Annotated in this window: 68 protein-coding genes and 2 pseudogenes (1 of these 70 cut by a window edge); 43 read left to right on the top strand and 27 right to left on the bottom strand. The window is 43.0% G+C overall.

Translation table 11 applies throughout. The annotated features are described in order from the left end of the window. Positions 1 to 89 precede the first annotated feature (89 nt). A complete protein-coding gene (locus tag AB4323_RS08210; protein WP_372152126.1) occupies positions 90 to 3,701 on the top strand; it encodes a VWA domain-containing protein in 3,612 nt (1,203 codons plus the stop codon). 71 nt (positions 3,702 to 3,772) lie between these two features. Here the strand turns inward: AB4323_RS08210 and AB4323_RS08205 are convergent, their stop codons facing one another. Both AB4323_RS08205 and AB4323_RS08200 read right to left on the bottom strand, forming a co-directional pair. After that, a complete protein-coding gene (locus AB4323_RS08205) occupies positions 3,773 to 4,966 on the bottom strand; it encodes a class I SAM-dependent methyltransferase (RefSeq protein ID WP_017059708.1) in 1,194 nt (397 codons plus the stop codon). 128 nt (positions 4,967 to 5,094) lie between these two features. Beyond that, positions 5,095 to 6,498, bottom strand: a complete 1,404-nt coding sequence (locus AB4323_RS08200; RefSeq protein ID WP_136974302.1) for a methyl-accepting chemotaxis protein — start codon at positions 6,496 to 6,498, stop codon at positions 5,095 to 5,097. 88 nt (positions 6,499 to 6,586) lie between these two features. Between AB4323_RS08200 and yccX the strand changes: the two genes are divergently transcribed. Next, entirely contained in the window at positions 6,587 to 6,874 is a 288-nt protein-coding gene (gene yccX, locus AB4323_RS08195; RefSeq protein WP_372152124.1) for an acylphosphatase, read from the top strand. A gap of 59 nt (positions 6,875 to 6,933) precedes the next feature. Here the strand turns inward: yccX and AB4323_RS08190 are convergent, their stop codons facing one another. From AB4323_RS08190 to AB4323_RS08165, 6 genes are all read right to left on the bottom strand, one after another. Further along, positions 6,934 to 7,263 carry a TusE/DsrC/DsvC family sulfur relay protein gene (locus AB4323_RS08190; RefSeq protein ID WP_017057205.1) on the bottom strand — a complete coding sequence of 110 codons (330 nt, stop codon included), beginning with the start codon at positions 7,261 to 7,263 and terminating at the stop codon, positions 6,934 to 6,936. 160 nt (positions 7,264 to 7,423) lie between these two features. Beyond that, complete coding sequence (locus AB4323_RS08185) at positions 7,424 to 8,089, bottom strand: Bax inhibitor-1/YccA family protein (RefSeq protein ID WP_017057206.1); 666 nt, start codon at positions 8,087 to 8,089, stop codon at positions 7,424 to 7,426. 282 nt (positions 8,090 to 8,371) lie between these two features. Continuing rightward, complete coding sequence (locus AB4323_RS08180; RefSeq protein WP_017059704.1) at positions 8,372 to 9,136, bottom strand: amino acid ABC transporter ATP-binding protein; 765 nt, start codon at positions 9,134 to 9,136, stop codon at positions 8,372 to 8,374. 22 nt (positions 9,137 to 9,158) lie between these two features. Then, the gene (locus tag AB4323_RS08175) at positions 9,159 to 10,256 is read right to left on the bottom strand and encodes an amino acid ABC transporter permease (protein WP_017059703.1); all 1,098 of its coding nucleotides are present in this window, start codon (positions 10,254 to 10,256) and stop codon (positions 9,159 to 9,161) included. Between the two features lies 1 nt (position 10,257). Beyond that, a complete protein-coding gene (locus AB4323_RS08170) occupies positions 10,258 to 11,463 on the bottom strand; it encodes an amino acid ABC transporter permease (RefSeq protein WP_017066316.1) in 1,206 nt (401 codons plus the stop codon). Between the two features lie 71 nt (positions 11,464 to 11,534). Continuing rightward, positions 11,535 to 12,563, bottom strand: coding sequence for an amino acid ABC transporter substrate-binding protein (locus tag AB4323_RS08165; protein ID WP_017059701.1), 1,029 nt, complete (start codon positions 12,561 to 12,563; stop codon positions 11,535 to 11,537). A 480-nt stretch (positions 12,564 to 13,043) separates the two neighbouring features. Between AB4323_RS08165 and AB4323_RS08160 the strand changes: the two genes are divergently transcribed. Then, positions 13,044 to 13,985 (top strand): bifunctional precorrin-2 dehydrogenase/sirohydrochlorin ferrochelatase, encoded by a 942-nt coding sequence (locus tag AB4323_RS08160; protein WP_017059700.1) that lies wholly within the window; start codon positions 13,044 to 13,046, stop codon positions 13,983 to 13,985. A gap of 187 nt (positions 13,986 to 14,172) precedes the next feature. Here the strand turns inward: AB4323_RS08160 and AB4323_RS08155 are convergent, their stop codons facing one another. Together AB4323_RS08155 and AB4323_RS08150 are read right to left on the bottom strand one after the other, a co-directional pair. Continuing rightward, complete coding sequence (locus tag AB4323_RS08155) at positions 14,173 to 14,655, bottom strand: YajQ family cyclic di-GMP-binding protein (RefSeq protein WP_017063832.1); 483 nt, start codon at positions 14,653 to 14,655, stop codon at positions 14,173 to 14,175. A gap of 12 nt (positions 14,656 to 14,667) precedes the next feature. Then, the gene (locus tag AB4323_RS08150) at positions 14,668 to 15,726 is read right to left on the bottom strand and encodes a 3-deoxy-7-phosphoheptulonate synthase (RefSeq protein ID WP_017059698.1); all 1,059 of its coding nucleotides are present in this window, start codon (positions 15,724 to 15,726) and stop codon (positions 14,668 to 14,670) included. Between the two features lie 207 nt (positions 15,727 to 15,933). On the opposite strand from AB4323_RS08150, the gene AB4323_RS08145 reads away from it, so the two are divergent. Continuing rightward, the gene (locus tag AB4323_RS08145; protein ID WP_017059697.1) at positions 15,934 to 16,821 is read left to right on the top strand and encodes a putative PEP-binding protein; all 888 of its coding nucleotides are present in this window, start codon (positions 15,934 to 15,936) and stop codon (positions 16,819 to 16,821) included. A gap of 176 nt (positions 16,822 to 16,997) precedes the next feature. After that, complete coding sequence (locus AB4323_RS08140) at positions 16,998 to 17,483, top strand: PaaI family thioesterase (protein ID WP_017059696.1); 486 nt, start codon at positions 16,998 to 17,000, stop codon at positions 17,481 to 17,483. A 108-nt stretch (positions 17,484 to 17,591) separates the two neighbouring features. On the opposite strand, the gene AB4323_RS08135 is transcribed toward AB4323_RS08140, so the two are convergent. Further along, a complete protein-coding gene (locus AB4323_RS08135) occupies positions 17,592 to 18,947 on the bottom strand; it encodes a hypothetical protein (RefSeq protein ID WP_017063834.1) in 1,356 nt (451 codons plus the stop codon). A 28-nt stretch (positions 18,948 to 18,975) separates the two neighbouring features. On the opposite strand from AB4323_RS08135, the gene AB4323_RS08130 reads away from it, so the two are divergent. Next, positions 18,976 to 19,884, top strand: coding sequence for a S1 RNA-binding domain-containing protein (locus tag AB4323_RS08130; protein ID WP_017059694.1), 909 nt, complete (start codon positions 18,976 to 18,978; stop codon positions 19,882 to 19,884). A gap of 297 nt (positions 19,885 to 20,181) precedes the next feature. Here the strand turns inward: AB4323_RS08130 and rsmF are convergent, their stop codons facing one another. The 4 genes from rsmF to AB4323_RS08110 form a co-directional block, all read right to left on the bottom strand. After that, positions 20,182 to 21,603, bottom strand: coding sequence for a 16S rRNA (cytosine(1407)-C(5))-methyltransferase RsmF (rsmF, locus tag AB4323_RS08125; RefSeq protein ID WP_372057972.1), 1,422 nt, complete (start codon positions 21,601 to 21,603; stop codon positions 20,182 to 20,184). Positions 21,604 to 21,752: 149 nt separating this feature from the next. Then, entirely contained in the window at positions 21,753 to 24,410 is a 2,658-nt protein-coding gene (locus AB4323_RS08120) for an MlaD family protein (protein WP_372135054.1), read from the bottom strand. Continuing rightward, entirely contained in the window at positions 24,397 to 25,680 is a 1,284-nt protein-coding gene (locus tag AB4323_RS08115; protein WP_102321147.1) for a paraquat-inducible protein A, read from the bottom strand. The genes AB4323_RS08120 and AB4323_RS08115 overlap by 14 nt, the downstream gene beginning before the upstream one ends. A gap of 54 nt (positions 25,681 to 25,734) precedes the next feature. After that, a complete protein-coding gene (locus AB4323_RS08110) occupies positions 25,735 to 27,531 on the bottom strand; it encodes an ABC transporter ATP-binding protein (protein WP_372152122.1) in 1,797 nt (598 codons plus the stop codon). Positions 27,532 to 27,620: 89 nt separating this feature from the next. On the opposite strand from AB4323_RS08110, the gene AB4323_RS08105 reads away from it, so the two are divergent. The 14 genes from AB4323_RS08105 to rmf all read left to right on the top strand — a co-directional run bounded on the left by AB4323_RS08105 (position 27,621) and on the right by rmf (position 49,112). Further along, complete coding sequence (locus AB4323_RS08105; RefSeq protein WP_017059689.1) at positions 27,621 to 28,112, top strand: GAF domain-containing protein; 492 nt, start codon at positions 27,621 to 27,623, stop codon at positions 28,110 to 28,112. A gap of 97 nt (positions 28,113 to 28,209) precedes the next feature. Beyond that, positions 28,210 to 28,833 carry an RNA chaperone ProQ gene (proQ, locus tag AB4323_RS08100; RefSeq protein WP_017057223.1) on the top strand — a complete coding sequence of 208 codons (624 nt, stop codon included), beginning with the start codon at positions 28,210 to 28,212 and terminating at the stop codon, positions 28,831 to 28,833. A 17-nt stretch (positions 28,834 to 28,850) separates the two neighbouring features. Then, on the top strand, positions 28,851 to 30,845 hold the full coding sequence (gene prc, locus AB4323_RS08095; protein ID WP_048661952.1) for a carboxy terminal-processing peptidase: 1,995 nt from the start codon (positions 28,851 to 28,853) through the stop codon (positions 30,843 to 30,845). A gap of 322 nt (positions 30,846 to 31,167) precedes the next feature. Further along, on the top strand, positions 31,168 to 31,851 hold the full coding sequence (locus AB4323_RS08090; protein ID WP_372152120.1) for a hypothetical protein: 684 nt from the start codon (positions 31,168 to 31,170) through the stop codon (positions 31,849 to 31,851). A gap of 218 nt (positions 31,852 to 32,069) precedes the next feature. Then, positions 32,070 to 34,676: an aminopeptidase N gene (gene pepN, locus AB4323_RS08085; protein WP_102333354.1), complete on the top strand. Its 2,607-nt coding sequence runs from the start codon at positions 32,070 to 32,072 to the stop codon at positions 34,674 to 34,676. Between the two features lie 189 nt (positions 34,677 to 34,865). Then, positions 34,866 to 35,084 carry a DUF2835 domain-containing protein gene (locus tag AB4323_RS08080; RefSeq protein ID WP_004733645.1) on the top strand — a complete coding sequence of 73 codons (219 nt, stop codon included), beginning with the start codon at positions 34,866 to 34,868 and terminating at the stop codon, positions 35,082 to 35,084. Positions 35,085 to 35,312: 228 nt separating this feature from the next. Further along, positions 35,313 to 40,154: an NAD-glutamate dehydrogenase gene (locus AB4323_RS08075; protein ID WP_017066961.1), complete on the top strand. Its 4,842-nt coding sequence runs from the start codon at positions 35,313 to 35,315 to the stop codon at positions 40,152 to 40,154. Positions 40,155 to 40,484: 330 nt separating this feature from the next. Next, on the top strand, positions 40,485 to 41,495 hold the full coding sequence (gene pyrD, locus AB4323_RS08070) for a quinone-dependent dihydroorotate dehydrogenase (protein WP_372152119.1): 1,011 nt from the start codon (positions 40,485 to 40,487) through the stop codon (positions 41,493 to 41,495). Positions 41,496 to 41,701: 206 nt separating this feature from the next. Continuing rightward, entirely contained in the window at positions 41,702 to 42,250 is a 549-nt protein-coding gene (locus AB4323_RS08065; protein WP_017063848.1) for a cell division protein ZapC, read from the top strand. 507 nt (positions 42,251 to 42,757) lie between these two features. Further along, entirely contained in the window at positions 42,758 to 44,878 is a 2,121-nt protein-coding gene (gene rlmKL, locus AB4323_RS08060) for a bifunctional 23S rRNA (guanine(2069)-N(7))-methyltransferase RlmK/23S rRNA (guanine(2445)-N(2))-methyltransferase RlmL (protein ID WP_372122137.1), read from the top strand. Between the two features lie 26 nt (positions 44,879 to 44,904). Further along, complete coding sequence (locus tag AB4323_RS08055; RefSeq protein ID WP_019823251.1) at positions 44,905 to 45,165, top strand: glutaredoxin family protein; 261 nt, start codon at positions 44,905 to 44,907, stop codon at positions 45,163 to 45,165. Then, positions 45,143 to 47,059: an ABC transporter ATP-binding protein gene (locus AB4323_RS08050; RefSeq protein WP_017068914.1), complete on the top strand. Its 1,917-nt coding sequence runs from the start codon at positions 45,143 to 45,145 to the stop codon at positions 47,057 to 47,059. Before AB4323_RS08055 ends, AB4323_RS08050 begins: the two co-directional genes overlap by 23 nt. A gap of 9 nt (positions 47,060 to 47,068) precedes the next feature. Continuing rightward, positions 47,069 to 48,778 (top strand): DUF3466 family protein, encoded by a 1,710-nt coding sequence (locus AB4323_RS08045; RefSeq protein WP_372152117.1) that lies wholly within the window; start codon positions 47,069 to 47,071, stop codon positions 48,776 to 48,778. A gap of 160 nt (positions 48,779 to 48,938) precedes the next feature. Then, positions 48,939 to 49,112, top strand: a complete 174-nt coding sequence (gene rmf, locus AB4323_RS08040) for a ribosome modulation factor (protein WP_017059676.1) — start codon at positions 48,939 to 48,941, stop codon at positions 49,110 to 49,112. 251 nt (positions 49,113 to 49,363) lie between these two features. On the opposite strand, the gene fabA is transcribed toward rmf, so the two are convergent. Continuing rightward, on the bottom strand, positions 49,364 to 49,879 hold the full coding sequence (gene fabA, locus AB4323_RS08035; protein WP_017059675.1) for a bifunctional 3-hydroxydecanoyl-ACP dehydratase/trans-2-decenoyl-ACP isomerase: 516 nt from the start codon (positions 49,877 to 49,879) through the stop codon (positions 49,364 to 49,366). A gap of 70 nt (positions 49,880 to 49,949) precedes the next feature. Next, positions 49,950 to 51,602 carry a S16 family serine protease gene (locus AB4323_RS08030; RefSeq protein WP_372152115.1) on the bottom strand — a complete coding sequence of 551 codons (1,653 nt, stop codon included), beginning with the start codon at positions 51,600 to 51,602 and terminating at the stop codon, positions 49,950 to 49,952. A gap of 189 nt (positions 51,603 to 51,791) precedes the next feature. Between AB4323_RS08030 and matP the strand changes: the two genes are divergently transcribed. From matP to AB4323_RS08010, 4 genes are all read left to right on the top strand, one after another. After that, on the top strand, positions 51,792 to 52,247 hold the full coding sequence (gene matP, locus AB4323_RS08025; RefSeq protein WP_065585052.1) for a macrodomain Ter protein MatP: 456 nt from the start codon (positions 51,792 to 51,794) through the stop codon (positions 52,245 to 52,247). Between the two features lie 23 nt (positions 52,248 to 52,270). Further along, positions 52,271 to 52,579, top strand: a complete 309-nt coding sequence (locus AB4323_RS08020; protein WP_017059672.1) for a DUF3634 family protein — start codon at positions 52,271 to 52,273, stop codon at positions 52,577 to 52,579. Between the two features lie 105 nt (positions 52,580 to 52,684). Further along, a complete protein-coding gene (locus AB4323_RS08015; RefSeq protein WP_017059671.1) occupies positions 52,685 to 52,996 on the top strand; it encodes a hypothetical protein in 312 nt (103 codons plus the stop codon). Positions 52,997 to 53,140: 144 nt separating this feature from the next. Further along, entirely contained in the window at positions 53,141 to 54,361 is a 1,221-nt protein-coding gene (locus tag AB4323_RS08010; RefSeq protein WP_017066879.1) for a hypothetical protein, read from the top strand. A gap of 100 nt (positions 54,362 to 54,461) precedes the next feature. Here the strand turns inward: AB4323_RS08010 and AB4323_RS08005 are convergent, their stop codons facing one another. Next, positions 54,462 to 55,064 carry a DUF2971 domain-containing protein gene (locus AB4323_RS08005; RefSeq protein ID WP_102333350.1) on the bottom strand — a complete coding sequence of 201 codons (603 nt, stop codon included), beginning with the start codon at positions 55,062 to 55,064 and terminating at the stop codon, positions 54,462 to 54,464. A 449-nt stretch (positions 55,065 to 55,513) separates the two neighbouring features. Then, entirely contained in the window at positions 55,514 to 56,188 is a 675-nt protein-coding gene (locus AB4323_RS08000) for a hypothetical protein (protein ID WP_102333349.1), read from the bottom strand. A 244-nt stretch (positions 56,189 to 56,432) separates the two neighbouring features. Here AB4323_RS08000 and AB4323_RS07995 point away from each other — a divergent pair. From AB4323_RS07995 to AB4323_RS07980, 4 genes and pseudogenes are all read left to right on the top strand, one after another. Further along, a pseudogene (locus AB4323_RS07995) lies at positions 56,433 to 56,681 on the top strand (M15 family metallopeptidase); the annotation flags it as partial. After that, positions 56,678 to 57,087: pseudogene (locus tag AB4323_RS07990) on the top strand (hypothetical protein). The pseudogenes AB4323_RS07995 and AB4323_RS07990, both read left to right, overlap by 4 nt. Before the next feature lie 39 nt (positions 57,088 to 57,126). After that, positions 57,127 to 57,762, top strand: coding sequence for a nucleotidyltransferase domain-containing protein (locus AB4323_RS07985; protein WP_324295270.1), 636 nt, complete (start codon positions 57,127 to 57,129; stop codon positions 57,760 to 57,762). Between the two features lie 2 nt (positions 57,763 to 57,764). After that, positions 57,765 to 58,064 (top strand): hypothetical protein, encoded by a 300-nt coding sequence (locus AB4323_RS07980; RefSeq protein ID WP_229647984.1) that lies wholly within the window; start codon positions 57,765 to 57,767, stop codon positions 58,062 to 58,064. An 80-nt stretch (positions 58,065 to 58,144) separates the two neighbouring features. On the opposite strand, the gene AB4323_RS07975 is transcribed toward AB4323_RS07980, so the two are convergent. From AB4323_RS07975 to AB4323_RS07960, 4 genes are all read right to left on the bottom strand, one after another. After that, positions 58,145 to 58,567 (bottom strand): phage protein, encoded by a 423-nt coding sequence (locus AB4323_RS07975; RefSeq protein ID WP_102333346.1) that lies wholly within the window; start codon positions 58,565 to 58,567, stop codon positions 58,145 to 58,147. Between the two features lie 445 nt (positions 58,568 to 59,012). After that, a complete protein-coding gene (locus AB4323_RS07970; RefSeq protein ID WP_372152113.1) occupies positions 59,013 to 60,734 on the bottom strand; it encodes an ATP-binding protein in 1,722 nt (573 codons plus the stop codon). Further along, positions 60,734 to 61,918 (bottom strand): FIST signal transduction protein, encoded by a 1,185-nt coding sequence (locus AB4323_RS07965; protein ID WP_017063855.1) that lies wholly within the window; start codon positions 61,916 to 61,918, stop codon positions 60,734 to 60,736. Before AB4323_RS07965 ends, AB4323_RS07970 begins: the two co-directional genes overlap by 1 nt. A gap of 114 nt (positions 61,919 to 62,032) precedes the next feature. Beyond that, entirely contained in the window at positions 62,033 to 62,398 is a 366-nt protein-coding gene (locus AB4323_RS07960) for a hypothetical protein (protein ID WP_372106293.1), read from the bottom strand. Positions 62,399 to 62,650: 252 nt separating this feature from the next. On the opposite strand from AB4323_RS07960, the gene ccoN reads away from it, so the two are divergent. From ccoN to uspE, 10 genes are all read left to right on the top strand, one after another. Then, the gene (gene ccoN, locus AB4323_RS07955; RefSeq protein WP_009846707.1) at positions 62,651 to 64,084 is read left to right on the top strand and encodes a cytochrome-c oxidase, cbb3-type subunit I; all 1,434 of its coding nucleotides are present in this window, start codon (positions 62,651 to 62,653) and stop codon (positions 64,082 to 64,084) included. Between the two features lie 11 nt (positions 64,085 to 64,095). Continuing rightward, positions 64,096 to 64,716 carry a cytochrome-c oxidase, cbb3-type subunit II gene (gene ccoO, locus AB4323_RS07950; protein WP_017059643.1) on the top strand — a complete coding sequence of 207 codons (621 nt, stop codon included), beginning with the start codon at positions 64,096 to 64,098 and terminating at the stop codon, positions 64,714 to 64,716. Positions 64,717 to 64,725: 9 nt separating this feature from the next. Further along, the gene (locus AB4323_RS07945) at positions 64,726 to 64,899 is read left to right on the top strand and encodes a CcoQ/FixQ family Cbb3-type cytochrome c oxidase assembly chaperone (protein ID WP_004733679.1); all 174 of its coding nucleotides are present in this window, start codon (positions 64,726 to 64,728) and stop codon (positions 64,897 to 64,899) included. Continuing rightward, positions 64,899 to 65,873, top strand: a complete 975-nt coding sequence (gene ccoP / locus AB4323_RS07940) for a cytochrome-c oxidase, cbb3-type subunit III (protein ID WP_017063857.1) — start codon at positions 64,899 to 64,901, stop codon at positions 65,871 to 65,873. The genes AB4323_RS07945 and ccoP overlap by 1 nt, the downstream gene beginning before the upstream one ends. A 108-nt stretch (positions 65,874 to 65,981) precedes the next feature. Further along, a complete protein-coding gene (locus AB4323_RS07935; RefSeq protein WP_017059641.1) occupies positions 65,982 to 66,461 on the top strand; it encodes a FixH family protein in 480 nt (159 codons plus the stop codon). 5 nt (positions 66,462 to 66,466) lie between these two features. Continuing rightward, entirely contained in the window at positions 66,467 to 68,839 is a 2,373-nt protein-coding gene (locus tag AB4323_RS07930; RefSeq protein WP_029235846.1) for a heavy metal translocating P-type ATPase metal-binding domain-containing protein, read from the top strand. Beyond that, complete coding sequence (gene ccoS / locus AB4323_RS07925; RefSeq protein ID WP_017059639.1) at positions 68,839 to 69,075, top strand: cbb3-type cytochrome oxidase assembly protein CcoS; 237 nt, start codon at positions 68,839 to 68,841, stop codon at positions 69,073 to 69,075. The genes AB4323_RS07930 and ccoS overlap by 1 nt, the downstream gene beginning before the upstream one ends. Then, positions 69,065 to 69,739, top strand: coding sequence for a sulfite exporter TauE/SafE family protein (locus tag AB4323_RS07920; RefSeq protein WP_372152111.1), 675 nt, complete (start codon positions 69,065 to 69,067; stop codon positions 69,737 to 69,739). The genes ccoS and AB4323_RS07920 overlap by 11 nt, the downstream gene beginning before the upstream one ends. Positions 69,740 to 69,825: 86 nt before the next feature. After that, on the top strand, positions 69,826 to 70,572 hold the full coding sequence (locus AB4323_RS07915) for an FNR family transcription factor (protein ID WP_017059637.1): 747 nt from the start codon (positions 69,826 to 69,828) through the stop codon (positions 70,570 to 70,572). A gap of 132 nt (positions 70,573 to 70,704) precedes the next feature. Beyond that, positions 70,705 to 71,655: a universal stress protein UspE gene (uspE, locus tag AB4323_RS07910; RefSeq protein ID WP_017066876.1), complete on the top strand. Its 951-nt coding sequence runs from the start codon at positions 70,705 to 70,707 to the stop codon at positions 71,653 to 71,655. Positions 71,656 to 71,758: 103 nt separating this feature from the next. Here the strand turns inward: uspE and ttcA are convergent, their stop codons facing one another. The 4 genes from ttcA to AB4323_RS07890 all read right to left on the bottom strand — a co-directional run bounded on the left by ttcA (position 71,759) and on the right by AB4323_RS07890 (position 75,402). Beyond that, positions 71,759 to 72,652 (bottom strand): tRNA 2-thiocytidine(32) synthetase TtcA, encoded by an 894-nt coding sequence (gene ttcA, locus AB4323_RS07905; protein WP_017059635.1) that lies wholly within the window; start codon positions 72,650 to 72,652, stop codon positions 71,759 to 71,761. 320 nt (positions 72,653 to 72,972) lie between these two features. After that, positions 72,973 to 73,623 carry a DUF2987 domain-containing protein gene (locus AB4323_RS07900; protein WP_372152109.1) on the bottom strand — a complete coding sequence of 217 codons (651 nt, stop codon included), beginning with the start codon at positions 73,621 to 73,623 and terminating at the stop codon, positions 72,973 to 72,975. A 122-nt stretch (positions 73,624 to 73,745) separates the two neighbouring features. After that, positions 73,746 to 74,594 (bottom strand): glucosaminidase domain-containing protein, encoded by an 849-nt coding sequence (locus AB4323_RS07895; protein ID WP_372152108.1) that lies wholly within the window; start codon positions 74,592 to 74,594, stop codon positions 73,746 to 73,748. Further along, entirely contained in the window at positions 74,587 to 75,402 is an 816-nt protein-coding gene (locus AB4323_RS07890; protein WP_017063864.1) for a membrane protein, read from the bottom strand. Before AB4323_RS07890 ends, AB4323_RS07895 begins: the two co-directional genes overlap by 8 nt. Positions 75,403 to 75,731: 329 nt before the next feature. On the opposite strand from AB4323_RS07890, the gene potA reads away from it, so the two are divergent. The 5 genes from potA to AB4323_RS07865 all read left to right on the top strand — a co-directional run. After that, on the top strand, positions 75,732 to 76,847 hold the full coding sequence (potA, locus tag AB4323_RS07885; protein WP_017059631.1) for a spermidine/putrescine ABC transporter ATP-binding protein PotA: 1,116 nt from the start codon (positions 75,732 to 75,734) through the stop codon (positions 76,845 to 76,847). Then, a complete protein-coding gene (potB, locus tag AB4323_RS07880) occupies positions 76,831 to 77,688 on the top strand; it encodes a spermidine/putrescine ABC transporter permease PotB (protein WP_017059630.1) in 858 nt (285 codons plus the stop codon). The genes potA and potB overlap by 17 nt, the downstream gene beginning before the upstream one ends. After that, positions 77,688 to 78,458 carry a spermidine/putrescine ABC transporter permease PotC gene (potC, locus tag AB4323_RS07875; RefSeq protein WP_017059629.1) on the top strand — a complete coding sequence of 257 codons (771 nt, stop codon included), beginning with the start codon at positions 77,688 to 77,690 and terminating at the stop codon, positions 78,456 to 78,458. Before potB ends, potC begins: the two co-directional genes overlap by 1 nt. Positions 78,459 to 78,607: 149 nt before the next feature. After that, positions 78,608 to 79,642 carry an extracellular solute-binding protein gene (locus AB4323_RS07870; protein WP_017059628.1) on the top strand — a complete coding sequence of 345 codons (1,035 nt, stop codon included), beginning with the start codon at positions 78,608 to 78,610 and terminating at the stop codon, positions 79,640 to 79,642. A gap of 210 nt (positions 79,643 to 79,852) precedes the next feature. Next, positions 79,853 to 80,872, top strand: the 5' portion of a protein-coding gene (locus tag AB4323_RS07865; protein WP_017059627.1) for an extracellular solute-binding protein. The gene runs 18 nt beyond the window's last position; the window shows 1,020 of its 1,038 coding nt (coding positions 1-1,020); it begins with the start codon at positions 79,853 to 79,855; its stop codon lies beyond the right edge, outside the window.

Raw genomic sequence — 80,872 nt, 5'->3', positions numbered from 1 at the left:
TCAATGACGATGCGGTACCTAATACGTCGAACTCTCACATTATAGGAACAGAAGATACAACATACACATTTAAGTCGTCAGACTTTAATGTGACAGACCAGGACTCGTCTAATTTAACGATTGTAATTACAAGTGAACCTGCTTCTGGAACTCTTTACTATCTTGACGGGAACTTATGGGTCGAACTAACAGAGTCGGTTATTGGGGCTGATGGGTATGAAATTACTCAATCAGAAATTGACTCAGGCAAGTTAGTTTTTGTTCCTATTTCGGACGAATCTAGTACTTCAATGTTTGATGACGAAGGAACTTCCGGGAATAATTTAGGTGATTATACCGAGTTTAATTTCTATGCATCTGATGGGGTAAATGTCAGTGGCGGTTCGATAATGTCTATTGATATTTCTGCCGTTGCAGACGCTCCGACTTTGACTGTAAATAGCGATAACGTTACAGCGGCAATTGACTTTGATGATACAAATTATTCCGGAAGTTGGGGTAGTGTCAATATCAACCAAGTATTCGGCCCCGGAACTGTAGGAGAGTGGCATAGCAGTAATGGTAACCGTGTCGAAGTTGGTAGAGAGTCAACATATCGTTCTGGCGGTGACTCAACAAATACTGTTTTAGAAATAGAATATAACAACGTTGATGACGTTGTTTATACGGATATCGATGTGGAACAAGGGCAATACTATTCGTTCAGTTTTGATATCAGCGGTCGTGATAATTCAATTTCAAATGGCAACTCCGATCTCAATGTTGTTTGGATCAATATGGATACAGGTCAGGAGACAGTTCTTTATGAATTTAGACCTAATGATGAGGATTGGTTGAGAGATCAAACAGTTGTACTACCATCAGATGTTGGCGGTAATTATCGTCTATTACTCGTTTCAGCAGATACACAAGCTAGTAGTAGTGTAGGTGCAATTTTAGACAATTTGGAAATTGTTAAAGCTGACTCTCAAGGGTTTGAAGATGGCTTTATAGCTCTGCCTGACTTTGAAGCTGCATTGAACGATATCGATAGCTCGGAAGTATTATCCCTATCATTATCTGGTCTTCCAATTGGTACACAGATTACTGATGGTTCGGTTACATTGGTTGTTACTTCAAATAGTGGCGTTGATATATCTAGTTTAGATATGGACAATTTATCCGTAATTGTAGATGTTCCCGGGGTTTATAATTATTCAATAACCGCTACTGCTACTGAAGTTAGTAATTCTGATACAGCATCAATCACTGCAGACTTAGTCCTTACAGTGTTAGAGTTACCACAAAGGCCTGACGTAGGTACTAGTGAAGCAAGGATTGCCGAAGAGGGGTTATTGACTGGGTTACAAGATGATATTGGTATTACCAATGGTTCCGATTTAACTAATAATTCGTCATATTCTGGGGTAATTTCATTACAAGACAATAATGGCGATATGTTAGAAGTGAGTTTAGTTGAACCAACAAGCAATATTTATACTAGTAATGGAACCTTAGTTGAGTGGTCTGTGTCGTCAGATGGACAAACTTTAATTGGTAGTGCAAATACTGACGCTAATAATTCAACGTTAAATGAAACAATCATCACTGTTGTAATTGATGACGATGGTAACTATAACGTCGAGCTTAGTTCAGGGCTTCAACATGATGACCCATCAGGTGAAGATATAATGTCATTCGAGATACCAGTTAAGGCTTCCGACGGAACTCTTACAGGTAACGGCTCAATTTCTATTATTGTTGAGGACGACTCTCCAGAGTCGCAAAGAATCCACCATGACGTTGTCGCCGAAACTAAATCGGGTGCCAATGTCCAGCTAGTTCTGGATGTTTCAGGCTCGATGAAAGAAGACGCAGGTAACGGAAAATCCAAACTTCAAGTAATGAAAGAATCAACGATTCAGATGCTTAAGCAATATGAATCACTTGGCGAAACCAGAGTTCAGATAGTTGCTTTTTCAGATAACTATTACGGTAATCAAAATGCAGCGAACTACACAGCTTGGATCTCAGTAACCGCTGCAATTAGTTATGTTAATGGATTGAATGCTGGCGGCGGTACCGACTATGATGATGCTTTATGGATTGCAAACCAAACTTGGGATCAATCAGGTCGCTTGTCAAACGCCAGTAATATTAGCTATTTCTTATCTGATGGCAAACCAACAGGTTCAGATAGTGAAAACTCAAATATAATTAGCCAGGCTGAAGAGGGATGGTGGAAAACCCATCTTGAGCAGCACGATATTACAGCACAGTCTTATGGCATCGGTAATAATGCTCCTGCAGAATACCTCAACCCTGGTTCCTATGATGGGTTAACCGATCAGGATACGGAAGCGATTATTGTTCCCGATGTTACACAGTTACCTCCAGTGTTGCTGCAATCGTTGATACAACCGATTGGCGGGAGTTTACTATCACATAACCAAGGGGCTGATGACGCGGTTGTAAGTCGAATAGCCATTGAAGGTGTAACGTTTAACTATAACGGCAGTACTGTCACCTCGATTGGTTCGAACTCGAGTGTTTCACACACTTTTGATAGTGATACAAAGACTTTAACCATCTATATTGATTCTAAACATAGCTTAGTAATTGATCTAGATGACGGCGGTTACCAGTTCTTTGGCGCAGCGGATAATAAACCTGTTGAATTAAACTTTTACTATACGGTGACTGACTTTGATGGTGACAGCAGCACCAGCTTGCTATCATTTGAGATCGACGGCGTTAATGTAGTTTCAGATGTGAACTCTGAAGGTGATATAGTCGACCATGTTCGCTTGAATCATTATGGGCATTCATCTGAAGAGCTGCTTTGGAGCCAAAATCCGGCAGGAAAGGACAATCAAAAAGTCGACGGACATAAAGATGGAATAGTAATTGATGTAGGCGCCGCAGGTGACGATGTATTCCTAGGTGAAGGTGATGACACACTGTATTTGGGCGATAGCCATACTACTCTCGACAATAATGCTAACTCTGCTGCAAGCATCAACGCAGCTAACAATGACATGAAGGCGTTTATGTCTGGTGGAGATCTAGAACATCTTCAAAGCCCTTCTGATGAAAACAGCGCCTTGAATAGTTTACAGTTTAGCAGTGCACATATTGATGTTGGTCATAGTGGCGCAGGTGGCGATCATGTGTATGGTCAAGGTGGTGTTGATATTATCTATGGTGCGGCAGGTAATGATGTATTAGATGGTGGCGAAGGCAATGATGGTTTAAGAGGTGGATCGGGAGAGGATCGCTTAACTGGTGGATCTGGAGAAGACATTTTAATCGGTGGTTTGGGTGATGACATCTTAACCGGTGGTGGTGATGACGACATCTTCAAGTTTGTTGACCAAGATACGTCTAACAGCAAGATTGATATTCGCAATGGAGAGCAGGATATAATCACTGATTTCACGAAGGGTGAGGATAAAATTGATATTTCAGACTTACTACATACTGATTCAAACGATACCATAGATAGTTTACTTCAAGCTAATAAGGTAGATTTAACACTTGAAGCCAGTGATAATTTATCAAATGCAGACCTAAAGCTCACAATCAATGATGGTGGCAACAGTCAAGAAGTTATTATTCAAGGTGTTGGCTCCCAGTTCAGTGATTACATTGAAAGTGGGAGTATTACAAACGTGAGTGGTTTATTAAACGATATTATAAATATTCCTGACATAAACAATTAGACAAAAAGGGCCGAAAGGCCCTTTTTTAATACGTCTGTTTGCTATAAAAGCTAGATCCTAAAGCACTAAGATTAAAGAACCTTACAAGCAAAACCTTTCAGGTAGAAACCTTCTGGGTAGGCAGTGTCTGTTAGGTGGTCGGCTGCTTGTTCGAAGCGTTCTACGAATTTAACAGTGCGGCCTGCATCTAATGCTGCATCAGCAATGATTTTTTGGAACAAATCAGTACCCATTAAGCCAGAGCAAGAGTAGGTGAGTAGAGTGCCACCTGGTTTCAGGATTTGCATCGCAAGCATGTTAACGTCTTTGTAGCCGTTAGCGCCTGAAGTTAGGTTATTCTTGCTTGAAACAAACTTTGGTGGGTCCATGATCACTACGTCAAACTTAGTGCCTTGATCACGGTACTCACGAAGCAGTTTGAAAACGTCAGCGTTTAGGAATACAGCGCGCTTTTTCGAGATATCAAACTCATTAAGTTCAGCGTTGAATTTAGCGGTATCAAGAGCAAGTTGAGATACGTCAGCGTTGATAACACGCTTCGCGTCGCCTTTAAGTGCGTAAAGGCCAAAGCCACCTGTATATGAGAAACAGTTAAGGACATCTTTGCCTTTAACGTACTTCATCGATTCTTTGCGGCTATCACGTTGGTCCATGTAGAAGCCTGTTTTGTGGCCTTCCATAATGTTCACGCTGATTTTAACGCCATTTTCTTCAATCACGATAGATTTTGGTGGCTCTTCACCATGAAGAACGCCGACAACTTGTTCTAGGCCTTCTTTCTTACGAACTGCCACGTCTGAACGCTCGTAGATGTTGCAGTCAGGGAAGCACTCGATTAACGCTTCAACCAATACGCTTTTGTTAAACTCAGCGCCAGCACTTAGCAGTTGGCAAACAAGAAAGTCTTGGTATTTGTCGATTGTGATACCTGGTAAGCCATCAGACTCTGCGGCCGTTAGGCGGTAGCCCGTTAGACCATCACGTTCGATAATGTCTTCTCGTAAAGACTGTGCGTCTTGAATTCGTTTTACGAAGAACGCCTTGTTGATCTCTTCTTTTTCAAATGTCCAAACACGAGCTCGAATTTGAGATTCTGGTGAGTAAGCCGCTTTTGCAAGCCACTGACCATTTTGAGCATATACGTCTACAGTTTCACCTTGTTTTGGTTCGCCTTCGACCTTATCGATACCGCGTGAAAATACCCAAGGGTGTTTGCGGCGTAGTGATTTATCTCGGCCTTTAGCTAGATGAATTGAAGGAGTCATAATTTACTCTGTTTGTTGAATTTGAAGGAGGGGTATTGTCGGGGAAGTGCAGGTGAAAAGCAAATAAGAAAGGGCTGCAGAAGCAGCCCTAGTAATGATTAATCAACACATTGTGGTGGATATCAGTATTAAGCTTTAAGACCTGTCAGCAAACCTTCCATCGTATCGCTTTGTTTACGAAGTTGGTCAACATTGGAATTACTCTTACTGATCATCTCGCAGATACTGTCTGACTGATGACGAATCTCTTCAACACTCTGTGCAATGTTGTCAGCGACTACGCCTTGTTCTTCAGCCGCGGTAGCAATTTGAGTGCTGCTATCTGAAATAGACTGGTTTTTTTCCGCTAATGAACCGATCTCGACGTTCACTTCTGACATCAGTGTTTGGCCTTCGTTAGCATTGTTCACCGTGACTTCCATCAGCTTGGTCAGTGATTGACTGTTACGTTGTAATGATTCAATCATGCTTTGGATTTCAACCGTTGCTTGCTGAGTACGACCGGCAAGGGCACGAACTTCATCGGCAACAACAGCAAATCCACGACCTTGCTCGCCAGCACGTGCGGCTTCGATAGCTGCGTTCAACGCTAACAGGTTAGTCTGTTCAGAAATACCGTTGATGGTTGTGACTACTTCATCGATCTGCGCCGCGTTGGCATCCAGTTCTTCTACTGCTTGTGAAGCGGACTGGATCTCTTGAGATAGGCTAGAGATAGACTCCAGTGTATTTGAAACCTTGACTTGACCGCTCTGAGCAACGCCGCGAGCGTCCATCGTTTGTGAGCTAGACGCATGAGCAAGGGTAGCGACTTCGCGAATGGTAGCCGCCATTTGTTCCGTTGCACTTGCTAAGCTATTCAGGTGTTCTTGTTGGTTACCTGAGATGTCTGAACTTTGTTGTGTTGACTGGTTCAAGTCCGAGCTGATCTGCTGCATGAGAGCGACAGACTCTTGGATTGATAGAACCATGTTTTGTTCACGCTCCGCAACTTTATCGATTGTAATCGCGATTTCACTGAACTCGTCACGAACTAAGAAGTAGTTCATGCGGCAAGTTAAGTCGCCATTCGCAAGCGTGTTCAGAGCTTTGTTCATAGAGAACATCGCGCCGCCAATAAAGGTCATGATGTAGTAAACACCTAGTGCGATAAGCGTTAGGGTTACAGCGATGATAGAAACCTGAGTCGTCGATAGAGCAGACCAAAGGTTTTGGTCATGGTTAGCAACTAGGCTGAACGCTCCATTCATCACTGAAACAGAACCAGCACCGTAGCCTAAAGAGATAGTTTCAGAGCTGCTGACAAGCTGAGCTACTTGATATTTAGTGAGTTGACCCGCTTCGATAAGCCCTTTCATCAAGAGCATTTCTTCTTGATAAAGGTGAGCAAGTAAAGAGTCCGCGGCACTATCTAAAACGAGAGTTAATATAACCAGGGCGAGAAGAGGCAATAAGAAGAGTAGATAGAACTTTTCTTGGATTTTTAGGTGAATGAGATATTTGTCAATCCAACGAAATGGGATTTCTTTCATAATCGTTATACTCGAAGTAAGTCCACCAATAAGCGGTGAATGAATAGAAACTCGACTATATCATTCATATAATTTATGAGGCAACGTTATGGAAAGTTCACAATATATATTTGTCGTGTCAGGCGTAGTTCAATGTGTTGGGTTCCGTTACCACACCAGTAGGCAGGCGCAAGCTATGGGTCTCTCAGGTTATGCAAAGAACTTAAATGATGGTCGAGTTGAAGTGTTAGTTGTCGGAGAGAGTCAGCAAATTGAGAAGTTACATGCTTGCCTCTATATTGGCCCTTCGAGCGCAACAGTAGACAACGTTGTGATGCATCAAGTTAAAGATAGTGAGCGCCAAGACGTACGCATAGGGGCGTTTAAAATACTGTAGTTGTAGCACTACAGTATTTTATATTGAACGTAACTTAATGACCTAAAGCGGGTTAGGTTTTACAAGCACTTTGCTGGTTTAGGTAAACCGGCGAGCTTGGTCGCTTGTTTTGCAGGGCCTTTTTTGAATAACTTGAAAAGGTACTTACTATTGCCTTTTTCTGGGCCGTGAGCTTTTTCCATTGCTTTAACGAGCATGCGAACCGCTGGTGAGGTGTTGAACTCTTCGTAAAAGCTCCTTACAAAATGTACGACTTCTAAGTGTGCATCTGTAAGTTCAATCGCCTCGTCTTGAGCAAGAATTTCAATCATGCCTTCTTCCCATTGCGTGTAATCCAATAGGTAGCCTTGAGCGTCGGTTTCGATTTGCTTGCCGTTATATTCAAACATGTTTAATCCAGAATCCAATTAACTATGTGGATAGGGTACATGACCAAGTTTATCTTTCTCAACAGAAATTGTAGCTATCTAAAGAAATATTGCACTTATAGATACAAAAAAGCCCAAGAGGTAGGCTCTTGGGCTAGATATTCTTCAGTGATGGGAACGATTAGTCGTCGCTGCCCATGATACCTAGGATGCTTAGTAGGCTGATGAAGATGTTGTAGATCGATACATACAAGCTGATCGTTGCAGAGATGTAGTTTGTTTCACCGCCACGAATGATGTTTTGCGTTGTAAGCAAGATAACACCAGTCGAGAACAGGATGAACATACCGCTCATTGCCAATGATAGTAGAGGCATTTGTAGGAAGATGTTTGCAACCATACCTACAAGTAGTACTACGAAACCAGCTAATAGCATGCCATTAAGGAACGACAGGTCACGCTTAGTTGTTAGTGCGTAAGCTGATGCGCCCATAAACGCCAGTGCTGTACCGCCAAGTGCAGTTAGGATGACATCACCCATGCCTGCGCCAACGTACATGTTTAAGATTGGACCGATGGTGTAGCCTAAGAAACCCGTAAATAGGAATGTGAAGACTAGACCCATACTGTTGTCACGGTTCTTTTCTGTTAGGAAAAGTAGGCCGTAGAAGCCAACAAGCATGATAATAAGACCCGGGCGAGGAAGGTTCATCGCCATGGATACGCCTGCTACAACAGCAGACCAAAGTAGTGTCATAGACAGTAATGCGTAGGTGTTACGCAACACTTTATTGGTTTGCAGAGCACTTTCTTGAGATGCTGTGCGTGAAAACATAGGGCTGTTCATAATCTTCCTCGTAAGGTGACTTCAATAGTTATTAGTACATTTATGGGGGTGAAAGTTCGAAAAATCAAGTCTCTCATTCCTCTTGTATACGTAAAATAATAATCAAAATAGTCGGTTAAGTGTTTCTGAAGGTGTAACAAAGTATTTCTTAAAGTGCAGTTAAGGTTCGTTGTTCAATTTTAATCGCACTGAATCGCTGTTTATAATCTTGAAAAACTAATTATAACACTGAAAACAAAGAGGCGACCTAAGCCGCCTCTGTAGTTTATGCATCATAACACATTAGTGGTGTAAGATTTGGCTTAAGAAGTTCTGCGTTCTGTCTGATTGTGGGTTTTCAAAGAAATCGACAGGGTTGTTCTCTTCTATGATTTCACCGGCATCCATGAAGATAACGCGATCCGCGACCTCTTTAGCAAAGCCCATCTCGTGCGTTACACAAAGCATCGTCATGCCTTCTTCTGCAAGCTCAACCATAACGTCTAACACCTCACGAACCATTTCTGGATCGAGCGCCGACGTTGGCTCATCAAACAGCATCACTTGAGGGTTCATACACAAAGAGCGAGCGATAGCTACACGCTGCTGTTGACCACCTGAAAGCTGACCTGGGAACTTGTCCGCTTGCTCAGGGATTTTTACGCGCTCTAGGTACTTCATTGCAATCGCTTCGGCTTCTTCTTTTGGCATCTTTTTGACCCAGATTGGAGCCAGAGTACAGTTCTCTAATACCGTCAGATGTGGAAACAGATTGAAGTGTTGGAAACACATGCCGACATCTCTACGCACGGCTTCGATGTTCTTTAGGTCTTCCGTTAATTCATTACCTGAAACGAAGATATGACCTTTTTGGTGCTCTTCTAATCGGTTGATGCAGCGGATCATCGTTGATTTACCAGAGCCTGAAGGGCCACAGATAACGATTTTCTCGCCTTTTTTAACTTCTAAATTGATGTTCTTAAGTACGTGGAATTCACCGTACCACTTGTTCATGTCTTTCAACTCGATCATAAGACCTTGAGAGTTGTTTTCTGTCTGCTGCGTCATAATACGTCCTTGATCTTGTTAATTATCGTTTGTGACCGGTGTGAAGTCTGTTTTCTAGCCATATCGAATATCTCGACATGCCAAAACAAAACACCCAGAACACTAACGCGACAAATACATAACTTTCTGTTGAATACCCAAGCCATTCAGGGTCGGTATTCGCGGCTTGGCCAATTCCTAGTACATCAAACATACCAATAATCAAAACAAGACTGGTATCTTTAAACAAACCAATGAAGGTGTTCACAATTGAAGGAATCGTGATTTTAAGAGCTTGAGGTAGAATGATAAGCCCGGTCTTTTTCCAGTAGCTTAACCCCAGAGCATCAGCTGCTTCGTATTGGCCTTTTGGTATTGCTTGTAGACCACCTCGAATTACTTCGGCCATGTAGGCTGCACTGAATAGAACTACCCCTACAAGTGCTCGAATGAGCTTATCGGTTTCTGTCCCTTCTGATAAAAAGAGTGGCAGCATTACTGAAGCCATGAATAGAACTGTAATGAGCGGTACGCCACGCCAAATTTCGATGTATACGGTACACATACTGCGAATGATCGGCATCTCTGAGCGACGCCCAAGAGCAAGTGCAACACCAATAGGGAGTGACACTACAATACCAACAAGTGCGATGACCAGTGTAACCAATAGGCCGCCCCATTTATGGGTATCAACAACTTCTAACCCAAAGACGCCACCGTATAGCAAGCCGGCAATGATAAATGGGTAGATGTTGACGAAGAACAACCAAATCCACGTACGTTTAGGTGTTTTTTCATAAGCCAGTAAGGCTACAAAAATGGCCAACGTTGCGTAGAAGAGGCGAGGTCGCCACAGTTCAGCTTCTGGGTAGAAGCCATACATGAATTGGTCCCAACGAACGCTGATAAAAACCCAACAAGCGCCTTCGCTAGTACAGGCATCGCGTGTGGTTCCTATCCAGTCGGCACTGATGAATGCCCAATCCGCTATTGCCCATAATAGGGTGAAAGCAAAGTAAGCAAGAATCACAGTGACGACGCTGTTAATAGGTCCATTAAATAGATTTTTTCTTAACCAACCGACTGGCCCAACGGTATTCGCTGGAGGCGGAAGATCAGGTTGAAATTGATGTGTACTCATCTTATCTCTCCACCAACGCTACTTTGCGGTTGTATATGTTCATTAGAGCGGACGTTAATAGGCTCAAGGTTAGGTAGACGCCCATTGTCATCGCGATTACTTCGATAGCTTGTCCAGTTTGGTTAAGTGTTGTTCCTGCAAATACAGAGACAAGATCAGGATAACCAATGGCCATCGCAAGTGATGAGTTTTTGGTCAGGTTTAGATACTGACTGGTTAGTGGTGGGATAATGATTCTTAATGCTTGTGGAATAATGACAAGCTTTAGAGTTCTAGAACGTGGGATGCCTAGAGACATCGCAGCCTCAGTTTGCCCATGGTTTACCGCGTTAATACCTGAACGAACAATCTCAGCAATGAACGCTGCTGTATAGATACTTAAAGCGAGCATCAATGCAGCAAGCTCAGGGATTATCGTAACACCACCCTTGAAGTTAAACCCTTTCAACACAGGGTAATCTGCAGAGATAGGCATGCCCATAACAAAGTAAGTTATCAACGGTAAGCCTAAAATCAACGCAGCTGCAATTCGCAACATCGGTGTTTGTTGGCCGGTCAGTTTCTGTCTGTTCTTAGCCCAGATGTTGATAATAAACGTAGCGATAATACCGACAATCAATGATGCGATGACAATGCTACTGCCTTGCTCAAAGACTGGAGCAGGGAAGTACAACCCGCGTACGTTCAAGAAAATTGCTTCACCTAGACTCATACTTTGACGAGCAGAAGGCAAGGCTTGTAGAACGGCGAAATACCAGAAAAAGATTTGTAATAGCAGAGGGATATTTCGGAATATCTCAATGTAGACAGCTGCAAATCGGCTAACTAGCCAGTTTGAAGAGAGCCTAGCGATACCCATACTAAAGCCCAGCACTGTCGCTAGCATGATGCCGAGTACTGAAACCAAAGCGGTATTGAGAAGACCGATAAAGAATGTACGACCGTATGAGAAGGTCTCGTCGTATTCAATCAGTGTTAAGCCGATACCAAAACCAGCTTCTTGGGAGAGAAAATCAAAACCAGTGGTGATACCACGGGAATCTAAGTTTGTGAGTGCATTATTTACAATCGTGTAAAAGAAAGCACAAAGCGCCCCGACGGCGATAATTTGGAAAATGATGGAGCGAAAAGTGGGGTTGTAAAATAAGTTGGCACTTTTGGGCTGTGGCTTTGCCTGAGCTGGAGAAATAGTTTCATTAGGTTTCATACTACTATAACCTCAAATCCATTTAATAAATAGGGCGGAAAACTCCGCCCTAATTGATGCTTGAAAATTTATTAACGGATTGGTGGAGCGTACATAAAGCCGCCCGCATTCCATAATGCATTTACACCACGAGAGATTTGAAGTGGAGAACCTGTACCAACAGTACGTTCAAAACTCTCACCGTAGTTACCAACTTGCTTAATTACTTGGTAACCCCAGTCGTCGCGAATGCCAAGGCCTTTACCTTTAGGACCGTCTACACCAAGAATACGTTTGATGTTTGGATCTTTTGACTTAAGCATTTCGTCTGCATTTTTAGAAGAGATGCCGTATTCTTCCGCGTTAATCATTGCTGAAAGTGTCCACTTAGCAACGTTAAACCATTGATCATCATCTTGACGAACAACAGGGCCTAGAGGCTCTTTAGAGATGATTTCAGGAAGTACTTCTGCAGATTTAGGATCAGCTAGGTTTAGGCGAAGTGCGTATAGACCAGATTGGTCAGTTGTTAGTACGTCACAACGACCTGCGTCGAAACCTTTCGATGTTTGTGCTGCCGTATCGAATACCACTGGCTTGTAAGACATGCCACTGTTACGGAAGTAATCGGCTAGGTTAAGTTCAGTTGTTGTACCTGATTGAACACATACAGAAGCGCCATCAAGCTCTTGAGCACTTGTTAGGCCAAGTTCTTTCTTAACCATGAAGCCTTGACCATCGTAGTAGTTAACGCCTACGAAGTTCAGACCTAGAGCAGTGTCACGATGTAATGTCCATGTTGTGTTACGAGATAGTACGTCGATTTCGCCAGATTGAAGCGCAGTAAAACGCTCTTTTGCTGTTAGAGGTACATACTTAACTTTAGTCTTGTCACCGAGTACAGCCGCTGCAAGAGCTTGACAATACTCAACATCAATTCCTTCCCATTCACCTTTTGAGTTAGGGTTAGAGAACCCTGGAAGACCGGTACTTACACCACAAGTTAGAAAACCTTGAGATGTGACTTTGTCCAGAGTGCTTTCTGCCGCTGATGCCGATGTTGCCATCATCGCAGTTGATGCAGCTACTACTGAAGCAAGAAGTGTTAGTTTATTTGTCATTTGTATCCTTCCTTGTTAACCAGGTGACACCTGATACTCGTGCTCGTTTGAGTTTCTCTTATGTGTTGCGTTTTCTATGACCTTGTTGTTCAAATTAAACGAGTTGCATTTTGCAAATGAAACTGTGTGCGATTTAAACAACTGTTTATAAGGTTAGGAAAGGATCCGTAGTTTCACAAATGTATAATTTAAAAAGAATTTTGAATGAAATCACAAATCCGAACACAATTAGAATGACCAAATGTTAAGTGAATGTAAATAGTGCAACGGTTCACACTGTTGGTGCAACGAGATTTAGATTTTTATATTGATAATCGACTAGATAAATATTCTGAATAAACATCACAATGATGAAATATTAAACTTAAGAAATGTTGAAATTTGGTCAATAAATATTTTTATTACACTTCGATAGTTATGAATATGCTCCAAATTTGGTAGCATGGCTGAATAGTTATTGAAGTAGTCTCAAGGAAGAACATGCGTTATTTCCCAATGTTTTTGGATGTAGAAAATAAGCCAATCTTAGTGGTTGGTGGGGGTGAGGTTGCTTGCCGTAAAGTCGATAGCTTACTACGAGCGGGAGCGGATGTGACTTTGGTGTCTCCCAAGGTAGCGCCTTACTTAAAGCAGCTTGTGGACGAGAACAAGCTTCACTGGGTTCAAAACTTTTACTCGTCACAGATCATATCGAAAAATTACTTGCAGGTTTGGGCCACAACAGACAACCCAAGCTTGAATCACCAAGTGTATAATGATGCGAAAAAACTGGGCATTTTAGTCAATGTGGTTGACGATCTTCCTTACTGCGACTTCATCACACCTTCGATGATAAATCGCGGCAGAATCCAAATTGCCATCTCTAGTGGCGGGGCATCACCTGTTTTAGTAAGAAATATCAGAGAAAAACTCGAAACGGTATTGCCACAAAACATAGGTTTGATAGCAGACTTCGGTGCATCAAAACGCAATTCAATCAAAGAGTCATTCCCAACCGTCGACGAGCGTCGTAAATTTTGGGAGCGTTTCTTGTCATCCAGCTTTATCGAGCAGGTGAATGACAGAGAGCAGTTAGAGTCTTACTACCAGCAAGCGCTAACCGAAGGCATTGATAGCGAAGGGCAGGTCACTTGGATTGAATTCGAGCAAGATGTCGAGCTGTTGTCTATGAAGGCTTTACGTTTGATGCAGGAGGCAGAGCTCGTACTTTCACCGAGCGATTGTCCATTTGAATTTATCGACCTGTGCCGCCGAGATGCAGAAAGAGAGAGCTACGCCAACAGCGGAGAGCTATCAACAAAGCTTGAGCAAGCAAGAGCAGAGAAATTACGAGTGTGTGTGTTTATTCCACCAGCAAGCGTAGAGTTTAATCTGTTGGTCGGCAAAGACCTAAAATTGTCAGCAGCCCAAGTACTCAGTTGAGGTAATTGCTTCTAGTTGAAATGAGAGCTTTCTGGTTGTTTGAAATCGGCTAGAGGCTCGGAATAAAACTAAAGCTGGACCAGATAAATAAAAAGCCACTTCAAAAGAAGTGGCTTTTTGCTATTTCAAACACGACATTGTGCTGATGAATGAGCAACCCAAATAGGCGGTCACTCAAACTCAAAAATTAGTCGCGGAAGTTGTCAAACTGGAAAGGTTGACCAAGTTCACCGCCGCGAACTAGAGCCATAACAGCTTGTAGGTCATCACGCTTCTTACCAGTAACACGAACTTTGTCGCCTTGGATAGAAGCTTGAACTTTAACTTTGTTGTCTTTGATTAGCTTAACGATCTTCTTAGCGACATCAGTTTCAATGCCTTGCTTAAAGATAACCGTTTGGTGCCAAGTGCGACCTGTTTGGTCTGCCGCTTTCGCTTCCATCGCGTTAGGATCAACATTACGCTTCGTTAGGTTGCTGCGAAGGATATCGCGCATTTGCTTCAGTTGAAAATCGTCTTGAGCAGTCAATTTTACTGATTCATCTTTGTAATCAAAGCTTGCGTCAACGCCGCGGAAATCGAAACGAGTCGATAGTTCACGGTTTGCGTTGTCTACTGCGTTACGCAGTTCTACTGCTTCTACTTCAGAGATAATGTCAAATGATGGCATTGTGTTGTTTCCTTAAGCTAAGTTTCTATCTTTAATTGCTGTTGCAAGCATGTCTAGCATTGTTGCAGTATCTTCCCAGCTTAGGCATGGGTCAGTAATCGACTTGCCATATTCTAGGTTGTTAATGTCTGTCATTGGCTGGTTGCCTTCAATAATGAAGCTCTCTGCCATAATGCCTGCAATTTGGTTCTTGTTAGATTTAATTTGCTCACAAATGTCTTGTGCAACTTCTAACTGCTTACGGTGTTGCTTCTGACAGTTAGCGTGGCTAAAGTCTACAACCAAACGTTGAGGTAGATCGAATTCAGCCAGTTGCTTACATGCAGTATCTACAGATTCAGCGTCGAAGTTAGGGCCTTTATCACCACCACGTAGAATAACGTGACCGTATGGGTTGCCAGAAGTACGGTAAACCGTCATGCGGCCGTTCTTATCTGGAGAGTAGAAGTAGTGTGAAGCATGTGCTGCACGAATTGCATCGATAGCAATCTTGATGTTGCCGTTGGTCGCGTTCTTGAAGCCAACAGGGCAAGACAGTGCAGAAGCCATTTCACGGTGAATCTGAGATTCAGTTGTACGAGCGCCAATCGCACCCCAAGTGATAAGGTCTGCAATGTACTGACCTGTGATCATATCAAGGAATTCAGTCGCGGTAGCTAGGCCAAGCTTGTTGATATCTAGCAGAAGCTTACGAGCTTTGTTCAAGCCTGTTTCAAGTGCGTATGAACCATCAAGGTTAGGATCTGTAATCAAACCCTTCCAACCTACAACAGTACGAGGCTTCTCGAAGTAGGTTCTCATTACAACGAACAGTTCATCTTTGTACTGGTCTTGAATTTTGCTTAGGCGCTCAGCGTAATCAAGTGCCGCATCTGTATCGTGAACAGAGCAAGGGCCTACGATAACTAATAGGCGGTTATCACGACCAGTTAGGATATCTTCGATTTGGCGGCGAGAATTTTTAATGCGCTCAGCAACGTCGTCAGTAATAGGGTGTGCATTGCCTAGTTCGGCAGGAGTTGGCATAGGACCCAGAGCTTGGGTTCTCAACTCATCAGTTTTTAATGGCATGTGATAGCTTTTTTATTCTATTGCGAAGTGGTTAAGATAACGGAATTGAACAGAGGAATAAACTCTATTGAGTCAAAGTTATCTCAGTTATTGCTAATATTCTTATTTTTATCAGCAGGCCAGCGTCAAATAAGGGATTTTCACTTGTATTAACAGGCAGCTATCGGTATTTTCGTTTGAACACAACATAAAAATGCTGGAGCAGCAATGACTCAAGAAAATCAAAGCACTTTGCACCCAGAACTCGTCTTAGGTGATGTGCTGCCTTCTTACAACGATAATAATAATTCTAACCACTTATACGTTTCATTATCAGAATTAGTGATGGATCGTGTCTTCTACCACCCAAGTATCGAGAGTCACTTAGATACTTTGACTGATATTGAAAAAACGTCTTTAGAAGCGATCCTTGGCGATAAAACAGTCGATGAGCATTTTGTTTCGACCTTAGTGATTGCCATTCAAGCTGCCGTTCAGCCAAATCACACTTCTGTTCGTATCGCATTAAGCAGTGCAGACAGCTATGGATTCCGTTCGCTGCTTGGCGGGAACTGTGAAGCAGAAGAGATTAACCCTGCACTAGGTGTTCGTGGCGTTGCTCGTTACGCGACACCAGAATACAGCAAGGCTTTCGCTTTAGAATGTCAGGTTATTAAGGCATTACGTGAGCAGGGCATCAACGTTGAAGTAGTTGTGCCTTACGTTCGTGCGTTAAGCGATGCCGCTAAGATTATTGACCTGCTTGCCGAGCAAGGGCTACCACGCGGCCTTAACGGTTTGAAAGTACTGTTCTCGTGCGATGTGCCGTCTGCAGTGCTACTGAGCGAACGTTTACTGCATTACTTCGATGGTGTAGTGGTAAACGTTGATAGCTTAGCGTCTTTCACTTTAGGCGTAGACAAACACAATGAAGCTCAGCAACACGCTTTTGATCCACAAAATGAGGCGGTCATTACTTTGTTGGATATGATTGTTAAAGCAACCCTGAACGCGAAGAAGCCAGTGCTGCTAGTAACTCAAGGCTTAGTGGATTACCCACGTCTACAAGGTTACATAGCTGATCTTGAAGGCGTAGAAACGGTCGTGACTGCATAAATCGGTTTGTTGTCTTAGTAAGTCAACTGGCTCTATCCGTTTATTTGAAGCGCTAAAGCTTTGAGAATGAAAGAGATATCATTATGCGATGATATCTCTTTTTTGTAACATTTTTTTGACATCTCTATCGCTAATCGATTAACTGGTCTGATGACTGATTTGACTAGGTAATCCGAATGTTGACCCCTCTACAAAAAGCAAATTTCTACTTAAGCATGTTTGGCTTTTTCAAAGTCCCACTTATCTGGTTGTGCCGACCAAAACTACTCGCGTTGGACAACCAACATGTTGAAGTGAAAATCCCGCTTAGAAGGCGTACTAAGAATCACCTTAACAGTATGTACTTTGGCGTTTTGGCTGTAGGTGCGGATGTCGCGGGTGGGTTTCTTGCGATGAGCAAATCTCAGCAGCAAGGTGAAAAGATCTCGTTGGCTTTTAAAGAGGTGACGGGTAACTTTTTGAAGCGCCCTGAAGGTGATGTGCATTTCACTTGTAACGACGGTGAGCTGATCAACACTATGCTGGCAGAAACCATGTCGACCGGAGAACGGGTCAATCAACCCGTAACCATTATCGCGACTTGCCCATCTTTACATGGTGACGAGCCGATGGCGGAGTTCACGCTTACGCTTTCAATTAAGAAAGTCCCTTCAAGAAAATAGCGATTAAATAATAGATTTTGGTTTAGAAGTCATGGGTAACGTTGAAGAGATAAAACAACGGTATGTGAATGGTTTCCACATACCGTTATAGAGAACTTTATAACGGCTCTATGACTCTTGAGTGATCTGCTCAATATCAACTATTTTTGAACGGTTCATAACGATCTTCCAACGGTAGTAGGTTGGTTCGTTATCATGGTTGTTCTCTTTAATGATCAGGTTGAGAAGATGACGCTTTTCTACTGATTCGCGGCTCACTTGTCCTTCATTCAAGCGGTAGATCTTGTTTGAGCCTTTATCCATCAACCGTGTCAGCGCTCTTAGGCTGATCGATAACGTTTCACGAGTCTCCTCATAACCACTCATAAAGGTCGATGTCGACATCTCAGTATGAGAGCGGTAATGCAAGATTTGCTCTTCACGTTGTACCACACGCTTTTTACGGATCGACTGAATGCGATCTGCAAGCTTAGAAAAATTTGCGTAGTCCAACCATTCCAGTTTATGGCCTACTGACTTGTTGGTCGTTGGATCATAGTAACGACGCTTCCATTTTGGCTTGCCTTTACGCAGCCAGCGCCAAAGGATGTCTCTCAAGTCATCTTTAAAGATCTCACGCAGTGCGTAAATGAAAGACATTGCCACGATGAAAGAGGCGGTAATCTCACCAAGAAAGTCACGAGCCAAGATCACAGTAGTGGTCACGACAACCATCACCAAACCGGTCGCGATGCCTTTCACGGCACGCTTAACGTTCTTACCCATCGACGTTGTCTTTTCTTTAAGCACGATAGGGTGTTCAATCAAACGACGCAGCAAACGCATCTTGTTACTCAAGCGGGTAACGTCCTCTCGAACTCTTGCTGAGTTGTAGCGGTTCAGTTTACGGTGCGCGGTCTCTTTATCACAAAGCGTTAAGAGTCGTTCTTTAATCGTTGAATACTCACTACCTCGTGGCATGTGTGAAACTAGCGATAGGAACTTTTGCTCGGTATACCAAGATAGGTAGTTATCGATATTAGCGTAGTAGCGCTTGAGATTTTCTTCGTAAGGGATGCTTCGGCGTAGCTTCTTCAAGATATCTAAAGCCAATTCAATGACTTCATCTACTTCATCAGCCGTTACGTCGTCACTATCAGTTTTATTTAAGCTGCTGACTGCTTTATCTAACGCGATAACATATTGGTAGGCAAACAGACTCAAACTGACACGATACTGTGTTGTAGATAAGCGTCCACGTTTTGCCAAGCGACTGTGTACCAAAGGTAAAAGTGTTTTGTCACTATAGTAGGCACGTTTTTGAGTGATTGAGCTGTAGAAAAAGGCACTTTCAGAAAGCACTTCAGGAGTCAGTCCAAGTTCACCGGGAATGAATAGATAAACGTCCATGTCGAGCTTTTTGGTCTTAGCCATGGCATGGTTAATTTTAAGTGTTATCGCATCTTGTTTATCAACGGTGATCAACGATGTCTCCTAGAATGTAAAAATATGAATGAAACTAGCGAAAGCATATCAGAGATCACGTATAATCTCCGCCAAATTTAAAGTAGAGACAACCTTGATGATTAATATTGGTCAAATAAACAACTTAGAAGTAGTAAAACAAGCAGACTTCGGTGTATTCCTTGACGCGAGCGACTATGGAACCGTGTTGCTGCCGAAACGATTTACTCCTGAAGGTGTTGAAATTGGTCAAAAGCTAGATGTTTTCTTATACATTGATTCTGACAACCAGATCGCTGCAACCACTGAAAAACCAATCGCTCAAGTAGGCCAGTTTGGTTTGATGACGGTTGAAGGTGTTAACAGCACTGGTGCATTCATGAGCTGGGGCGTGAAAGGTAAAGACCTTCTTGTTCCTTTCAGCGAGCAGCGTGGCCGTTTAAACGAAGGCCAGTCAATCTTAGTATATGTGTATATCGATAAAGCATCGAGCCGTATCGTTGGTACAACGAAGTTCAACAAATGGTTAGACAACACGCCTGCTACTTATAAGCAAAATGAGCAAGTTGATCTCATTATCGCTGAGCGCAGCCAATTGGGTTACAAAGCGATCGTGAACGGTGAACACTGGGGTATGATTTTCCCATCTGACATCATCGGTAAGCTGTTCATTGGTAAAACACTAAAAGGCTACATTAAAAACGTTCGTGAAGAAGACGGTAAGATTGATTTGTCTCTTCAGAAAGTTGGTGTCGCTAAGATGGATGACCTAAGCACTAAGGTTCTTGATCTGCTTGAGAAGAAAGGCGGTTACCTGCCTTTGAATGATAAGTCTTCTCCTGAAGTTATTTTCTCTGCATTCAGAACCAGCAAAGGTACGTTCAAGAAGACAATTGGTGGTTTGTACAAATCTGGCAAGATCACTATCGACAAAGAAGGTATTAGCTTAGTTAAATAAGCGATCCTCTCGGTCAAAAAAAAGCCCAAACCTTCCTGTTTGGGCTTAGGGGAAAGGGCTCCGAAGAGCCTACGCTAATCGTTTTAATCTTTTGACTATTAGATTGAAGTCTAGTTTAGATTCCCTAAAGTGCGATTTTTCTTTTTGGAAATAGTGGCTTGAATTGATATTTATGTAATTAGTTGTTGATTTACAAGCGCTCGCACACTGAGTTACATGGCCGATAGAATAGAAAAAGCCCAAACAATTAACGTTGTTTGGGCTTTTGTTTATCTAGCTGTATACAGGGAGAAAGCTTTAGAATAGGTTCTTATCGCGCACTAACTCGCGTGGTAAACCGTTCTTCACTCGGTTGCCAACCCATTTACCAAGGCCGATGATTGCACCGTTGTACTTCACTAGTACTTCACCTTTGCCAGACAAGCCTTCAGGGCGAACATCGCGTCCCATGAACCATTCACGAGCATCTTCAATGCTTAGCTCGACAACATTAGCTTCATTACCTGTTGCAAGCGTTGTCGCCACTTGGTGCTGCCAGCGGTAACCTTTTTTATGGGTTTCGGCGATCTTGATTCCCATGCGAGAAAAACGGAACTCACCGATCATAGGCTCTAGCGCTTCTGGGAATAGCCAAACGTCTTTGTCGCGAATCCAAACCTGAGTATCGCTTGGCAATTCGATATCGAGAGTACTCATTAGTTGTTCAGCGACTTCTTGCTGAGTTTTCTTTGATGCTTTTTCAAATGGGAATTTACCCATACGTTTTTTAACTTCTGGTGGAGTAACAGACGCTAGTTTACGGATACGTGCAACAAAGAAACCTTCAGAGTCATAGACCTGTGGGAAGATGTGAAGAAAGCCTTCTTCTGTCGTGGTTGCTTTTGCGTTGTCGAATAGTGATTCCAGAGATTCGAATTCAACCGCATCACCAAAGGTTTCTTTTAGGTGATGACACACTTGTTGGTTCTCTTCGGTGCTAAGCGTACACGTTGAGTAAACCAAAACACCATTAGGTTTAAGAGCATGAAACGCGCTTTCAATCAGATCTTTTTGAGTGTCAGCAATATCGACTACAGATTGATAAGTCCAGTTCTTCATCGCATCAGCGTCTTTACGAATGGTACCTTCGCCAGAGCAGGGCGCGTCTAGCAGCACAGCATCAAACTGTTCTGGTAACCAACCACCGAAAACTCGACCGTCAAAGTTACTTAGAGCGGCATTACGAACGCCACAACGTTCGATGTTAGCGTGAAGGACTTTCACACGGCTTGCTGCATACTCATTGGCAACCAATACACCGCGATTATTCATTAGCGCAGCGATTTGCGTTGTTTTAGAGCCGGGTGCAGCCGCAGTGTCTAGCACCGCTTGGTAATCAGCTTCGCCTTGGAAAAGTGCCGAGGGTGGCATCATCGAGCTGGCTTCTTGGATGTAGAAAAGACCAGACATGTGTTCTGCCGTATTACCTAGTGGCGCTTCACTTTCGTCCGCTGTAATCCAAAAGCCCGTTTCACACCAAGGTACAGGTTCCAGTTCCCAGCCTTTCTCTTTTGCTCGTACTAGGAAGTCTTCAACACTGATTTTCAATGTGTTGATTCGAATACTTTTACGAAGTGGTTTTTGGCATGACGCAACAAAAGAAGCCATATCTAGATGACTAGGCATGATTGCTTCGATGTGCGTTAGGAATTCTTCAGGAATATATACGTTAGCGTGCAAAAGAGTATCTCGATTTATTGCATTAATGCGGGGAGTTTAAAGCAAAATGAGGCCGTCCTAAACCATATTTGCAGCAAACAACAAAAATGCAGCCTAATGGCTGCATTTTGATGAAGAATTAATCTTCCAGAAACGTCAGAGAGTTCACTCTATGGACGAGGAATTGCGGTTCTCCATGATTTCCACTCATCTTCGGCTTGAGGATAGAGGTAGAAAGACTGATCTTCGCTTGCTACTGGTTGAAGTTCATTTGTCGGTGGCGTTGAGAATGTAATACCACCTCTTAACAAGCTGTCTACCGTTCCGGCTTTGATGTTTGCGCCTGACAGGCCGATAGAGACATCGACGCCCGACACGTTCCAGAACACGGTGTTTGCGCGGATTAGATACGCGTAATCAGGTTCTATTTGAATCGTAGAGATGATGCGGTCAGCAAACTCGCCCAGCTGAACATCGATAACACTGCCGATTTCTAGCTCACGGAATAGTATAGGCGTGCCTTCAGATACCGAACCTCGCGTTTCGCTTTGTAGCTGGAATATCTTGCCTTCAGGCTGCACAGGTCCCTTACTAAGCTCAAATTTCGTGTTTCTTTCACCTTTACCCGGGTCTACGTTGATGTGCTTAGAGAGCAGCGCAGAGACGTTTTTAATGCCGTTAAGGCCAATCTCAGGCTCTGCCAACCAGAAGTGACTGTTCGCCACGGCAATCTTGTCGACGTACTCAGGTAAAATACGCGCTGTAATTTCAATACCGCCCTTGTTGAAGTTCGGAATCACTAAAGTAACCTCACCAACAGTGACACCTTGATATTTGATCGCCATGCCCTTGCTGACTTCTTGATCGCCAGAAGAGGTGATAGTAATGGCGCGGCCAAACTTTCGGGCAGATTTTGAATCTTTGTAAAGCTTCCACACATCACCAAGTTTGTTGTCGATTCCTGGCAGAGAGTCAAAAGCAATACCGCCTTGGATAAGGGTTTTAACTGGTGCCGCTTTAATGCTGATACCCGATAGCGACGCATCAACCTCAACGCCTGAACGGTTCCAGAAAACAGTGTGCTTGTTGAGTAAGTGCGTGTAACGATTTTCGATTGTGACTTTGATTCTTACGCCACCGTCGGCAAGCTGAAAATCAGAAATATTACCCACTTGTAGGTTGCGGTAGAGGAGTGGGCTGCCTTTAGAAATTGAAGGTAACTCACTGGCAAACAAAGAAAGTGTCTTTGAACCAGACTGATTAAACTTAGCAATTTCTGCTAACGACTTACTTTGGAAAAGTTGGTAGTCCGTTCGAGCTTCAGATTTACCTTCACTCACAAAGCTAATCGAGCCGGTAAGAAGCTGTTTTGCTGGTGGGACCGTAACACTCAAGCCTGATTCGGTTAGCTCTGCAGTCGCACTACCTGTCACAAAGAAACGGTTGTGGCTTTTGATAAGGTGCGCGTACTCATTATCGATAAGTGCATCCATGAAGACTTCGTGTTTATCAGAGCCCGTACCAACACCATCAACTAATCCCACATGGATGATAGAGCCAACGGCAATGCCTTTGTAGAGAAGTTGTGTACCGACATCTAACCCGAACGAATTGTTCGACGTTAAGCGAATCGCAACGGATTTCTGTTGTTCCTGACTGAATTCATTTTTGCGGATTGCAGTAAATCGACGCGCCTTTTCACCTTCACCCGGTACCAAGGTTAAAAAGTTACCTGTCACTAAATTGGCAATGTTTTTCATGCCAGTAAGCGACAGTTCAGCCTCTTCTAGAACGAATTTACTGCCGCTGTTTAAAAAGTCACTGAATGCCGGTTGGATAGCGGCAGATGCAACGACGTTTTCACGCCCTTCACTTAGCGATAAATCAGTGATTTGACCGATTTCAATGCCGCGATACATGATCGGAGCACCCGTTGCACTGATTTTATTATCATCGGGAACGGCGATCTTGATAGAGATACCTCGACCCGCTGTCTTCAAATCTGGGTAGAGCTTGAACTTGGTATTCATCTCTACGGGTTGGCCTTCTCCCGGAGAGTCGACCGCAATTGAACCGCCAAGCAATGCACTTAGGCTCTCTAAGCGAACATCAACACCAGAAAAACCAATACTGGCACCTAAACCACTGACATTCCAAAAACGGCTTTGGTCGGTAATGATATGGCTGTATTCATCTTTAATTGACGCTTGAATCGTAACGGATTTCGCGTTGTCGTTTAACTGGTAGTTGTAAACCTCACCAATTGGGATTTTACGGTAAACGATTTGAGAGCCAACAGACACGCCGCCCAGATCTTTGGTCGTCAGTGAAATATTCAAACCTTCAGAAGCCAGTAAATCAGAAGGGGAGGATTCTAACGCTTGGAAAATGGTTTCTGGGTCTTGTTTGGTTTCGCTCGGGTGGATAGCAATATAGTTACCTGAAACAAGTGCGTCTAATCCTGAGATACCCGACAAACTTGCTGTCGGTTTTACAAGCCAGAAACGAGTGCCTTTTGAGAGTAGCTTCTTCGCTTCAGGGTAGATGTCTGCATCGACATAGATGCTCGATAGATCTTTGGATAAAGTGATGTCGCGCACCATACCCACTTCTAAGCCTTGGTAACGAATCGTTGTTCGACCTGCGACTAAACCTGCGGCATCTGAGAAGTATATTTGCACACGTTGCCCAGCATCGTGTATCGATTTCATGACCAACCAACCGGCTAAGGCGACGGTTAATATCGGCAGAATCCACAAAGGGGAGATGCCTTTGTTTTTCCTTACTTCTGGTGAATATGACGTTTGTGATTGGTTATCGTTGTTCATTCACTGACTCATCTTTAGAGGTGTAGTTATCCCAAATTAGCCTAGGATCTAAGCTTTCCGCTGCTAGCATCGTGAGAACAACTACGACGCCAAAAGCGACTGCACCATAACCTGGTGTAAAGTTTAAAATTTGCCCGCGGTCGACCAAGGTCATCATGATCGAAATAACGAACAGATCCATTACCGACCATTTCCCCACCCATTTCACGATGAAATAGATGGTCATACGTTGCCTGTGGTAAACGGCGCGCTTCATCTTGATACAGATTAAGATGTACGCGAGGCCCAGTATTTTCGCGACTGGCACGACGATACTGGCAATGAAAATGATCGCAGCGATGCCATACATATCGCTATTAATCAGCGAAGCGACACCGGAAATGATGGTGTCTTCTAGCCTTTGACCGTTGGTAATAAGAATAGAAATAGGAATGACATTGGCTGGCACGATAGCCACGGATGCGGCAAATAGCAGAGCCCAAGTTTTCTGTATAGAGTAGGGCTTGCGGTGGTATAAGTCATGGTGACAACGCACACAAGTATGACCGTCAGGCTGAGATAGGTGACAGTTGTGACAGTGTACGTTCTTACTCTCAGCAAAAGAGTATTCGGATTCTTTTGCCCAAGCTTCCCAGTAGCGACGTACACTGATACGGCTTACTAGTAATACGCTGAAAAGCTGCAGAAGAATCAGGCCAATCAAACCAGGGCCGACGAAAATGTCAGAGTAATCTTGCAGTTTGAAACATGAGACCGCCAAACTTACCAGAAACACATCCAACATCATCCAATGTTTGAGAGTCTGAATAATGGCTAATGCATAACGAAAGGGTGTGAAGATCTTAAGACGCAGTGATGCATGAGTGATGAGTACCGAGGTGCACACGAGCAACGGAGCGATCGAACTGCAGAACAGGATCAGCAAACCAAGTAGAGGAAAGCCTTCGCCCATTAAGGTAAAAACACCCGATGGTAATGTTGCAGGTATCATGACACCAATCAGGCGAATACTGATGAATTCAAAAAAGTGCGAGGGGATAAACAGCAATAAGCAGGTAATCGCAATTGCTAGGTTTCCAGAGAGGCTAGGGGTCCCGCCTCTATAAAGCTGAGTACCACACCTTGGACAGTAAGCAGATTTCCCCAAAGGGATGTCCATTTTATCTACGGGAAGCTCGCAGCCCTGGCAAAGACGCACTGAGCTGCTGTCGCATTGGTGTTTTGTTGATAAAGGGTTGGTTACGGATGGGGAGGTCACGCGACCTCCCAAGTTGAAACGTAAGTTAGGTTAGCAACCCGACTTAAAGACTCAGAGCCACAAACATCAGGCGTGCGATTGCACACTGCCGTAGAGTGTTTGATAGAGTCCTTGTTGTTCAACCAATTCACCATGTGTTCCCGTCTGTGTGACTTGTCCATCTTCTAAAACATAGATTAGATCGGCTTGTTTCACCGCTGATAATCGATGAGCCACTATCAAAGTTGTGCGATCTTTCAAAAACTCGCTCAACGCTTTATGCAGTGCTGACTCTGTTGCTGTATCGAGAGCAGATGTCGCTTCATCAAGAATAACAAACTTAGGATTGCTCAGCACCATACGAGCTATTGCTAAGCGTTGTCGTTGACCACCAGACAGTCGAACGCCATTCCTACCAATTTGTGTATCTAAGCCATTGCTCAGTTGCTTGATGACATCTTGCATTTGAGCGACTTCAAGCGCACGCCACAACGACATTTCGTCGTATTCAGCACCAAGGGTCAGATTATGCCTTAATGTATCGTTAAAGAGTATAGGTTGTTGTAAAACAACGGCAATTTGATTGCGTATTACACCAAAGCTGATGTCATCGGTTGTTTCACCGTTATAGCGAATGCAACCTGAGTCTGCTTGGTAAACCCCAATCAGCAACTGGATTAACGTAGATTTACCCCCTCCACTCGCACCGACCAAAGCGACTTTTTTACCTGCAGGGATGTGCAGCGATAGCCTATTTAAAACAGTGTTTTCTAATGTGTAAGAGAATGTAACGTCTTCGATGTCAACTGTCACTTCTTGATCTTCAGTAAATGGGTTCACTTTACTGATAGGGCGCTTCTCTTCTTCTAACTGAAGAAGATCGTTGATGCGTTGTAGTGCCGCTTTCGCGCTATACCAAGAGAATTGAATCCCTAGTAGCTCTTGGACCGGGCCTAACATGAACCACAAGTAGCCAAATACCGCGAAAATCTGACCAATGGTTAAGTCACTGAATAACACCATTAGCATAGCGACGGCACGGAAAAGCTCGAAACCTAGTAAGAACAGCAGAAACGAAACACGGCCAGCAGCTTCAGATTGCCAAGCGTATTTGTCTGCATCGATTCTTACTTGGTTTGCTTGAACCTTAAGTTCATCGAGAAAGATACGTTCTTTATTCGCCGCACGCAGTTGGTAAATGCCGTCTAAGGTTTCCACCAAACGGTTTTGAAAGCGCTCGAAAGATTGGTTTTCGTATTTCTTAAGGTGTTTGACCCTGCTGCCTAGTTTACGGGAGAAATAAATTACAACAGGATTGACCAATAAAATGAACAATCCTAAACGCCACTCTAACCACAACAGCACGATCGCTGTCCCGAACACGGTCAGGAAGCTGATGATAAATTTAGAAAGAGTCGAGCCAATGAACTTATCTATTGTCTCTATGTCTGTTATTAGGTGGGCGTTAATACCGCCACTGCCTTTGGTTTCGTATTGTCGAATACTGATGCGGCCAAGCTTATCTATCATCTTGCTGCGCATTTGATAGGTAATTGTTTTGGACACAAGCGTAAACTGACGCCCTTGCAGAATGTTCAACGCTTGGCTAACGGAGCGCATGATAATCACTAACAACAAAGTTAGTGCTATATAGCCAGTCGGTGTTTGTAATGAAGATGGAAGTAGGTGGTTCATCATCTCTAAGCCTGAAGCGGGCTTATCGAGTAATACTTCATCAACCATTAATGGCATGAGCAACGGGATAGGGACACTAATGAGAGTTGCAAATATGGCAATAATGTTAGCAAACAGTAATTTGGACTTGTGTTTTTTTACTTGAGTTATTAACCAAGAACGGCTAATAGTGTCTTCTGAATTGTTCATTGTAATGAGAATAAGTCCTATTTAGTTTGATGGCCGCATTCTACTGCGTTCTCTTGATAATGGAAGTCTCAATTTAATTGGAAGTTAATATGAAAATAGAACATTACCAACGCTTAACCAAACAAGCCGTTGCATTAATTGAATCAGAAACCGATCTAACTGCTAATCTTGCTAATATCAGTTCATTATTATTCATGGAATTGGATGACTTGAATTGGGCGGGTTTCTATTTAATGAAGCAGGATTTAGCTAAGGAAAAAGACGAACTTGTACTGGGCCCTTTCCAAGGTCAACCTGCTTGTGTGCGAATTCCGGTCGGGCGTGGTGTGTGTGGAACTGCGGTTGCGACGAATACAGTTCAGCGCATTCATGATGTTCATGAGTTCGAAGGTCACATCGCTTGTGACGCTGCAAGTAACTCAGAAATCGTTATTCCGTTCTCGATTGGCGGAAAAATCGCGGGCGTTCTTGATATTGATAGCCCAAATGTTGGTCGTTTTTCTCAAATTGACGAGGACGGATTGACATTTTTCATGGCAGAAGTGGAAAAGCTGCTTAATTCGCACGCGAACAAGGCATAAATTATTCTCTTACTGTGGTTTTTCCCAAGCATCTCTCTATAATACGTAAAAATATTTTCTTAATGCTCGCGGAAAACCGCAAAAACCAGGAACCCACATGGAAAACACTGAAAAGTTAAAAAACAGCAAAGAAGTTATCGCATATATTGCTGAATGTTTCCCTAAATGCTTTACTCTAGAAGGTGAAGCGAAGCCACTTAAAATTGGTATTTTTCAAGATCTTGCTGAACGTCTAAATGAAGACGAAAAAGTAAGTAAGACTCAGCTTCGTGCAGCGTTAAGACAGTACACATCATCATGGCGTTACCTGCACGGCGTAAAAGCTGGCGCAGAACGTGTTGACCTAGACGGCAACGCGTGTGGCACACTAGAAGAAGAGCACGTTGAACACGCTAAAGCTACACTTGCTGAAAGCAAAGCGAAAGTTCAGGCTCGTCGTAAAGAACAAGCACAAAAAGCTCGTGAAGAAGGCAAAGCGAAACCTAAGGCGAAGAAAGCTCAACAGCCTCGTCGTCAAGCGCCTAAAGCACCAAAAGTAGAAAAGCCTGTAGAAACACGCGCTTTGAACGCTGACGAATTCATCGCTGGCAAAGAAGTAAATGTGAACATGGGTAAAGGAAACATGGCTGCGACCATTGTTGAAATCAATAAGGAAGATGTGCGTGTTCAGTTAGCAAACGGCCTACAAATGGTTGTTAAAGCGGAGCACTTGCGCGCTTAAAGGAGATACTCCTACGCATGAAATGCCGTTCAAAATTGACACTGATTGCTGCTAGCTTTTGGCTAGCAGCTTCAGCTCAGGCTCTTGAAGCCAAATTAGATCAGGACGATTTACCTCTACTCGCTCCTGAGGTCCAACACGAAACTGCTAGTAAACGTGTTACTTCTCGATTTACTCGTTCTCACTATAAACACTTCAATCTCAACGATGATTTCTCTCAAGCTATCTTTAATCGTTACTTAGAGATGCTGGATTATAATCGTAATATCTTCACTCAAGCTGATATTGACTCTTTCTCTGCGTCATCTAAACAAATTGATGATCAGCTGAAATCGGGCAATAACCAGATTGCATTCGATGTTTATAATCTGTCTATGCAGAAGCGTTTTGAACGTTTTCAATATGCATTGTCTTTGCTAGATACAGAGATTAAGTTTGATACCGATGAAAGTATTGAGCTCAATCGTAGTGAAGCTGAGTGGCCAAAAGATATCGCTGAAGTGAATGAGCTTTGGAGAAAACGCGTTAAATATGATGCGTTGAATCTAAAACTTACTGGTAAAGAGTGGCCAGAGATTCAAGAAGTTTTGGAAAAGCGTTACAACAATGCGATGAAGCGTATTACGCAATCGCATAATGAAGATGCTTTCCAGATCTACATGAACGCATTTGCGCGTGAAGTTGATCCTCACACAAGTTACCTTTCTCCAAGAAATGCAGAACAATTCCAATCTGAGATGAACCTATCTCTAGAAGGTATTGGTGCTGTGCTTCAGATGACAGACGACTACACCGTTATTCGTTCTTTAGTGGCTGGTGGCCCTGCTTCAAATAGCAAACAATTGAGCGATGGCGACCGTATTGTTGGCGTTGGTCAAGATGGCGAAGAGATTGTTGATGTTATCGGCTGGCGTTTAGACGATGTAGTGCAATTAATTAAAGGACCGAAAGGGACTAAAGTTAAGCTACAGATCTTGCCAGACGGTAAAGATGCAAAAAGTCACGTTGTCACAATTGTACGCGATAAGATTCGTTTAGAAGACCGCGCTGTTAAATCAGAAGTTATCGAGAAAGATGGCAAGAAGATTGGTGTACTCGAAGTACCTAGTTTCTATGTTGGTCTTTCTAAAGATACCGATAAACTGATCACCGAGCTTAAAGAGCAAGGTGTTGAAGGTATTATTGTTGACCTCCGAAACAACGGTGGTGGTGCACTGACTGAAGCAACTGAACTCTCTGGTTTGTTTATCAAAGAAGGACCTGTTGTTCAGGTTCGTGATAGCTACGGTCGTGTCAAAGTGAACAGCGATACTGATGGTCAAATCAGTTACCAAGGCCCGTTAACGGTATTGGTGAATCGCTACAGTGCTTCAGCGTCTGAAATCTTTGCAGCAGCGATGCAAGATTATGGCCGTGCAATTATCTTGGGTGAAAACTCTTTCGGTAAAGGTACGGTGCAACAGCATCGCTCTTTGAATCATATTTATGATTTGTTCGATAAAGAGTTAGGCTACGTTCAATACACAATCCAAAAATTCTACCGAATCAATGGTGGTAGTACGCAAAACAAGGGTGTAGTACCTGATATTGCTTACCCAACGCCAATTGATCCTGCAGATACTGGTGAAAGTGTTGAAGACAACGCTCTTCCTTGGGACAGCATCGACAAAGCGAAGTACTCAGTGTTACAGCGTAACGATGAGCAGATCGCAGCGTTGACGGCTAAACACCAAGCTCGTATCGCAACAGACATGGAATTTGGCTTTATCGCGCAAGATATTGAAAAATATAAGGCAGATAAAGACGACAATGACCTTTCTCTTAATGAAAAGGTTCGTCAACAAGAGAGTGATGATGCGGATGCGCTTCGTCTAGAGCGTATTAACCAACGTCAAAAAGCCGCTAAGTTAGAGGCATTTAAAACGTTGGATGATATTCCAAAAGACTACGAAGCCCCGGATGCTTATCTTGATGAATCAGTTGCTATCATGCTGGATATGATCAAGAAATAAACAAAATACCTGTTATAAGGTGATTGTTTAAAGACGTACTATTTGAAAAGCGAGCTTAGGCTCGCTTTTTTTGTACCTGTGTTCGTGCCTCGAATAATGTCATGTTAACGGCATGCTTCCTCGCTTTTTAACTTGCTGCAGAACCACTGTTATTTGATTTTCGGCTGTGAAGTACACTGTAAAAATAACTAAACTTAAGTATTATTTTTCGAGTGATAATGACATTTAAGTTACTTCGCACTTAAAATTTAGTGACTTAGATCATATTTTTTCGCTTTCTATTCATTACGTGCCTAAGCTTAAAGAAAACGAGGGGACGCTTATGAAATGGATTCTACTAATTTTATCTTGTTTAAGTTTTGTGGCTTTTGGGAGCGAGGTCGCTTCGAGTAGCCAACAATCAAAAAGTGATAGTAATCTATCTCATTTTGACCTTCCTCTGTTGCTTGGTGATTGGTATTTGATGAATCCTGATCCTGAGCAAGGCACTGAAAACTTTAGAGCGATCAAGCTCACTCTTGATTCAAACTACTCATTCACTATCGATATCCAAAAGAAAGACTACAGTGTCGATCATTGGGGAGGTTTGTATAACGCCAATGAAGACACGATTATTTTGGGTTTGAATACCTCAGAACCTCAGGTTTACGCGTACAGCAGTAATCACAACATGCTGAATCTTAACGGTGTTATGTTCACCAAGGCCTTGCCAAATGCATTGGCGGGAATCTGGTCAAGTGCCCAACTGTCTGGAAGCGATCTACGTGCGAGTAACATTCAAAAAATGGATTTAGTCCTTCAGCCGGACTTTATATTCATGTTCCGAGTATCAGATGAAGAAGGTGGTGAAGTCATTCGTCGCGGGGTGTATTACACAGAAGGCGATCAACTAGTGTTACTTTATGAGAACGGTGAACACGGCACTCGATATACACTGAACAGCGATGTGTTAACGCTGCAAGGTGAAGAGGGAGATATGTTTGCGGTACTCAATCGCATTCGATAATCGTGAGTTTTAGCAGTAACGGCGTACTCGTTGATAATATTGTGCACAGTTCATTTCTTAGGCGTTCCTGTCTGATTTGATTGATAAAATAGCAAAACATGGAGGCATTTTCTTACAATGCCTCCTTTTTTTAATATTCCCCTTGTTTTATTGGCGCTCAACCTTTAGATATATACAGTTAAAAAATAATTACGTATAACGATCAAAAGGAACCCGTCATGGCACATACACCTCAAGCCAAGTATCGTAAAGATTATCAATCACCATCTCACACGATTTCTGAAATCGATCTTACTTTCGATTTGTACGACTCAGCATCCATTGTTACGGCTGTTTCTAGTGTTAAGCAGGAGAAAGACAGCACGACATTAGTACTTGATGGTGAAGGCTTGAAGTTGGTTTCTGTTTTGGTTGAAGGCAACGAATGGACTCAGTACGAGCAGTCTGAAACTCAACTTACGCTGAATGACCTTCCAAAAGAATTTACTCTAACCATCGTTACCGAAGTTAACCCTGAAGGGAACAGTGCACTTGAAGGCTTGTACAAGTCGGGTGGCGCGTTCTGTACTCAATGTGAAGCTGAAGGTTTCCGCCGTATCACTTACTACATGGATCGCCCAGATGTGTTGGCGAAATTCACTACAACGGTAATTGCAGACAAAGCAGAGAACCCATTCTTATTAAGTAATGGTAACCGTGTAGATGAAGGTGAAGCTGAAAACGGTCGTCATTGGGTGAAGTGGCAAGACCCACATCCAAAACCAGCGTACTTGTTTGCTTTAGTAGCGGGTGACTTTGATGTACTTCGTGACGCATACACTACACAATCGGGTCGTAAAGTTGACCTAGAAATCTTTGTTGATAAAGGCAATCTAGACCGTGCGAGCCACGCGATGGTTTCTTTGATTAACTCAATGAAGTGGGACGAAGAACGTTTCAATCTTGAATACGACTTAGACATCTACATGATCGTAGCCGTTGATTTCTTCAACATGGGTGCGATGGAAAACAAAGGCTTGAACGTATTCAATTCGAAGTTCGTTCTAGCAAACGACCAAACTGCAACGGATACAGATTACCTAGGTATTGAAGCAGTAATCGGCCATGAATATTTCCACAACTGGACAGGTAACCGAGTGACGTGTCGCGATTGGTTCCAGTTAAGTCTGAAAGAAGGCTTAACGGTATTCCGTGACCAAGAATTCTCATCTGATCTTGGTTCTCGCGCAGTAAACCGTATTAATAATGTACGTATCATTCGCGGTCCACAATTTGCAGAAGATGCTAGCCCAATGTCTCATCCAATTCGTCCAGAAAAAGTGATAGAAATGAATAACTTCTATACTTTGACCGTGTACGAAAAGGGCAGTGAAGTGATCCGTATGATCCACACATTGTTGGGCGAAGATGGTTTCCAAAAAGGCATGAAGCTGTACTTCGAACGTCACGATGGTACGGCTGCAACATGTGAAGACTTCGTCGCGGCAATGGAAGATGCGTCGGGCGTTGACTTATCTCAGTTCCGCTTATGGTACAGCCAGTCTGGTACGCCGACGCTGTCTGTTGAAAGTAAGTACGACGCAGAGAAGAAACAGTACACGTTAACAACTCGCCAAGTAACAGCGCCAACTCATGAGCAAACGGAAAAGCAGGCTCTGCATATTCCTCTTGATATCGAGCTGTACACAGCTGCGGGTGAAGTTGTTGAGTTACAATGTAACGGTAAGCCAGTTCATAATGTATTAGATGTGAAAGAAGCAGAGCAAACGTTCGTGTTTGAAAACGTTTCTGAGCAACCGATCCCATCATTACTTCGTGAATTTTCTGCGCCAGTGAAATTGGAATATGACTACTCAGATGAAGAACTGATCTTCTTGATGGTGAATGCTCGCAATGAATTCTCTCGTTGGGATGCGGGTCAAATGCTATTAGCGAAGTACATCCGCAGTAACGTGGAGAAAGTTCAGCAGGGTCAAGCGTTTGAGCTTTCTGATTCTGTTGTTGATGCATTCCGTGGCGTACTGCTGAGTGATTCACTAGAGCCTGCGTTTATTGCAGAAATGCTTTCTCTACCAAGCCACAATGAAGTATCGGGTTGGTACGAGCGCGTTGATATTGATGCGGTCGCATCGGTTCTTAACTCAATGAAAGTCACACTAGCTGCAGAACTTGAAGACGAGTTAGCGGCGGTTTATCACAGCCACGCACTAACAGAATACACGGTCGATCACGATTCGATTGGTAAGCGTACTCTACGTAAAGTTTGCCTAAGTTACTTAGCACATACAGAGCAGGGTAATGACTTGGTTGTTGCGATGTACCAGCAAGCAAACAACATGACAGATACGATGGCAGCAATGGGCGCGGCAAACAGTGCACAACTACCATGTCGTGAAACCTTGATGGTGGATTACAGTGACAAGTGGAAACACGATGGTCTTGTTATGGATAAGTGGTTTGCATTGCAAGGTACAAACCCAAGTTCAAACGCACTTGAAGTGATCAAAGCGTCGATGTCGCACCAGGCGTTCAGTTTGAAGAACCCGAACCGTACCCGTAACTTGGTCGGTTCATTCTTAAACATGAACCCGGTTCAATTCCACGACAAGTCTGGTCAAGGCTATGCATTTGCAGGCGAGATCTTACGTGAACTGAACAGCAGCAACCCGCAAGTGGCTTCACGTCTGATTGATCCACTTCTTAAATTCCGTAAGTACGACGATGAACGCCAAGCTCTGATCAAAAAAGAACTAGAGACGTTAAAGAACATGGACAACCTAGCAAAAGACTTGTTTGAGAAAGTGACGAAAGCACTAGAGGCTTAAGTCAGCGCGCATTCAGGTAACTGTTTGCTACAACGAAAGGTCATCAGTGGTAGAGAATATCTGCCACTGATTTTTTGTTTCTGGTTCATCGAATTTTCGATAAGCTAGAGCAGCTTCAAGTTCAGTTTCACCGTCAGACATCTAAAAGTGCCAAAAAACACTGGCACTGTATATTTATACAGGTATCGTATGAATCGCTATATTTTCCAACTTAACATCTCGTATCAGCAGTTTTTGGCCAGCTATTCTGGCGCCGCAAGTAAAGTTCAAGTGATAACAACAACAGGTTTACGCTTACAGTTACCTGCAACTCGGTTCAGACCATTTCTTACACAAATAGGGGTTAGAGGGCAGTTTAGGCTGACAACTGACCAAAAAAATAAGTTTATTAAGTTAGAAGCTCTGTAAACCTTGGCGTGCCTAGTGAGTTAAAAGGAATCTTAATCACATAATCAAACATTTCACCTCTTACCACCTCCAAAACAATTAACTATTTTTCAATAATGCTTTTACAATAAATGAATGCATTACCTTTGCTTAACTCGTTAGTAGAAAAGAGCTCAACGGCACGTTTCAAACACCAGATTAAGTGATCCCCCTAATAATAAAATATAATTCTAATTGTGGAGTGTGACTATGACCGCACGTGAAACTGTGGTTCCAGTTTTACTTGAAAAAGTTTACAAGCTGATTCAAGACAAACTTGACCTTGCTCATCGACCTCTCGTAACTCAACTTGCTCAACACTTGTTTAGTAACGTTTCTCACGACGATCTGACTCAGAGAAACGAATCCGATTTATACGGTGCTGTAGTTAGCTTATGGCATCATATCAATGAAAAGAAAGCCGACGAAATCTCTGTACGTGTTTTCAACCCGACGGTAAGTCGTCAAGGTTGGCAGTCTACTCATACTATCGTTGAGATAGTCGTTCCAGACAGCCCATTCCTTGTTGATTCCGTAAAAATGGCATTGACTCGCCTAGACCTTTCTTCTCACCTTATGCTTCATAACCCAACACAAATCTCTCGCTCAGATAAGGGCAGTGTTGTCGGTGTAAGCAATAACGAAGGTGCATTCCAATCGCTTTTCCATATCGAAGTTGACCGTCTGAGTAGTAAAGCTGAAATGACAGCACTTAAAACGGAGTTGCTGGATATCTTTACCGACACTAGCTTAGTCGTGAACGATTGGTTGAAGATGGTTGAAAGACTTGAAGAAGTGACCAATCAAGTTGAACAGCAAAAAGAGAGCATTCCAGTAGACGGCCAGCGCTTTGATGAAACGTTGGCGTTTCTTCGTTGGTTAGGCCAACACAACTTTACATTCATGGGTTATAAGGAATATGACCTAGTTTCAGTTAACGGCGACACTGAACTGCAACCGACCAAGGAGCAAGGTCTTGGTTTGTTTGCGAACTCAGATCGTGTACGTAACGTTAAGCTATCTGAGTTTTCTGATTCGGCACGTCTTGAAGCGAAAAAGCCTTATGTGCTTATCGTAACCAAGGGCAACACGGCTTCACGCATTCACCGCCCAGCTTACAACGATTACATTGGTATTAAGAAGTTCGATAAGAACGGTAAGGTCATTGGTGAGCACCGCTTTACTGGTCTTTACACATCTGCCGTTTATAACCAAACCGTTGAAACGATTCCTCTTGTTCGCGAGAAAGTAGAACGTATTTTGGATGCGAGTGGTTACCGTGAAGGTTCATACTCTTACAAAGCGCTGCACAACATTCTTGAAAACTACCCACGTGATGAACTGCTGCAAGCTCGAGAAGAAGAGCTACTAGAAGTCGGTACGGGCGTAGTACAAATGCAAGATCGCGATCTCCTGCGTTTGTTTGTTCGCAAAGACCCGTTTGGTCGTTTCTTTAGCTGCATGGTTTACGTAACAAAAGATCGTTACAACACTGAGCTTCGTCGCCAAACACAGCGCATCTTGAAACAGTACTTTGGTTGTGAAGAAGAGGTTGAATTTACAACGTACTTCTCTGAAAGCCCGCTAGCAAGAACGCACTATATTGTTCGTGTTGATAACAACAACATGGATGTGGACGTGAAAACAATTGAGCAAAATTTAATGGAAGTATCGTCTACGTGGGATGACCGTCTGTCTGAATCTATCATTGCAAACTTCGGTGAAAGCAAAGGTCTTCCATTGTCGAAAGAGTACATGCGTGCATTCCCACGTTCGTACAAAGAAGACATGATGCCAGGTTCTGCTGTTGCCGACATTGAACGTTTAGAAGCGCTAAGTGAAGACAACAAACTGGGTATGCTTTTCTACCGTCCTCAAGAAGAAGCGGCAGATTCAAAAGCCGTTCGTTTGAAGTTGTTCTACCACAGCGATGAGCCAATTCACCTTTCTGATGTTATGCCAATGCTTGAAAACTTTGGCCTACGCGTTATCGGTGAATCTCCATATGAAGTGCGTAAAACCAACGGTGTGACCTATTGGATCCTTGATTTCTCTATGCTGCACAAGAGCGATAAGACCATTGATCTTCGTGAAGCTCGCGATCTTTTCCAACAAGCCTTTGCGGCAATCTGGGCGGGTGAGTTAGACAGCGATGGTTTCAACCGCTTAGTACTTGGCGCTGGTCTTTCTGGCCGTGAAATCTCAATCTTACGTGCTTATGCTCGTTACATGCGTCAAGTTGGTTTCCCATTCAGCCAACAATACATTGAAGACACATTGTCTCATTACCCAGAATTAGCGAAAGGGCTAGTGAGCCTATTCGGCAAGCGTTTTGACCCGAAACTGAAGGGCAGCGTAAAAGGCCAACAAGATCTTATTAAGAAGATCACTGAACAGTTGGATCATGTAGAAAGCTTGGATGATGATCGTATCATTCGTCGCTACATGGAAATGATCACTGCAACGCTTCGTACTAACTACTACCAAGTAGACGAGAATAAGCAGTCTAAACCTTGGTTGGCTCTGAAAATGAGACCAAGCGAGATTCCAGATATCCCTGCGCCGGTTCCTGCGTTTGAGATCTTCGTTTACGCACCAGACATTGAAGGTGTGCATTTACGTGGCGGTAAAGTAGCACGCGGTGGTTTACGTTGGTCAGACCGTCAAGAGGACTTCCGTACTGAGATTCTAGGCCTAGTTAAAGCGCAACAAGTTAAGAACACGGTTATCGTACCGGTTGGTGCTAAAGGTGGTTTCGTTTGTAAGCGTCAACACATGATGTCTGGCCGAGACGAGATTTTTGCTGAAGGTCAACGTTGTTACAAGCGCTTCATCCGTGCATTGCTAGACGTTTCAGACAACATCATTGAAGGTGAGGTTATCCCACCTAAGAGCGTTGTTCGTCACGATGAAGATGACCCATACTTGGTTGTTGCAGCCGATAAAGGCACCGCGACATTCTCAGATCTAGCGAACTCAGTAGCTGAAGAGTACAACTTCTGGCTAGGTGATGCGTTTGCATCGGGTGGCTCTAACGGTTACGACCACAAAGCCATGGGTATCACGGCGAAAGGTGGCTGGGAATCGGTTAAACGTCACTTCCGCGAAATGGGTATTAACTGTCAAAGCACAGACTTCACTGCCATTGGTGTGGGTGATATGGCGGGTGACGTATTTGGTAACGGTATGCTGCTATCTAAGCACATTCGCTTGCAAGCTGCGTTTAACCACATGCACATCTTCATTGACCCGAATCCAGAATCAGCATCAAGCTGGGTAGAGCGTGACCGTCTGTTTAATCTGCCTCGTTCAAGTTGGGAAGATTACAATAAAGACCTGATTTCTCAAGGTGGTGGCATCTTCTCTCGCCGAGCGAAGTCTATCTCTTTGACACCTGAAATTCAGAAAATGCTGGGTACCAAGAAAGCATCAATGGCACCAAACGACTTGATCAAAGCGATCTTGTCTATGAAAGTTGATCTACTTTGGAACGGCGGTATTGGTACTTACGTTAAGTCTTCTAGTGAGACTCATACCGATGTGGGTGACCGTGCAAATGACGTGCTACGTATCGATGGCCGTGACCTGAAAGCTAAGGTTGTTGGTGAAGGCGGTAACTTGGGTATGACTCAATTGGGTCGTATTGAATACGCTCTAACGGGCGGTCGAGTTAATACTGACTTTGTCGATAACGTTGGTGGTGTAGATTGCTCGGATAACGAAGTTAACATTAAGATCTTCTTGAATGGCTTGGTGTCTAATGGTGATCTTACCGTTAAGCAACGTAACCAAGTTCTTGAATCTATGGAAGATGAAGTAGGTGAAATCGTACTAGACGACGCTTACTGCCAAGCTGAGTCTATCTCTGTTACTGAGCATCAAGGTGTAGGCTTAGTGAAAGAGCAAATCCGCTTTATCCACACAATGGAAAAAGCCGGGTACTTAGACCGTGGTTTGGAATACATCCCAGATGACGAAACGCTGCTAGAACGTGAGAAGCAGGGCCAAGCACTAACAAGACCAGAGCTATCAGTATTGATCGCTTACGGTAAAATGGTTCTAAAAGAAGATCTTGTGAGTGATGACATTGCGAATGATGAGTTCCATGCTCAACAACTGATGCAATACTTCCCAACAGAGTTACGCCGTAACTACTCTCAGCACATGGATAACCATCCACTTCGTGCAGAGATCATTGCGACTGCGCTTGCTAACCAAATGGTTAACGAGATGGGCTGTAACTTCGTGACTCGCTTGCAAGAAGAGACGGGCGCGAACATTGTTGATATTGCGAATGCTTACGCGGCATCACGTGAAATCTACGGCCTGGGTAAGGTATTGAAGAGCATCCGTGAACTGGACAACATCTCAAGTTCTGAAGCTCAATACGAATTGCTTTACCATGTACGTCGTACGCTTCGTCGTCTAGCACGCTGGTTGCTAAGAAACCGTACCGGTAAACAGTCAGTGAATGCATTGATTGAGCTTTACCAAGGTGATGTCGTCGCAATTACTGAGAAGCTGGATGAAAACCTAGTGGCTTCAGAAGTAGAAGAGCATCAAGCAATGGCTCAAGTATGGATTGACCAAGGTGTAAACGCTGAGCTGGCTAATTCAGTGGCTCGTTTGTCTAGCCTGTACTCAGCACTGGATATATCTACAGTGGCTCGTGAAACGGGTAAAACAGTACAGCAAGCGTCTAAGCTTTACTTCAACCTAGGCGACCGTTTGTCACTGCACTGGTTCTTGAAGCAAATCAATGGCCAAGCTATAGACAACAACTGGCAAGCACTGGCGCGTGCAGCATTCAGAGAAGATCTGGATTGGCAGCAACGCCAGTTAACTGGTCAAGTACTTAACTGTGGTTGTGCTTCAGATATCGATGTGATTAAAGCGCTTGATGACTGGATGGAAAGTAACTCTGTTTCTCTACATCGTTGGGAAAGCATCCTAAACGAATTCAAAGTAGGTTCTGTTCATGAGTTTGCTAAGTTCTCAGTAGCATTGCGTGAATTGATGCTGTTGAATCTAAACTGCATGTCAAAAGACTAGTTACTAGATAAGACGAAAAAGTATAAGGGCAGGCTACAAGGTCTGCCTTTTTCGTTTCGGTAAAGTGGAAACAATAGGCCTAACGACTTTTGAAGAACAAACTTCGACGCAAACGTTGTTTGTTGTTAAGTGACCTGATGGCTGTACTAAGGTTGAGATTAGAAATGGCTTAATAACTTGAAGAAAAGGTAACGTTTGCTTAATAATGAAGCTCATTCGTTAGCAAACTCGATTATCTTACCCTTACAGTCAGTAATAGATTGAATAGTTGAGTAAATAAGTAAATAATATCGCCCCGTTTACACGGGGCTTTTTTCTATCGGAGGCACAATGCTTTACCGTCTAGCCAGAACTGGCTTTTTCCAACTTGATGCCGAAAAGGCACATGATCTTGCAATTCAAAATTTCAAGCGCTTCACAGGCACACCTATTGATCTTTTGTATCGCCAACAATTACCTCACCGACCTGTAGAGTGCATGGGTCTTACTTTTAAAAACCCAGTTGGCCTTGCTGCTGGCCTAGATAAAAACGGCGAATGTATTGATGCATTTGGCGCAATGGGTTTTGGTTTCGTAGAAGTAGGAACAGTGACTCCGCGTCCGCAAGCGGGTAACGACAAACCTCGTTTATTCCGTCTTGTTGAAGCTGAAGGTATCATCAACCGCATGGGTTTTAACAACCTAGGCGTCGACAACCTTGTTGAGAATGTTAAGAAGTCGAACTACGATGGCATCTTAGGCATCAACATCGGTAAGAATAAAGACACACCAATTGAAAAGGGCGCTGAAGATTACTTGATCTGTATGGAGAAGGTATATCAATACGCTGGTTACATTGCTGTGAACATCTCTTCACCAAACACTCCAGGACTTCGTTCTCTGCAATATGGCGAAGCACTAGACGATCTATTGTCTGAACTGAAAACGAAACAAACTGAACTGGAAGAGAAGCATGGTAAATATGTTCCTCTTGCTCTTAAGATTGCTCCGGATCTAAGTGACGATGAAATCAGCCAAATTTGTGAATCATTGATCAAAAATAAGATCGATGGTGTGATCGCAACAAACACGACATTGGATCGTTCAATCGTTGAAGGCATGAAGCATTGCGACGAAGCGGGTGGTCTAAGTGGACGTCCAGTTCAATCTCGCAGTACTGAAGTAGTTCGTAAACTTCACGAAGAGCTTGGTGACCAACTGCCGATCATCGGGGTAGGTGGTGTTGATTCGTATGTTGCTGCAAAAGAGAAAATGATGGCAGGCGCTAAGCTTGTACAAGTTTACTCTGGTTTCATTTACAAAGGTCCAGGCCTTGTAGGTGACATCGTTAAAAATCTTTAAACGGCAAGACGCTTTTATTTCTGAAAAGCGACAATCTGGCATCGTCTTAATAAAAGAGACACTGTAACTCACTGAGTTGTAGAGAAAAGCGACAAGAAAGAGGAATTTATTTCCTCTTTTTTTTTGCCTATTGCTCAGTAAAATTACTGTAATTGAAGGTAATTTTGCGTTTTACCTAATGGAATGGTTCAACAGTGTGAGACGAAATGATGCTTAAACCTAGCGATACATGGAGTTGGTATTACGATGAGCAGCAATGTTCATTAATGCTAAACCTCGGAGAGGATATGATTTTCAAAACGAATCTGGTCCGCAATAAGCTGGTGGACTGCGCGTTTCGAGATAATGAATTCACCGTTGATGACGCATCTTCATACCAAACCTTCAAAGAACAAATTTCTGGCTTAGAACTGTCTGAGCCTCGTCAAGCTGAATTAGCACTCTATTGTGTGGCAGCAAAGCGTTTCCATAAGCCTGTACAGCCTAAGAGTTGGTTCTTCGACTCACAAGGTACTGGCCATGAATATCCTCAAGAAGGGGATATTGTACAAATGAATAACGAGCATAGCTTAGGGTATTTCATTGTATTAGAAGTGGGAGAGTGTGCGAGCCTATGTGCATTTGTTGACCTAGAAGAGTTCCTGTTAACGCCTTCAAAAGGACTGCGATTTGGAGACTCAATCAAGGTGATGCACGATAGAATGGTAGACGCGAACGCTATCCTTCATCAGACACACATAGCGATGGTAGGTTAACCTCTAATCTAGCACATCATTTCAACCACGCATCGCAGCACACAAACGTATAAACCTTCCTCAGAATCGGCTCATTAGCCGATTTTTTTGTGCCTAAAAAACCTCATCCTGATAAATACATCACGGCTTAACCATTTAAATAGTGAACTTACGACTATTTTTTCACCTTAATTTCTGCCCGTTTTCATCGCCAGAAGAGTAAATCTACCGTCTTTATTCCCTGTTTTTGGTCTTTTGTAGCTAAATTTCATCCATAAATCTCCTTTGGTATACACCAGTTTTGAGGTGAATATAAATTCACATTGCTACTTTGGTTAATAAGTGGTCAGAAATGAAGTTGGTTTGATAGGTCTTATGTTCTAAGGGGATGTGGGTAAGCGATCGCTTCAAGACTGTGCATTTGCTAGCCAGTTAGTCGAAAGATTCAATGAAAAGACGTGTTTAGTGTGATGCTCTAGTTACAAATTCAGGTATAATCGAACTCATTTTTATCAATAAAAGAACACTATGAATCAATATCTAGCGGTTACCTCAAACGGCCTTGAGAATTTATTAGTTGAAGAACTAACCCAACTAGGGATTACAAACGCAAAACCTGTTCAAGCAGGTGTTAAATTCAAAGCGACCAATGAGCAAATTTATCGTTGTTGTTTGTGGAGCCGTTTGGCTTCTCGATTTGTACGTGTCCTTTCTGAATTCACTTGTATGGACGACATGGATTTGTACCTATCAACCACTGCGGTTAACTGGGTAAATCAATTCCATAGCTCTAAGCGTTTTGTTGTTGACTTCAATGGTACGAACAACGAAATCCGTAATAGCCAATACGGTGCGATGAAAGTAAAAGATGCCGTTGTTGATTGCTTTGAGAAGAAGTCTTTACCTCGTCCTTCTATTAGCAAAGAGAACCCAGACATTCGTATCCACGTTCGTTTACACCGTGATAAAGCGATTCTTGGTGTTGATATGGTTGGCAGCGGTCTTCACCAACGTGGTTACCGTCCAGAATCAGGTCGTGCACCTCTGCGTGAAACACTTGCTGCCGCGATTCTTCTTCGTAGTGGTTGGGATGCGACTAAGCCTTTCCTAGACCCTATGTGTGGTTCAGGTACGTTAGTGATTGAAGCGGCAATGATGGCTGCAAACATGGCTCCAGGTGTTAAACGTCAGAAGTGGTGTTTTGAATCACTAGAAGATTTCGAACCAGAGCTATGGGCTGAAGTGAAAGCTGAAGCGAACGTTCAAGGTCGTCGTGGTGTTAAGAAAGTGGAATGTAAGTTCTATGGCTACGACAATGATGAACGTATGATCAAAACTGCGCGTGACAATGCTCGTCGTGCCGGTGTTGAAGAGTTGATTGAATTCGAAGTAGGCGATGCTGCAAAGCTTAAGCGTCCTACAGAGTTTACTGATGGTGTGATTGTTTCTAACCCGCCTTACGGTGAACGTCTTGGTACCGAGCCGGGTCTTATTGCACTTTACACAGCATTCGGTGCACAGCTCAAAGCTGAATTTGGTGGCTGTAACGCATCTATCTTCTCTAGCTCAGACGAGCTACTAAGCTGCTTACGCATGCGTGCAGACAAACAGTTCAAATTGAATAACGGTGCGTTACCGTGTCACCAAAAGAACTACTCAATTTCAGATCGTCCGATGTCAGAACGTCCAACGGGCGAGCAAGAACAGTTAATTGCTCCTGACTTCGCAAACCGTCTTAAAAAGAACATCGGTAAAATTGGCAAGTGGGCTAAGAAAGAGCAATTAGATTGTTACCGTATCTACGATGCGGACTTACCAGAATACAATGTAGCGATTGATGTATACCCAGGTCATCTTGTGATTCAAGAATACGCAGCGCCTAAAGATGTACCGGAAGAGAAGGCAAAACGTCGCTTAACCGATATCATCCGTGCTTCTATTCAAGTAACAGGCGTAGAAGCAAACAACGTTGTGCTTAAAGTTCGTCAGAAACAGAAAGGCCGTTCTCAATACCAGAAATTGGCTCAAGACTCATCGAACTTAGAAGTGAACGAGTATGGCGTTAAGCTGATTGTTAATCTTCATGATTACCTAGATACCGGGTTGTTCCTAGATCATAAGATCACTCGTCGTCGTATCGGTGAGATGGCCGCAGGTAAGGATTTCCTAAACTTGTTTGCTTATACAGGAAGTGCATCTGTTCATGCTGCTGTGGGTGGTGCTCGTTCTACAACTACTGTTGATATGTCTAATACCTACCTAGAGTGGGCGAAAGAGAACATGGAGCTTAACGGTCGTGTTGGTCGTCAACATCAGTTTGTTCAAGCTGACTGTCTACAATGGCTAGCTAAAGAGCAGGGTTCTTATGATCTGATCTTTATCGATCCACCTACGTTCTCTAACTCAAAGCGTATGGATCAATCTTTCGATGTTCAACGTGATCACATTCAGCTGATGGAAAACCTTAAACGTCTTCTTCGTGAAGAAGGCACGATTGTGTTCTCTAACAACAAGCGTCACTTCAAAATGGACTTGGAAGCTCTAGATGAGTTAGGTCTTAAGGCTCAGAATATCTCAGCGAAGACACTTCCATTGGACTTCTCTCGCAATAAGCACATTCATAACTGCTGGTTGATTACACACAAATAATCAAAGAGATTGTATAAGGATATAGAGTGCTGACTCTCTACAGTACAGAAGGGTGCCATCTATGTGAGATGGCATTCCAACTCACGGAACAGTTAAACATTAGCCATCACGTCAACGTTGTTGACATTGCATTTGATGATGAGCTCTTTTCCCGTTACGGGGTCACTATTCCGGTGCTCAAATTTGAAAGCTCTGACCTTTCTCAAAGCTCAGAGCTTAACTGGCCATTTGGCTTGTTAGAACTTAATGATTGGTTAAAGAAGAATGGCATTACTTACAATTCATAATGGGCAATTAGCGTTTGGTGATCACCCATTATTAGATCGTGCGGACTTCGTGCTGCAAGAAAACGAACGTGTATGTTTAGTAGGGCGCAATGGCGCTGGTAAGTCGACATTGATGAAAATCCTATCTGGAAACATCATCATGGACGACGGTAAGATGCAAATCACGCAAGATGTGGTTGTGTCTCGTCTAGAACAAGATCCACCGCGTAATGAACAAGGTACAGTTTATGACTATGTTGCTGGTGGCCTTGCTGAAATCGGCGAACAGCTGAAGATCTATCATGATCTTCTGGATCTCATCGCGACAGACCCAAGTGAAAAGAATCTAAACCGCCTTACTCGCGTTCAAGAACAACTGGATCATGCTAATGCATGGCGTTTTGAAGATCGTGTAAGTAACGTATTGGCAGCACTTAAGCTGACTGCTGAAACCAAACTGACAGATTTGTCTGGTGGTTGGCAACGTAAAGCGGCACTTGCTCGTGCGCTTGTATGTGACCCTGACGTGCTTCTACTCGACGAACCGACTAACCACTTGGATGTTGCAACCATTGAATGGTTAGAGGGCTTCCTGAAAGACTTCCGCGGTTCAATCATCTTTATCTCGCATGACCGTGCGTTCATTAAATCGATGGCAACACGTATTGTCGATCTTGATCGCGGTAAATTGAGCTCTTTCCCGGGCGATTACGAAAATTACCTTGTTGAGAAAGAAGAGGCGCTTCGTGTTGAAGAAATGCAAAACGCTGAATTCGATAAGAAGCTTGCTCAAGAGGAAGTTTGGATTCGTCAGGGCATCAAAGCTCGTCGTACTCGTAACGAAGGCCGTGTTCGTGCGCTTAAGAAGCTACGTGAAGAACGTTTGAACCGTCGTGAAGTGCAGGGCAAAGCGATTATCCAAATCGACGATGGCCAGCGTTCAGGCAAGATTGTATTTGAAGCTGAGAATCTTAACTTTGGCTTTGAAGGCAAAGAAATTGTTAAGGACTTCAGCTTCAACATCATGCGTGGCGATCGTATCGCTCTGATTGGTCCTAACGGTTGTGGTAAGAGTACGGTACTTAAGCTGCTTCTTGACCAGCTTAAGCCTGATTCAGGTCGTTTGCATTGTGGTACTAAGCTTGAAGTCGCTTACTTTGACCAATACCGCGAAATTCTAGACCCTGAGAAGTCTGTAATTGATAACCTAGCGGATGGTAAGCAAGAAGTCACAGTAGGCGGTCGTGAGCGTCATGCGCTTAGCTACTTACAAGATTTCTTATTCTCGCCTAAACGTGCTCGTACTCCTGTTAAAGCGCTGTCTGGTGGTGAGAAAAACCGTCTGTTATTAGCTCGTATTTTCCTCAAATCGAACAACTTGCTGATTCTCGATGAGCCAACCAACGATCTAGATATCGAAACTTTGGAACTTTTAGAAGATTTGCTTGCCAACTATCAGGGTACGCTTCTTTTAGTAAGCCACGATCGTCAGTTTGTTGATAACACGGTTATGACAAGTTGGATCTTCGAAGGTAACGGTGTGATTGAAGAATTTGTTGGTGGCTATCACGATGCTCAACAGCAAAGAAAGCAAGCATTAGAGTACCGACAGGTTGAAAAGCCATCAAAGCCTGAGAAAGTAGTTGAGGAAACTCCCAAAACTGCGCCAGTTAAGGCTAAACCTAAGAAGTTATCGTATAAGCTACAACGAGAACTAGAAGCGCTACCAATGCGTTTAGAAGAATTGGAAACTCAAATTGAAACTCTTCAGGAAGAAGTCAACGATCCAAGCTTCTTTTCGAAATCTGTAGAGCAGACACAACCAGTATTAGATAAGCTATCTGCAGCAGAGCAGGAGCTTGAAGTTGCTTTTGAGCGCTGGGAAGAGCTCGAGGCACTACAACAGGAAAGTTAAGAAGTAATAATGACTTGTACTAAATTTAAATTAACTACAGTTGCAGCCCTAGTTTTGGCGGCAACTCATGCTAACGCAGCGCTTTACAAGGTCGTTGAAGTCACTCCTTCAATTACAGGTGCCTCTGAAATCTATGGTGTGGCGATTCAACCTGGTGTTGCGACAGACGGAACGAATGAGCTTGCGTTAGGTTGCTTCGATTCAGCTGCAACTAACTGTACCGATAGTGCATTTAAACTTGCTGGTGAGACTCGCGATACGCTTGAAGCGGTAAGTTATCGTGAAGAAGTACCATTCGCAATGGATGCACCATTTCAGTACATTCAAGAGCGTGATGATTTCGAAAACTATTGTTATCAAGAGCTGAGATATTCTACATGTGAAAGTTGGGCTGAAAACCGTTGGAATGACACTTGGAGTAAGGAAAGAAATGACCTTACTCACGTAAATGCGAAAGCGTTTGTTGAAGGTGGGGATACTTTTGAAACTCGCAATACGGTAATCAATTCTTTAGATGAGAATGCCCAACCTGTGGGGATCAAATCCAAAGATGATATTCGCAATAATGCATTGTTTACGACGACAGCGGCGCCAACTGGAGCTTCAGAAACTCGTGCGTGGCGTGCGATAAAAGCGAGTAACGGCAAAGTTTACAATGTAGGTAGTGTCTCTGAAGAGTTTGTTCCGACTGAGACATCAGAACCAGATAAGGCCTATGCTTCTAAAGCGGCGATCTGGGACGGTACTACGACCAAAGAAATCGATTGGATTCGCAGCGGTGACGCTAAACAAGGTGATTACTTTGCTCAAGGCAGTATGCGTTCAATCGTTGAATCAGGTTCTGGTTTTTACGGTGTTGGCTATAATACTGCAGATGGTAATCGTGACCTACAAGACATGAACGCCAGTGTTTTTGTGAGTGACTCATTAGATCTTACTGGTGCAACATGGACGACTACACAGATTAGCGGTGCAGAGGTTAAGTCAGGCTCGTCTAAAGACGATGCTAGATACAGTAACTCTGTAGCGACTGACCTCAACGATAATTTGTTCGCTGTTGGTTATTCTAAGCGTAATGGTTATGTACCAGAGAGTGGTAGTGCAGGTAATAAGCCTTTCGTTGTAACCGATGCCAAAAACCCAACAGCAACGTACTTGTCTGGTGGTATCTTCTTTGGTGGTTCGAGCGGTGAAGCTAAAGCAGTTAACAACTTTAATGAGTTTGTTGGCCAAATAGATGCAGAAACCACTCGTGAGGTTGATGGTAGTGAAAGAAGACACAGAGGCTTTATATATCCTTATAACGTGTCTTCATCAACTGAAGCTCGTCGTGTAGACATCTTTAACGGTCAGGCTTGGTGGTTAGATGATCTAACAAATGATGGTAATGTTTCCGGAGAGAACAACAAGTTCCGAATTATTGATGCTACTGACATTAACGATGCTGGTGTGATCTCTGCTACTGCTATCAAATGTACAGTTGGAGGAACGACTCAACCGTATGACACAACGTCTCACAACTCATACTGTGGTGGCGCGTCATCTAACGCGGTAGAAGAGGTTGTTGCAGTTAAGCTTGTACCAATTGCCGGTGCAACTAAAGCTGATATCCAAACTCGTAGTGCCGACTCAGAGAAAGTTGATCGTCAAGGTGGTAGCCTAGGTTGGTTAACTTTGACTGTGCTTGGTCTGTTAGGGTTCCGCAGAAAATTTAAATAATTTATCTCTTGGGCCCGAGTTCACAATTCTGAACTCGGGCTTTTTTTCGCCTTGAGAAAAGTGAAAATCTGATCGATTCTTAAAGTTGGAGTCACAAAAACTCCGCAAAGTTGTAATCATTGTATGTTAGTAAATGGAACACCCGTATGAGGACTGCACTATGAAGAGACAAAAGCGTGATCGACTAGAACGAGCACAATCTCAAGGCTACAAAGCTGGTTTAAATGGTAGGTCGCAAGAAGCTTGCCCATATAGCCAAATGGACTCTCGGTCTTATTGGTTAGGTGGTTGGCGTGATGCCAAAGATGATAAGCAATCAGGTCTCTATAAGTAGATAGGGCATAAAGAATTCAAGGTCAGGGCTCCATTGTCTGTTGATTACAACGGCTGGAGCCTTGTTAGTTTCAGAACAACACAAAGACTCCTAGAGCTATGTAGCATTCTAGTTTCGCTATCATAAGCGTATCGCTGGTGGATTTATCCTGTTTCAAGGTTAATATGTGATACCTTAATGCACTATAACTAAATTTATTGCAATAAAATAAAGCAGCCATGGGCTGCTTTATTAAAAATCTAATAGTTAGATTAGAATGCTGACGTATCTTGGAAAAGGCCAACTTTCAAATCTTTAGCAACGTAGATCTCTTTACCATCAACAAGTACGCGACCATCCGCAAGGCCCATAACTAGGCGACGGTTAACAACACGCTTCATGTGGATCTCGTAAGTTACTTTTTTCGCTGTAGGTAGAATTTGACCAGTGAATTTCACTTCGCCAACACCTAGAGCACGGCCTTTACCTTCGCCGCCAACCCAACCAAGGTAGAAACCAACCAGCTGCCACATTGCGTCAAGGCCTAGACAACCCGGCATTACAGGGTCACCTGGGAAGTGACAATCGAAGAACCATAGGTCAGGAGTAATATCCAGCTCAGCAAGAACTAAACCTTTACCGTAATCACCTTCAGTTTCAGACATCTTAGTGATGCGATCCATCATTAGCATGTTCGGTGCTGGTAGTTGAGGGCCTTGTGGCCATAGTTCGCCTTGGCTTGATGCTAGAAGCTCTTCGCGAGTGTAAGAATCACGTTTGTTTTGCATTATCAATTACTCCGATTTTTGATAGGTGCATATTAGTGAACAGGTGTACGCTAAACAAGTCCGATCAGTACTAGACAAACCAGTTTTTAATGCGTCCAACGATTCCAATAGGGTGCTCATGTCTTTCAAAGTTTTCAATACGTTCCGCGATTTTACTCAGAACGCTTTCTTGTTCATCGTCTCTAAATGGTTTGTTCATAATGAGAGGAATTGCTTCGTCTACATTAGACACAGACCAAATATGGAATTCTTCATTCTTAATGCTTTCAATAAGGTCAGGCTTTAGTGCAAGATGCCTTAAGTTCGATCTTGGAAGGATCACACCTTGTTCGCCTGTTAAGCCGTTGTGCTTACACACATGGTAGAAGCCTTCGATTTTTTCGTTTAGCCCACCAACCGCTTGTACACGACCAAATTGGTCCACTGCACCAGTAACCGCAATTTGTTGATTGATAGGGTATTCAGACAAAGCACTAACCAGAGAACACAACTCCGCAAGAGAAGCACTATCGCCATCTACCTCGCAGTAAGACTGCTCAAATACTACGGAAGCTGCGTATGGCAACGGATCTTCAAGGTTTAGTGCGCTGCTCACAAATGCTTGCATGATCATCATACCTTTAGCATGAAGATTACCACCCAACTCGGCTTTGCGCTCAACGTCGGCAATATCCCCATCACCAAAGTGAATAACGCAGGAAATTCGTGCAGGTTCACCATAAGAGATCGGGTGTCCTGGAACATCGATAACCGTCAGACCATTAACTTGACCAACTTGTTCGCCCTCGGTTTCGATAATGACTTGGCCATCTCGAATATCATCAAGGGCGCGTTCTGGTAGGTAAGATTCGCGGTTATATTTGTGCTGTTGAGCTTGTTGGATATGGTGAATATCAATCTCACCATTGTCGGCTTCAATCAGAGCTTCGTTCAATAATGCATTGTGCCAAATAGGGCATAATGGAATATAGCTTTGATCTTCCGTTTCTCTTGCTCCGGCAGTAAGAATGCCAGTCAACGCTTGTTGCGTGATGTTTGGCAATTCATAGCGTTGTTGAAGCCACTTAAGGTAACCAAGATATTGAGTCAAAGTCTCTTCAGAGAGCTTGATATCTTGTTCAATTTCGCTAAATAGGCAAAAGCCGGTTTGAATATCGCTGTCCAGGTAATCAAGGTCACCTAGTTGAGCTCTGTCTCCAACAACAATCAACTTAATGTTGTAAGTCAAAGGCAAAGTCGGGGATTGGTTCAAGTGCTCTGGATTACTGCTGATTGGTTCTACGGCTTCACCAAGCAGTGCTGATTTAAGCAGTAACCAGCTTCCTGGGTTGGCCAAGATCAAGTTTGCTGAAACGATCAGATGGCCGTTGTTTGCTCTAGCCAGTAGGCCGGGCTTTGTCGCTACAACCTTACCGTCTTTTGACTGAACTTGGTCAAACAGAGAGACAGCATTTAAAGACTCAGTTTTTATAACCGGTAGAGTGTGATCATCTAAAGCAGTGACTAGAGATTCAACAATCATTTGACGATAGATCGAATTGTCTGGAGCGTTTACAAGTAAAACACGCGAAAGGTTAGACAAACGGACAAAGCGGGTTAGCGCATCTTTGAATCTATGTTGAATATCTGAAAACGGGAAAGGCGAGATGTCAGGGAATTGCTCTAATTGAGCGCTATATTCGTCGTACTGAGGCGTAACATGTCGCCAATCTACTTGAGTCATTTAAGTTTCTGATTATGATAATGAGGTAGGGAGTATATAGAAAAACCGATCTCGCTTGTAGCTCTATGTTGTAGTTACTAATCACTAAGCTAATATAAGTATGATCTTGGTCTATTCTTTCAAGATCATAATTGTTAAATAGCCTATTTTGGGTTACGCTGTCACTAGGATTAACTCTCGAGATTAGACATGAAATATCAGCAACTTGAAAACTTGGAATGTGGTTGGAAATGGAACTATCTGGTCAAAAAATGGAAAGAAGGCGAGTCGATCACCTGCCACATAGATTCAAGTGAAGCTGACGTTGCTGTTAAAGCCTTATTGAAGCTTGAACACCAACCTACAGGTGTCCCTGAGTGGATATCTAACAACATGTCTCCTGAGCTCGATAACAAGCTTAAACAAGCGATCAGAGCTAAGCGAAAACGCCACTTCAATGCTGAACAAGTTCATACAAAGAAGAAATCAATCGACCTTGATTACCGTGTATGGGAAAAGCTATCTCAACGTGCGAACGAGCTAGGTTGTACGCTCTCAGATGCCATCGAGTATTTGGTTAGCGAAGCGTCTCGTAGTGAGAAGGCCAGCAAGACGGTGACTAGCCTCAAAGAAGACTTAAGCAAGCTCCTTTCTGACGATAAATAACCATCAACAGTAGTGGTGACATTATGATGTACGTAATCTTAATCGGTGCGGTATTAGTTTTTTGGTTAGTAGCAGTCGACCGACCGGTATTGAAAATTAAATTTAGCGACGGGGCGATCGAACAAGTTAAAGGGCATCTTCCACCGAGCTTTAAGCACAACCTTCAAGAGATTGGTCATAACAATACCTTTAAAGGCGAGCTAAAAGTGTATGCAAAACGTTCTGGTTACAATCTCAAGTTCACTAAAGATGTTCCTAAAAACGTACAGCAACGTATTCGTAACGTGTTCCCGCATAATGGTTTTAAGTCTAAAGGCTCAAAGAAAGCGTAATCGTTGAGAGTTACGCGTTAGCTGGTCAATCCTCATACTAAGTTAATCCTTCATTTCTCTTAAATCTCCGCATACTGTTCTCACCCTCAACAAAGAGAGAGCAGTATGAGATATCTAGTATTACTATTATGTTTTTTATCCCCAGTCGCTTTTCCCGACGATGCATTGGTTAATCCTGTAGCTAAAAAGATAAAAGTCACCGTCATGAAAGGGCTCAACAAGAGTAATGTTGATTTCGAGGGTTATTGCGATCTGATGATTGAGATGAAGCACTCTAAAGGTTATGCAAGAATCAAAAAGGTGAGAACGTCTGGAGATAGTAAAGTTTGCAAGCAGGCGAAAAAACACCTACCGACGAAGAAAAGGTTCAAATACAGCTTTCCAGAAAAGTATATCCGGCTACATATCACACACTAGCCACTCTCAACGCACTATAACTAAATATCCTTAATTTTATTGAAACAATTTCGTGAACCAATCTCTAATTTCTATTAATATTAGTTTTGTTATAAAGGCAGGATATGCCGATACAAGAGCATTTACGGCAAAGGAAAGTCACGGTTGTTGTTAGCAAATAAAAGTTATACCCCTGAAGTAGTTGAGATCTCAAGGAAGGTCTCAATCAATGTTGAAGCTCGCTTTAATCGATGGTTAATCTCACCTGAATATAAGCTCGCACAATCTACAGTAGACACGTTACTAAGTTTGGAAAATAGGTATTGTGATAGTGTCATATTTGATGAATCTGACCGCATATCTCACAATCAACGTATTTTATTGCGCTGCGAGCAGGATAGAGTCAATGCTCATCGTGAAAAAGTCGACGCGAAGCAACAAACCTTACGATACGTTATCGATGATGTCAGCAATGCCGCTTCTGCGCTAATGCTTGAGAAGCTTCAAGGTACCTTAATAAGTTCGTTGTTTTCAGACTTACCCGATTACAATCAGTTCGCTAGTGTTGCGTATTCGCCATCTTTAAACTTTTCCAAACTCCATGAAATATCCGCGAAAAGTAGGCCATTGAGCTCAAGTTTAATCGAGTTTGTTTCCAATCAAGAGTTTGCAGATAAATATGGAAAGAAATCTAAGGTAATTCTCGATCCAAAAGTTGCAGCACGACAAATAGGAATAGAAAATTGTCGTTTATTGTTCCCATTGTTAATGAGTCAACAGCTGATTAAGTGGAATGATGGCAACATTAAACACATCACACCTAAGGTTTGGCAACACTTGGTCGTGACGTCAAATGCGACTCGAATTCGACTTCAAGAAACGTCGGTTAAAGATCCTAACGTAGGCATTTTACTTGGTGTGTTGAGAGTTCTGCCTTTGTTTTTAATTTGTAACCACTTTTCTTCAACGTTTGAAGACGCATTGGTAAAAACGATGCTTGGTTATCGTGAAGCAAGTGACAAGCATGACGAATATTATGCTTGTACTGAGGTGATGCCAAACACACAGTTTCTTGAATCAATGGTCGAGCAGCTAGAGCTTAAGCTACTAAAAAACCTCGTTGAATTTATAGATTGGAGCCCTGGAAATCAGTTCATCAAGAGGGCACTTCTAGAGGAAGTGAATGACATTCCAGTACTTGAGCGAACGGTTTATGGTGCAGCTTTGGCTCAAGGTAGAAAATATTCTGTTTTCGAGGCGTTAGATAATAGTGAACTATTTAACGTTAAGCACCGACCTTATTGGTTTTCAACTGTTCAAATGTCTATCGCGACGATTGAGCAGATGCAAGATAAAGGATTGGGAAAGCTTACGGTGAACATGTAATAAAAAGAGAGAGTCTCATTAATGTCGCTCTCTTTTTTGTTGCGCTGTAACTTTATGTGAATGTCTTGTTTTGGCGCTAAACAGTAGGATTACACTCTACTTAACTGACCACTTCGAAGGTAAACGACTCTTGCTTTGCTATTGCGTGTTTAACAGGGATACCAAGGCGCTGGCAAGTCATCAGAACTTTCAATTTCCTGTCGGCAGGAGCGTGCTCTGACAGAATCACCGAGCTTAGGCACTCTCTATTAAGGTAGAGTTTATTTCCGATCATCTCGTCATCAGGTAATACCCAGCGGTATTCCTTTTCGTAGCACCAATTAGAGTGCTTAACCTTGAACATTTCAGATCCCAATTCAGCTCCTTGCAATTCCCCCAACGATGCTGAGTGGAACATGCTTGGCTCATCTTCGTATTGGACTTCGAAACAGTTGAGGTTGGCCTCACCGTTATAGCAGTTGAGGTCATACTCGATGCACATACCTTTAAAGTTGTCGCCATACTGAGACCATAGTATAGGGTGGTCGCTGGATTGAGAAAAACACATAACCTTGAAATTGTTTTGAAGTTCATTCTTGAATATGTGGTTAGATTCAAAAGGGTTATTGAAAGTTTTAGCATAATCGAACCACAGCGAACACTCGGCAATCGACTGTATGTTTCTATCATGGAGGGATCTGAACTTATAAAGTTTAGGCAACATATCAAACACCTAGTTTACAAAATTGCCTGATGTTAACACTTTAATTCATAGCTGATACCTGAGTGCATAGCATTTGATTGCCTAATCACCAAATATATTCATATAACTGTTTGATAGATCAAAATTTAAACATGAAATAGTAGCCTGTTTAAGTGGTTTATCTGGCAGCTGAGCGACAGTAATCTAACATTCGCTTGTTGAAAATAAGATACAACGTAACTTTTATGTTTGGCTTAACTGCTTGAGTTTCAGCATTTGAAAGTTGTGAGGTGAATGTTGTCCATTACGGAGTTATGAATAAGGTTTAAGTTGATTAGTTTTGTATAAAAAGGCGAAGCTCAGATCTTTCCTTGCCATTAGATAGCTATTAACAGAAACATCAATCCCTCAAATTCAACGAGTTATAAATCAACCACCACATGAACATCGAGCGTGTTTTTTTAAGAAGTTTAATGCCAAAGGGCTTGGCCGTCGAAGTATGAAGGATCACGAGGCAACTTACGCAAAGTGATTTCATCTCTTAAGTATAAATTGGCGAAGTTCTTTCGTTTTGTTCCTGATGCCGGCAGTTCTCCCAACACGTTGACAATCCTACTCACTTCTTGTGAATCAAAACTATAGCCTTGCTCAAGAAGCACCTCTAATACAGGGTATAGCTTTTTATATACTCGACTAGCATCCGCTTTTGAGTCTAAACGTGCTTTGATCTTTATTAGTATGGAATCTAATAGTGGTGCCTTTAAAAACTGGCCAAGTACATTGATTTCATTAACTATCACGTTCGCTACATAGCTATTGACGACTAGCTTAATGGAAAAAATGACATAGTACTCTCTAGTAAGTGCATGGCTGCTGAATATTACCATAGGATAAACATTCTCTAAGATGGTTATGCAAACAAAACTTGCACCAATCAAGGTTCGATATTTGGAATTAATAACGTCTACGTTAGCGAACCTTAAGAACAGAGAGACAATAACAATATAACTGATAAGCGACGAAATGAAGGCTATGAGCTGTTCACCTATGGTCGCGTTCATTCCGTAAGCGTTAACGAAAGCCGACCCAATTGTTAATAGTGCAAATAAGATCATCGCTTGTTTTTGATAATTGTTTGTTTGCAAAGTTAGGGCTCCGTTTAATAAAGGCGCGGAGTATAGATGAAACTTGCAAATAATTTTATATCATTGATTTAAAATGGTTATTTTAACTATCCAATCAGTTATTTTGATTAGCTTGATGAGCAAAAAAGCCGTGTATTTGGTGTTTCTCAGTCAAGCTCTGTGCGACTTATGTCAATCGGCTTTTATAGTGTTCTGAAAATGTCTCTTTATGACCTAGGTTCTCTACACCAACCAACATTAGTTCTATCAGGAAGGCTTGAGCCAATTAGACGGCCACAAACGTCCAAGTCGCCATCAATCCGGGCATGCGATTGATTTCGTGGCTTACGATGAAAATAGCAAGGTGACATGGGACTTTAAGTATTATGAAGCCATCAGCAAAGCCTTTAAACAAGCGGCTAGGGAGCTTGATGTCTCTATCATTTGGGGCGGTGACTGGAAAAGCCTTAGAGATGGTCCACATGTTGAATTGAATCGTTTGGTGTACCCATGATTGGCGCATTATTGAATCTTGTGACCGGTGGCGTAGCGACGTATAAGCAGCTCAATCAAAACAAAGCTGAGGCGTTAAAGCGTAAAGATGAACTCGAAAATGAGAAGCATCAGGCGAGGGTACGTCGATTACAAAATGGCGAAGAGCAGGCCAGTAACCTTGATGACATCAGCATTCGAGATAGGGGATTTAAGGATGAATTTATCCTGTTAGTCGTCTTCGTGCCTCTCATCTTGTCTTTCATTCCTAATTACGCGCCATACGTCGAACAAGGCTTCAATGCACTGCAGAACATCCCTAACCCTTATTGGTTTGTAGTCGGTGCTGTTGTGTTGATACGCTAGGCATGCGCGCCATGCTGCGATACCTACTTGAATACTACGCATCTCGATGGAAAACGAAGTGATGGAGTACCTCGATGCGTTAATCATCGCTTTGATCACAGGTGGAGTCTCAAGCTGTGCACATTTATGCTTTTGGTTCCGTGTGTCGGGGAGATATTGACTTAGGTTCTGATGTTGACATGTTAATGGTTGCAAAAGGTCAATTAGAACATGTTAACCCTTCGGACTATTCCATTTATTCATATGAACGAATCCAAGAACTGTGGGAGCAAGGGAACCCTTTTGCATGGCACTTACATTTGGAGTCGAAGTTAGTATTTTCGCAAGATGGCTCCAATTTTCTTCATGAGCTAGGTAAACCTAACCTATATGATAGTGGTAAGGCTGATTGTCTTAAGTTTTATGACATTTTTAACTCAGCTCGTGATTCAATATGTGAATCATCAATGTCCTTAGTCTTCGATCTTTCGACAATTTTTCTTTCAATTAGAAATTTTGCTACATGTTATTCCCTTGGATATTCAGATCAGCCAGATTTTTCGAGGCGCTCTAGCAGTAATCTAGGGGCGTCAAGTTTAGATATAGACAAAGAAGCTTTTAGTATATTGGAATCAGCTAGAATATTATGCACCAGAGGAGTAGGGGAAAACCTTACTCAATCTCAAATCGATATCGCAATTGAAGTCATCCCACAGATAGAAACATGGATGAAGTCCTTAATAAGTAGAATCAAGTGATCATGAGTGAATTTAAAAATAGAATTGAATCTCAGCGTGATGCTGTAAAAATCGTGAATAGTTTTAATTTATATAAAGAGCCTCTTTTTAGTCTTACCGAAAAGTCAATAATAAGATGGACCTCCGCTAATTTGATCGACCCTAAAGCTAAACATGTGGATTTGATTATGCAAGCATCTAAGAAATTGTTCTTTTTAGCTAACAAAAGTCAGGAACAAATCACTGAAGATTACAAAAAACTTTCGAAAGATGTTGAACTGATTTTTACAGAAATAAATAAAGAAATGAAGCGCTTAGCATAGGCTGGCAAGTCAACAACTTTACATTATGTCGAGAATTACTCCTTGGAGAGCGAGAAATTTATCACGTGTGGGTGTTGTTGTTATTTGAATTTGGTAGGCACCCAAGGCTTCGCTGGCATACGACGACCGCCACGAAATGGCAAAGGATGCTCTTTAGGTGGGTAAAACTTTGGGGAATCAATTCGGCCGTGGCGTTCAACGAGCTGACGATGTTCGTCGCGCCAATACGCAAAACTGAGCAATTCTTTCGGATTAAACTCGCGTCGTTCAGGCGTGATCAAGGTAGCACGGTCAAAGTGCACCTTAAATCCATTCCAACGATAGTCTAACGGCAAGTAACCGCGAGCGTGGATGTTCATCAATTTTTCGGCCATCGGGTTCACAGGGACTTCACCTGAGAGCCATCGTTGGACTGTGATTGGTTGAACGTGAAAAAAGGCCGCGGCGTCGTGGATATCACCAAAGTGATCGTGCACGAGATCCGCAAAGTGTGGCGTGAGCATGTGATCTCCTTCAAAAATTAAGACAAGCGCGCAAAGTTTTTTTTCTCCTTATAAAGTGTGTTTGTAGTAGAAAGTCTCTGGAAACGGCAACACGTGAGCGCAAAAATCAGAGACACGAAAACAAAGTATAGCCAACAATATTGAACTCAACGTGCATAAACGTGCAGATAAAATCCATAAAACCAACGACATTAAGGACTTAGTCCGGCGCCGTGTGCAAAATCTGCAAGGACTAAGGCATTGAAACCCCTCAGATTTCACATACATTGACTGCGTATTATGTATATTATGTTAAATGATGTTTGGTATTTATAAGGCAGGTATCTTTGTGCGATGCCCTGCCTCTTGTCTATCTACCAAATCAACGTTCTATTTAACAGTAAGGCTATTTACCATAAAATACCTAATAAACATATTTCCTAATCTTCGATTAAGAATACGTTTATTAGACTTCAAGCATTAATCGATCAATTGCTTCTGTGATCTCTTTAGTTCTTACTGGCTTGGTCACGAAATCATTCATGCCGACATCTAAGCACGAACATTTGTCTTCTACTGATGTGTGTGCTGTTAGCGCAACGATTGGTGTTTTGATGTTTGCGTCTCTCATGTATTTGGTTGTGGTTAATCCATCCATGACCGGCATCGACACATCCATTAAGATAATGTCTATTGATTCGTTGCCTCTTTCAATAAAGCCAATCGCTTCTTCACCATTACTTGCGATGAAAACCTCGTGGCCTTGTCTTGTAAGGATTAACGTTATCACCATTTGATTCGTTGGATTGTCTTCGACAACTAACACGGAATAACGGCTTCTTAACTCTCGTGAAGATTCGTCTTCTTTGTTAGCCAGATTATTCGTAACTCTAGTAAGCACTGGCAACTGTACTTCGAATTTGGAGCCTTTTCCAGGCTCACTCTTTACCGATATGCACCCGCGCATCAGTTCAACCAGTCTTTTAGTGATGGCCAAGCCTAAACCTGTGCCACCAAATCTACGTGTGATTGTGCTATCAGCTTGCACAAATGGACTGAACAGCGACGAAAGTTGTTGCGAGCTAATGCCAATCCCTGTGTCTTCCACCGTTATATAGAAAGAGCTCTGCTGGTACTTTATAGAAACATGGACATGCCCACGCTCAGTGAACTTAATCGCGTTACCGATCAAATTAAATAGGATCTGTGCCAAGCGACTTGGGTCGATGTAATGAAGTTCACCTTCAGGGATATCGCTAGTTACTGTTAGCGGCAAACCTTTATCGTCTGCTGTCTTCTTTTGTTCAGATAATACAAAAGTTACAGTGTCTCTTACGTTGCTCCATTGAGGAGCCAACGAGAAACACCCAGATTCAATCTTAGAAAAATCCAATACGTCACTGATAATTGCCAGCAATAGCTCAGATGATGTGCTCATATTAAGCAGTATAGACTGTTGTTCTTCGTTCAATGATGTGGATTTTAGGGCGTCTATTAGGCCAATTATGGCATTTAGCGGTGTTCTTAATTCATGACTCATCATCGCGAGGAATTCAGACTTGGCCTTGTTGGCTCTTTCTGCGTCTTTTCTTGCTGTGACAAGCTCTGCGGTACGTTCTCGAACGGTTGCTTCAAGCTTTTCTTTGTTCTCAATATCGAAAACAGCACGCTCTATCAACGGTCGAAAACGGTTTAGTGTGGCCTTAGTTTCAATACTAAAGTGCTTGGTATTCGAGTGGATAAAGATGATGACGGATTGTGTTAGTCCGCTATCGATACCAGTAATTAGAACAGAGTTGATTTGATCGCGGATAATGGGATGTAAGGAATTGAATTCACCCAGAGACTTGGGTTCAAAAAGGATGGCGCATTCTCCATTGATCACTCGAGATAACTTGCCACAATCACTCCAATTCATCTGTTCGAAGACTTTGTTATTGCTTAGCAGGGTTTTGAAACTGCCTTCGTTCCCTACCCTTGATACCACGATAAAGTCATCAAACTTAATGTATTTTTTGAGCACGAACTCGAGACTGGAGAATATCTCAGATATATTACTTGCCTTACTGATCGCAGAGATGGTTGATAAGATCACCCTGTTCTCTTCAGCCAGCTTTCGCTCACGGGCTTTTAGTTTTTGCAGTTCAATACGTGCTTCTTGCAGCGCTTCTTGACCTTCAGAACCCATTACTTTTTCAACCTATAAAACGTTGCAGACGATACCATTAAATTCCCGTGTGCATTCTCGCCACCAGAGAGCCTGCCTTGTTCACCAAACGTAAATGGACATATGTATGGGAGCCCATTAAGTGCTTGATTTATTTGGTCACAAACCTCATCCATATCTTGTTTAAGGTTCAACATTGGGCCTGCACAAAAGATATTGATCGCCCCTAGTTTCTCTTCAAGATCCATGTCGTTGTAGTATGAGGAGTGAATGATATTCGCGGCGCGGCTAATCAACTGCTGCTTAGACCCTTGCATCAGGTAGATGGTGTCGCCTTCACTGATGTCTGTGAACAGCTCAATCCCATTACACTCCGTCTCTCTGATCGAATGAGACAATTTGAAATATGGGTAATCGTAAGAAGAGCCGACTTTCCTGCCTAATGGGTAGACTGACGACTTTTCGAATATGTAGCCATCATCACTGCCATCTAAGTGGAAATTAGTCCATTCGTTGTAAACGGTGACGGCTGGCCTGTGGTCTATCTCCAACAAAATTCGGTTTCTTACTTTGGTCACGGTGCCTGAATACCGCGTAGGCGTATGACCCGCGCTGAAAGAGGAATAGATGGACTGAGACGCAAACACTACCGTTAAAGACACACCATTTATAGACAGCGACTCTTCGGTGAAGATACTCCAATTTCCGGAAACCTGGTTGTCTGCAGCACTGCCACCAATAATTGGCACTTCAGTACCAAATTTCTTATCGATAGCCGCCATCACCTTTTCTTCGTTACCCGGTGTGGAATGCAGCAAGATAAGATCAGGAATTTCACCTTCTCGGTTGGCGTTCTTGAGTGCTTTGTCTATCGCGCTGAAGGTACTGCGGTCTATGGAGTCGCTGAAATGTTCGATTCCCGTACCATAGGCGTTGATCCCCGAGTCATGAATAATGAGGACGCCAATGACTGGACCAGAATGAAAACCAGTTTCGGTCATAATGCCGTGACAAGTAGTACAGCCATGTATGGGAGTGTTCGGGAGAGCATCTACGAAATATCTCTGCACAGCGAGTGTCGAATACTCTTCTGTGCAGTAGCAAATAAGACAAGCAATATCGTCAGGGTTTTCCACCCCGCTGAGCAACTCATCTACTGCGATTTTATCGTCTAGGGAGTAAGAGACTTTTGATAGAAATTTCATAGATTCTGGGTAACTTTATTAATGCTCTCTTTATAACACTTTAATGCATTGTGTTTCACTGATTTGGTACATGTTTCTATCAAAAGAACCGAGGTGTGCCCCAGTTTCTCTCTGTTACTCCTTAGAAAGGTTTACAGAAAACGTGCTCACCTGTTGTGGAAATGTAACCGTTATTGAGGAGGTCTTATCACTAGTTTGTAACAGCCAATTTGATGGTCCTTTTTCTTCCAGAATTCCGCTTTCATTATAGCTAATGATAAATTTGCCAGTTTTAGATGTTTCGATCGAATACCCTAGGTTATTGCTTGAAACTGAAACATTATGATTATCAATACGAAATTTACAAGGTTTTGAAACTATACAGTTTACTGTTTCGTTATTATCGTATGTTACTGTTCTCCAAGTAAATGCAGCTATTAAAATAACCAACATGACGATAATTTGAACAAGCCTGCCTTTTGTTAGCTTTTGTGCCGCCATTATAATCTTTACTCCTTGTTACAAAGTTCAAAGTTTTTAAATAAAAATCCAATTCCAGACCAAGCGTAAGGTTACTACTCTGTCATTGATTTGTTAATTCAAGTATAGTGTCGCGTTGAAAATGCCACTTTTTTTTAAAATCAGCAAGTGGAAATAAAGCCCTGAATAGGCTGAATTTCCTTTTCTAATTTGGGTGGCATTACGACGTGAGTCGTGTTGGAAGTAAAGTGTAGTAAATAAGAAATTGGAAGCATGCAAATGAGCCAAGAAAAGCAGCTTGAACAAAACTACAACTATACGGTCGTCCGTCAATTTACCCTAGTTACAATTTTGTGGGGTATTGTCGGTATGGGCGTTGGTGTTTTGATTGCCGCTCAATTAGTTTGGCCACAGCTAAACTTTGATACGCCGTGGTTGACGTACAGTCGTTTACGTCCCCTGCATACTAATGCGGTTATTTTTGCGTTCGGTACAAGTGCGCTGTTTGCAACATCATATTATGTTGTACAACGTACCTGTCAGACGCGTCTCTTTGGTGGCCCTCTCGTAGCCTTTACCTTTTGGGGTTGGCAAGCGATTATCCTGTCCGCTGCAATTACTTTACCGTTAGGTTTAACCTCTGGTAAAGAATACGCAGAACTTGAATGGCCAATCGATATTGCTATTACTCTTGTGTGGGTAGCTTATGCGGTCGTGTTCTTCGGAACCATGATTAAACGTAAGACATCGCACATTTACGTAGCAAACTGGTTCTTCGGAGCCTTCATTATCACGGTTGCCGTGTTGCACATCGTTAACAGCCTAGCTGTTCCTGTCTCTGCGTTTAAATCGTACTCGATTTATTCCGGAGCGATCGATGCAATGGTGCAATGGTGGTACGGACACAATGCGGTAGGCTTCCTATTGACAGCTGGTTTCCTAGGCATGATGTACTACTTCGTTCCTAAACAAGCTGGTCGCCCTGTTTACTCTTACCGTTTGTCGATTGTTCACTTCTGGGCTCTCGTGTCTCTGTATATCTGGGCTGGTCCTCACCACCTACACTACACTGCACTTCCTGACTGGACTCAATCTCTAGGTATGGTTATGTCTTTGGTTCTGTTTGCTCCATCTTGGGGTGGCATGATCAACGGTATTATGACTCTATCTGGTGCGTGGCATAAGCTTCGCTACGACCCAATCCTACGTTTCCTAATCGTTTCTCTATCATTCTACGGCATGTCGACTTTCGAAGGCCCAATGATGGCAATCAAAACGGTTAACGCACTATCTCACTACACGGACTGGACTATCGGTCACGTTCACTCTGGTGCGTTAGGTTGGGTTGCAATGGTTTCTATCGGTTCGGTTTACCACTTAGTTCCTAAACTATTTGGTCAAGAGCGTATGTACTCTGTATCCCTAATCAATGTTCACTTCTGGTTAGCAACGATTGGTACGGTTTTCTACATTGTAGCAATGTGGATCTCTGGCGTGATGCAAGGTCTGATGTGGCGTGCAGTTAACTCTGACGGTACATTAACTTACAGCTTCGTTGAATCTGTAGAAGCGTCTTACCCGTTCTACTTTGTACGTTTCTTAGGTGGTTTCATCTTCCTATCTGGTATGTTCTTAATGGCATACAACACGTACAAAACTGTTTCTGCACCTAAAGATAGCCTTAAAGCTATCCCTCAACCGGCTTAAGGAGATTTAGAATGAGCTCAAATTCAAATAATCGCCATGAGTTGGTAGAGAAGAATGTTGGCCTACTAGCGATTCTTATCGTTATTGCTATCAGTTTTGGTGCTTTAGTAGAAATTACCCCACTTATTTTCCAAAAGCAGACTACTGAACCTGTAGAAAATCTACGTGTTTACTCTGCTCTGGAAATGGAAGGTCGTGATATCTACATTCGCGAAGGTTGTAACGTATGTCACAGCCAAATGATTCGTCCTTTCCGCTCTGAAACTGAACGTTACGGTCACTACTCTGTAGCTGGCGAAAGCGTTTGGGAACACCCATTCCTATGGGGTTCTAAGCGTACTGGTCCTGATTTAGCGCGTGTTGGTGATCGTTACTCTGATGAGTGGCACCGCGTTCACCTTATCGACCCTCGCGAACTTGTTCCTGAATCAAACATGCCTGGTTTCCCATGGCTTGCTGAGAATGTACTTGATGGCAAATTGACTAAACAGAAGCTTGAAATCTTCCGTAATCAATTTGGTGTTCCTTACACAGACGAACAAATTGCTAACGCTAAACAAGATGTTGAAGGAAAAACAGAGATGGATGCAATCATCGCTTACCTTCAATCGCTTGGCCACGCAATGAAATAAGGAATAATTATGGACATTATTACATTTCAAAGTGTTTGGACTGTTACTGTTTTTGCTTGTTTCATCGGCATCGTTTGGTGGGCTTTCGGTAAAAATCGTAAGTCGCGCTTCGACGAAGATGCAAACCTAGTGTTCGCTGATGAAGCACCTGCGAAAGATAAAAATCAAGGAGTGACGAAGTAATGAGTACATTCTGGAGTATTTGGGTAACAGTAATCACAATCGGTACATTGATTGGCTGTGCAGCCTTACTTCGTTGGTGTTCCAACGATAAAACAGGTGTAGAAGAAGGTCAGGATATGGGCCATGAATACGATGGTATTCGTGAGCTTAATAACCCGCTACCTAAATGGTGGACATACCTTTTCGTTAGCACAATTGTGTTTGCAGCTGTTTATCTAGCTCTATACCCAGGCCTTGGCAACTTTAAAGGTCTACTAGGTTGGACGAGTTCAAACCAAACAGTTCGTAGCGTAGAAGAGTCTCGCTCTGCAATCGCTGCTGCGCAAGCAAACAAACAGTTAGACGCATACGCGAAAGAACTTGATGATGCTGACACCTACTTTGGTGAAGCTTTCAGAAAGCTAGCTCACGACGAAAACGGTCTACGTTCTGTCCCTGACATTGCATCAGATGCCGATGCAATCAAAGTGGGCCAACGTTTGTTCCTACAAAACTGTTCTCAGTGTCACGGCTCTGATGCACGTGGTCAGAAAGGTTTCCCGAACCTAACTGATGACGCATGGCTATATGGTGGTGAACCACAAGCTATCGTTACTACCATCATGCATGGTCGTGTCGGTCAAATGCCAGGTTGGAAAGACGCTCTTGGCGAAGAAGGCGTAAAAGAAGTAGTTAGCTACACGCTTAGCCTTTCTGGTCGTAGCGTAAACGCACGTGAAGCAGAGGCTGGTAAAGCGCGCTTTGTAGTGTGTGCAGCCTGTCACGGTACTGATGGTAAGGGTAACCCTGCTGTTGGCGCACCTGACTTGACTGACCGCGACTGGCTATTTGGCGATTCTCGCGCTGATGTGACGGAAACAGTCATGTACGGACGTTCTGGTGTAATGCCGGCTTGGAAGGACATCCTCGGTGAGGATAAGGTTCAGCTCGTCTCTGCCTACGTCTGGAGCCTCAGCAACTCAGATAAAGAGTAACATAATAATAACAGCCCCTTCTTAAGGGGCTGTCTTTCTTTTACAGTTATAACCTTAAGTGTTTGTAAAAATTAGTTTTATTTCATTGTATATATTGAGAATAATAATATGGAACAACCTTGGTATAAGCAGTTTTGGCCGTGGTTTTTGATCTTCCTAACCGTTGGCGTTTCTATGCTAACATTGGTTCGAGTCGCGATACTTACCAACCATTCAGTTAACGTTGTCACTGAAGATTACTATAAAAAAGGTAAAGGTATTAATGTCGACATTTCGAAAGTAAATGTTGCTAAAGAGCTTGGCTTATCAGCTTCAGTTAGCGAGAAAGGTAACTCAGTTATCATTACTCTCGACAAAGGCAAACTAGACCACTTCCCTGCTATTAGCGCAATGTTCGTGCACCGAACGCTGCCTGACCGTGATTTTACTCAGCTACTGACCGCTGATGCGAGAGGCAACTACACGTTGACTCTGGATCATGAAATGCAAGGTCCATGGTTTATCGAGCTTTCTCCGCATGATTCTGAATGGTTAGTGCAAGGTCGCATGAACTTCCCTATTGATACTCCTACTCAACTAACGAACTAAACCTTATGTGTGAATCCTGTTATCACTGCGGTGAAGATGTACCAGCGGAAACGGATTTTAAAGTAGAAATCTTAGGATCGGTGCGACCTATGTGTTGTCCGGGTTGCGAAACCGTAGCCCAGACAATCGTTGATAGCGGTCTGGTCTCTTACTACCAATATCGTACCGCTCCAGCTGAAAAAGCGGATCTCGTGCCAGAGCAACTTCTGGCACTCAGTCATTACGACAACGAAGATGTTCAATTGGAGTTCGTCCGTAACTCTGAAAACACCTCTGAAGTGACATTGTCACTAGAAGGTGTCTCTTGTGCTGCTTGTGCTTGGCTTATTGAAAAGCAAGTCTCTTCAAAGTTAGGGGTTGTTAGTATTCGTGTTAATACCACGACTAACCGCGCCCTGCTCAGTTGGGACAACACTCAGACGAAACTGAGCGAGCTGTTGTCTGCAATCCATACCTTAGGCTACAAAGCCGCACCTTTTGAGGCTGATCAACAAGAAGCCGCCTATCATCGATCGATGAAGAATTATCTCTATCGTCTTGGCATTGCTGGTTTAGCAACCATGCAGGTCATGATGCTGGCTGTTGCGCTTTATCTTGAAGTCTTTGGTAACCTTGAGCCCGAATTCAAAAGCTACTTCCGTTGGGTGAGCTTAATCTTTGCAACACCGGTTCTGCTCTACTCTGCATTGCCTTTCTATATCAACGCGTGGCGTAGCCTCAAAGGTCGAACATTGGGTATGGATGTACCTGTGTCGATCGCTCTTTTGTTTGCCTACGTTGCAAGTTTGGTCGCAACGGTGACAGAGAAAGGTGAAGTATTCTTCGAATCTATCTCGATGTTTACCTTCTTCCTACTGCTTGGTCGTTTCCTTGAAATGCGCGCTCGTCGTAAAGCCGCCGCTGCTAGTGGTAACCTGCTTAAGCTCGTTCCTGCTATGGCAACAACGTTAGATGGCGAACAAGTTCCAGTCAAAACCTTAAAAGTTGGCGACCAAATTCGCGTTCTACCGGGTGAGCACATTCCTGCCGATGGCAAAGTATTGTCTGGCAGAGTTCATATCGATGAATCGATGCTGACTGGCGAATCTATCCATGTGGTCAAAAACGAAGGCGATACCGTCTTTGCTGGTACATTGAATGGTGATGAATCATTTGAATTGGAAGTAATGACGTCAAAAGCGGATTCGGTGATTTCCAACATCGTTCGCCTGCAAGACGAAGCGCAATTGTCTAAACCCCGCATTGCAGAAATTGCTGATGTTGTGGCTCGATACTTTGTTGCGGTGATCTTAATCATCTCATTCGGTACTTGGTTTTACTGGCACCAAACACGACCAGAAGACGCTTTCTGGATCATGCTTTCGGTATTGGTAGCAACGTGTCCTTGTGCTCTGTCACTGGCAACACCGACGGCGATTACTTGTTCAACGTCTCGCATGGGTAACTTCGGTATTTTGCTGCGCAAAGGCCACGTATTCGAAACCTTGTGCAAAGTGAATCACTTGATCATCGATAAAACAGGTACATTGACTGAGGGTGATATTCGTATCAGCCAAGTTGAAACCTTCGCTGAACTTGATAAAGACACTTGTCTCAAAGTAGCGGCGAGCCTGGAACAACACGCTAACCACCCTATCGCTAAAGCGTTCAAGACTCATCTTTCTGATGAGATCGAAGTAGAGTCAGTTAATAACGTGATTGGTTCAGGTATCACTGGTGAGTGGAATGGCCAAGAAGTTGCGATTGGTAGTAGTGAATTCATTCTAGGTGAAGCTCAACCATCGGAAAGCAACGGCATTTACTTGTCGATGGCGGGTCGTCATATCGCTACATTTACTTATGAAGATCCAATCCGTAAAGAAAGCATCGAGTTTATTAAGCAATTTAAAGAAGCGGGCATCAAAACAACTCTGCTTACTGGCGATTCTTTGATTAACGCGAAGCCTGTTGCTGAAGAGATTGGTATTACTGATATTGTTGCTAACGCGAAACCTGAAGATAAACTTGCTTACCTGAACTCTCGAGATGCAAGTGACATTACCATGATGGTTGGCGATGGCATTAACGATGCCCCTATTCTTGCAGGTGCCCACCTTTCTGTCGCTATGGGCGGCGGTACAGACGTGGCGAAAGCTTCTGCGGATATGGTGTTACTGGGTGATAAGCTCGATAGATTACTTAAGTCGCGTACTTTGGCGTTAAAAACACGTAAGATAATTCGTGAAAACCTAGCTTGGTCATTAGGATATAACTTACTTATCCTTCCATTGGCTGTCGCGGGTTTGGTTGCTCCATACATTGCCGTTGTGGGCATGTCTGCCAGCTCTATTATTGTTGTGTCTAACTCGTTAAGGCTTTTAAAAGAGCAAGGTAAATAATGGAAAGTTTATACATCCTGATCCCCATTGCGATTGTACTGGTGTGCATCGCTGTTGGTATTTTTCTATGGGCGGTGAAGAGCGAACAGTTTGAAGACCTAGAACGTCAAGGTCACAATATACTGTTTGATGAAGACGAAAAGGCTCACAACCATTCTGATAGTAAACCTGTCAAGAATGAGAAAGCTAACAGCGAAAGCCAAACTAACGTAGACAAAAAGAACGATGACGCCTGATTGGATCGGAGCCTTTGTTGTTGGATTGATCGGCGCAGGCCATTGCATGGGAATGTGTGGTGGTATTGCGTCGCTTCTTTCGATTGGCAACAGTAAACCTTCCCCTGTTATTCCCCTACTTTATAACCTAGGGCGCTTGCTAAGTTATGCCGTGATTGGTGGTGTGATTGGCGGTGCAATCTCTTCGATAGGTCAGTTAAGCGATTTTAACGCTCTGCTAGGTTGGCTGCGATTATTTGCAGCTGGCTTTATGATCGTCTTAGGTTTGTATATCGGTAAATGGTGGTTCGGCTTGTTGTTCTTTGAAAAAGTCGGGCAGAAACTATGGCGCTATATCTCTCCTTTAGGTAAATCATTTTTACCATTGAAGCACCCTAGCCACGCTTTGCCGTTTGGCTTTATCTGGGGTTGGCTTCCGTGTGGTCTCGTTTATTCGATGCTTACATGGGCAGCAGTAGCAGGGAGTTGGTACAACGGCGCTGGTATCATGCTTGCTTTCGGTTTAGGTACGCTTCCAGCAATGCTCACAGTGGGTATGGGCGCTAATATCCTCAAAAAACTGCAACAAGCTGACTTATTTCGTCAATTAGGCGCAATTTTAATCCTCATTTACGGTTTCTATACTGGTTATATGGCATTGCAGCTCATTATTTATACCGTGTAGCTGTTCTTTAAATCCGGTTTTTTTACTACCCTTTAGGATTAAGGAATGCTAAAATATTGATGTATATCAAATAGTGAAAGATTGTTATGATTTCTGAAAAGCCTGTGACGAAACGTGTTCAGTCTGGTGGCTGTGCGATCCATTGCCAGGATTGTAGTATTAGCCAGCTCTGTATTCCGTTTACTTTGAATGAATCTGAACTCGATCAACTTGATCAGATCATTGAGAGAAAAAAGCCTATTCAAAAAGGCCAAGAGTTATTTAAAGCCGGTGACGAGCTTAAATCTCTATATGCTATTCGCTCTGGAACGATCAAGAGCTACACGATTACCGAGCAAGGTGATGAGCAGATTACTGCATTCCACCTAGCGGGCGATCTTGTTGGCTTCGATGCGATTACTGGTGACCAACACCCTAGTTTCGCACAAGCGCTAGAAACTTCTATGGTATGTGAAATCCCATATGAGATTCTTGATGACCTATCAGGAAAAATGCCTAAATTGCGTCAGCAAATTATGCGCCTGATGAGTAACGAGATTAAAGGTGACCAAGAAATGATTCTGCTTCTTTCTAAGAAGAACGCGGAAGAGCGCCTTGCTGCATTCCTTTACAACCTTTCTACTCGCTTCTCTCAACGTGGCTTCAGCCCGCGTGAGTTCCGCCTAACGATGACTCGTGGTGATATTGGTAACTACCTTGGTTTGACTGTTGAAACAATCAGCCGTCTTCTAGGTCGTTTCCAAAAAGCAGACATCTTGAGCGTTAAAGGCAAATATATCACTATCGAAGATCACGATGCGTTGATGGAACTTGCTGGCGTTTCAAAAGAATAGTCTAGATATCAATGATGTAGTTCAATAATGAGCTACATCATGTTTCTCTCTTAAAACCTCTTATATTTCTCTTAATCTCTCCATAACTACGCTACATTATTTATATGTTCGGTCTGAAAAGTAGGCTTAGTTATGAGTATCTATAACAAAATTTTAGTTGTCGCAGACATTAATCACGATGAGCAGCCTGCTCTATTTCGTGCTATCCAACTTGCTAAGAAAAGCACCTCAACAAGCCACATCACTTTCTTTTTGTCGATATACGACTTCTCGTATGAAATGACATCTATGCTCTCTATCGATGAAAGAGACGCAATGCGCAAAGGCGTAATTCATCAACGCGAAATTTGGATGAATAAAGTCGCAGAACCTTACCTAGATGATTCTATTGAATTTAATGTACAAGTGGTTTGGCATAACCGCCCATACGAAGCGATCATTGCCGAGGTTTACAGTGGTGAGCACGACATCTTAATCAAAGGTACGCGTAAACACGATACTTTGGAATCTGTCATCTTCACTCCAACCGATTGGCATCTGTTGAGAAAGTGCCCTAGCCCAGTGCTATTGGTTAAAAACGATTTCTGGCCAGATCACGCGAAGATTTTTGCTTCAGTTCATGTAGGTTCTGAAACAGAAGCTCATTTAGAGCTTAACGATACGATGGTCGACAGATTGCTAGAGATCACCGGTCGTTTGGATGCGGAACCGTTCTTGGTGAATGCCTACCCTGTGACACCTGCGAATATTACCATTGAACTGCCAGAGTTTGATCCAACGTCTTATACCGATGCGGTTCGTGGCCATCACTTAACGGCAATGAAAGCATTGCGCCAGAAGCACGGTATGTGTGAAGAACAAACTGTGGTTGAACAAGGCTTGCCAGAAGATGTTATTCCTCGCGTCGCTTCTGAAAATAACGCTGCTATGGTGATTCTGGGTACAACGGGTCGTACTGGCTTGTCTGCCGTGTTTATTGGTAATACCGCGGAACATGTTATCGATAAGATTAACTGTGATGTGTTGGCTCTTAAACCGTCTGGTTACGTCAGCCCACTAGATCCTAACCTTTCGAAAGGTTAGGTCAGGGATAGTTTAACTTATAAAAAAACGCCTCAAGCATTGCTTGAGGCGTTTTTGTTTGTCTGTTGTAGGCGCATCTATTGCTCTACAACGATTATTCTTATTATACGTTCGTTACGTCGATGAACATTGACTCATCGATGTTAGAAGATGAAATTTCAGCTTCTTCGAATTCGTACGCTTTGCGGTCTTCACTACGGTCTAGTGGAAGGTTCACGAAGTCAAACAGCTCGCGGTCAGCCAGTTGGCTTGGACTTACGTTCTGGATTGACTTGAAGATCTTCTCAACACGACCTGGCGTTTTCTTATCCCAATCAATTAGCATCGCTTTAATGTTCTGACGCTGTAGATTCTCTTGAGAGCCACATAGGTTACAAGGAATGATTGGGAACTCTTTATGTTCTGCGTATTTGATTAGGTCCGTTTCACGACAGTAAGTCAGTGGACGAATAACAACGTTACGACCATCATCTGAACGAAGCTTTGGTGGCATAGCCTTTAAGCGCGCACCGTGGAACATGTTTAGGAACATGGTCTCAACGATGTCGTCTAGGTGGTGACCCAGAGCGATCTTAGTTGCACCAATCTTCTCTGCGAATGAGTACAAAGTACCACGACGAAGACGAGAACATAGGCCACACGTTGTTTTACCTTCTGGCACTTTCTCTTTAACCACTGAATACGTGTCTTTATCTACGATGTAGTAAGGAATGTTCAGCGTTTCAAAGTACTCAGGAAGAATGTGTTCAGGGAACCCAGGTTGTTTTTGATCTAGGTTTACTGCCACAACATCAAATTTGATCGGTGCTGCTTCACGTAAACGTAGCAAAATATCTAGCATCGCAAATGAATCTTTACCGCCACTAATACATGCCATTACTACGTCATTCTCTTCGATCATGTTGTAGTCGATGATGGCATTTCCAACATTTCTTCTCAGACGTTTCTGAAGTTTGTTGAATTCAAGTGTTTCTTTTCTATTATCGTTTTGGTTCATTGCGACTCTCACACCGTCGTATTACCGACTGTAGATTGCTAGTGGGACTGTTTTAGGGCGTGGATTATACGGATTTTTATTTAATGTTGAAATAGTAACGGCAGGATAAACAAGCTGAGTAATAGAAAGATTCTGCTTTTATTGTTCGATAAGCTCCCTAGCTGGTAGAGAAACGCGGTTTCACATGCTCTCGGTTGGTATCGCAGATAAAGAAAAGCAGCCTGATCTAATTCGATGAGGCTGCTTTAAGATATGTCGTAAAAGCTTAGGGGAATGATTCCGCTAAGCTTTTACTTCACTAACAATGATTCCGTTAAAAATTATTGCGCGGGAATGTACGGCAATACGCGAACTGTTGGTTCTGGCAACGTGATGCTGTCACTTCCATTCAGTTCTTCTAAGGTGAATTTCGCACGTCCTTCTTTGATTGGTAGTTGCTTGCCATTTGAAAGCTCGATGTTGCCTTCCAGCTTATTAGCGAACTCTAGCGTTAACCCTTGGATATCTGGCGTGAACCAACCAGAGAACATACCGCTGACGTCTTCAAGCATCGCCTGCATCTGTGGCAATAGGTTTTCTATCTGTGCAACTTCTACTGTGCCAGCTAAAGGCTCTTGAGTCATCACCACAAAAGAATACGCACATTCCTGTTCTTGAGTTTGTACAAAGATAAGAGGGTTTGCTGAGCGTAGGTTTTGATCTACCGGTAGAAGCAGTTCATTGGCCTGAGAGACTTTTAGCTCTTCGTAGTGCTCTTCTTTTTCCATCCAAGCTTTGCTGATGTGACAGGTTTGCTGAGCTTGTTGATCAACAAAGAAGACCGCAACTTTGACATCATCATGCCCTTCTTTGGTGTTGTTTTTCAGCTGAGTATAAAGCTTAGAATACGTGAACATGTATTCTTGCGCTGAAGCAGGAAGAGAAACCCCAAGGCTTAATGAGGCTAATAAAGCGAGTGCTGTCTTTTTCATTATTATAATCTTGTCGAAGTTGAGCGTTTATAAATAGAAAGAGCAGCCAATGAGCTGCTCTTTTTGTGATATTACTGGTATAAGCCGACTATCGAAGGCAACCAAGTTGGTATCAAAATGAGTTACTTTTTCCAGTATACCTCGTTGTGACGGATCATAGCTTGTAAATCAGTCACATAGTCGGAACCTCGCTCAGAATATTTTAACAAGCCATTGGTGAGCTCTGTCGCCGTTGCGGTTGTTAAAAGATCATCACCTTGCGCATCAAGTTTTGCACGAATCACTCTTAGATCGGCGTAAGCACGATTACGATTAAGGTTCATGAAATACCGATGTACGGATTCTTGGCTTGAAGAGAATGTTGCGACTTCATGCGAGCTACCTTCGTTACGTTGTAGCGGAACAAGGCCACAACCTTTGGTGTAACACCAGTGTCCAAAATAGTTATTTGCTTTAGTGGCGAAACGAGATGTACCCCAAGCTGATTCATTGGCCGCCTGAGTTAACACAAGCGCTTCAGGTAGCACGTTTACACGATTCAACATTTCTTTCAGCCAAGCGTCATCTAAGCCCGATGAAGGTACAGGCAGGCTATACAGCTTCCCTAGTCTCTTTGCGTATGACGCGTCTTCAGAGTCAACATTGTTCAACCCCGTCTCTGAAAGCTTGGTTAGAAACGCACGTTCTTTGGTGATTCGCTTGTTTTCGATGTTGATACTTGGGCGAAGATAAGAAAAGAAGGTGTCTTTCTTTTTATTTACATCTTCAATCGCTGCGAAATCTGGCTTATCAGAAGAGACGGTCAAGTCACCAAAGTTTTGCTCTGAGTCTGAAGCCTTTTGCCCCGCTCGCCTGCGCTCTTCTTGTTGGTAAAGCATTGGGCCAACTAACGAGATCGAGCCAACTAAGGCTAATGCTGTCACTTTTAGCGCAAGTGATTTACTTGCGCTTAATTTAGAGTTGTTATGCATCGAATACCTGTGGGTCTTTATTGTTGCTACCGTTGTGGTCGTCGTCGCTCTTTGGTCTGTCTGACGCGATCAGTTTGAGTTTAATGCCAAACATCTCGCGGTAAAGAATCCCTTTCACGTGGAAGAAGAAAGGTAAAACGAAGATAAGGCCAATGCCGTACATCATTGCCGCGACGATGAACATCAGCATTACTAATAGGTAGATAGAAGCAACGGTGAAGATTTTTTTGTTGACAGCACGCAGAGAAAGCAGCAGCGATTGCATTGGCGGCACTTTCTTATCACAAATCAGCAGAATCGAATGGCTGAACGCCAGTGAGAAGTAGATAGACAAGAACGGCAGAATCATACCTGCGATGCCTTGAAGCATTAGGCTAAACAAAGTCACTAGAATAACCGGAACCGTAAACTGCAAACCTTTACCGATGTGGCGTACTTTGGTTTGTAGGCCAGCGGCGTGACTCATTGCCATTAAACAGATACCCGCATAGATAGGCGCACTGATCACTTCATAGCTAAAGTTCGCGATAAAAATCGATTCAACGATTTGTGGCGTAAACGACTCTGGGTCGATAACTGCATCTAAGATAACCGCGGGATCACCAAGCTGTAGTTTTAGTGCGATATAAAAGATAGCGAGCTGCACAAACATCAAAGCAATAATCGCTGGGGAAAACGAAAGAAAGTGACTTATCGTATGTTTCCAAGCTTCTTGGAATACAGCCGTTGCTTTGAGCTCATAATCGCCAGAAAGTGCACGGTTGATACTACCGCCCAAATTAAAATCTTTTTCGATGTCGTTGTTCATATTGATACCTAGGTGTGCCGATTAAGCGAAGCCACCTAACTTATTGATAAAAAATTACCTTCATTATACTCATATGTCGGATACAAACTAAAATATGAATCTGTAACAAGGCTTGCTTTTGCGTCTTGATGGTTAATAATTAGACACTTGTTAGGGTGTAAACCCAGTAAATAACAGTATGGTAAAGGATGTTTACTTTTACCTGCGAAATTTTTTATCTTCGAAAGGTAAAAAATGCTTTGAATTCACGTTTTTGGTGATTATGATGCGCGCCTTAAAGGTGTATAGCAACAGGTCTCAAATAGAACCAAGGTGGAGAAAAACAGACGTTGAACGCTAAAAAATCAGTAGGAAAGCCAGTAGTACAGCTAACTGGCATCAGTAAAAGTTTCGATGGTAAGGAAGTCATCGGCAATCTGGATTTAAACGTAAATCATGGTGAGTTTCTCACGATTTTAGGCCCATCAGGTTGTGGTAAAACAACCGTGCTAAGAATGATTGCGGGTTTTGAAACGGCAGATAGTGGTCAAATACTATTAGCTGAACAAAACGTAACCCAAGTTCCTGCTGAACAAAGGCATGTAAACACTGTATTCCAAAGCTATGCCCTATTCCCGCATATGACCGTTTTCGACAATGTGGCATTTGGCTTACGCATGCAGAAAGTTCCAAACAGCGAGATTGAACCTCGTGTAATGGATGCTTTGAAAATGGTGCGCCTAGAACAAATGGCACAACGAAAGCCACACCAGCTATCTGGTGGCCAACAGCAACGTATCGCAATCGCTCGTGCTGTCGTTAATAAGCCTAAAGTTCTTTTGTTGGATGAATCTCTATCTGCTCTGGATTACAAACTACGTAAACAGATGCAAATCGAGCTGAAACAATTACAACGCCAACTTGGTATCACGTTCATTTTTGTAACGCATGACCAAGAAGAGGCGCTGTCTATGTCTGACCGTATTATTGTTATGCGTGATGGCGTGATTGAACAAGACGGAACACCAAGAGAGATCTACGAAGAGCCTAAGAACCTATTTGTAGCGCGTTTCATTGGTGAAATTAACGTATTCGAAGCGACAGCGAAATCTCGTCAAGATGAAAAACGCATTGTTGCGACAATCGAAGGTGAAGAGTCCATTATCTATCACGATAAAGACGTAACACCGGGTCAAAAACTGCAAGTATTGCTTCGACCTGAAGATCTTCGAATCGAAGAAATTAAAGAGTCAGAGCAACGCGGTATTGTTGGCCATATTGTCGAGCGAACCTATAAAGGCATGACATTAGATTCAGTCGTAGAACTTGAATCTGGTATGCGTGTCATGGTTAGCGAATTCTTCAACGAAGATGACCCTGATGTTGATCACTCACTGGGCCAAAAAGTTGCAGTAACTTGGGTTGAGAGCTGGGAAGTGGTATTAGAAGATGAGCAAGAAGTTTAATTTACAAAACGCAATTGTTGCTTTAATCACAGGTTGGTTAGTGTTGTTCGTGATGATTCCAAACATCATGATCATTGGTACTAGCTTCTTAACTCGTGATGAAGCGAACTTGATCGAGATGACCTTCACTCTCGATAACTACGTGCGTTTGGCTGACCCGCTGTATTTTAAAGTGTTGATGCACTCTTTCTATATGGCAATTGTCGCAACCCTACTTTGTTTGATTATTGGTTACCCATTCGCTTACATCGTGGCAAAAATGCCGGCGAAGTGGCGTCCAATCATGTTGTTCCTAGTGATAGTACCATTCTGGACGAACTCTTTGATTCGTACATACGGATTAAAAATTGTACTGGGTACGCAAGGTGTCTTGAACAAAAGCTTGTTAGCGTTAGATATCATTGATAAACCGCTACGTATCATGTACTCAGAAACCGCAGTAATGATCGGTTTAGTGTACATCCTACTTCCGTTTATGATTCTGCCGCTGTATTCAGCGATTGAAAAACTGGACGATACGTATTTAGAAGCGGCTAAAGATTTAGGTGCGAACAAACTGCAAACGCTATTGAAAGTGGTACTACCACTAACAATGCCGGGCATTATTGGCGGCTGTTTGTTAGTGCTACTGCCAGCGTTAGGTATGTTCTACATCTCTGACCTATTAGGCGGAGCTAAGAACCTATTGATTGGTAACGTGATTAAGAGCCAAGTGCTCAACGCTCGAGACTGGCCGTTTGGCGCAGCGACGAGTATCGCACTGACCATGGCAATGGCTGTGATGCTGTATGCCTACTACCGAGCAGGTAAGCTATTGAACAAGAAAGTGGAGCTAGACTAATGGGGCGCACAGTTAAGTTCAGCTTTATGGCGCTGGTATACGCCTTTCTATACCTACCTATTATCGTATTGATCGCTAACTCGTTTAATGCCAATAAGTTTGGTATGAAATGGGGTGGCTTCACCACTAAATGGTATGACGCGCTTATTAACAACGACAGCCTAATGCAGGCTGCGTGGCACTCGATCAACGTAGCGGTGTTCTCAGCAACAGCCGCAACGATTGTCGGGAGCCTTACAGCAGTAGCCCTATTCCGTTACCAATTTAAAGGTAAAGGCATCGTAAATGGCATGCTGTTCATCGTAATGATGTCTCCAGATATCGTAATGGCGATTTCGCTTCTTGCGCTATTCTTGGTAATGGGTGTTCAACTTGGGTTCTTTACCCTACTTGCTGCTCACATTACCTTCTGTCTACCGTTTGTTGTAGTAACGGTATACAGTCGCTTGAATGGCTTTGATGTGAAGATGCTAGAAGCAGCAAAAGACTTAGGTGCAAGTGAATGGACGATTCTAAAACAGATCATTCTGCCTCTTGCTAAGCCAGCGGTTGCTGCGGGTTGGTTATTGAGCTTCACTCTGTCTTTGGACGATGTAATCATTAGCTCTTTCGTAACCGGCCCAACGTATGAAATCTTACCACTGAAGATTTACTCAATGGTTAAAGTGGGTATCTCTCCTGAGGTAAACGCCCTAGCAACAGTGATGTTAGTGGTGTCGTTAATACTGGTGATCATTTCTCAGTCATTAGCGAGAGAAAAAATCAAGTAAGTCTCCTACTCTATATAGAGACTGGCTTGATTAAGAAGTTAAGAGACTTCAAGTTCAAAAAAAGTGTTAATCATAAACAGAATGGTAAATTGCCATTCTGTTTTTCTATCTACTGCCTTCGGGCAACGTTTAGTTTGGAGCTAACGTCAATGAAAAAATGGGCTACTCTATTAGCTGGTAGTGCATGTGCGCTTTCAATGTTATCTGCACCATCATTTGCAAAAGATAACAAAGAATTGGTATTCATGAATTGGGGACCTTACATCAACAGTGAGATTCTAGAACAGTTCACTGATGAAACTGGTATCAAGGTGATCTACTCGACTTACGAGTCGAACGAAACCCTGTACGCAAAGCTAAAAACACACAACAAAGGCTATGACCTAGTTGTGCCGTCGACTTACTTCGTATCTAAGATGCGTGACGAAGGTATGCTACAAAAGATCGACAAAACTAAGCTGAACAACTTCAAGAATCTAGATACTAACTATCTAGATAAGCCGTACGACCCAAGCAACGACTACTCTATTCCACACGTAGTTGCGATCACAGGTCTTGCTGTTAACACTGACATGTACGATCCAGAAGATTTCCAAAGCTGGGCTGATCTATGGAAGCCAGAGCTTGAAGGTCAACTGATGATGATGGACGACACTCGTGAAGTGTTCCACATCGCACTGCGTAAGTTAGGTTACTCTGGTAACACAACCAACGAAAAAGAGATCGACGAAGCGTACGCTGAGCTACAAAAGCTTATGCCAAACGTTCTAGTATTTAACTCAGACAACCCAGGCGCGCCTTACATGTCTGGTGAAGTGGGTCTTGGTATGCTGTGGAACGGTTCTGCTGCTGCAGCGCAAAACGAAGGTCTACCAATCAAACTGGTTTTCCCTAAAGAAGGCGGTATCGGTTGGGTTGATAACTTTGCGATTAGCTCTGGTGCGGTAAACGTAGAAGCAGCTCATAAGATGATTGATTTCCTACTTCGCCCTGAAATTGCTGAGCAAATTTCTCGTGACACAGGCTACCTAACGGCCGTTAAAGCGTCTAACGAGAAGTTCAAAGATAGCCCTGCGCTATTCCCATCGCAAGAAGACCTTGATCGTGTTGAATGGCAAGCTGCGGTTGGCGATAAGACAGTTAAGTACGAAGATTACTTCATGAAACTTAAAGCAGGTCAGTAATTTAGCTTATTATCTAACTGTGGCTAAGTAACCAGTTTACTTAACAGGTCAACGTAGATAATCAATAAGTTAAAAATAAGAATATCAATGAATAGGCAGCTTAGGCTGCCTATTTTATTATATCGCTGCTATAATATAGCGCGATTTTTCGAAATCCTTTACCTTGGGTTCACTACCCAGCTCCAAATCAAACAAATGAACGGAACAGTAATGAAAAAAACACTGTATACCGGCGCATTGTGTGCTGCTACTTTACTTTCTACACCCTCTTTCGCAGCTGACCAAGAACTGTATTTTTACAACTGGTCTGAATATATTCCAAATGAAGTACTAGAAGACTTCACAGAAGAGACGGGCATTAAAGTCTACTACTCAACTTATGAGTCTAACGAAAGCATGTACGCTAAGTTAAAAACTCAAGGTACGGGTTACGACTTAGTGGTTCCTTCTACTTACTTCGTTTCTAAGATGCGTAAAGAAGGCATGCTTCAAGAGCTTGATAAAACCAAGCTAAGCCACTTTGCAGATTTGGATCCAAATTACTTAGATAAGCCATTTGACCCAAATAACAACTACTCAATCCCATACATCTGGGGTGCGACGGGTATTGGTATCAACTCAGACATGCTAGACAAGTCTTCAGTTAAAAACTGGGGCGATCTGTGGGATACGCAGTGGGAAGGTCAACTGATGATGATGGATGACTCTCGTGAGGTTTTCCATATCGCTCTATCTAAACTGGGCTACTCTCCAAACACGACTAACCCTGAAGAAATCAAAGAAGCCTACGAAGAACTTCGTAAGCTAATGCCAAACGTATTGGTATTTAACTCAGATTTCCCAGCGAACCCTTACCTAGCAGGTGAAGTGTCTCTTGGTATGCTTTGGAATGGTTCTGCTTACATGGCACGCCAAGAAGGCGCAACGATTGACATTATCTGGCCAGAAAAAGGCGCTATCTTCTGGATGGACAGCCTAGCAATTCCAGCAGGCGCTAAGAACACTGAAGCGGCTCATAAGATGATCGACTTCCTTCTTCGCCCAGAGAACGCTGCGAAAATTGCTCTAGAGATCGGTTACCCGACACCAGTTAAAACCGCTTACCCTCTTCTTCCTAAAGAATTTGCTGAAGACAAGAACGTTTTCCCACCACAATCAGTGATGGATAACGGTGTGTGGCAAGATGAAGTTGGTGAAGCGAGCGTTATTTATGACGAGTACTTCCAAAAA

Origin of the sequence: Vibrio sp. 10N.261.52.C11, assembly GCF_041471405.1 — a bacterium.
Taxonomy (GTDB): Bacteria; Pseudomonadota; Gammaproteobacteria; order Enterobacterales; family Vibrionaceae; genus Vibrio; species Vibrio crassostreae_C.
The sequence above is the reverse complement of the archived record's forward strand: the minus strand, read 5'-3'. Positions and strand labels throughout refer to the sequence as shown.

Excerpts from the sequence above, each read along its gene's own strand:
- AB4323_RS08045 (WP_372152117.1), top strand. The coding sequence starts at position 47,069 with ATGACTTGTACTAAATTTAAATTAACTACAGTTGCAGCCCTAGTTTTG.
- potC (WP_017059629.1), top strand. The coding sequence starts at position 77,688 with ATGGGGCGCACAGTTAAGTTCAGCTTTATGGCGCTGGTATACGCCTTT.
- matP (WP_065585052.1), top strand. The coding sequence starts at position 51,792 with ATGAAATATCAGCAACTTGAAAACTTGGAATGTGGTTGGAAATGGAAC.
- ttcA (WP_017059635.1), bottom strand. The coding sequence starts at position 72,652 with ATGAACCAAAACGATAATAGAAAAGAAACACTTGAATTCAACAAACTT.
- pyrD (WP_372152119.1), top strand. The coding sequence starts at position 40,485 with ATGCTTTACCGTCTAGCCAGAACTGGCTTTTTCCAACTTGATGCCGAA.
- AB4323_RS08130 (WP_017059694.1), top strand. The coding sequence starts at position 18,976 with ATGAAACTAGCGAAAGCATATCAGAGATCACGTATAATCTCCGCCAAA.
- AB4323_RS08050 (WP_017068914.1), top strand. The coding sequence starts at position 45,143 with ATGGCATTACTTACAATTCATAATGGGCAATTAGCGTTTGGTGATCAC.
- AB4323_RS08170 (WP_017066316.1), bottom strand. The coding sequence starts at position 11,463 with ATGAAACCTAATGAAACTATTTCTCCAGCTCAGGCAAAGCCACAGCCC.
- AB4323_RS08185 (WP_017057206.1), bottom strand. The coding sequence starts at position 8,089 with ATGAACAGCCCTATGTTTTCACGCACAGCATCTCAAGAAAGTGCTCTG.
- AB4323_RS08175 (WP_017059703.1), bottom strand. The coding sequence starts at position 10,256 with ATGAGTACACATCAATTTCAACCTGATCTTCCGCCTCCAGCGAATACC.
- AB4323_RS08005 (WP_102333350.1), bottom strand. The coding sequence starts at position 55,064 with ATGTTGCCTAAACTTTATAAGTTCAGATCCCTCCATGATAGAAACATA.
- AB4323_RS07890 (WP_017063864.1), bottom strand. The coding sequence starts at position 75,402 with ATGAACAACGACATCGAAAAAGATTTTAATTTGGGCGGTAGTATCAAC.
- AB4323_RS08190 (WP_017057205.1), bottom strand. The coding sequence starts at position 7,263 with ATGTTTGAATATAACGGCAAGCAAATCGAAACCGACGCTCAAGGCTAC.
- AB4323_RS07935 (WP_017059641.1), top strand. The coding sequence starts at position 65,982 with ATGGAACAACCTTGGTATAAGCAGTTTTGGCCGTGGTTTTTGATCTTC.
- AB4323_RS07920 (WP_372152111.1), top strand. The coding sequence starts at position 69,065 with ATGACGCCTGATTGGATCGGAGCCTTTGTTGTTGGATTGATCGGCGCA.
- AB4323_RS07945 (WP_004733679.1), top strand. The coding sequence starts at position 64,726 with ATGGACATTATTACATTTCAAAGTGTTTGGACTGTTACTGTTTTTGCT.
- AB4323_RS08110 (WP_372152122.1), bottom strand. The coding sequence starts at position 27,531 with ATGAACAATTCAGAAGACACTATTAGCCGTTCTTGGTTAATAACTCAA.
- AB4323_RS08205 (WP_017059708.1), bottom strand. The coding sequence starts at position 4,966 with ATGACTCCTTCAATTCATCTAGCTAAAGGCCGAGATAAATCACTACGC.
- rlmKL (WP_372122137.1), top strand. The coding sequence starts at position 42,758 with ATGAATCAATATCTAGCGGTTACCTCAAACGGCCTTGAGAATTTATTA.
- rmf (WP_017059676.1), top strand. The coding sequence starts at position 48,939 with ATGAAGAGACAAAAGCGTGATCGACTAGAACGAGCACAATCTCAAGGC.
- AB4323_RS08105 (WP_017059689.1), top strand. The coding sequence starts at position 27,621 with ATGAAAATAGAACATTACCAACGCTTAACCAAACAAGCCGTTGCATTA.
- uspE (WP_017066876.1), top strand. The coding sequence starts at position 70,705 with ATGAGTATCTATAACAAAATTTTAGTTGTCGCAGACATTAATCACGAT.
- AB4323_RS07970 (WP_372152113.1), bottom strand. The coding sequence starts at position 60,734 with ATGGGTTCTGAAGGTCAAGAAGCGCTGCAAGAAGCACGTATTGAACTG.
- yccX (WP_372152124.1), top strand. The coding sequence starts at position 6,587 with ATGGAAAGTTCACAATATATATTTGTCGTGTCAGGCGTAGTTCAATGT.
- AB4323_RS07895 (WP_372152108.1), bottom strand. The coding sequence starts at position 74,594 with ATGCATAACAACTCTAAATTAAGCGCAAGTAAATCACTTGCGCTAAAA.
- AB4323_RS07960 (WP_372106293.1), bottom strand. The coding sequence starts at position 62,398 with ATGGCGGCACAAAAGCTAACAAAAGGCAGGCTTGTTCAAATTATCGTC.
- AB4323_RS08080 (WP_004733645.1), top strand. The coding sequence starts at position 34,866 with ATGAATCGCTATATTTTCCAACTTAACATCTCGTATCAGCAGTTTTTG.
- AB4323_RS07930 (WP_029235846.1), top strand. The coding sequence starts at position 66,467 with ATGTGTGAATCCTGTTATCACTGCGGTGAAGATGTACCAGCGGAAACG.
- AB4323_RS08020 (WP_017059672.1), top strand. The coding sequence starts at position 52,271 with ATGATGTACGTAATCTTAATCGGTGCGGTATTAGTTTTTTGGTTAGTA.
- prc (WP_048661952.1), top strand. The coding sequence starts at position 28,851 with ATGAAATGCCGTTCAAAATTGACACTGATTGCTGCTAGCTTTTGGCTA.
- potB (WP_017059630.1), top strand. The coding sequence starts at position 76,831 with ATGAGCAAGAAGTTTAATTTACAAAACGCAATTGTTGCTTTAATCACA.
- AB4323_RS07915 (WP_017059637.1), top strand. The coding sequence starts at position 69,826 with ATGATTTCTGAAAAGCCTGTGACGAAACGTGTTCAGTCTGGTGGCTGT.
- AB4323_RS07870 (WP_017059628.1), top strand. The coding sequence starts at position 78,608 with ATGAAAAAATGGGCTACTCTATTAGCTGGTAGTGCATGTGCGCTTTCA.
- AB4323_RS08160 (WP_017059700.1), top strand. The coding sequence starts at position 13,044 with ATGCGTTATTTCCCAATGTTTTTGGATGTAGAAAATAAGCCAATCTTA.
- AB4323_RS08030 (WP_372152115.1), bottom strand. The coding sequence starts at position 51,602 with ATGACTCAAGTAGATTGGCGACATGTTACGCCTCAGTACGACGAATAT.
- AB4323_RS08140 (WP_017059696.1), top strand. The coding sequence starts at position 16,998 with ATGTTGACCCCTCTACAAAAAGCAAATTTCTACTTAAGCATGTTTGGC.
- ccoP (WP_017063857.1), top strand. The coding sequence starts at position 64,899 with ATGAGTACATTCTGGAGTATTTGGGTAACAGTAATCACAATCGGTACA.
- AB4323_RS07980 (WP_229647984.1), top strand. The coding sequence starts at position 57,765 with ATGAGTGAATTTAAAAATAGAATTGAATCTCAGCGTGATGCTGTAAAA.
- AB4323_RS07965 (WP_017063855.1), bottom strand. The coding sequence starts at position 61,918 with ATGAAATTTCTATCAAAAGTCTCTTACTCCCTAGACGATAAAATCGCA.
- AB4323_RS08155 (WP_017063832.1), bottom strand. The coding sequence starts at position 14,655 with ATGCCATCATTTGACATTATCTCTGAAGTAGAAGCAGTAGAACTGCGT.
- AB4323_RS08180 (WP_017059704.1), bottom strand. The coding sequence starts at position 9,136 with ATGACGCAGCAGACAGAAAACAACTCTCAAGGTCTTATGATCGAGTTG.
- AB4323_RS07975 (WP_102333346.1), bottom strand. The coding sequence starts at position 58,567 with ATGCTCACGCCACACTTTGCGGATCTCGTGCACGATCACTTTGGTGAT.
- fabA (WP_017059675.1), bottom strand. The coding sequence starts at position 49,879 with ATGCAAAACAAACGTGATTCTTACACTCGCGAAGAGCTTCTAGCATCA.
- AB4323_RS08065 (WP_017063848.1), top strand. The coding sequence starts at position 41,702 with ATGATGCTTAAACCTAGCGATACATGGAGTTGGTATTACGATGAGCAG.
- AB4323_RS08090 (WP_372152120.1), top strand. The coding sequence starts at position 31,168 with ATGAAATGGATTCTACTAATTTTATCTTGTTTAAGTTTTGTGGCTTTT.
- AB4323_RS08150 (WP_017059698.1), bottom strand. The coding sequence starts at position 15,726 with ATGCCATTAAAAACTGATGAGTTGAGAACCCAAGCTCTGGGTCCTATG.
- ccoO (WP_017059643.1), top strand. The coding sequence starts at position 64,096 with ATGAGCTCAAATTCAAATAATCGCCATGAGTTGGTAGAGAAGAATGTT.
- AB4323_RS08075 (WP_017066961.1), top strand. The coding sequence starts at position 35,313 with ATGACCGCACGTGAAACTGTGGTTCCAGTTTTACTTGAAAAAGTTTAC.
- pepN (WP_102333354.1), top strand. The coding sequence starts at position 32,070 with ATGGCACATACACCTCAAGCCAAGTATCGTAAAGATTATCAATCACCA.
- AB4323_RS07900 (WP_372152109.1), bottom strand. The coding sequence starts at position 73,623 with ATGAAAAAGACAGCACTCGCTTTATTAGCCTCATTAAGCCTTGGGGTT.
- AB4323_RS08200 (WP_136974302.1), bottom strand. The coding sequence starts at position 6,498 with ATGAAAGAAATCCCATTTCGTTGGATTGACAAATATCTCATTCACCTA.
- ccoS (WP_017059639.1), top strand. The coding sequence starts at position 68,839 with ATGGAAAGTTTATACATCCTGATCCCCATTGCGATTGTACTGGTGTGC.
- AB4323_RS08145 (WP_017059697.1), top strand. The coding sequence starts at position 15,934 with ATGACTCAAGAAAATCAAAGCACTTTGCACCCAGAACTCGTCTTAGGT.
- proQ (WP_017057223.1), top strand. The coding sequence starts at position 28,210 with ATGGAAAACACTGAAAAGTTAAAAAACAGCAAAGAAGTTATCGCATAT.
- AB4323_RS08120 (WP_372135054.1), bottom strand. The coding sequence starts at position 24,410 with ATGAACAACGATAACCAATCACAAACGTCATATTCACCAGAAGTAAGG.
- AB4323_RS08015 (WP_017059671.1), top strand. The coding sequence starts at position 52,685 with ATGAGATATCTAGTATTACTATTATGTTTTTTATCCCCAGTCGCTTTT.
- AB4323_RS08165 (WP_017059701.1), bottom strand. The coding sequence starts at position 12,563 with ATGACAAATAAACTAACACTTCTTGCTTCAGTAGTAGCTGCATCAACT.
- ccoN (WP_009846707.1), top strand. The coding sequence starts at position 62,651 with ATGCAAATGAGCCAAGAAAAGCAGCTTGAACAAAACTACAACTATACG.